This window comes from Nocardia sp. CC213A (assembly GCF_030766805.1).
Taxonomy (GTDB): domain Bacteria; phylum Actinomycetota; class Actinomycetes; order Mycobacteriales; family Mycobacteriaceae; genus Nocardia; species Nocardia otitidiscaviarum.
The window spans coordinates 1-115,343 of record NZ_JASFXA010000024.1 but is presented as its reverse complement, the minus strand read 5'-3'; the positions used below and the strand labels follow the sequence as shown (position 1 = coordinate 115,343).

The following is a 115,343-nucleotide window of genomic DNA, read 5'->3' as shown; positions in this document are numbered from 1 at the left end:
CGGTGGGTCGGTTCCCAGCCGCCCCATACGGCGTGGGACGGGCAACGTCGAAGAAGGCGTTTCTAACTGCCGATGCACGGCGCTGCCCGTTCCACCCAGCCGTGAAATCCCTGGTCAGGCTGGGACGGTTTGGCATCAAATTTGGCATCACGACGGGGTGGAACTCATCGGACAGGATGGGATCGGGTGGATACCGTGGACGATTGGTAGTCCGCTGACCTGCACAGATAGGACGTGACGGTATGCGGTGACACGTGCGGGACTGTTTCCCGTTGGCTCATAACCCAGAGGTCGCAGGTTCAAATCCTGTCCCCGCTACTACAGAAGGCGGTCCTGACCAATTAGGTTTCAGGACCGCCTTCGGCTTTTCACGATGCTTGGCAGTGGCAGCATGCCGAGCGGAAGAATACGTCAGCCGAGGTCCGGGTGGCCGACCCACTCGACAATTGTCCAGCCCTTCTGCGGGCTGCCCTCGAGAACGACACGGCCGCCGTTGTGGATCGGATCGGTGCCGAGTTTGCCCTTGTCGGCGTTGTCGGCGTTCAGCATCGACCAGAACATGATGGTGCCGCCGTGTGAGAAGATCACCGGGTTGGCGCAGTTGCGGCGCTGCACGTCGAGCAGTGCCTGATCGACGCGGCTGTCGAACTCGTTGCCGTCGATGGAACCTGGAATCCGTGCGTCAAGGTCGCCGGAGAGCCACTTGATCGGCGCCTGTAGATACCCGGACAGCGCCTCGGACTCCGGGGTGCCCTCGTAATCGCCCGCCTCGATCTCCCGGAAACCGGGCCGAATATCGAGACTCAGGTCATGCTCGGCGATGGTCGGTGCCGCAGTCTGCTCGGTACGCACCATAGTGGACGCGAACGCACAGTCGAAGTTCTCATCGGCCAACTGGATGGCCAGGTTGTCTGCCTGCGTCCGGCCGCGCGGAGTCAGGTCGGGTCCGGGCACCTTGGTGTCGATCAGCCCGGAGGCATTGCCGACGGACTCGGTATGCCGCACCAGGGTGATGACCATGTCGCCGGAGCCGCTGCCCGAGCTGCTGCCGGAGCTCCCGAGGTCGATATCGGCGGACGCGACGCCGATGCTGGCGATCGCGGCCGCGACCGCGGTCACGGCCGCCGCAACGGAGGTTCGAAGAGAACGGATGCGCATGGGTGGGAATGCCTTTCATCGTGGCGAACGCCACTTCAGGTATCCCGGAGAACCGGGATCTGGGGTGTCGCGTCTCACACAAGCAGCTGTGCGTACGGACCAACTACGAGGTATCCCATTCATCGGGATCTTTCGCCCACCGGACCGTACGTGGGCGAAACCACCGGTAGCGCACACCGCAAACGCGACGTCCAGACCTTCCTCCGACTCCCGCTCAGGCCCGTACCACCGTCGGCCCGAGTGCCTCGAACCGCTGCGCCTGCGCCGGATCCAATTCCGCCCCGGTGACGATCGCCTCGAGATCACCGATCTCGGCGAACCGGCAGAAGCTGGTCATGCCGAATTTTCCGTCCGCCGCGACCAGGATGCGGCGGGCGCAGCGGCGGACCGCCAACCCCTTGACCGCCGCGACGGCCGGATCGGGGGTGGTGAGGCCGTGGTCGAGGGAGATGCCGTTGGTGCCGAGGTAGGCGAGGTCGATGGTGAGTTCGTCGAGCATGCGCAGGGCCCAGTGGTCGACGGTGGCGAGGGTGCGGCCACGCATGCGGCCGCCGAGGAGCAGGACGGTGACGGTGTCGCTGTCGGCGAGGGCTTCGGCGGCCAGCAGGGAGGCGGTGACCACGGTCAGTTCCCGGTCGGCGAGCTTCTCGGCGATCAGGCGCGGAGTGAATCCTTCGTCTATGTAGACGGTTTCGGCGCCGTGCAGCAGGTCGGCCGCGGCGGCGGCGATGCGGTGCTTCTGCGCCAGATCCACCCGGCTGCGGTACTCGAGGCTGGATTCGAAGGCCGCGCTCTCCAGCGGGATCGCCCCGCCGTGTACCCGCTTGACCAGGCGGCGGTCCGCGAGCAGCCGCAGGTCCCGGCGGATGGTCTCGGCCGCCACCCCCAGTTCGGTGGCGAGGCCGAGTACGTCCACCCGGCCGCGCGTCCGGGCGAACTCCAAGATCTGCGACTGCCGCGAATCCGAATCCACGAGCAACATTCTGCTGTATGGCCTCAGCTGTGGCGGGGACCGAGGACCGCCCGAATCTCCGCCGCCGTGTTCGCGTCGCGCAACCGAGCCACCTGATCGGTGTCCGCGAAGACCTGGGCGATCCGGGAGAGCAGTGCCAGATGGTCGTCTCCGGTTCCGGCGATGCCGATGACGAATTCGACCGGATTCCCGTTCCAGTCAACGGGTTCGCGGTAACGCACCACCGACAGCCCGGTGCGGCGGATGTCGTCCTTGGCCGCATTGGTGCCGTGCGGAATGGCGAGCCCGTTGCCCATGAACGTGGAGACCGAATCTTCGCGTTCATGCATGGCCGCGACATAGGACTCCGCGACCGCCCCGGCGGCGACCAGCAGCCCGCCCGCCTCGTCGATGGCCCCGGCACGGGTGGCGGCGGTACCGGAGAGCACGATCGACTCGTCCGGGAGCAGCTCGCCCGATTCCGTGGATTCGGCTGGTACATCGCCGCCGTCGGCCCGGGCGACCAGCGCGACGATCTCGTCGTACTCGGGACTGTTCATGAAGTCGTCGACCGACACATGGAGGGCGGAGGGCGTCCGTTCGCGCGCTCGGTCGGTCAGATCCCGGTGGGTGACCACGAGGTCGTACTCGTCGCTCAGGTTCGCGATCGCCCGATTGACGACGGTGACCTCCGTGTATCCCGCGTCGCGAATCCGCTTGCGCAGCACCGAGGCTCCCATGGCCGAGGAGCCCATCCCGGCGTCGCAGGCGAAGACGATGGTCGAGATCTGCTCCGGGGCGGTCAGGGTGGCCGTCGAACCGGTGCCCATCGAGTTCAATGCGGCGGCGGCCACCGACCGCTTGCCCTTCAGCGCCTCCATGGCGGCGGTGGCCTCGCCCAGATCGGGTTCGTCGACCGCTCGATCGGTCCGCAACAGCACGGCCGCGACCAGGAAGCTGACCGTCGCCGCGCCGACCACCGACAGCGTCACGCCCAGATAGCTGTCATTGGCCGTCTGCGCGAAGACCGCGATGATCGAACCGGGTGCGGCCGGAGCACGCAGGCCGGAATCGAACAGCACATTGATCATGACGCCGGTCATGCCGCCGGCGATCATGGCCGCGATCAGCTTCGGCTTCATCAGCACGAACGGGAAGTAGATCTCGTGAATGCCGCCGAGGAAGTGGATGATCGCCGCCCCCGGCGCGGAACTGCGGGCCACTCCCCTGCCGAACACCATGAACGCCACCAGCAGTCCCAGACCCGGCCCCGGGTTGGCCTCCAGCAGGAACAGGATCGACTTGCCGTCCTCGCTGGCCTGATTGGTGCCCAGCGGCGTCAGGATGCCGTGGTTGATCGCGTTGTTGAGGAACAGCACCTTGGCCGGTTCGATGAAGATCGATGTCAGCGGCAGCAGGCTGTGCTCGACCAGGAAGTCCACCACATTGCTGGCCAACCGGCTGAATCCGGAGACCAGCGGGCCGATGCCGAAGAAGCCCACGACCGCCATGGCGGCACCGGCGATACCGGCCGAGAAATTGTCCACCAGCATCTCGAAGCCGGGTCGAATCCGACCGTCCCACAGGGCATCCAGTTTCTTGATCAGCAGGGCGCCGAGCGGGCCCATGATCATCGCGCCGAGGAACATGGGCACATCCGCACCGGCGATCACGCCCATGGTGGCGATGGCGCCCACGACAGCGCCGCGGGTGTCGTAGACGATGCGGCCGCCGGTGGCGCCGATCAGGATCGGCAGCAGGTAGGTGATGGTCGGCCCGACGATGCCGCCACCGTCGTATTCACCCCAGCCGCCGATGTGGGCGACCCAGCTGCTCGCACCCACGTCACCGGCGAGGGAGGTGATCCAGCCCTTCTCGATGAACAGGGCGGTGAGCAGGCCCCAGGCGATGAAGGCGCCGATATTGGGCATGACCATGCTGGACAGGAACGTGCCGACGCGCTGCACGTGGACGCGGGTGCCGCCGCGGACTTCCGCCGGGGCCGCATGCGGTGGGGATACAGACATTGTGACTTCCTCTGAGCAGTAGATCAGACATGTGACGCCAGCCACATCCCTAGCAGTAGTAGACCGCAGAAGCGGGCACACTGACAAGCGATCGGGCGCAAATGGGCACAGAATTGTGTGGATTTGTGCCCGAATGGCCGTTACGGTGGATTGGAGCGATCGGCTCACGGCCCGAAACGGCGGAAGGAACACGAATCCATGAAGGCCCTGCGCTACTACGCACCCGAGGACCTCCGGCTGGAGGACATCGCGGAACCCGAGTGCGGTCCGGACCAAGTCAAACTCCGGGTGCGCAACTGCTCGACCTGCGGCACCGACGTCAAGATCCGCCGCAGCGGGCACCAGAACCTCACGCCCCCGAGGACTCTCGGCCACGAGATCGCGGGCGAGGTCGTCGAGGTCGGCGCGGCGGTGAACGACCTGTACGGCGCCGACTGGCGAGTCGGCGACCGGGCGCAGGTGATCGCCGCCGTGCCGTGCGGGAAATGCCACGAGTGCGCCAGGGGCTGGATGGCGGTGTGCCAGAACCAGACCTCGGTCGGCTACCAGTACGACGGCGGTTTCGCCGAATACATGATCGTGCCGAGTCAGGTGCTGCGCGTCGACGGCCTGAATCGGATCCCCGACACGGTCGACTACGACGAAGCCTCCGCGGCCGAACCGCTCGCCTGCGCCATCAACGCGCAGGAACTGCTCGGCATCGAGGCCGGCGATACGGTCGTCGTCTTCGGCGCAGGGCCGATCGGGTGCATGCACATTCGCATCGCGCGCGGCGTATACCGTTGCGGCCCGGTCTATCTCATCGACGTGAACGCCGAACGCCTGGAGCTGTCGGCGAACGCGGTGCGACCCGACGAGGTCATCGATGCCTCGTCGACCGATGCGGTCGCCCGCGTACTGGAACTGACCGGCGGCCGCGGCGCGGACGTGATCATTACCGCCACCGCCGCCAACATCACCCAGGAGCAGGCCATCGCCATGGCCGCCCGCAACGGCCGCATCTCCTTCTTCGGCGGCCTGCCCAAGACCAACCCGACCATCACCTGCGACTCCAATGTCGTGCACTACCGCCAGCTGCACATCCACGGCGCCAACGGTTCCGCACCCGAACACAACCGCCGCGCCCTCGACTACATCGCCACCGGTCAGGTCCCGGTGCGTGATCTCATCACCGACCGCATCCCGCTCGACCGGGTGCTCGACGCCTTCTCGACCGTGGAGAGCGGCACGGCCATCAAGGTGACCGTCCAACCCTGATCCGGCGGCGCGGGCTACCGATGCCCGCGACCTACCTATTCGGCGACCCTGTTGCGGACGCCGGAGAGCGAATCTCCGCACGACCATGGGGGTTTCGCTGGTGACCACACACCACGCGGTGGGAAGCGCCACCGAACCGTTTCCGCTGTACTCCGCGGCGTTCGCCGCCGATCCGAAGACCGCCTACAGCGAACTGCGGCGGCGCTACGGAGATATCGCGCCGGTGGAGTTGGCGCCCGGCATCCCGGCTTCGCTGGTGCTGGGCTACCGCACCGCTGTGGCGATCCTGCACGACCCGCAACGCTTTCCGGCCGATCCGCGGACGTGGCAGCGCGGGGTGCCCGCCGACTGCCCGGTGCTGCCGGTGCTGGAATGGCGGCCGATGGCGCTGCGCAACGACGGGGTGGCGCACACCCGCTACCGGCAGGCCAGTGTGGACGGGATCGGCGCTGTCGACCTGTACGACCTCGACGCCACGGTGGAGCGGATCGCGGTGCCGCTGATCACCGACTTCTGCGCCACCGGTGCCGCCGAACTGATCGGCCAGTACGCCGCGCCGCTGGCGTTCGGAGTGATGAACGCCCTGCTGGGGTGTCCGCCGGAGATCGGTCACCGGGTCGGGGAGGCCACCGTTCTGCTGTTCGACGGCACCGACGCCGAACGCGGCAACGTCATGCTCTCCGAGGCGGTGCGGGATCTCATCGTCACCAAGCGGGAACGGCCGGGCGACGACATCACCTCCCGGCTGGTGCGCCATCCCGCCGGATTCGACGATGTGGAACTGCTACACCAGGTCGCCATCCTGTACGGAGCGGGCATCGAGCCGTTGCAGAATCTGATCAGCAACGCGCTGCTGTTGATCCTGTCCGATCAGCGCTTCGCCGGTGATGTGCTCGGCGGCAGCCTCTCCACCCGCGACGCGCTCGACGAGGTGCTGTTCACCGACCCGCCGATGGCGAACTTCTGTGTCACCTATCCGCGTCAGCCCATGCTGGTCGGTGCTACCTGGCTGCCCGCGCATCAGCCGGTGGTGATCAGCATGGCCGCCTGTAACAACGATCCGGAGGTGGTCGCCGACGGTGGTCGGGTCGGCAACCGCTCGCATCTGGCGTGGGGCGCCGGTCCGCATGCCTGTCCGGCCCAGCCCGCCGCCTACCTCATCGCACAGAACGCCGTCGACCAGTTGCTCGACGCCCTGCCCGATATGCGTCCCGCGGTGCCGGTGGCCGAACTGGAGTGGCGGCCCGGACCGTTCCACCGGGCGTTGGCGGCGCTGCCGGTGGTGTTCCCGGCGACGCCGCCGTGGCGGTGAATCGGTGGTGGCGCTGAGGATCCGGACGGCGTGCGGATCAGGACGGTGTGCCCGCGAGCAGGTCCGATCCCGCGGGGTGCACGAAGGTCTCGGCGAAGGCGTCGGCGATGGTGCTGTCCCGGCTCGCGGCCAGCATGAGCCGTCCGAGCGATTCGGGCGGGTCCAGCAGGGTGAGCGTCCAGCGTGCGGCCGGATACGCGATATCGGTGAGCCAGGGTCCCGCCGTGGCCGCCATCCAGTTCCGGTCGAACGGGCCCCGCGGGTTGTCGATGATCGCTCGCGCGTAGTGCGTGCCACAGTGGACGGCGTTGTTGGCGCCCTGCGCGCCACCGGGATCCATCCGGCACACCACATCGGCCCCGCCCAGGATCGGTCGTCCGGACGGGAGCGCCCCGACCGGCTCCCGCATCACCGGTGTCACGCCACCGACCAGGGTGGCCCCGGCATCGGTCAGTTCGCCGCCGCGGAAACGATCGGAAATACCCGGCGGCAGGTGGCTGTCGAGCAGCTCCCGGGCCTGCCGCCACCGCTCGGTGGCCGTGCCCCGAGCATCCACGATATCCAGCGGACGTCCAGGAATGGCCGCGAAAAGCAGTGTTTCGCAGCGCCTTTCCTGGCCAGGAGGGCCGGTGAGCGCGGGTGCGGAAACCAGTTCGCCGAGTCCCGGGAGTGCCGCATAGGTCCCGAGGCCGTCCGGATCGGGCGTGACGCCGTCGAGGTAGAAGGCGCTCATACGCCGCGCCGGTTCGGTCGGCAGTGCCCACCTCGGGTCGTCGGCGAAGCAGGTTGCCAGTTCCCCGGACGCCCGGGTGACCACGGTCAGATCGTATCCCGCTGCGCGGCTGTCGATCTCGGCCACCGATGGAGATCCGATGGCCACCTCACCACCCGCGGCGACGAAGTCGGTGAGCCACCGGGCATGCGCCGTCCGCTGGTCGACGCTCTGCGCTGGCCGGCTGAACCGTCCCGACCACTGATCCACCACGCTGCCCTCCACCACCATGGTGAACCGGATGCCGAGCACCTCCGGTGCGAGGGTGCGCCAATGACCGAGTCCCGCAGCCGATTCCAGATCGAGCGTGCGCGGAAACTTCAACTGGGTGCTGGTCACCGACCCGGACAGCACCGCCTCCGCGTCGCGATCGGTGACCAGGGTTACCGGTATGCCGCCGTCGAGCAGACGCCGAGCGAGGGGTAGTCCACACTCACCGGCCCCCAGTACCTGCACGCGTGTCACGTCGACTCCTTTCGGTTCATGTCTGGTGCACATCGTCGGCCGATAGGTAGCCGCCCGACATCGGTAGCCGGATGCGCGATCGTCACACGTATCGGTAGCGGGCTGGGTAGGCTCCACGTCGTGTCGGTGCCTCCCCTACAGGACGTGGAAACGTCGGCGGCTGCATACGATTTCATCGGCCGCGACGACGAGTTGGACCGGATCGTGACGGCCCTGCTGAGCCCGGCCCGGCTGGTCACCCTGGTCGGCGCGGGCGGTATCGGCAAGACCCGGCTGGCGGTCGAGGTGACCCGGCGACTGCGCAAGGCCCGCCGCGCCCCCGTGTACTGGGTGCGATTGAGCCGTCTGGCGAAGGATGCCGCGCCGACTGCCGTGGCGGACGAAGTAGTGCGTTCGGTGGTCGACGGTGACTTCTCGGGCCGCTCGGCATGGCGGGCGCTGGTCGAGACCTTGGGCGCGGGGCAACGCGCCCGCGGACCCGCGCCGGTGCTGGTGCTCGACAACTGCGAGCATCTGCTCGCGGGGGCGGGGGACGTCATCTGCCGCCTGCTCGCCGAGGTGCCGGGGCTGACGGTGCTGGCCACCAGCCGGGAAACCATCGGCTGGATCGACGAACAGCGGATCGTCATCCCGCCCTTGACGCACGCTCACGCTGTGGAGCTGTTCCGGCGGCGCGCCGCGCTGACCGGCCGCCCCATCACCGACGAGCATGCCGACCTGGTGGCCTCGATCTGCGGTCAGGTGCACAACCATCCGCTCTACATTCAGCTGGCCGCGGCGCGCCTGCGCTATCAGCCGTTGCGGCTCATCCTGCGCGATCTCGGTGGCGCGGAGGCCGACCGGCGATTGGACTGGTCCGGCGGCCCGCGCCTGGGCCTGGACGAGCGGCACCGCGGCATCCGTGATGTGATCGCGTGGTCGTTCGAGCTGTGCGAGCCGAAGGAGCAGCTGCTCTTCGAGCGGATGTCGGTCTTCGCCGCCGGATACGACGTGCACCCCGATGACGCGGACGGCCGGTCGGCACCCGATACCGGCGCGGAACTGTCGGCGATCACGGCGGTGTGCGCCGACGACGAGCCGGACGGCCTGCCCGCACGCGAGATCGAGTCGCTGCTGGAGCGCCTGGTGGACCGATCGCTGGTGTTGATTCATCTCGACGCCGATATCCCGCGCTATTCGCTGCTGGAAAGCTGCCGGGTGTTCGCACAGCAGCGGTTGGCCGCACGGGACGCCACGGCCTGGGCGCGGCTCACCGACCGCCACCTGCGCCACTATCGCGACAGGGCCACCGCCGCCCGCACCGAGTGGGCCGACGGGCCGGAGGCGGAACTGCTGACCTGGGCGCGGGCCGCCTGGGACAATCTGTTGTGCGCCATCGACCGCAGTCAGGCCGGAGCCGACGGCACCGCCGGACTGGAGATCGCCATCGGTCTCATCGCCTTGCGAGTTCCGTTCCTGCGCGGCTCGTTGCGGGAATCACGCCGGTTGGCCGAACAGAGCTTGGCGACCGTGCTGGCGGCGGGAGTCGCGCCGGTACGGACACGGGTATCGGCGCGGGCGCTGATCGGCTGGGTCGCGCTGTGTCAGGGCCTGGCCGACGAGGCCGAGCGCATGCTGGACGAGTGCGTAGCCGAACTCGAGCCCGATCCGGAGCTGGTGGCCCGTTGGCGACGGCAACCGACCGTCGACGCGGGATTCCCGGCAGCCGTCGACTACCTGTGGGGCAGCGTGCTTCTGCTCGACGGCTCCGAGGTGTGCGCGCTTCCGGTGCTGGCACGGGCACGGGCCAAGTTCACCGCCGAGGGCGATCGCGGCGGGGCGATCATGGCCGAGCTGTTCGAAGCGCTGGCCGCGGGCTTCCACGGAACCGCCGAGGAGGCGCTCGATATCACCGCCCGGCATCTGGCCGGGATCGGCGACGACGGGCCGCGGTGGTCGAAATCCTGGGCCGAACTGGCTCGCTCGATCGCCCTCACCGCGCACGGCGACGCCGAGGAGGCCGCCGCGCTGATCCACGCGGCGCTGAGCTGGCAGCTGGGTATGCGCGATCGCTGGGGCGTGCTGTGGGCGGTGCACATGCGGTGCTGGACCCTGGCGCGCATGATCACCGACGGTACCGGCGGCGGGCGGGCGGTTCGGGAACGGGCCCGGGAGATCGGCTGGCTCGGTGGCGGCGCCGCGGCGCTGCGGCGCGAGATGGGCGTCGATCTGGCCAATCTGCGTCCCTTCGCCACGGCCACCGAGCACGCCTTGGCGGTTGCCCGCAAGACGCTGGGCGACCGTGAATTCGAGGCGTTCCTGCGGGAGGGTGAACTGCTCAGCCCGGCCACGAACGAGGTCGCCCGGCTGGCACTGGGCACCTGGTCACCGCAGCGCATCCCAACCGACCATCCGGTCCGTCGGCATCGACCTGCCCCGTGGCAGCAACTGTCCGCCGCCGAACGCGAGGTGGCGGTGCTGGCTGCCGCCGGATGGACCAACGCCGCCATAGCCACCCGCCGAGGCAGTTCCTCGCGTACCGTGGACGCGCAGGTCGCCGCCGTCCTGCACAAACTCATGATCCGGTCCCGCGCCGAGATCCTGCCCCTGCTGCCCGACACCGAACGGGCGCGTGCCGACCGTGAGGCGGCAGCGCCACGATGACCGGTCGTGCCGGTCACTCCCCCGCGCTCACGACACAGCGGAACGCTCACGACACAGCGGAACCGAGGTGGCAGGCGGAGGCGTTCCCGGTCTGCCCGTGCCGGGCCGCCGGGACGGTGTCGAAAGTAGTAGCGAATCACGGAGGCCCAGTGCGATACAGCCTTCGAATTCCCCTCGTCACCGATCCCACCTCCGGAACGGGCCGGCTGTCCTCCGGGGCTACTGGCCCGGCCGCGGTTCCCGGTCGTCACCCGTTGGGGATGAGGTCGGATCTGATCACGCCCTTGGTGCGCATGAGGAAGTCGCCGAGAAAGCCGTCGTGCGGGACGCCCGGCCGCAACCAGGTGGTGGGATGGTCGCCGAGGTAGACGTTGGTGATGGTCGGTTCGTCCAGGAGTGCGTCGATGAGGTCGCGGCGTCGCGTCATGGCGGTGAGGACCAGGGAATCGCGCAGCGGCGCGACGCCGTCGGCCGGTGACCACGGACCCACCCAGACGCAGGGGAAGGCCAACTCGATGCCGAGTTGTGGTGCGCCACTGTCGGATACGAGGTGGACGGCGGGGCGCAGGACCGCCGTGCCCGGGGCGATCTCATCCACGATGGTGTCACCGCCGAGCAGCGGCACGGCATCGCCCGCCACCCGGTGCAGGTAGTCGTCCATCGCCCGCGCCGATGCGGTGGACTGCACGGTCAGGGTCGCGTCGGGATGGTCGGCGGGCAGGCTGGGAACGGCGGCGAGTTCCGTGGCCAGCGCCCGCGCCAGCGGCTCCGGATCGCCCTCCACCAGGACGGCGGTGGCGCAGGTGCAGGCGGTGCCGCCCAGATGGCTGACCGATTCGGCGATCGTCCCGAGGTGGTCGCGCCATGCCACGTCGGCGGTCACCAGGACCTTGGACCGGCCCGGCCCCTGGGTGAGCACGTGGGGGCTGCCGCCGTACTTGTCCACCACATCCTGGCCGCCGTAGACGATCGCGAAGTCCGCCGCCTCGACCAGCGCGTCCGCGGCCGCGTAATCGGTGGGCAGCAGGGTGACCGACTCCGGTGGGAAGCCCGCCGTGCGCAGCGCGCTCACCAGACGGAACGCGGTGTACGGCTCCCGGGTGGACGGCCGCACCGCCACCTTGTAGCCGAGCGCCACCGCCTCCGGCCACAACCCGTGCACGGCGGGCGTATTTCCCGCCGCGTGCACCGCGAACACATCACCCTTGCGGGTCCAGACCCCGGAGCCGCCGAGGGTGCGCTGATCGTGCCAGTCGGCGACCGCGCCCCGCGGCATGGCGTATTCGAGGGTGGCGCGCTGTTCGCGCAGCACCTCGGCCACCCACCGCACCGACTGCCGGACCACCGCCAGCGGCACACCGGAGGCAGCGCAGACCAGGCGCTCGTACTCCCCGGGGTCCAAGCCGCCGATCACCGCATCGGTGAACAGGTCCGCCGCACGCTCCAGTGCGTCGAACCGTTCCGCGACCGGCAGGGGCGGCGTCGCCCGCATGGCCGTGAGGGTGCGGCGCACGTACAGTGTGGGCACCTGCGAGATCTCGCCGATCGGTGCGCCGGACAGGGTGGTGAGCGGTGTGCGCTCCCGGGAGCGATACGGCCCCCGCGGTCCGAGTGCGTCGATGTACACCGGTTCGCCCATCAGTACACCCCCTCGATCACGGCACTGCCGCCGAACGAGGTCATGGGCGCGACATCGGCGATCGAGCAGCCCGATGCGCCGGGTGGCGGCGGCACCTTCATGGCCAGGTCTCGTTCCGGATTATTGGGCAGGAGAGCGTATTTCGTCAGGTGGTGCATGACGACCTGGCCGCGCTCCCCGAATCCGACGCCGTCGCCGGTCTCGGGATCGATCACCTCGAAGGCGAGATACGGGCTGGGAGTGTCGAATACGGCCAGTCCGTCGGGGCGCTCCTCGTCCCTTTCCCTGGACATGCCGAGAATGGTGGTGCTCCCGTACAGGCCTGCGAGCGGGATGTCGGGAAAGATCTCCTGCCGGAAGATATCTCGCGAGTCCGCGTCCATGTGCGCACCGCTCCAGCAGATGAATTTCACCTGCTCGCGGATCCGCTCGACCAGCTCGTCCCGGCGCGCGATCCGCTCCAACAGCGGCGGCGTCGCGATCAGGATGCCGACCGACTGCGTGGTGAGTATCCGTGCCACCTGATCGACCAGATGCTCGGCGTACCGTTCGGTGTTCTCGGTGTCGCCCCGGGCGATCATCTGTTTGATCCACCGCGGATCCAGATCGATGGTGAACAGCACCCCGTCGTGTCGGCGCGCGCGCCGCCGCGCGAATTCGCCGAACATGTGTGGCCCGGTCGGCGCGACGGCGAGCGTGTTCATCGGCCCCAACTCCGCGTAGCGGTGCTCGTCCCAGCTCAGCGCGAATTCCATCCACGGCTCGAACATGACGAACCGCTTCGGCGCTCCCGTGGTACCGCCGCTCTCGTAGACCCCGGCGATCTCTCGGTCCGCACCCACCAGTCCGCGCGGTACGAGGTCCTCCACCGCGACATCGCGGAACTCGTCGATCACATTGGGAAATCTCCGCAGGTCCGAGAAGGTCCGAATCTCCGCGAGCGGGTCGAATCCCAAGGTCCGAGCCCGGCGCAGCCAGTACGGGCTACCGGTCTCCGGATCGAAATGCCATGCGATCACGGCCCGCACGTACTCGTCGGGTGCGGCCACGGCGTCGTCGTGTGCACTGAGGTCAAGGATTGATGGGCGCATTGCGCGGCCTCCGATGAACGCCCCGCCTCCGGGGTGGTACAGCTCCAGCGCGGCAAGCCTCCCCTCCACCGCCCCGAAACCGTCAGCACCCCAACGCAATCCGATCCGCCGATAGAACCCCCCGATGCCCCCGACCGGCCGCCGCGTTCTGTGCTGTCCGTCGCCCGGAACCAGACTTGGACCGTGGCGCGTCGCGCGACGCTCGCGAACCGCTACGTGCTCCGGAAAGCACGAAACCCGCGCCGATGGCGCGGGTTTCGGAGCTGATCCGCTCTCAGATGGCGCGGACGCTCTGGGCCTGCGGGCCCTTCTGACCCTGCCCGATCTCGAACTCCACTCGCTGACCCTCTTCGAGGGACTTGAAGCCGGAGCCGGAAATCTGGGAGTAGTGGACGAACACGTCGGGGCCGCCCTCATCCTGCGCGATGAAGCCGAAGCCCTTTTCGCCGTTGAACCACTTCACACTGCCTTGCGACATACTTCTCTTGCAACTTCCTGTTGTGAGCCGAGTGATCACATCAACAACCCGTGCTCGCCCCCCAGCATGTCACAGTGCGTCGGCCGAACCTAATCGCATGGTCGAACCGCGGACCGGATCGCCGGAGACGCCGCTGGTCAGGGGCACCGGCGATCAGGTGTTGCGGTGTTCGTCACGTGCGGTGTCGCTGCTGAATACGGGGCGGGACGCGGCCACCTCCTCCTCGGTCGGCGACGAGGTGCTTGCGGGTTCCTCGAGGTGGCTGAAGAGGCCGGACTGCGGTCGATCTTCACGGTTCATTCCTGAAGTCTGCTCCGAAATTCGGGAAAAACACCAATCCTGCGGTCGATCCGCGCGTGCGCGGTGCGTCGGTGGAGGTGTTCCACACTCCGGAGGCGGGCGCACCCGGCTCGGCCGGGCTAGATTCGAGGGGTGTCCATCGACGTCGACATCCGTACTCGGAAGGTATGGCTCGCAGTCGAATACGTGGTGCTGTTCTTCGGCGTCGCCGGTGCGTACGCGGTCGTGCTGCGCGGTGTGAGCCCGCTGCCGGTCCTGCTCGTGGTCGCCCTCGCCGTCACCGCGTACCTGTGCCGCTCCGGTTTCGACCGGCGGTCCTTCGGACGGATCCGCGCGCTCGCCGACGAGGCGCGCTCCATGATCGCGGCATGGTCGGCCGCCGCGGTGGGTCTCGCGATCGTCGTCGCGGTGTGGCAACCGGCCGCGCTGTTCGAGCTGCCGCGCGAGGATCCGCTGCTCTGGCTGCTGATCCTGGTGTTCTACCCGCTGGTGAGCGTCTACCCGCAGGAACTGCTCTACCGCGCTTTCCTCTTCCACCGCTACGCCCCGGTCTTCGGCGACGGACCGCGCATGGTGGCGGCCAGCGCCGCCGCCTTCGGCTTCGTGCACATCCTGTTCGGTAGCTGGATCTCGGTGCTGCTCAGCGGAGTCGCCGGATGCCTGTTCGCCGAACGCTTCCGCCGCACCCGCTCCCTCGTGGCGGTCTCCGTCGAACACGCCCTCTACGGCATCCTGATCTTCACCGTCGGATTGGGCCAGTTCTTCTACCACGGAGCCACCGCGAACTGAACCGGTGGACAGCCGCACCCCGCATTCCGGCCGGATTCGATTGCATCGCAGGTAATGTCGCGGTGGCGACAGGCGAGGAGTTCAGCCCGATGACAGACCCGGCGCCAGGGTTGACCGGTAGAATCGTGACTCCGGTCCGTGCCGCCGGTGGGATCGGAGAGGTACTGGTCACCATACGAGGGGGAACCGAACTGTATATCGCCCGTGCCGATGAGGCGCTCGATGTCGGGACCACCGTCCTGATCGTCGCGGTGCATCCGGGGCGGGTGGTGGATGTGGTGCCCTGGATTCCGCTCGACACGGGTGACGACCGAATGTCGTGAATGCGAGGTGGATCGAACCGTGTTGGGCTATCACGTGCCGAATCCGGACGAGGCGATGCTCGTCACCGGTGGGCGGACCAAGGACAATGCTCCCTTCCAAGTCTTCATCGGGCGCGGCTCGTGGGTGATGCCGTTCTTCCGGAAGGTGCGGTTTCTGTCGCTGGCCATGTTCGAGGCCGAGATCAAGGAGCGGTGTGTCACCAAACAGGCCATCCAGCTGGACGTGCGGGCGGTGATCGCCTTCAAGGTGGCCAATGACACCGGGTCGATAGTCAATGCGGCGCAGCGGTTTCTGTCCGAGCACGACCAGGAGATGTCGGTACTCACCGGGCGTATCTTCTCCGGACATCTGCGTTCCATCATCGGCTCGATGACCGTCGAGGAGATCATTCGGGAGCGGCAGCGGCTCGCCGACGAGGTGCTGGTCGCCTCGAAGGTGGAGATGAGCAATATCGGGTTGTGGGTGGATTCCTTCCAGATCCAGTCCATCGACGACGGCGGCCTCGGCTACATCACCGCGCTGGCCGCGCCGCACAATGCCGCGGTGCAGCGCGACGCGCAGATCGCGCAGGCCGAGGCCGCGCAGCGGGCGGCGCGCGCCGAACAGGAGTCGCTGCGCCGCCGCGCCGAGTACGAACGTGAGACCGCGCTGCTGCGCGCGGACTATCAGCGCGATATCGACAAGGCCAATGCCGAAGCGGCACAGTCGGGTCCGCTGGCGGAGGCCATCGCCAAACAGGAGGTGCTCACCGCGCAGGCCGAGCAGGCGCGCAAACAGGCCGAACTGCGCGAGCAGCAATTGCAGGCCGAGGTGGTGAAACCGGCGTTGGCCGAAGCGGAGAAGGTGCGCATCCTCGCCGAAGCCGAGGCCGACCGCACCCGTATTCAGGCGGAGGCGGCCGCGTCCAACAACCGCATCGCCCTCGACCAGTTGCTCATCGAACAACTGCCCGAGATCGTCCGCCAAGCCTCGCACGGCCTGGCCAATGCCAACCTCACCGTGCTCAACGGCCCCGACGGCGTCTCCGAACTGGTCAACAGCATGGTCGGCCAGGGCCTGACCGTCTTCAGTTCGCTACAGAAGGCGTTGTCCGCGAGCGAAGACGAGACACCACCGGATTCCGCACCTCGGAAACAGTCCCGTGAGTAGCCGAATCCGGCTCAGCCGACCGTGATCGCGCCGGTGTCGCTGTTCCACTCGATCCAGCCGCCCTGGAACTCACCGCGGCGGCCCTCGTCGCTGTCCTGCTCGCCGGAGGTCGGGAAGCCGAGCCGCCCGTTCTCGTAGCCCAGCTGCGCGTAGGCGTCGAAGATCGCGCCGTACACCGGATAGGTGCCCGCCGGGGAGTGATAGATGTTGCCCTGCTGGAAGCGGTTGAAGCGGCCCACCCCGTTCGGTGTCGGCAGCTCGCCGCTCACCGGCCAGCCCAGCGCGGAGGTCGGACCGCCGGTGTTCTCGTACTCATCACCGATCTGCCCGTACACCTCCCACGCACGGGTATCGGGGGTCCAGTAGATCGCGCCCTGCGCGAAATCCTGCTGCCGTCCGCCGTCGCGGTCCCGCTCGTCCCCGGTGCAGTCGCCCAACGGACCCGTCGGACCCGACACCTCGGCATAGCGCTTCCCGACCGCACCCGTCGGCCAGCAGCACTCGTCGTCCTCGGTCGCGCAGCCCGCGACCCCGAATATCGCCAAAGCCAAGCCCACGGCCACCACCGCGGCCCTCGAGATAGCCGGTAACACTGTCACCCCGCCTCTCACCGTCTGCACCAGATATACGGATGGGATGACACCGGGGCGAGCGGTGAAACATCCCCTGCGGATACCGCGTGCAGTCCGGGCGTGGCGCGCGGATGCGGCGGTCGGGTATCCGGCGCGGACGACGGCGCACACTGTGCGTGTGGCCCGGAACCGACCGGTTCCGGGCCACACCTCCGAGTGAGATTTACCGCCCGGCGACGAGTTCGGCGCAGCGCTCGCCGACGAGCATGACGGTGATGTTCGGATTCACCGTGGTGTGCGCGGGGAAGACCGAGGCGTCGGCGACGCGCAGGCCCTCCACGCCCTTGACGCGCAGTTCCGGATCCAGCGGGCTCATGGCGTCGTCGACCGCGCCCATCCGAACCGTGCCCACCGGGTGGTAGACCGTGTTGTGGGTGCGGCGGATATAGTCGGCCAGCTCCGCGTCCGACTCCGTCTCCGGACCGGGGTACAGTTCGCGCGCCACCCACTCGGACAGCGGAGCGGTGGAGGCGATCTCGCGCGCCTTGCGGATTCCCGCGATCATGACGCGCATATCGTGGCCCTCGGCGTCGGTGAAGTAGCGGGGGTCGACGCGCGGCTTGTCGCGGAAGTCGCGCGAGCGCAGCCGGACGGTGCCGCGGGAGCGGGCGTGGGTGACATTCGGGGTGAGGCAGAAGGTGTTCTCGGCCGTCGGATAGCCCTGCCGCAGCGTGTGCATGTCGAACGGCACACTGCCGTAATGCATCATGAGGTCGGGACGGTCGAGTCCGTCGACGGTGGTGGTGAAGATCCCGGCCTCCCACCACTGGGTGGACCGGTCGACCATCGGCCGCGTCGTCTCGAAGCCGATGACACCCTCCGGATGGTCCTGCAGATGTGCGCCCACGCCGGGCGAGTCCACCAGCACGTCGATGCCGTTCTCGCGCAGGTGATCCGCCGGTCCGATACCCGACAGCATGAGCAGCTTCGGGGTGTCGATGGCCCCCGCCGACAGGATCACCTCGCGGGTGGCGGTGATGCGGGTGGTGCGGCCGAAGGCATTGTCGGTGATGTCGACGCCCACGGCCCGGCCGCCCTCGATGACGACCTGCTTGACCCAGGCCCCGGTCCGGACGGTCAGATTCGGCCGATCCAGGTGCGGATGCAGATAGCTCACCGAGGAGGACGCCCGCACCCCGTCGGGGCGGCGGTTGATCTGGAAGAAGTTGGCCCCGTTGACCACCGTGCGACCGGAATTGAACTCGGCGCGCGGTATGCCGACGGCCTCGCAGGCGTCGAGCAGCGCCACGCCGCACGGATCGTTCGGCGGCACCGTCATGATGTTGACCGGGCCGCTGCGCCCGTGATGGTCGCCCGGCGCGTCATTGGTCTCGATCCGCGGGTACAGCCGGTACACCGAATCCGAACCCCACCCGGTGCAGCCGTGCTCACGCTCCCAGGCGTCCAGATCCTCGCGCGGAGCCCAGAACGCGATACAGCTGTTGTGCGAGGAGCAGCCGCCCAGCACCTTGGCGCGGGCGTGCCGCATGAACGAATTGCCGTTCTCTTGCGGTTCGATGGGATAGTCCCAGTCGTATCCGGATTCCAGCAGTTCCATCCAGCGATCCAGCCGCAGGATGGCGTCGTCGCCCACATCCGACGGCCCGGCCTCGAGCAGGCACACCGTCACCGCCGGATCCTCCGACAGTCGGGAGGCGACGGCCGCGCCCGCCGAGCCGCCGCCGACGATCACATAGTCGTACTCGGTCACTTCCGCTCCCCTCGGTCGGCGAACCAGCCGGTGACGCCCGGCCGGAGGTTCTCGTAGACGTGTTTGGCCTCGCGGTACTCGTGCAGGCCGGACGGTCCCAGTTCGCGGCCGACGCCGGAGTGGCCGAAGCCACCCCATTCGGCCTGCGGCAGGTAGGGGCCGAAATCGTTGACCCACACGGTTCCGTGCCGCAGCCGCGCCGCGATCCGGCGGGCCCGCGCGGTATCGGACGACCACACCGCCCCGGCCAGCCCGTATTCGGTGTCGTTGGCGATGGCGACCGCCTCGTCCTCGGTGGTGAAGGTCTCCACGGTGACGGTCGGTCCGAATGCCTCATCGTGCACGCAGGCCATCTCGCGGGTGGCCCGGTCGATGACGGTCGGCCGATAGAACCAGCCGTCGTCGAGACTGCCCGAGCCCTGGTCGCCGGTGGCGAACGCGCCGCCGGTGCGGATGACGGCCCCCTCGGCGCGGGCCTGTTCGACGTAGGCGTGCACCTTGTCGCGGTGCGCGGCCGAGATCAGCGGCCCGGTCTCGGTGCCCTCGGCGAACGGGAGGCCGAGCCGGATCTGCTCGGCCCGCCGGACCAGCTCGTCGACGAACCGGTCGTGCGCCGACTCCTCGATGACCAGCCGCGCCCCCGCCGAGCACACCTGACCGGAGTGCAGGAAGGCGGCGTTGAGGGCATTGTCGACGGCCGCGGCCAGGCGCTCGCGGGTGTCGCAGGCATCGGCGAAGATCACGTTCGGGTTCTTGCCGCCCAGCTCGAGCGCCACCTTCTTGACCGTCGCCGCGGCCTCGCGGGCGATGATCCGGCCGGTGGCCAACCCGCCGGTGAAGGAGACCATGTCGACGTCCGGATGTGCCGAGAGCGGCGCTCCGGCCGTCGTGCCCGCACCGAGGACCAGATTGGCCACGCCCGCGGGCAGGTGCAGCTCGTCCAGCACCCGCATGAGCAGGATGGCGGTGTGCGGCGTCAGCTCGGACGGCTTCAGGACGAAGGTATTGCCCGCGGCCAGCGCCGGGGCGATCTTCCACGCCGCCTGGAGCAGCGGGTAGTTCCAGGGCGTGATGAGCCCGCACACACCGACCGGTTCGTACACGATGCGGGAGTCCACATCAGGGGAACCCGCGTCCACCACCCGGCCCGCGTCCTCGGCCGCGAGCTTGCCGAAGTAGCGGAAGCAGTTCGCGATATCGGACATGTCGATATCCGACTCGTAGGGCCGCTTGCCGGTGTCGAGGGTTTCGGCGCGCACGAAGTCCGCGCGCTGGGCGTCGATGGCGGCGGCCACCGCCAGCAGCAGATCGCCGCGCTCGGCGGCCGAGGTGTCGCGCCAGGGCCCGCGGTCGAAGGCGCGCCGGGCCGCCGCGATGGCCGCCTCGGTATCGGCGGCATCCGCCTCGGAGACCACGCCGACCACGGAATTGTCGGCGGGGCAACGGATCTGGCGGGTCTTGCCGGACTTCGCGGCGCACCAGGAACCGTTGATGTACAGGGTGTGACTCATGCGGTGGGTGTCCCTTCAGGATCGCTGACGGTGACGTCGGCGTCGCTCGGTGTCGGCTCGTGGGTGTCGGTCGCCGAGCGGCGCAGATGCAGATAGCCGAGATGGCGTTCGTACTGGTCGAGAATGTCGCCGATGACCTGCTCGCGGGTGTAGCCGTTGAGCGAGTAGCCCTGCGATCCCTCCGCGAGGTACACCTCGCAGCGGAAGTAGCGGTCGTCGGAGCGCTGCGAGAGCACCGCGTAGCTGGGTGTCGGCGCGGACACCGGCCACACGCAGTACTCGAATCCGGGTTCGCTGGCCTGGTCGACCACCAGTCGCGGCGACGAGATCCCCTCGTGCCGGCCGGATTCGTCGACCGTGGCGGTGACGCCCGCGCGATCGAATTCGGCCGCCACCTCCCGCATGGCTGGAACGATGGTGTTGGCGACGAACTTCCGGGTGGCCCCCGGCCCCGGGTACTGGATGGTGGCCAGCAGGCGGCGACGCCAGCTGCCGTGCTCGGACGGTCCGCGTCCGGCCGCGATGGCCTTCGGCAGGGTCGTTCGGTAGCTGTCCAGCTTGAGCGATTCGTTGCGCACCGAGCGCAGCAGCGCCACGCCGATGAGGGCGAGCACGAACGAGAACGGCAAGCCCATGATGATGGTGGCGTTCTGCAGGGTGGTGATGGAACCACCCGCCCCGGCGAACAGCATCGACAGCGTGAGCAGGCCGATGGCCAGCGACCAGAAGATACGGGTGCTGCGGGCGCAGTCCGCCATCGGATCGGGCAGTTTCGAGGTGAAGTTGCCCATCACCAGCGAACCGGAATCGGCGCTGGTCACGTAGAACAGCAGCCCGGTGATGGTCGCGATGCCGAGCAGCAGCGGCGCGCCCGGGTACTGCTCGAGCAGCGAGTAGAACCCGGCCTCGGCCCGGCTCGCCGTGGTCAGCGCGAAGTCCTCGTCGTCGCGGGCGAGTTCCAGCGCGCTGTTGCCGAAGATCGAGATCCACAGCAGGATGAAGCTGAACGGTACGACCAGGACGCCGAAGATGAACTGGCGCAGGGTGCGTCCGCGCGAGATGCGCGCCAGGAACAGTCCGACGAACGGCGCCCACGCCACCCACCACGCCCAGAAGAACAGCGTCCAGGCGTCGATCCAGGCGGTCGGCTCGTTCGCCGTTTCCGGGTTGCGGTCCCAGGCGAAGGTGTCGAGGGTGCGGTCGAGGAACGTCGACAGGTAGTCGCCGACATTCTGGGTGAGCCCGTTGAGCAGGAAGTCCGTGCGGCCCGCCACCAGGATGTAGACCAGCAGCACGATGGACAGGATGACGTTGAACTCCGACAGCCGCCGGATGCCCTTGTCCACGCCCGAGGTCGCCGAAATGGTCGCGATGATGACCGACAGGGCGATGAGGCCGATCTGCGCCGCCTTACCCTGCGCGACGCCGAACATCTCGTGCAGGCCGTAGTTGAGCTGCACAATGCCGATGCCCAGCGAGGTCGCGATACCGAAGATGGTGCCCAGCACCGCCGCCACGTCGATGGCGTCGCCCCAGCGGCCCTCCACCCGCTTGCCGAAGATCGGGTACAGCGCCGCCCGGATGGTGAGCGGCAGATTGTGCCGGAAGGCGAAGTAGGCCAGCGCACCGCCCATGAGCGCGTACATGGCCCAGCCGGTGATGCCGTAGTGGAAGATGGTCCAGGTGGCGGCCTCGCGGGCCGCCTCGTTGGTCCCGGCGGTCCCGGTCGGCGGGTGCAGATAGTTGTAGACCGGTTCGGCGACCGAGAAGAACATCAGGTCGATGCCGATGCCCGCCGCGAAAAGCATTGCCGTCCACGTGAACAGGCTGTACTCGGGGCGGGACTCCTCCGGTCCCAGCCGGTAGCGGCCGTACTTGCTGGCGCCGATGAAGACGACCAGGCCGACGATGACGGTGGCGAGGATGATGTACCACCAGCCGAACCAGGTGGATATGAACGTCTTGACCTCACCGACCACGGTCTCGGCGCTCGAGGGTGAGGCGAGCGCCCAGATCGCGAACGCGAGAACAATGCCCGCCGCGGTGAAGAACACCGGCCGGTTGACCGACCCGCGGCCCGCCTCGGGATGAGGCGGGCCCTCGGCTTCGGTTGTTCCTCCGCGATCAGCGGACTCGGTTCCCGATGGGGTGGCTCCGGTCTGCTCAGTCATTTACCGAACGATAACTGGTCGGACGCCGACTGAATCAGACCGCCCGGTGTCCGGCGTGTGGCGCGCCGACACTAGGATGTTCGAACTCCCCCGCGTCAGCGCAGTCCTGCCACCGCCGCCCGGGTCGCGTCGACCACCAGCGCATTGTCGGGCTCGGCATCCGGTTCTGATTTGGCCGTCAGTACCGCGATCACGATCGGGGCGAGCCCCGGCGGCCAGGCGATGGCGACATCCAGCGCGCCGCCGTAGGCCGGGCTGCCGGTCTTGTCGCCGACGGTCCAGTCGGCGGGTACCCCGGCGCGGATGCGCTGGTCACCGGTGGTGTTGGCGATCAGCCACGACTTCAGTTGCGCGCGTTCGGGTTCGCCGAGCACATCGCCCAGCACCAGCGCGCGGTAGTCGGCGGCCAGCGCGGCCGGGGTGGTGGTGTCGCGCTCGTCGCCGGGTACGGCGGAGTTGAGCTCGGTCTCCCACCGATCCAGCCGGGTCACCTCGTCACCGATCGAGCGCAGGAACGCGGTGAAACCGGCTGGGCCGCCCAGCAATTCGAGCACCTTATTACCGGCGGTGTTGTCGGAGAGGGTGATCGTCGCCTCGCACAGCTCGGCCACCGTCATACCGGTGTCCACGCGCTGCTCGGTCATCGGCGAGTACTCGACGAGCTCTTCGCGCGAGAAGTGGATCACCTGATCGAAGAACCCCGTGGACAGGGGATGGTCGCGCAGCAGCGCCCCGCAGGCCAGCCCCTTGAAGGTGGAGGCCATCGGGAACCGCTCCCCCTCCCGGTAGGCCACGGTCCGGCCGGACCCGGTATCGACCGCGTACACGCCGAGGCGGGCGGCCCGCTCGGACTCCATCGCGGCGAAGGAATCGGTACCGGCGATCGTGGCCGATGCGCTCGTGGACGCGGCGGCCTCGGAGCCGGTATCGGAGCCGCAGGCCGCGCCTACCATCGAGAGCGCGGCGACGGCTGCGACGGCGACGAATCGGCGGAGGGGGAAGGGGTGGTGTGGAATGCGGCGGTGTGTCGTCGAGAAGGTCACCGCCGGACTACATCACCGCCGCGGTGCCCCCGGCCAATATCCGCCCCCCGCGCGGGCGAGTCGGGTTCGATATCGCCGCAGGTCACCGGGGCGGGAAAGTCGCGTTCGAACGCCTCGGGAGCCCGTCTCCGCGCGGATTGCCGCGGCGTCGCTGGTTCAATGACGGCATGGATCTGATCCGCCACCTCCGCTTCTTCGTCTCGGTCGCGGACGAGGGGCATTTCGGCCGGGCGGCGGCCGCGCTGGAGATGACGCAGCCGCCGCTGTCGCAGGGCCTGCGGCGGCTGGAACAGCATCTGGGTGTCGATCTCCTGCATCGCACCCGGCAGGGAGCCGTGCTCACCGCCGCCGGACTCCAGCTGCTCCCCCGCGCCCGGCTGCTCGTCGACGATGCCGACCGGCTGTTGGCCGAGTCGCAGCGCATCGCGCAGGCGCACGGTGCGGTGCACTGGGGTGCGACCTCCGCACTGCCCGATGCGTTGATCACCGCGGGCGTGCGGGCGTTGCGCACCGCGGTCGTGGCGGACGCGGCCGTGTCCACGACGGTCGCTCCGACCGTCGACCTCGTCGGGGCCGTGCGGGCGGGGCTGTGCGACGTCGCCGTCATCGAGCATCCCGCACTCGTGGACGGGGTGGAGGCGCGGCCGGTGGTGAAGCTTCCGCGCTGGCTGGTGGTGCCGTCGGAGCATCGCAGCGCCGGTGCCGAGCGGCCCACCTTCCCGATGCTGGCGGGATTGAACTTCGCCTGTCCGCCGCGCTCGGGCAATCCGCCCGCCTTCGACACCATGTTGGACCTGTTGCGCGAACGCGGCCTGGACGCGCCCACCGTGCCCGCACCGGACGATCGCGCCGTCTTCGCCGCGGTCGCCGCCGGGACCAGCTTCGGACTCACCACCACCGCCCCGGCGGCCACGCCGGGAGTGGCGTGGCTGCGGCTGGCCCCGCAGGCGGTGGCGCTGCGGATCCGGGTCATCCACCGGCCGGAGGCCACCGCCCTCGCCGACGCCGTGGACCGGGTGCTGTACCGGGAGCGGCTCTGATGACGAAGCCCCCACGGAGCCAAACGATCACCGGTGATGTCGAGGCGCGCATCCGGGCCGTCTTCGCCGATGCGGGCTGTAGCGGCTGGTTGCACGCCCGCCGCTGCGACGATTCCGGCACCGAGATCTCACTCGGCGGCCACGAACGGGTGGTCGTCGCCTCGGTGTACAAGCTCCCGCTGTTCGTCGCCTTCTGTCGCCGAATCGACGCGGGCCGCATCGACCCCACCGCCCGGATCACGGTGACGCCGTCGGACTGCACGCCCGGCCCCACCGGTATCGCCGCCCTGCGCGACCCGGTGACCGTGAGCCTGCGCGATCTGGCCGCCTCCATGATGACGGTCTCCGACAACGCCGCCGCCGACGTGCTGCTCGGTGAGATCGGGCTGGCCGCGGTCGAAGACCTGATCGACGAGTTCGGACTGACGCAAACCCGCATTGTCGGCGGCACCGCCGACCTGCACCGCAGCCTGGTCCGCGATACCGACACCCACAGCACCGCGGAGGCGTTCGCGGTGCTCGCGCAGAACGACGAAGCCTGGTCGGTGTCGGCCTACGACCCGTCCTACACCAGCGCGACCACCCCGGAGGAGATGACGCGGTTCCTACACGCCCTCTGGCGCGGCGACATCCTCTCCCGCGAGCGGACCGAGTACGCCCGCGCCGTCATGCGCGCCCAGGTCTGGCAGCACCGCATCGCCGCCGGGTTCCCGCACAGCAGCGTGTCGGTAGCGGGCAAGACGGGCACCATCGGCGTCATCCGCAATGAGGTAGCCGTGGTGGAGTTTCCGGGTGAATACCCGGTCGCCGTCGCGGTTTTCACCCGGGCGGCGCGCGCCGACCCGGTGCTGCCCGCTGTCGACGCCGCGATCGCGGAGGCGGCCCGCATCGCCGTCACCGAACTGCGCAGACCCCTTCCGGAGGTCTGAGGCCAGCGCCGACCGGCCGGTGCGCGCGAACTCGCGATAGGGAGTTCGGTTGCGGCATGTACCCACCCCTGTCCGTGGTCGGGCCGGAGTGGGTGCGCGACAGCGCGGTGAACCGCACCTATCGGGTGCTCGGCGTCGATGTGCCCGGGTCGACGACGCCGCGGCGTCCGGTGTCCGTGGCGCTAGCGGATTGCTTTGTGGCGGCGTGTGGTTCGTCCCGCTCGGTCGCGCCGAGACTGGCCAGGATGCTGAGCTTGTCGTGGGCCCCGCTGCCCGGCGCGGCGGAGAGGACGATGAGTTCCACGCCGGTGTCGTCGGGGAGGGCGAAGTTCTCCTGGTGCAGGTCGAGACGACCGACGAGGGGGTGGGTATAGGGCTTGTGTCCGTGGGTGCGGCCGCGGACGTCGGCGCGGGCCCAGAGGCGGCGGAACCGGTCGCTGCCCATGGCGAGCTCGCCGATGAGGGAGGCCAGTCCCGGGTCGTCGGGGTACTTTCCGGCGGCCAGGCGCAGATGACCGACGGTATCGAGGGTGCACTTCTCCCAGGCGGCGTAGAGGGCGAGACCGTCGGCATCGAGGAAGATGTGCCGGGCGATATTGAACTCGCGCAGCGGACGGCCGAAAAGTAGTTCGGCCAAACGGTTGCCGGCCAGCACATCCAACCGGTGGTCGAGCAGGAAGGCCGGGGTGTCGCCGACCAGATCCAGCATGCGCAGCAGTTCCGGACGGGGGCGCGCGGTGGCCGGTGTGGGGCGTGCCGGTCGGCGGGGTTTGCGGGCGAGTCGGTGCAGGTGTTCGCGCTCCACTTCCTCCAAGCCGAGTACACCTGCCAGCGCGTCGAGCACCTGCGCCGAGGGCTGCCGGGCGCGGCCCTGCTCCAAGCGCACGTAGTAGTCGACGCTGACACCGGACAGATGCGCGACCTCCTCCCGGCGCAGCCCCGCCACCCGGCGGCGCGCGTCGGTGGCGATGCCGACCGCGGCGGGGTCGACGCGGGAGCGGCGGGTGCGCAGGAAGTCGGCGAGATCGTCCATTGCTCCAGTATCACCACACCCACCGCGATCGAGGGTGGCCCTGCCGATACCAGGAAGTCTCGTCCGACGGAAGAAGCGCCCCTGAACGGCGCGCTCGTCCGCCGCCAGGATCGGAGACGACCGATCACGAAGGAGCGGAAATGAACACACTCATCGTCCACGCCCACCCGGAGCCGCGGTCGCTGAACGGCACGCTGGCCGACGTCGCGGTGTCCACACTGACCGAGGCGGGCCACGACGTACGGGTGAGCGACCTCTACGCCATGAACTGGAAGCCGCTGGTGGACGCCGCCGACTTCGGCCCGGCCGCCAGCGAGCCGCTGCGTGTCGTCGCCGACTCCGGCCGCGCCCACGACACCGGCAACCTCACCCCCGACGTCACCGCGGAACAGGACAAACTGCGCTGGGCCGATACGATGATCCTGCAATTCCCACTCTGGTGGTACTCCATGCCCGCCATCCTCAAGGGCTGGGTGGACCGGGTGTTCAGCTACGGATTCGGTTACGGCGTCGGCGAGCACAACGAGACCAGATGGGGTGATCGGTACGGTGAGGGCACCCTCGCGGGCAAGCGCGCCATGCTGTCGGTCACCATCGGCGGTCGCGAAACCCACTATTCCGACCGTGGCGTCAACGGCCCCATCGACGATCTGCTCTTCCCCATCCAGCACGGCATCCTCTACTACGCCGGTATGCGGGTCGTCCCGCCCTTCGTCCTCTACGGCGCGGACCGCTGCACCGAGGAGGACTTCGCGGTGGCCGCCAAGCAGTATCGCCAGCGCCTGCTCACCCTCGCCGACACCACCCCGATCCCCTACCGTCCGCAGAACGGCGGCGATTACGAACTGCCCTCGCTGCGACTGCGCGCGGGCCGGGAAGTGCCGGGGCGCAGCGGATTCGGGCTCCATCTGGGGTAGCCGGGCGATCGCCGTCCGCCGGAAATGCCGGGATAACCGGCCGGGGCTGTGGCAGACTCGCCGGTACATGTTGTGCAGGAGGGGGTTTCACCGTGGACCAGCCGTCGCGGTTCTCGAATATCGAACGTCCACCGGTCTTTCCGGTCTGTCTGGTGGTGGACGTGTCCGCGTCCATGCGCGGCGCGCCCATCGACGCGGTCAACCAGGCCCTGCCCGAGCTGCGGCAGGCCATTCTGGAGGATCCGGCGACCGGTGAGATCGCTCGGATCGCGCTGGTGACCTTTTCCTCCTCCGCGCGCATCGAACTGCCGCTGGCCAACCTCTGGGAAACCGAACTGCCCCGGCTCGATACCCGGGATTCGACCGATTTCGCCGAAGGGCTGCGGACCGCCCGGACCGCGATCGAACAGGGGATTCGCGGATTGGGTCGCGGCACCCGGTTCTATCGCCCGGTGGTGTTCTTCCTCAGCGACGGTCAGCACAATGGTCGCGACTGGCTGCCGGCCTGGCGCGAACTCACCGATCGCGCAGACAAGTTCGGGGCGGAGGTGGTCGCGTTCGGGATGGGCGCGGCCGATCGGGAGGCCATCGGCCGGGTGTCGACCGGGCACGCGTATTTCGCCGACGATCCCGATCCGGTCGCGGCGGTGCGCGAGATTCTGCACAGTGTGATCGGCAGTATCCGCTCCACCTCCAGTTCGTTCGGCAGCCCCTCCGGCGGAGCGCTCATCATCCCGCCGTCCCCGAATCTCACCCGGCTGCCGGAGAACATTGTCTGAACAGCCGATCGGGCGGGTGTGCCCGGACCGCACCCTCTACGCCGAACTGGATTCGCACGGACCACGCATCGGTGACCTCGGACCGCTGCCCGCACCCCGCCTCGCCGCCACCGCGACCGCGCTGGCGGGGGTGCGGGCCGATGCGGGCATGCTCGCCGGGCGCTGGGTGGCCGCCGTGAGCCTGGCCGGGCAATCACATACCGCCCGGGGCGGTTCCGCACAGGATTCCTACGGCTTCACCGTCGCCCGGGACGGCAGCGCCCTGGTACTGGCCGTGTGCGACGGTCTCGGGCAGCAGGCGGACACCGCGCAGATCGGCGCGGAACTCCTGGCCCGGCTGTGCGTGTCGGAGGCTGCCGCGCTCTCCGGTGCGGAGGTGGTCGAGCGCGGTCACGCGGCGCTGACGGAGGCCATCGGGCAGGCGGTCGCCACGCTCGAACGGTTGCGGGACACGACTCTCGGCCTGACCGCGCGCGAGCTGGCCAGCACCATGGTGCTGTGCTGGCTCCCGCTGCATCCGGGCGGCGGCCGGGACATGCTGCTGCTGCGGGTGGGCGACTGCGAGGCGTTCACATGGTCCGAATCGGAGGGCTATCAGGTCGTCTACCCGGATGCCGATGACGGGCCGCTGAATATCGTTCGGCACACGCTGCCCTGCGACGATCCGCGTCCGCTGCTCGAACCGGCGCGCTGGCCGCTGCCGGGCACCGGGCTGCTGATCCTGGCCACCGACGGGCTCGCCGGGGACCTCTTCGACTCCCCGGATGTCCGAGACTGGTTGGCACACCGCTGGTCCCGACCCTGCGGTCCGGCGTGGATGGTGGACTCGCTGCGGTACCGGCGGCAGGGTTCGCACGACGATCGCACCGCGGTGGTGGTGTGGCTGGAACCGCTGTCGGCATGAGCGACCCGGACAGCTCCGTCGCGGGCCGGTACGGACGCTACCGGGTCGATGCGGAACCGCTCAATTCCTCCGGCGGGCAGTCGATTCTGTACACCTGCCGCGACGAGGCGAGCCACATCAGGGTCTTCAAGCGGTACCGCACGCCGCTCACCGATCGGCGGGATATCGACACGCTGGGTGAGATCGCCGCGCGGGGAGCCCGGATCACGGCCGACGCCGAAAGCGCCGAGACCGTCGCCGCCACCGCCGAATCCTCGGTGAACTGGCCCATCGACATCATCGCCGAATCCGATGCCGTCACCGGGGTGATCCTGCCGCTCATTCCGCCGCGGTTTCTGGGCGAGCACGGCAAACCGCTCACCCTGGATTTCCTGTACGTGGCCGCCGCCCGTCCACCCCGCGCGGCGGTGCGGGTCGGCGTCCTGCTGCGCGCCTGCGACATCCTCGCCTGTCTGGATGAGCTGGGCCTGGTCCACGGCGATATCTCGATGAAGAATCTGGTGTGGGACAGGCGCTCTCCGCATGCCTACCTCATCGACTGCGACGGTGTGCATCCGGCGACGGAGGTCCGGGAGCGCGGCGTCGGCACCGCGGGTTGGCGCGATCCGCGATGGGTGGCCGGACGCATCCCCGCGCACGACCGCTACAGCGATCGTTTCGCCCTCGCCGTCATGGTCTATCGCGCGCTGCTGCTCAATCCCGGTGCGCCGGAACTCGTCGACGGCGACTGGGCCCCGCCCTCCGGTATACCCGACGACCTCCCCGTGCGGCTGCGATCACTGTTCGACCGCGCGTTCCGCGACCCCTTCGCGACCACGGGTCGCCCGACGGCGGTCGAATGGCGCGACGCGCTGAAGGCGGTCTTCCTGACCGGCGACGGGAGCGCCTTCCGCTATCCGGCACTGCGGGCGGTGGACCGATACGCCGATCGGTTCCGTCCCCCACCGATCCGTGCGAAACCCACTGTCCGACAACGCCCGGCCCCGGCGGCAGCGTCGACTTCCGCGACGACGCCATCCCACGACCCGTGGCTCACGGCGAAGCTGGCGATCGCCGTCACGATGATCCTGACCGTCTTCGCACTCGCCGATGCCGCCATCTCCGAGCCGTCCCGCCCGACCAACCGGCCCCGCGCGACCGAGACCACCTCCGGGTGGACTCCCTTCCCCGGTGCGCACGTGGAGCAGACGGACCGTGGCGAGACGCGCATCCGCACCGACAACACCCCGTGCGACCCGGCGGCGGACAATCCCAGGGAACTGCTGTCCGGCTTCTGGCTGGTCTGCCAGTCGGACGGAACCGCACCCCCGGCATGGCGACCGTCGGTGCTCCTCCTGCGCGCCACCCCCGGCACCCTGTGCGACTCCGAAGCATCACCGATGGCCAGGGGCCCGGACACCCAGATCCTGCTCTGCCGCGACGGCACCTGGCAGCCACCGCGGTAGAGCAGGGGCGCGGTCATTCATCAGACCTGATCGGCGGCGCGGCGGGCACGCATCGCCCGGACCCGTCCCCGGCTCGCGCATGCCGGGGACGGGTACCAGCGGCGGCGACCTGCGCCGTCGATGAACACGCCCCGGCAATCATGGTCCGGGCAGACCTTCAGCGCGGCACGTTCGATACCGGTCAGATAGTCGACGGCTCGGCGTGCGATGCGGGCGAGCGCGTCGACCACGGTCGCGGGGGTTCGCGCCGCAACCGATCGGCGACGACGAGGCGCACCGCGTCATCGTACCCGGCAAGGAATGCGCTCGGGTCGGTGACCGCGTCGTGTGGGGGTGCTGTGCCGTCGATGGTGGCCAGCACCAGGACACGCAGTGTCTCCCACAGCCGGATCGCAACTCCCGCTGGTCACTCACCGCCCGTCGCGCAGCTCCGCGATCGCTTCCGCCGCTGCCTCGTTCACGTCGGCCAGCATGTCGCGCAGCAGACGCAGTTCGGCGTCGCCGTACTCGGCCAGCCGAGCCCCGACCGCCGCGCCCATGCCCTGGAACAGCGGTGAGACCAGCTCGGCCGCGCGGGCGGCGTCCAGTTCCACCAGGACGCGGCGGCGGTCGGTGGTGTCGCGGCGACGGTGGACATAGCCCGCGGTCTCCAGGCGGTCGAGCATGGCGGTCACCGCGCCGCCGCGGGTGATGCCGATGCGGGCGGCCAATTCGCCGGGGGTGCGCGGGCCTTCGAGGCTGAGTACGTTCAGGCAGCTCAGGTCGGCAGCGGTGATGCCGAGGCGGGCGGCGACCGCGGTGTGGAAGGTGACCGTGCGGACGGCCTGGATCCGGAACTCGGCCTGTAGCGAGTTCAGGGCCGAACTCCGGGTGTTCCCGGATCCCATAGCGTGCTGCTCCTTCCTAATCTCTCTATTGCAGAGAGACTCTGATACCGAGAGTACCGGGTGAAGGGAAGTACGATCATGACGTTCAAACGCACCATCTGGCTGTGGCTGCTGGTGATCTTCGTGAGCATCCAGTTCGGCGGCGGGCTGTACGAGAAGCTCGCGGTGATACCGCTGTGGGCGGAGGCTCCGCCCGAACAGGTGCTCGCCACCATGCAAATCTCCGGATTCCACAAGGCGGGGCGCGCCTTCTGGCCGTTCGTCTCCCCGGTGGTGGCGCTGCTGTCACTGATCTGCCTGTTCGTCGCGCGCCGCGCTGCGATCCCGCTGCGGAACTGGTGGCTGGCGGGGGCCGCGATAATGACGCTGTCGTCGATCTCGACCTACGCCTACTTCGCCACCCAGATGCTGGTGTTCCAGAACGGCGGCGACGACTGGGACGCCGACCGGGTCGAATCGTTCGTCGACCTGTGGACGACTCTGAACTATCCGCGCATGGTGCTCGCCGCCGCCGGTTGGCTCTGCCTGCTGCGCGCGCTGTCGCTGTCCGGTGTCGCGGGAGCCGGGGACCGGCGACCGCTCTCGGCCACCGCCGCATGACGCAATATCGCCAACTCGAGATTCGCAGGTTTCGCAGACACGTTTCGATGGAACCTTTGAACTATCGCATCACTGATCGCGGGGCGGCGCGTTCATCGAGGCATTCGTGTCACGTGACGGGCGATGCGTACTCGAGCGTCCGTAGAAGGAGGACACGGTGCGAGAATTGGTGTTGGATCCTGGGCCCAATGGGCAGGCGCACGACAACTGGAATGAAGCCATGAATGCCGATGACGACGGGCAGGAATCGTTGAGGCGGGTCAACCGCCTGTAACGTCCGTCTGCAATCGCATAATCGAATACGGAAACGCCCCCGGAGAAATCCGGGGGCGTTGTTTGCGCCCGCAAGTCCATTGCGGATATCCCGAATGCGCAATGGCATCGAGTGCACGCTACGGTACACGCCGACCTGCGCCGCTCAGGTGACCCTGGGCACAGTGCCGGTATCGGCGCCCGTTCGTGGTGGAGATCGTGTACAAGTGGCGGATGCAGAACCGTCCGGGCGAGCATGGATTGTTCAGGTCGGCCGTGGGGCAGGTCGTCTAGAGATGTTGGGTAGTCGGATTGCCCGTGCTCTCGCTGATGGTCGCGACGAGATCCTTGACAAGCTACCCCGGCTGGCCGATGTTGCCGCCGTCAACCCTCTTCGGCGGGTCAGCAATGGTCTACGCGGTGCGGCTCGCTCCATCACTGGCGCCGACGCCGACGGGATGTGGTCGGTACGACGCGAAAGCGGCCACTGGGCCGTAGCCGCCCAACGCTCGACACCCGAACATATCCTCGGACGCGGCAACGCCGGATTCGTCGCCGCGCGCGCCGACTACACCACTAGAGCGCAGCGCCGGCTCTACGCTGACCCTCGGGCGGCTGCCGAGATCGGGCGTGAATTCCGCTACGACCTGCATCAGGCCTATCTTCATACCCGCACGCACCGGTCGCCCGAGAAGGCCGCGGAACGAGAGCGCGAGGCCCACTACGAAGCTGTCCGTGGGTGGTTCGCGGTGACCCACGGATTCCGGATGGACCTGGTCATACGCAGCGCCCTGAGTACCGCTCGCGGTCGTGCCGCCCGTGGGCAACCGGTGGCGCCCTTGCCGGCGGGTGGGAACGCTGGCACCGCCGCGCACAGCGTCGAGGGGTTGGAGGACGCCGTGGCGGAACTGCTGAGGAAGGACGCCGATGAGTTCTGGGACCAGACCCGCCCGGGCGGCCGGTACGCGGAGTTTCAGGCCGAATGGCTACGTTCCGCGGTTTTTGACGAGCATGTGAAAGACCGCTGGTACGCCGACTTCGAGCGGGCCATAACGGCCAGCGGACGTACTCAGTACGCGAGCAGGGACAAATTTTTCGGCGGCATGGAAGCGTTCGACAACAGAGACAAGCTGGACTCGAGCCTGAAGGAGCAGGCCGAACAGTCTGCGAGAATGGCCGCGCTGTTCGAATATGCCGACCCCTCGCTGTCACCGGCGAGCAAACTGGATCTGTTCCAACGCTCGATCCCCGCACTGGCTGAATGGACGATGCTACCCAAATCCGCGTTCCAGAGATTCGCTGGCCCATTCATGCACGAACTCTCCACGGGGGCATCGAAGTCCGAGACCATGCGCGCCACAGCCCGCACCGCACTGAACCTCGCGCCCGATGACCCTGTACGCCCGCTCGAACCCCGAGGACTGACCTCGATCGGGCATTGCCCCGCGCCCAACCTCACCTCAGCGGACGGCACACCCGCTGGTGCCGCGGTCCTTGAACTCGCCGCGTTAGTGGCACCGGAGACCCTGTGGCGACCCCGCTGAACAACTCCGCACACGATCGGCGACGCCGATCTCGGCCAGTGCCAGCCCGAGATCGGCAGGTTTCGCTCACATTCACTGCAATTGCACAATCGAATACGGAAACGCCCCCGGAGAAATCCGGGGCGTTCCTTGCATCCGCAGATCTATTGGGGATATCACGACCACGCAATGGCATTGAGTGCATACATGCGCGCGCTGTCTCATCCGTGCAGGTACTGCACCAGGTGTTCGCGCTCGGTCTCCAGTTCGGCGATCTGGCTCTTCACCACGTCGCCGATGCTGACGATGCCGATCATGCGGCCGTCGCGCACCACGGGTAGGTGGCGGATGCGGTGCTCGGTCATCCGGGCATTGAGGGTTTCGACGCGGTCCTCCGGAGAGCAGGTGTGCACGACGTCGGTCATGATTTCCGAGACCGGCTGCCCGAGGACGACGGCGCCGTGTCGGTGCAGGGCACGTACCACGTCGCGCTCGGAGACGATGCCGACCATATAGGACGCATCCGGCGAAACCACCACCGCGCCAACATTGTTGGTAGCGAGGATTTCCAGCAGTGCGTGCACCGTGGCATCGGGTGCGATCGTGACTACATCGGAACCTTTCCTGCGCAGGATCTCGGAAATTCGCATACTGTCCACCACCCAGTGAATTCGACGTCGATGCCTCCAGGATCTCGCGATTCACCGCCCGTGACCAGCAACGATTGCGATTCGACCGTTAATGCGGATGTTGAACGAACCGGGCGGGACTCAAGGTGTCCGTGTTGCGAAGATTCTGCGGCGACGCGCGGACCGAAAGCGCGAAGCTGCCGCGCGGAGCCACCCCCGGCACGTACCATGCCGAACGTGGCCGAAGCGAAACGTCCCGCCGCGCTGCGGGTGCTCGTGTACAGCAACGACGCCGACACCCGGAGCCAGATCATGCTGGCCCTGGGTCGAAAGCCGCGTCCCGAACTGGAGCAGTTCGACTACCTCGAGGTGGCGACCGCTCCGGTGGTGATCGAGCGCCTGGACGCCGGTGAGGTCGACATCGCCATCCTGGACGGTGAGGCGCAGCCCGCCGGTGGACTCGGATTGGCGAAACAGCTCAAGGATGAGATCGCCGACTGTCCACCACTGGTTGTGATCACCGGTCGCCCGGACGATGTCTGGCTGGCGAACTGGTCGCGCGCGGACGCGGCGGTCTCGCATCCGATCGATCCGATCCGACTCACCGACGCCGTTGTCGGGGTACTGCGCAACCGGACGGCGGCGTAACCCACCCCGTCACGTGACGTTCGCCCATTGCGTCCGATTGGTCATGAATGGGCGTTCCGAATTCGATCAAACGCCGCGCCGAAAATTGCTGCATCCCGACGTCCGAGTTGTAGGCTGTGCCGTAGCTCACAGGGATGCGAGCCGAGGTATCAGTCCGATTCGGTATTAATCCGCCGTGCCAGATCCCGACCGCCCGCATCCTCGACGAGTGCCTGAGGGGCGAGACTGGCCCGGCATGACGACGATGTCAGCCCGCCTCGGCAGCATGCCGTCCGAATGCGTCCAGCTCGCGCGCGGCGACCGGGTCAACCCGTAGGCGGCAGCCTGCGTAACCACGAAGGCCCGCGGTCGCCGCCAGGTAGGAGGAGGGGTAGTGCGGTTGTGAATATCGAGGTGCCGACTCTTGTTCTCGGTGCGGTCGCCGCGGCGTTCGCACTGTTCTCGCTAGCTCTCGCGGCCCTCATCGGCCCCAAGCGCTACAACCGGGCCAAGCTCGAACCCTACGAGTGCGGTATCGAACCGACGCCGCACGCCGTCGCCGGCGGCCCGGGGAACGCTGCTGGACAACGCTTTCCGGTGAAGTACTACCTCACCGCGATGCTGTTCATCATCTTCGACATCGAGATCGTGTTCCTGTACCCGTGGGCGGTGCACTTCGACTCGCTCGGCCTGTTCGGCCTGGCGGCGATGGCGCTGTTCATCTTCAACGTCTCGGTGGCCTACGCCTACGAGTGGCGGCGCGGCGGACTCAGTTGGGACTGATTCGCGTGCGACAGGGCTGAATCGAACGACGGCTACCGGGAATTCCGATCAGCGCCGGTGCGCCCGCATGCGGGTCCGGCGCGAGAAGTCTGGAGAAGAATCCGATATGGGTCTCGAGGAAAAGCTGCCCAGCGGGTTTCTGCTGAGCACGGTCGAGGATATGGCGGGCTACCTGCGCAAGGGCTCACTGTGGCCCGCCACCTTCGGCCTGGCGTGCTGCGCGATCGAGATGATGGCCACCGGCGGCGGGCGATTCGACATCGCCCGCTTCGGCATGGAGGCGTTCCGCGCCTCGCCGCGCCAGGCCGATCTCATGATCGTCGCGGGGCGGGTCAGCCAGAAGATGGCACCCGTCCTGCGCCAGGTCTACGACCAGATGACCGAACCGAAATGGGTGCTGGCCATGGGCGTGTGCGCCTCGTCCGGCGGCATGTTCAACAACTACGCCATCGTGCAGGGCGTCGACCACGTGGTTCCGGTCGACATCTACCTGCCCGGCTGCCCCCCGCGGCCGGAGATGCTGTTGAACGCGATCCTGAAGCTGCACGAGAAGATTCAGGAGGCTCCCCTCGGCGTCAATCGCGAGGAAGCGATCAAGGCCGCCGAGGCCGCCGCCCTGGCCTCCACCCCGACCATTCAGATGAGGGGTCTACTGCGATGACCTTCGATTCACCCAGTAGGACCGAGAGTCCCCCGGAGGCGGCCGTGGACGAACGCAAGCACGGCGAATCGAACGAACCGATCGAACCACCGAGCATGGCGGGTCCGATCCAGGACGAAACCGAGAACGACAACGGTACCGAGAACGACAACGGCACAGCGGAATCCGGACCCGCACCCGATGAGATCATCGGCGTGCGGCGCGGCATGTTCGGGGTCTCCGGCACCGGCGACACCTCCGGCTACGGCCGCCTGGTGCGCACCGTCACGCTGCCCGGCGGCACCGAACCGCCCTACGGCGGCTACTTCGACGGACTCGTCGCCACCCTGCGCGCGGCGCTCGGCGCGGAGTTCGAGGCAGCCGTGGAGAAGATCGTGGTCTTCCGCGGCGAACTCACCCTGCACGTACGCCGCGAACACCTGGTCGCGGTCGCCCGCACCCTGCGCGACGATCCGGCGCTGCGGTTCGAGCTGTGCCTGGGCGTGAGCGGCGTGCACTATCCCGACGACCAGGATCGGGAGCTGCACGCGGTCTACCAGCTCAACTCCATCACCCACAATCGCCGTCTGCGGGTGGAGGTTTCGGCTCCCGACGCCGACCCGCACATCCCCTCGCTCTATGCCGTCTACCCCACCACGGACTGGCACGAGCGGGAGACCTACGACTTCTTCGGCATCCTGTTCGACGGTCATCCCTCGCTGACCCGCATCTCCATGCCCGACGACTGGCGCGGGCACCCGCAGCGCAAGGACTACCCGCTCGGCGGAATCCCGGTCGAGTACAAGGGCGCGCGCATCCCGCCGCCCGACGAGCGGAGGGCTTACTCCTGATGAACGACATCGACACCCGGCGCACAGGTTCAGGTGCGCCGGAAACACCCGTCTCACCGCACGATCCGAAGCCGGAACGCGCCGTGACGGTGGTCGGCAACGACTGGGACGAGATCTCCGCCGCGCTCGACGGTGTCGCCGAGGAGCGCATCGTGGTGAACATGGGTCCCCAGCACCCCTCCACACACGGGGTGCTGCGACTCATTCTGGAGATCGAGGGCGAGACCGTCACCGAGGCCCGGTGCGGAATCGGCTACCTGCACACCGGCATCGAGAAGAATCTCGAGTACCGGCCGTGGGTGCAGGGCGTCACCTTCGTCACCCGCATGGACTACCTGTCGCCGTTCTTCAACGAGACCGCGTACTGCCTGGCGCTGGAGAAGCTGCTCGACATCACCGACGACATTCCCGAGCGCGCCAGCGTCGTGCGGGTCATGCTCATGGAGCTCAACCGCATCTCCTCGCATCTGGTGGCCCTCGCGACCGGTGGCATGGAGTTGGGAGCGCTCACCCCGATGCTTTTCGGCTTCCGAGAGCGCGAACTCATCCTCGATGTGTTCGAGACGATCACCGGTCTGCGGATGAACCACGCCTACATCCGCCCCGGCGGCCTGGCGCAGGATCTGCCGGAAGACGGCGTCACCAAGGTGCGCGAACTGCTGGCCATCATGCCGAAACGCCTGCGGGATCTGGAACTGCTGCTCAACGAGAACCCGATCTGGAAGGCCCGCACCCGCAATGTCGGGTATCTGGATCTCACCGGCTGCATGGCGCTGGGCATCACCGGTCCGGTGCTGCGCTCGACCGGCCTGCCGCACGATCTGCGCAAGTCCCAGCCGTACTGCGGCTACGAGGACTACGAATTCGATGTCATGACCGATACCGGCTGTGACTGCTACGGGCGCTACCTGATTCGCGTCAACGAGATGAAGGAATCGCTCAAGATCGTCGAGCAGTGCCTGGACAAGCTGCGGCCCGGCCCGGTGATGGTGAGCGACAAGAAGGTGGCCTGGCCCGCGGATCTGGCGCTGGGTCCGGACGGACTCGGCAACTCGCCGCAGCACATCGGCAAGATCATGGGCACCTCCATGGAGGCGCTGATCCACCACTTCAAGATCGTGACCGAGGGTATCCGGGTGCCGGCCGGACAGGTCTACACGGCGGTGGAATCCCCGCGCGGCGAACTCGGCGTGCACATGGTCAGCGATGGCGGCACCCGCCCGTACCGGGTGCACTACCGCGATCCCTCCTTCACGAATCTGCAAGCGGTGGCGGCGATGTGCGAGGGCGGCATGGTCGCCGACGTCATCGCCTCGGTGGCGAGTATCGACCCGGTGATGGGAGGGGTGGACCGATGACCGAGATCTTGCTGAACCTGACCACCAGGCCGATTCCCTACCCGCAACAGGTGCACGACCGCCTGGAGGTGGAGGCTCGCGAGATCATCGCGCGCTACCCGCATCCGCGCTCCGCGCTGCTGCCGCTGCTGCACCTGGTGCAGTCGGTGGAGGGCTACGTCTCCGGCACCGGCATCGAATTCTGCGCCGGGCAGCTGGGTTTGACCGATGCCGAGGTGACCGCGGTCGCCACCTTCTACTCGATGTACCGGCGCACACCCACCGGCGACTACCACGTGGGCGTGTGCACCAATACGCTGTGCGCGGTCATGGGCGGCGACGAGATCCTCGCGACGCTGAAGGAGCATCTGGGAATCCGGCACGGCGAGACCACCGCCGACGGCGCGGTCACGCTCGAGCACATCGAGTGCAACGCGGCCTGCGACTACGCGCCCGTCATGATGGTGAACTGGGAGTTCTTCGACAACCAGACGCCGGAATCGGCACGGGCGCTGGTCGACGCGCTGCGGCGTGGCGAGCAGGTCACCGGCACCCGCAGCGGCGCACCGCTGTGCACCTTCCGCGAAACCGCCCGCATCCTCGCCGGCTATCCGGATCAGCGCCCCGGCGCGAACGACGGCGCGCCCGGACCGGCAACCCTCGCGGGTGTGCATGCGGTGCAAGAAAATCCGACCGACGGAGGCGCTCAGTGACGACATTGACGCCGGTGCTCACCCGGCACTGGGCCGAGCCCGAGTCGTGGACCCTGAAGTCCTATCGCCGCCAGGAGGGCTACCGGGCCCTGCCCAAGGCGCTGAAGATGCACCCGGACGAGGTCATCGCCACCGTCAAGGACGCGGGGCTGCGCGGCCGCGGCGGCGCGGGCTTCCCCACCGGCATGAAGTGGGGCTTCATCCCGCAGGGCCCCGGCCCGGACGGCATCGAGAAGCCGCACTACCTGGTCGTCAACGCCGACGAGTCGGAACCGGGCACCTGCAAGGACATTCCGCTCATGATGGCCAGCCCGCACCTGCTGGTCGAAGGCGTCATCATCGCCGCCTACGCGATTCGCGCCTCGCACGCCTTCATCTATCTGCGCGGTGAGGTACTGCCGGTACTGCGGCGCCTGCAGACCGCCGTGGCGGAGGCGTACGCGGCGGGCTATGTCGGCCGCAATATTCTCGGCTCGGGTTACGACCTGGAGATCGTCGTGCACGCCGGAGCGGGCGCGTACATCTGTGGTGAGGAGACCGCGCTGCTGGACTCCCTGGAGGGTCGGCGCGGGCAGCCGCGTCTACGCCCGCCGTTCCCCGCGGTGGCCGGGCTCTACGCCTGCCCGACGGTGGTCAACAACGTGGAGTCCATCGCGTCGGTGCCCGGTATCCTCGCCCGTGGCGTCGAGTGGTTCCGGTCCTTCGGCACCGAGAAATCGCCGGGCACCACCATCTACTCGCTCTCCGGTCACGTGACGCGACCGGGGCAGTATGAAGCGCCCCTGGGAATCACCCTGCGGGAGTTGCTGTCCTACGCGGGCGGCGTCCGTGCGGGCCACACGCTGAAATTCTGGACACCCGGCGGTTCCTCCACTCCCCTGTTCACCGCCGAACACCTCGACGTCGCACTGGATTACGAGGGTGTCGCCGCCGCGGGCTCCATGCTCGGCACCAAGGCGCTGCAGATCTTCGACGACACCACCTGCGTGGTGCGGGCGGTGCTGCGCTGGACCGAGTTCTACGCCCACGAATCCTGCGGAAAGTGCACACCGTGCCGCGAGGGCACGTATTGGCTGGTGCAGCTGCTGCAACGCCTGGAAAGCGGGCAGGGGCACAGCACCGATCTGGACAAGCTGGCCGATATCGCCGACAACATCAACGGCAAATCCTTCTGCGCCCTCGGCGACGGCGCCGCCAGCCCCATCGTCTCCTCGCTGCAGTACTTCCGCGACGAATACGCCGACCACATCCGGTACGGCGCATGTCCTTTCGACCCGTCCCGGACCACCGTCTGGGCGGATACGGCTGAAGGAGCGCGATGACCGCGACAGTCAGCAGCAACGACAGCGACACCGCACCCGCCGATCTGGTGAGCGTCACCATCGACGGCACCACCGTCAGCGTGCCCGCGGGCACCCTGGTGATCCGGGCGGCCGAGCTGATCGGCATTCAGATCCCGCGCTTCTGCGACCACCCGCTGCTCGAGCCGGTGGGCGCGTGCCGCCAGTGCATCGTCGAGGTGGAGGGACAGCGCAAACCCGTCGCCTCCTGCACCATGGCGGTCGCCGACGGCATGGTGGTGCACACGCAGCTCTCCTCGCCGGTGGCCGCCAAGGCACAGGAGGGCGTGATGGAGCTGCTGCTCATCAACCACCCGCTGGACTGCCCGGTCTGCGACAAGGGCGGCGAATGCCCGTTGCAGAACCAGGCCATGTCCAACGGCCGCGCGGAGTCCCGCTTCGAAGGCGAGAAGCGCACCTACCCCAAGCCGATTCCGCTGTCCTCGGCCATTCTGCTGGACCGGGAGCGGTGTGTGCTCTGCGCCCGCTGCACCCGCTTCGCCCAGCAGGTGGCCGGTGACCCGTTCATCGAACTCATGGAGCGCGGTGCGCTGGAGCAGGTCGGCATCGCCCAGGGCGAGAGCTTCGACTCCTACTTCTCCGGTAACACCGTGCAGATCTGCCCGGTGGGCGCGCTCACCGGCAGCACCTACCGGTTCCGTGCGCGACCCTTCGACCTGGTCTCGAGCCCGGCGGTGTGCGAGCACTGCGCCTCCGGCTGCGCCCAGCGCACCGACCATCGGCGCGGCAAGGTCATGCGTCGCCTGGCCGGTGACGATCCGCAGGTGAACGAGGAATGGAACTGCGACAAGGGCCGTTTCGCCTTCCAGTACGCCACCGAACGGGACCGGCTCACCACCCCGATGGTGCGCGGCTGGGACGGTCGGCTCGCCCCCGCCTCCTGGTCGGAGGCGCTGGCCGCCGCGGCCGCCGGCATGGCCGGGGCGCACGGCAATGCGGCGGTGCTGGTGGGCGGACGCGTCACCCTCGAGGACGCCTACGCGTACTCGAAGTTCGCGCGCGTCGTGCTGGGCACCAATGACATCGACTTCCGCTCCCGCGACCACTCCGCCGAGGAAGCCGACTTCCTGGCGGCCCGCGTCGCCGGACAGGGCATCAGCGTCGACTACGGTGCGCTGGAGCAGGCTCCGGCGGTGCTGCTGGTCGGATTCGAGCCGGAAGAGGAATCGCCGATCGTGTACCTGCGGCTGCGCAAGGCTGCCCGCAAGAACGGCACGGCGGTGTTCGGCCTCGCTCCCTTCCTGACCCCGGGGCTGGAGAAGATGTCCGGCACCCTGGTGCCGGCGGCCCCCGGCGCCGAACCACACATCCTGGAGGCGCTGCGCGGCGGCGACACCGCCGGACTCGTCGATCCCGCTGTCGCACAGCGCATCACGGACCTGCTGCGGCAGCCGGGCGCGGTGATCATGGTGGGTGAGCGACTGGCCGGAGCGTCCGGTGGACTCTCCGCCGCCACCCGGCTGGCCGAGGAGACCGGGGCGGCCCTGGCCTGGGTGCCACGCCGCGCGGGCGAGCGCGGCGCGATCGAGGCCGGAGCCCTGCCGGTACTGCTGCCCGGCGGCCGACCGGTCGCCGATCCGCAGGCCCGACACGAGGTGCGCGACGCCTGGAACATCGACGACCTCCCGGCCGTCCCCGGCCGCGACACCGCCGGAATCCTCGCCGCCGCACCGACACTCGGTGCGCTGGTGGTCGGCGGAGTGGAGGTCGGCGACCTGCCCGATCCGCACGCCGCGCTGGCCGCCATCGACTCCGCCCGCTTCGTGATCAGTCTGGAACTGCGGCACAGCGATATCACCGGCCGCGCCGACGTGGTGTTCCCCGTGGCCTCCGCCATGGAGAAGGCCGGTACCTTCCTCACCTGGGAGGGCCGCCACCGGCCGTTCGAGGCCGCACTGCGCGACGCCACCGTGCGCCGCGAGGCGGCCCCGCTGCCCGAGCACCGGGTGCTGAATGCCATTGCGGCGGAACTGGGTATCGATCTCGGCGTACCCGATGCCGCCCACGCCCGCGCCGAACTCGCCGATCTCGGCATCTGGTCCGGACCGGCCGCCGCGGCCCCCGTGCACCGGCCGCATCCGATACCGCAGCCCTCCTCCGGCACCGCCGTCCTGGCGGGCTGGCGCATGCTCGTCGACCGGGGTCGTCTCCAGGACGGCGAACCCAATCTGGCCGGGACCGCCCGCACCCCCGTGGTGCGCCTGTCCCCGCACACCGCCGCCGAGATCGGTGCCACCACCGGCGATCCGGTCACCGCAGGCACCGACCACGGCCACATCACCCTCCCGCTGGTGATCACCGATATGCCGGATCGCGTGGTGTGGCTGCCCATGAACTCGCCCGGGTCCGATGTGCTCGTGCAGCTCGGCACGACACCCGGCCACCTGGTGCGCATCCGACGGGAGGACCACCGTGAGTGAGCTGAGTTCGATGTGGGCGCTCGCGGGGCCCTCCGTGGTTACGCAAGCTGCCGCCTCCGGGCCTGACGCGAGCCCCCTGGGTGTCTTCGGCCACGACCCCTGGTGGCTGGTGCTGGTCAAATCCCTCGGCATCTTCGTCTTCCTGCTGCTCACCCCCATGCTGGCGGTGTACGCGGAACGGAAGATCGTGGCGTTCATGCAGATGCGCGTCGGCCCCAATCGGGTCGGCCCGCGCGGCACGCTCCAGTCCATCGCCGACGGCGTGAAGATGCTCCTCAAGGAGGACATCATCCCGGCCATCGTGGACAAGCCGATCTTCGTGCTCGCGCCGGTCATCTCGCTGATCCCGGCGGTCATGGCGTTCGCGGTGATCCCGTTCGGGCCCGAGGTCAGCATCTTCGGCGAGACCACGCAGTTGCAGCTCACCGATATGCCGGTGGCGGTGCTCTACGTGCTGGCCATGGCCTCGGTCGGCGTGTACGGAATCGTGTTGGCGGGCTGGGCGTCCGGGTCCACCTACCCGCTGCTGGGCGGGCTGCGCTCCACCGCCCAGGTGATCTCCTACGAGATCGCCATGGCGCTGTGCTTCGCGGCGGTGTTCCTGCTCGCGGGCACCATGTCCACCTCCGGCATCGTGGACGCCCAGTACGGCACCTGGTACGTCTTCCTGCTGCTGCCGTCCTTCCTCATCTACGCGGTCTCCATGGTCGGCGAGACCAACCGCGCGCCCTTCGACCTCCCCGAGGCCGAGGGCGAACTGGTGGGCGGCTTCCACACCGAGTACTCCTCGCTCAAGTTCGCCATGTTCATGATGGCCGAGTACATCAATATGGCGACGGTGTCGGCGCTGGCCACCACGCTGTTCTTCGGCGGCTGGCACGCACCGTTCCCGATCAGCCTGTGGGAGGGCGCGAACTCCGGCTGGTGGCCCATGCTGTGGTTCACCGCCAAGGTGTGGACGTTCCTGTTCGTGTTCATCTGGCTGCGCGGCACCCTGCCGCGACTGCGCTACGACCAGTTCATGAATCTGGGCTGGAAGCTGCTCATCCCGGTGTCGCTGGCCTGGGTCATGTTCGTGGCCACGCTGCGGGTGCTCCAGCTCGAGGGCATGAACGTGCAGACCCCCGGCATGGTCATCGGCGGCATCGTGGTCGCCATCGTGCTCATCGGACTGGTGCTGCGGGCCGGGCACGCGGGCGACGACCGCGCCGCCGCCGCACCCGATCCCGACGCCACCCGCATGTACTCGGACTTCCCGGTGCCGCCCATGCCGACCGATACCGGCGCCCGCGCCGCCAAACCCGGTCTACTGGAACCACTCGCCGGATTCTGGGTCACCTTCTCCACCATGTTCAAGAAGCCGAATACCGAGCTGTACCCGGAAGTGAAGGTGCCCACCGCGCCCCGCTACCACGGACGCCACCAGCTCAACCGGCATCCGGACGGCCTGGAGAAGTGCATCGGCTGCGAACTGTGCGCCTGGGCCTGCCCGGCCGACGCCATCTTCGTGGAGGGCGCGGACAATACCGAGGACGAACGCTTCTCCCCCGGCGAGCGCTACGGCCGCGTGTACCAGATCAACTATCTGCGCTGCATCGGCTGCGGTCTGTGCGTGGAGGCGTGCCCCACCCGAGCGCTCACCATGACCAACGACTACGAGCTCGCCGACGACAATCGCGCCGACCTCATCTTCGAGAAGCAGGATCTGCTCGCCCCGCTGCGGCAGGGCATGCTCGCCCCGCCGCACGCCATGTACCCGGGCGCGGACGAGGGCTCCTACTACCGGGGTGAGGTGCCCGGCGCGACAACCGAATCCGAGCCCCGCACGCCCGCGGCGGTCGGCGCGGAAGGAGAGGCGCGATGAGTGCTCTGCTCGCCCAGGCGGAACCGATCATCACCCGCACCACCACCGGTGAGGCCGTGATGTTCTGGATTCTCGCCGTCGTCGCGGTGGCCGGGGCGCTCGGCATGGTGTGCGCCCGCAAGGCGGTGCACTCGGCACTGTGCCTGGCCGCCACCATGATCACCCTGTCGGTGTTCTACATCGCCCAGGACGCGCTGTTCCTGGGCGTGGTGCAGATCGTCGTCTACACCGGTGCGGTCATGATGCTGTTCCTGTTCGTGCTCATGCTGGTCGGCGTGGACTCGGCCGAGTCGCTGCAGGAGACCCTGCGCGGCCACCGGATCGCCGTGATCGTGGTCGGACTCGGGTTCGGGCTGCTGCTCATGGCCGCCATCTCGCGCGGCATGAACGAGACCAGCGTGGCCGCCACCGGACCGGGACTGGGCGGGGACTACACCGTCGCCCAGCTCGCGGAACTGATCTTCGTGCGGTACGTGTGGGCCTTCGAACTCACCGGCGCACTGCTGATCACGGCCACCATCGGCGCGATGGTGCTGGCGCACCGGGAGAAGTTCGGGCCGCGCACCGATCAGCGCGAACTGTCCAAGCAGCGATTCCGGGACGGCACCCGGGTCACGCCGCTGCCCACGCCCGGCGTGTACGCCCGCCACAACGCCGTCGACACCCCGGCCCGGCTGCCCGACGGCTCGTTCGAGGAGCAGTCGGTCAGCACCATCCTGCGGCACCGCCGACGGCGCGCCCACAACGAAGCCGCCGCGCTCTCGGTCAGCGACGGGAACGGCAACGGCCACAACCACTCCGACAGTTCGGACGAGGAAGGCACGCGGTGAATCCGGACAACTACCTGTATCTGTCCGCACTACTGTTCACCATCGGCGCGGCCGGTGTGCTGGTGCGGCGCAACGCCATCGTGGTGTTCATGTGCATCGAGTTGATGCTCAACGCGGTGAATCTGGCCTTCGTCACCTTCGCCCGCCAGCACGGCAATCTCGACGGGCAGGTGTTCGCCTTCTTCACCATGGTGGTCGCCGCCGCCGAGGTCGTGGTGGGCCTGGCCATCATCATGACCATCTTCCGTGCCCGCCGCTCGACCTCGGTCGACGACGCGAATCTGCTGCGGTACTGATATGGATACGCAGACGATGACGCTGTGGCTGCTGCCCGCACTGCCGCTGGCCGGTGCCGTATTCCTGCTGTTGGTCGGACGATTCAGCGACAGGTGGGGCCACTGGGTCGGCACCCTTTTGGCGCTGGGTTCGTTCGGCGTCGCCGTGTGGGCGTTCGTGGAAATGCTCGGCCGCGCCGACGGCGACCGTGCCGTGCACCACGCCTTCTTCAGCTGGGTGCCGGTCACCGGGCTGAATGTCGACTTCGCCCTGCAACTCGATCAGCTGTCGATGTGCTTCGCACTCCTCATCACCGGAGTCGGATCGCTCATCCACCTCTACTCGGTCGGCTACATGAACGGCGATCCGGGGCGGCGGCGCTTCTTCGCCTACCTGAACCTCTTCCTCGCCGCCATGCTGGTGCTGGTGCTCGCCGACAACTACCTGGTGCTGTACCTGGGCTGGGAGGGCGTCGGCCTCGCCTCCTATCTGCTGATCGGCTTCTGGTACCACAAGCCGTCGGCCGCGACCGCCGCCAAGAAGGCGTTCGTGGTCAACCGGGTCGGCGATATCGGCCTCGCCATCGCGCTCATGATCATGTTCGCGACCTTCGGCAGCGTGGACTTCCAGACCGTGTTCGGGGCCGCGTCGGCGGCGGGCGAGGGCACCCTCACCGCCATCGGCCTGCTGCTCCTGCTGGGCGCGTGCGGCAAATCCGCGCAGGTGCCGCTGCAATCCTGGCTCGGGGACGCCATGGAGGGCCCGACCCCGGTGTCCGCGCTCATCCACGCGGCCACCATGGTCACCGCCGGTGTGTACCTGATCGCCCGATCCAACGCCATCTTCGACCTGGCACCCGGCGCGCAGGCCGCGGTGATGGCGGTCGGTGCGGTGACGCTGCTCTACGGCGCGATCATCGGCTGCGCCAAGGACGACATCAAGAAGGCCCTGGCCGCCTCCACCATGAGTCAGATCGGCTACATGGTGCTGGCGGCGGGATTGGGGCCGGTCGGTTACGCCGCGGCCATCATGCACCTGCTGACGCACGGCTTCTTCAAGGCCGGGCTGTTCCTCGGAGCCGGATCGGTCATGCACGCCATGAACGACGAAACCGATATGCGTCGCTACGGCGGCCTGCGCAAGATCCTGCCGATCACCTACATCACCTTCGGACTCGGGTACCTGGCGATCATCGGGGTGCCGCCGTTCGCGGGCTTCTTCTCCAAGGACCGCATCATCGAATCGGCCTTCGCCTACGGCGGCTGGGGCGGCTGGGTGACCGGTATCGCGGCGCTGGTCGGCGCGGGCGTCACCGCCTTCTACATGACCCGCGTCATGCTGCTCACCTTCTTCGGCGAGAAGCGCTGGCACGAAGACGCGCACCCGCACGAAGCGCCGGTGAGCATGACCGGGCCGATGAGCCTGCTGGCGCTTGGCTCGGTCGCCTCGGGCGCGATGCTGGCTTTCGGTTCATCACTGCAGAATTGGCTCGCGCCGGTGGTCGGATCGCATCACGGTGAACCCGTGCTGCCGATCTGGATGATCACCTTCTTCGCCCTCGCGGTGGTCGCGGCGGGTGTGTGGGTGGCCTACGACCAGTACGCCACACGAGAGATCCCGGTGCTCGCCCCCGCGGGCAACGCGCTCACCGTGGCCGCGCGCCGCGATCTCTACCACGACACCGTCAACGAGGCCGCGTTCATGCGGCCGGGCCAGCACCTGACCCGTTCGCTGGTCTTCGTCGACAATCGCGGGATCGACGGCCTGGTCAACACCACCGCCGCCGTCATCGGTGGCCTGTCGGCTCGAATCCGGCGCGCGCAAACCGGATTCGTGCGGTCCTACGCCCTGTCCATGTTCACCGGCGCGGCCCTGGTGGCCGCCGCCCTGCTGGCGGTGAGGTACCTGTGAGCGAGTTTCCTTGGCTGACAACGCTGTGGGTGACACCGCTCGCCGGTGCCGCGCTCACCCTGCTGATACCCGGAGCCTGGCGCACCGCCGCCCGCGCCTGGGCGCTGCTCGTCTCGCTCGGCACCCTCGGCATCGGGATCTGGCTCGCCACCCGGTTCGTGCCCGGTGGTGAGCACTTCCAATTCGTCGAATCACACGAGTGGATACCGGCTTTCGGGGCCGGATACACCGTCGGCATGGACGGCATCGCCCTGGTGCTGGTGCTGCTCACCGCCGGATTGGTGCCGCTGCTCATCCTCGCCGGATGGAACGACGAACGCGCGGTGGGCAGCGGACCCCGGGTGACGCACTACTACATGGCGCTCACCCTGGTGGTCGAGGCCATGGTGCTGGTGTCCTTCACGGCCCTGGACATCCTGCTGTTCTACGTGTTCTTCGAAGTGATGCTCATCCCGATGTACTTCCTCATCGGCGGATTCGGGCCGCGCATCACCGATGTGGCACTGCGGCAGCAGCGCTCCCGGGCGGCGGTGAAATTCCTGCTGTACAACCTGTTCGGTGGGCTGATCATGCTGGCTGCGGTGATCGGGCTGTACGTGCTCACCGTGCGCGAGGGCATCGGCGGCGAGAACGGCACCTTCGACTTCCGGGCCGTCATGGAGGCCGCCAACACCGGACAGCTCGGGGCCGGACCGGCGGTGCTCAACGCCATCTTCCTCGGCTTCATGTTCGCCTTCGCGGTGAAGGCCCCGCTGTGGCCGCTGCACACCTGGCTGCCCGATGCCGCCGTGGCCGCCACCCCGGCCAGCGCGGTGCTCATGATGGCGATCGTGGACAAGGTCGGCACCTTCGGCATGCTGCGCTACTGCCTGCTGCTGTTCCCCACCGCCGCCTCGGATTACGCGCCGATCATCAGCGTGCTCGCGGTCATCGGCATCATCTACGGGGCCCTGCTGGCCATCGGGCAGACCGATGTCATGCGGCTCATCGCCTACACCTCGATCTCGCACTTCGGCTTCATCATCCTGGGCATCTTCGCCATGACCAGCCAGGCCGGATCCGGGGCGACGCTGTACATGGTCAACCACGGCATCTCGACGGCGGCGCTGTTCCTCATCGCCGGATTCCTGGTGTCGCGCCGGGGCACCCGCGTCATCGCCGACTACGGCGGGGTGCAGAAGGTCGCGCCGATCATGGCCGGAACGTTCTTCATCGCCGGACTGGCCACCCTGTCGCTGCCCGGACTGGCGCCGTTCGTCAGCGAATTCCTGGTGCTCGTCGGCACTTTCACGCGCTACCCGGTCGCGGCCGTCTTCGCCGCCAGCGCACTGGTGCTCGCCGCGCTGTACGTGCTGTGGATGTACCAGCGCATGATGACCGGGCCGGTGAAGGAGGGCAGCGACAAGATCTACGACCTGCTGCCGCGTGAACTCGCGGTGGTGGTGCCGTTGATCGGAGCGCTGATCTTCCTGGGGGCGTACCCGAAACCGGCGCTGGACGCCATCGACCCGGCCGTGGCGCGCACGCTCACCACCATCGGAAAGCAGGATCCGGCACCGGCCGTGCAGCCCGAGGCCGCGACCGAATCCACGCACAGCGGAGGTGCACACAAGTGAGCGGTACTCCCCTTTTCGCAGCGGTACCTGATTCGCTGCTCGCCGCGGTATCCGATGCGCGGCTCACCGCGGTATCCGAAGCGCGGCTCGCCGCGGTATCCGAAGCGCGGCTCGCCGCGGTATCCGAAGCGCGGCTCGCCGCGGCCGTCCCCGCGCCCAGCATCGAGTACCGGGACCTGTCCCCCATGCTCATCGTCTTCGGCGTGGCCGTGGTGATGGTGCTGGTGGAAGCGTTCCTGCCCAGGCGGTTCCGCTATGGCTCACATCTGGCGCTCGGCCTCGGCGGTCTGGCGGTGGCGCTCGGCGCGGTCATCGGACTGCGCGGCACCGAGGCCACCGCCGTGGTCGGCGCGGTCGCCATCGACGGGGTGACACTGTTCCTCCAGGGCACGATCCTGGTGGTGTCCATCCTCGGCCTGCTGCTGCTCGCCGAGCGGCGCGCCGACCGGAATCCGGTGCGCCGGGAAGGCCCCGGCACCTGGAGCCTGGCCGCGTCCCAGGGCGTGGACGCCTTCACCCCGCAGGCCGCCGCCACTCCCGGCAGCAGCGACGAACTCGCGGCCGCGCGGGCCGGTGTCGCCACCACCGAGGTGTTCCCGCTGGCCATGTTCGCGGTGGGCGGGCTCATGCTCTTCCCGGCCTCGAACGACCTGCTCACCATGTTCGTGGCGCTCGAGGTGCTGTCGCTGCCGCTGTACCTGCTGTGTGGGCTGGCCCGGCGGCGGCGTCTGCTCTCCCAGGAAGCGGCGCTGAAGTATTTCCTGCTGGGGGCGTTCTCGTCGGCGTTCTTCCTGTACGGCATGGCCCTGCTGTACGGCTACGCGGGCAGTGTGCGCCTGTCCGGCATCGCCGAGGCGATCTCGCGCGACGGCGGTGAGCGCACGCTCGCCATTCTCGGCGTGGCCATGCTGGCGGTCGGCCTGCTGTTCAAGATCGGCGCGGTGCCGTTCCAGTCCTGGGTGCCGGACGTCTACCAGGGCGCGCCTACTCCGGTCACCGGCTTCATGGCCGCAGCCACCAAGATCGCCGCGGTGGGCGCGCTGCTGCGCGTGCTGTACGTCGGGGTGCCCGGGCTGCGGGACGACTGGCGGCCCATCCTCGCGGCCGTCGCCATCGCGACCATGATCGTGGGCGCGGTACTGGCCATCACCCAGACCGATATGAAGCGCATGCTCGCCTACTCGTCGGTCGCGCACGCGGGCTTCATCCTCACGGCGCTGGTGGCGGCGAATACCGCGGGTATCTCGTCGGTGCTGTTCTACCTGGCCGCCTACGGCCTGGGCACCATCGGAGCCTTCGCCGTGGTGACCCTGATCCGCGACCGCAACGGCGACGAGGCGACCACGCTGTCCGCTTGGGCCGGGCTCGGCCGCCGCTCCCCCTGGCTGGCCTCGATCTTCGCGCTGTTCCTGCTCTCCTTCGCGGGCATCCCGCTCACCAGCGGTTTCATCAGCAAGTTCGCGGTCTTCGAGGCGGCGGCGTCGGGCGGAGCCACCCCGCTGGTCATCGTCGGCGTGGTCACCAGCGCGGTGGCGGCGTTCTTCTACGTCCGCGTCATCGTGCTCATGTTCTTCACCGACCCGCCGGAGGACCCGCCGACGCTCGTCTACCCGACCCTCACCACCACCGTCATCGCCGCCACCGCGGCTGCCACCCTGGTACTCGGCATCTTCCCGCAGCCTCTGCTGGATCTCGCCGAGCAGGCGGCGGTGTTCACCCGTTAGCCTCTCTCACACACACATCGGGCCCGCCGCGATCGTCGCGGCGGGCCCGATGTGTTCGACGGCGGTGCCGGCTGCACTAGACGGGCGTGCATTCGATGCTGGAGTACTTGGCCTCCCCGCGCCATTCCGTCTTGGCCAGCCCCTTGGCCGCGCGCACACCGTACTTCGACTCGACGGTCAACGGACCGAGCTGCTCGCCGCCCCACGACTCGGCGGTGCAACTGTAGGTCTGCACCCGAGCCTGCGCGGTGCCCGAGGCGGCGAACCCGAACATCGGCATCATGGCCATGACGGCCACCGGCAATCCCACGAGGTATCGAACTCTCACCAACTGCTCCTCACGTACCGAGCTGAACGAACGCCGCCCATCCTCACACAGCCGCCGCTGGGCCGTGGGGTGTGCGCTGCAAATGGTGTGAGCCGGGGATACCGGCAGCGACCACACTTCGTTCCGAAGCCGAAAGGGACTGCTGCACGATCGGGTGACAGCGGTTAGGCAGCTCGAAGGGATACGGCCCCCATGGCTGGGAAGGTCTCTCAGGGAATGAGTGTCGGGTGCTGCCACAATGGGCCGCAAGCAGCGGAGGACGCGGCGCGTTCGGGCCATCTTGACAACCTTTCCGTCGTGACGCTGTCAGTCGGAGAAAGGTTCGAGGTTATGCAGGGGCAGTTGCGGTACGGGGGGGAATATCGGCCCGGGCAAGTTCGACTCCGCAGTCGTCGCGGCGCGCATCATCCCGCTGTCGGAGCTCATGCATATCCCAGGATTCATCGATCTCACGCCGGAGCAGATGTGGCGTGTCACCCACACGTCAGCGAACATGCAGTGGGTGTCACGGCCGGTGTACTGGATGCAACGCGGCCGAAGTGCCGCAATGCTGACAGGGATCGACCCCGACTACCAGGTCGAGCAGGTGCAGTTGGAGAACCGGGTGCGATCGGACCTGCACCGCGCAGTTTCATCGGCCGCCGCAGGCGAGTCGCAGTTGCTCGACCAGCTCGAATACGGTGCCCCAACGATGGTCTCGGGCACGCACAAACTCGAGGAACTGTTGGGTGGCGATCGAGGCGACGGCCCGATCGTGTTCATGTTCGATGTGCCGGACGCCCATGCGACCGAACCGTTCCACGAGATCGACACGGCAGGCGATCGTGAGGAGCGAGTACGGTTGGCGCTGCGACGCTGGAATTCCGATTTCCTGGACCTGGTGCCGGATTTCGCCGCCGAACTGCATGCCCGACTATGTGACGTGCACGTCTGCCGATGGCACTCGGAGGGTCAGGCTCTGCTCTATTTCGTCGAAGACGCCGATGGCGACACGGTGGTATGGGTGGGATGGGATCCGCACACCTTCACCGGACCGACGCCACCGTTCTGGGAGACGCTGCCACCGGCGGTGCACCGGTTTCTCACGGATGTGCACCCTGGGTTCACCATGCTCGACGGCGAATCCTACGGCCTTGCCCAGCCGTCGCATATGTCGACTTTCGCAACATGGGCGGGCTGGCTGGGTGCCATCCCCGACTGGAACCGCGAGGATGTCATCGACTCGACAGAGATGCTGTGGTTGACAGGCAACGGCTTCGACACCGCCTTGTGTTCGTCGCCCGAACTGGCTGTCGGTGAAGTAGCGGTGCTTTTCGAGAATGATTTCGACATCCGCGAACTGGGCAAGGAATTGGACACTTTGATGCGCTCGGCGCTACGCCTGTAGCCACCACGTGGTCACCTGAGTTTGCTGGGCAAAGTAGCAACGGTGTTGCTGCGTCGCTGTTCCTGCAAACCCTCGCGATGGTCGCAGGATTCGAGGCCAACCTCAACCACCTACGCACCCGCGAGGGCATGGGCAAGGCCCGCGCGAAAAGCCGCCTCAGAAGCCGCCATTTCTCTATCAGCGCTTCCCGGCGCTGGGAAGCGCCGACGGATTGAGATCGCCCCTCCTGCGGGAGGATCAGGTGCATGGCACGGCCTCCTCGAGACGAGGATTCGGTCTCGTTCGGGTAGTGCCGGAGGGATGGGGTTGCTGTGGATCATTTCGAAATCGGCTGCTGGGCCGCGGTATCGACGCTGCTGGGTCGTCATGAGTCCGAGATCGAGCGGGCGCCATGCGAGAACTGAAGCCGCAGCAGCGTGCCAGGTGGCCGCGAGTTGCAGACATCCGACTTGCCGGATGTCCGTCGCGCAAAGCGCCCGGCGAATCCCGGATAAACCGCTTTCGTCGGGATGGGATTTCACTGTCGGAATCAAGTGATCCAGCTTTGCCGCACACTCGTCGAGGCGCATCGTGACGCCCGGAGGCGCAGGCGAGATCAGCAGGATTGTCGACCGGATTCTGGCCGTACAGGGTCCTTTCACGCCGGACTCTCTCTCCGAGGCGTGCTCGGTCACGCTGCTCGAGGTGCCCTGCACCAATCCTCACGTGCGCGAATTCGAGGCACACCCCGAGACGGGTCCATTGTCGACAATCACCTTCCGTGGATCTCGTACGTTGTCCGGTCCCCCGAAGGGCTTGGTGACAATGCATGTCTCGGCGGGATGCCGAATCACCCAGACCGATCTCACGACTCGTTTCCACCTTTCCTCCGAGCAGGTCAGCGTCAACCCTCGGATACCACCAGAGGGAATCATCTCGTTCCAGGAGAGGCGCGGTCCCAGAACGCTGTACCTACAGTTCACCGCGGGAGCTAGGACGCTTCGCGCAATCAGCGTGCACGAGACGCCATGAGCCGAGTCTCGCAACTCGTCGAAGAAATCGCCGGCCGTACCAGCAACCTGCTGCGGCGGGCCGGCGAGGGCTTCGTCACCCGCTACCGGGCCGGCAGCGGCGGACTGCGCAACACGGCTACCGGGCTGAACAGCGCTGATCAACGCAATGCACCGAAGTTCACCTGGGAGCGTGCTTCGACGATCGCATGGACGACCTCCGCTGGATTGTGGGGCTACCAGATCCTGGCCAGTGACAGCGCAGGACAGGCGGGACCTTCCAGCGACGGACCGGTTCAGGAAGTGGACGCGCTCGTCGAATTGTCTCCCACGCTGGAGAAGGCTTTGCAGGATTTGGAAGCGGATGGCTGGATCATTCGATGGGGACCGAAAGGCAGCGGATTTTACGCGGTACGAGATCAAAAGTTGATCAACATCGACATCGCTGTGAAGGGAGACAATCTGCTGCTGACAGATTACCTGGCTCATGAGGCCGGACACGCCAGGAAGAGCGACGTAACCCTTTCGATAAAGCCTCCTACAAAGGATATGACACGCGAGCAGTGGATAGATGAGCATCTGTACAATGCATTCGTCGATGAAGCCGAGGCTGAACTAATGTCCGCGCAGGTGCGGAGAGAAATCTCGGAGAACGGCGGTCCGGATATCCGACCTTTTGACAGAGGCGGAGACGGCATACAATTCGCCGTCGAGGTCGCCTACAATAGCCATGCCAGTGGCGCGATATCCCGCCAAGAGGCGCGTCTCATAATCGCCGACAGCATCAACCACCCGAATTCGTTTTGGTATCAGGAATACTATCCCTTCTATCAGAAACTGTCTGACAACTACTTCGGAAATTAGGTGCCCGATGGAATATGAGCGAGCGACACATTCGTCGGCAGATGAGGCCCGCACCCGGACCCGTAGTCCACGGTGACGGCGGTCGGTGATGACGGGTGGGCCTGGGGAACAGGTATTGCGGCAGTTGAGGCGGATAGCGGCCGACATGGTCATACTTCTCAGCCGCCAGACCGGTCCTCACCTGCACGGCACACTGGGCGACCTGGCCGAGGAGGTCCGCGCGGCACGCAGCAGAATCGCCAGTGCCGCCGAGCGGGGCGGGCGTGAGATCGAGAAAGCCGGTGAGGGGCTGAGTCCCGATGGCACGGGATCGAATCCACTCGAAGACAGTGCCCCGGCACCGCCGCTTCTGATAGACCGGTCCATTCCAGGTCAGCGGTACTATAAACAAGATCCGACGAGTCCGCGGCTCTATTCCGAAGGCACAGTGGGCCCGGGCGGCGAGCTCTACATGACCATTCGAACCCAACTGGAAAATGGGCAGCGCTCGGAACTATTGAAGGGCGCAGAGCAGTTCCGGGCCATCATGAAATTCTTTGAAGGTAAATTCACCTCGATACTGGGGAACTGGCAGTGGGGTTCAAATCTCGCCCGCTTCAACGAACTCACCGCTCGCGGATTGTCATCAGAGGTCGCGGCGGCGCAGACATGGACGGGGAAGCAGGCAGCAAGCGCAGGCTATCGAGCAGTACGACTCCTGAACGCTCAGGGCGATCCTGGATCGTACACAACCGTGGAGGTAGAGTTCACACGATGAACGATCGTGATCCGATTTTAGACAAACGGGAAATAGGCGAGCGGACAATTGCACTGGTAATCCAGATGCACCAGGGGGGCCTGTCCCCCTCTCGAATTCTGCGAGAGATCATCAGCCTTTACCCGAACGTATCGACACCCGAACTGATGGATGTGATGCGGAGCGCATTCTCCCTACCCTACCCAGCGGTTCAGTGCATCGGGGGCTGGTGGACGGATGGGACTGGTGAACTTTCCGACACCGAACTCGATGCCTTCTTGGTCGAAGAAATTTCCAAGGCATTACCGCAATGGGGCAACGATAGCGGTGAATGATCGAAACCCGCCGGTCCGGAACCCCGTGAACACGCGTCGGTGCCGCGAGTGATCTGAGTCACATCGCGTCAGGAAACTCGGGACTGCGGTGTCTGGTGCGTGAACCCCTCGGAGTGAAGGAGACATCATGGGCGAGAACATCGATGTGGTCGTGGTCGGCGGCGGGTACGCCGGGATCATGGCGGCCAATCGCCTGACCCAGCGCGACGACGTGACGGTGACCGTGATCAATCCACGGTCGGTCTTCGTTCCGCGGCTGCGACTGCATCAGCTGGTGGGCGGTACCCACGACGCGGTCGTCGAATACCGGGACGTGCTCGCCGAGGGCGTCCGGTTGGTCGTCGACAACGTCACCGGCATCGACGCGGCCGGACGCGGCGTGACGCTGGCCGAGGGCGGCCGGATCGGCTACGACTATCTCGTCTACGCGGTGGGCAGCGGCAGCGCGGGGCCGCGGGTACCGGGCGCGGCCGAGTTCGCCTATCCGATAGCCACATTGGAGGCGGCGCGGCGCTTGCGCTCGGCGCTGTTCGACACGCCGATGTCGGCGGCGGTGACGGTGGTCGGGGGCGGGCCGACCGGGATCGAGACCGCCGCGGAACTGGCGGAGCAGGGGCGCAGCGTCACCCTCATCTGCGGTGGTGACCTCGGGCCGTATCTGCACCCGCGGGCGCGCCGCACCGCGCGCACGTACCTCACCAAGCTCGGCGTCGGCCTGCTGGAGGGTCCGGATACCGCGGTCGCCGCGGTGACGTCGGACGCCGTGGAACTGCGGGACGGTCGCACCCTGGCGAGCCGGGTCACCATCTGGACCGCGGGGTTCGGGGTGCCGGAGCTGGCCGCGCGCAGCGGTCTGCGCACCGATGCCGCGGGGCGACTGCTCACGGACGAGACTCTGACCAGCGTGGACGATGAGCGGATCGTCGCGGCGGGTGACGCGTCTGCACCCTCGGATCTGCCGTTCCGAATGAGCGCCTACGCGGCGGGCTGCCTGGGCGCGCACGCCGCCGACACCGTCCTGCACCGGATCGCGGGTGAGCGGCCGACGCCGATCGACCTGTCCTTCCCCGCCATGTGCATCAGTTTCGGCCGCCGCGCCGGCATCTTCCAGCTCGGTCGCAAGGACGACACCGCACTGCCGCTGTACTTCACCGGATTCGCGGGCCGCACACTGAAGGAGTTCTCCTGCGCCGCCAGCGTCGAACATCTGGTGACGGAGGCGGACAAGCCCGGTTCGCACCACTGGCCCAAGGACGGCAGGCATCGACCGGCCCTGCTGGCCCAGCGCGGCGACGCCACGGCACCCGTCGCATAGGACGGGAGCGAACCCGATGGACACCACGCGCGAACCCGGCCGACCCCGGCGGTCCGGCGTGCCCGCCGACCCCCGCATCGCCGTCGCCGCGACGGAGACCTTTCTCGCCCAACGCAATTTGCTGTTCACCGTCGCCTATGAAATGCTCGGCTCGGCCGCCGACGCCGAGGACGTGCTCCAGGAGACGTGGCTGAGCTGGGTGAAGGTGGACGCGGCGGAGGTCGCCGATCCGCGTGCCTACCTGGTGCGGATCACCACCCGGCAGGCACTGAACCGACTGCGGTCGTTGAAACGCCGCCGGGAATCGTACGTGGGGTCCTGGCTGCCGGAGCCGCTGCTGACCACCCCGGATGTGGCGGCGGATGTTGAACTGGCCGAAAGCGTTTCGATGGCGCTCATGCTGGTACTCGAGACGCTGACCCCGACCGAGCGGGCCGTGTTCGTGCTGCGCGAGGCTTTCGGGATCGGCTACGACGAGATCGCGGCCGCGGTGGACAAGACCCCCGCGGCCGTGCATCAGATCGCCCATCGCGCCCGCCGCCACGTCGAGGCCCGACGTCCGCGCCGCACGGTCACGGCCGACCAGGCCGAGGCCGCCGTCGAGGCATTCCGGCACGCCCTGGAAACGCGGGACCTGAGCGGACTGCTCGCGGTGCTCGCCCCCGACGTGGTGGCGATCAGCGACGGCGGCGGCATCAAACAGGCGTCTCCGCGGCCGATCCACGGCGCCGACAAGGTATCCCGCTTCATCGTCGGCGGGCTCACCAAGACGCTCACCACCACCGATATCACGATCACCGTCGAGCCGGCCACGGTCAACGGCGGTCCCGCACTCGCCCTGTACGCGGACGGCGAACTCGACGGCGTCATCGCCGTCCACGTCGAGGATGCGCACATCACCGGCCTCTTCTATGTCCGCAATCCGCGCAAACTCACCCACGTCGACTCCGAAACCCACCTCACGCTTCGATGATGTACACGGGAGGTTGCACGAGCACCGATGAATGTCGAGCCCGCGGGAGGTCTACCGGATTATGCGGAAACTTGTCTACACCTACGGTGTATCCCTGGACGGCTACATGAACGACCGCGACGGCGGCATCGGCTGGACCACCCCGGACGACGAACTGCACCAGTTCCACAACGACCGCTTCCGCGAGCTCGAGATCTCGCTGCACGGCCGTCGCATGTACGAGCTGATGGCCGACTACTGGCCGCACGTCCCCGAGGACGCTCCACCCATCGAACGCGATTTCGCCGAGCTCTGGACCGGCAAACCGAAGGTCGTCTTCTCCCGGACCCTGACCGAAGTCCACTGGAACAGCACCCTGGTTCGAGAGAACGGGGTCGAGGAGGTCCGCGCGCTCAAGGCGGGAGGCGACGGCGTCATGGAGGTCGGCGGCGCGAGTCTGGCCGCCGCACTGCTCCCCCACGGCCTCATCGACGAGTACCAACTGTTCGTCTCGCCGATCCTGCTCGGCGGCGGCACTCCGATGTTCCCGCCCCTTGACAAGCACATCCCGCTGCGCTTGGCCGAAACGCGACACTTCAGCACCGCGGTACTGCTGCGCTACCTCGCCGAGTGAACCCTCGTTCAGACCGGGATGAGCCGTGTCCTGAACCCCGCATCGCCGTTCTCGGAGCCGGATACGCCGAATCCGATGTCGGGAGCGGCCTGCTGCGGCTGCATCAGCTCGCCATCGGGCAGCGATTGCGCCACCCGGCCGGAAGCGCCACCGAGCGACGGTGTTTCGGCGGCGTGGCCTATCCCGCGAGCCGTTCGACCGTCGCGAGCCAGGCGGGTGCGCCGTCCGGGGTGAATCGGGTTTCGATGATCTCCGGTGCGATGTCGGCGACGTGCCAGTCGGGGTCGTGGTCGAAGGGGGCTGCCAGCGCGTCGCGGCTCACGGGGTGCGGGCCGAGGTCGGGGCCGTTGTCGCCGAAGCAGAGGATGAACAGTCGGGAGCCGGGGGTGGTCACCGATGTGAGGCTGTGCGCGTAGGCCGTTCGCTCGTCGGCGTCGAAGGTGTGGAAGAGGCCGCTGTCGACGATGGTGTCGAAGGTGCGGTGCAGCAGGTGCAGCCGGAAGGCGTCGGCCACGGCGAATTCGGCGTGGAGTCCACGGGCGGTCGCCTTGCGCCGGGCCATGGCGATGGCGGTCTCGGCCACGTCCACGCCCAGGACCGCGGCCCCGGCAGCGGCGATGTGGAGTGTGTTCTCACCGGTTCCGCAGCCCGCGTCGAGGACGGTGCGACCGAACGCCCCCGCCGCCGCCAGCCGTACGATTGCCGGCTGCGGGCGACCGGTGTCCCACGGGGCGGGTTCGTCCCGATACGACTCGTCCCAGGACAGGCCCGACCGGCGTTCGTGACTGGTTGGCTGCCGATCCGCCAGCGGTTCGTTCACGGTGCTCCCATCCGGCCACCGCGCCCGGCCGACGCTCGTCAGGACAGGTCCGCACCCCGGTCCCGCTGAACCTGCTTCCAGAGCGCGAGCGGCATGAAATCGTAAGCGGTGCCCAGGATTACCGGCTCCGGGAACACCTGTTCCGGCTGATTCTGCAGATGCACGCTCAAGACGTGCACCTCACCGTCGATCCGGCACCACCGAGCTTCGTGGCCGTTGCACTTGGTGATATGTGGGCCCGGTTCGTCGGCGCGCCCCATCACACGCCCCTATCCCTCCGCTGTGCGATCAGTCCGCAGCCATCGCCGCGATACGGCACGGCGGCTCGAACTACCTGTGCTTGTTCAACATACCCGCAGCGGATCGAGGTTTCCACGTGTCGGGCAGATAGGAGGTCGGCGCGGCGATGCTCAGCCGACGTCGACCGTGGCGGCGAAGGCCAGCAGCAGCGTCGCGATCGTCTCCGGATCCTCCAGCATGGGGGTGTGACCGACGTCGGCCAGCGTCAGTGTGCCCGTCCTCGACTCCGAAGACGACCAGCATCGGAATAGTCATGCCCGCCAACCGGTTCGGGATCGGACGTGCTCCGCGATAGCGCCTGGACTCCGCAGCCGAGTCGGTGAACGACGTGTAGGTCATGGCGCGGATATCGACGACGACATCGTCCGGGATCTCGATATCGCGGGGAAAGGGCTGTCGAGCCCGTCGCGGATGGCTGCGTCGGTGCGCGGGCAGCGTAAACCCATCGCGCCGAGGCAGCGCCGGGCGAACGCGGTCTCGGATACGGGCCGAATCAGCGGTTCGGCGCGGCGGCGACCTCTCGTCGCCAGCGCGGCCACTCCCGGTAGGTGGCCGCGCGCAGCAACCACTCGACCGGACCGTAGCCGTGACCGCGCAACCACCACGCGCTGAACCGCAGCTGCATCAGGTAGGTCAACAGCGCGATACCCACCGCGACGGCGGGGGCGACCCGATCCGCCAAGGCCAGCCCGTACCCGGTGAACACCAGCATCATCACCACCGATTGCAGGATGTAGTTGCTCGCCGCCATGCGACCGGCCGGGGCCAGCCACGCGATCCCGCCCGCCCAGCGGCCGCGCGCCAACCAGACGACGGCTGCCATGTAGCCGAGCGTCACCACCGGATTCACCAACTCCTGCACGCCGTACCAGTGCGGGGGCAGACTGCCGTCCGTGGCCGCGAAGAAGAGGGTCGCGAGCGATACCGGCAGCCCGACGAGCCCGCCCGCGGCGAGCCCTACGCGCGTCCAGCGGCGCAGCAGGTCGGCGTTCTCGAAGATCCGCCGCTTCCCGGCCGCCATGCCGATGAGGAACATGCCCAGGCTCGGAACGCCCTGCGTGAGCCAGATGAGGAACATGAACGCCGGCGCGATGTCGAGTTGGGCGTGGAAGGTGTCGGCGGGACTGCCGGTGTATCCGGCCCGCATGGCCTGGAGGTCGAAGACGGCACGCAGACCTTCGATTTCGCCGCTGCCGGGCAGGAAGGAGAACGCCACGAACACCAGGTACAGCACCACGCCCGCGATGAACGCCGTCCGGGGCCGGATCTTGCGCAGCAGCACCAGGATCAGCCCCAGCGCCGCGTAGAGGGTGAGGATATCGCCGAACCAGAGCAGCATCACGTGTGCGAGACCGATCAGGAACAGGGCCAGGCACCGCCGTAGCAGCCGTGGCACCGGCCGCGCTCGCGCCCGCTCGGCCGCCGTGATCTGCAGCGTGAACGAGTAACCGAACAGGAAGGCGAACAGCAGGTAGAACCGGCCGATGAACAGCCCGTCGACGATCGCGTAGACGAACCGGTCGATCGTCCCGTCGTAGAGGTGACGCGGGTCGTCGTCCGTGCCGGTGAACGACAGCACCGTCGTGAGGACCACGACGTTGGTGATCAGGATCCCGAACAACGCGAATCCCCGCAGAATATCGATTTCTCCGATACGGCGAACACTGGACGATGCGGCAGGCGAACCGGACATGGGGCAACGCTATGTCCCACCACCCACTCTCACATCCACCGCGCGGGTCAACCGCGACACCGCCATCTGATACCTCGGGACTACGAGCCGCATATGAAGGGGTTCCGGTAGTAATCGCGCGGAAGCCAACACATGGGGCCGGACCAGCAGCGATTGCTTTGTGATCGGTTCGGGGTTGCCCACCGCACTCTTATGTGTGACTGTCTGCAACACATTTGCCGGTCGGTGTGGACCACGGAGCGTGATGTCGCTTCTTCGTGGGTGCGCGCCGGGTCACGAAGGAGTTCCCGAACTGGCCGCCGCGGTCGAGGGCGCGACGCGCGTCGGACCGATCCGGGTATTGCAGAAGTGGCACAGTTATTTCCGTGCGTCAGCGGGGCCCGGCTGGGCGTTGGTCGGCGACGCCGGGCATTTCAAGGACTACTCCCTGGGGCAGGGGCAGTCCGATGCGTTCCGCCAAGCCGAACACCTGGCCCAGCGGCTGATCGACGGCCTGTCACCCGGCGGTGACCTCGACGAGGAACTCGCGGCATGGTGGCGTTGGCGCGACCGCGACGCCTGGCAGATGTATTGGGCCAAATCACTTCTCGGAGAACCGCAGCTGCCCGACGGTTCGGCCGATGCCCTGTTCGAGCTCGCCGCCCGCGATGACGCGCTCGCCATGGACTTCGCCCGCATCTTCAACAAGAAGGTCACTCCCCTGCGGCCGCGGCCGCGCCGCCACGGCTGGCACGGTTCGCGCCCGGGGTGCCGCGTTCCCATGTCGGGCTCGCGCCGGCCGAACTGTCGCGCAACGCGCAGGCCAGCGCCGAGTTCCTCGCGTTCAGCATCCAGTTGCTGGCCCGCCATCCGCGCACACCGTGGTCCCGCCGATACCGGAGCGCGATGCGCCCGGCAGCCTGAGCACCCGTCGCCACCGGAATTCACCGGCGCAGTAGCCGGAAGACGGTGCGGATGTCGTCGACGAACAGATCGGGGACTTCGAAGGCGGGGAAGTGCCCGCCCTCGGCGTGTGCGCGGAAGAAGGCGACGGCGTCACCGGCGCCGAGAACCTTACGTACGAACGGATCGCTGTAGAACAGGGACTGGCCTTGGGGCACCGGCGAGGACCCGCCCCAACCGGTGTTCTCGGCATGCGCCATCTCCCAGTAGAAGTCGGCGGCCGCGGGCCCGGTCCGGGTGAACCAGTACAGGCTGGCGGTGATCAGGACGTTCTCCCGGCTGATCGGGGTCGCGGGATTGGCCCACTCCACGAACTTCTCCGCGATCCACGCCAACTGCAGGATCGGGGAATCGGCCAGCCCGGCCGACAGCGCGTTGGGTTCGGTCGAATGCAGCACCCGATACCCCTTCATCTGTGCCCAACTCCGTTGCGCCGCTTCGAGTTGCTTGCGCTCCTCGGCGTCGAGTCCCACGGGAACGGGGAGGTCCTCGCCGACCATCCCGACCTGGAGCCGGTCACCGTGCGTATGGGCGCCGATGACCCGCGCGGGCAGCAGCGCGGCGACTCGGCCGGTGACCCCCGCGCCGATATCGCCGCCCTCGACACCGAAGCGGTCGTAGCCCAGCCGCGTCATCAGCTCCCCGAACGCCGACGCCGTCCGGTCGAGGTTCCAGCCGCCCGCCGAGAGCGGGCTCGAGAACACGAATCCGGGCAGCGACGGAATCACCAGATGGAAGGCATCCGCCGGGTCGCCGCCGTGGGCGCGGGGATCGGTCAGCGGCCCACTCGCGGCGAGGAACTCCACGAACGAGGTCGGATAGCTGTGGTTGAGCAGCAGCGGGGTGGCGTCGGGTTCGGGTGAGCGCAGGTGCAGGAAGTGGATGGTCTGCCCGTCGATCTCGGTCACGAAATGCGGCAGCGTGTTCAAGTCGGCTTCGTGTGCGCGCCAGTCGAATCCGTCGGCCCAGTACGAGGCCAGCTCGCGCAGGTAGTCCGGTGCGATGCCGTGGTCCCACCGCGAGCCCGCGCCGGGCACCGGATACGGCGAACGGGTGCGGGCCAAACGGTCACGCAGATCATCGAGCTCAGCCTGCGGAATCTGAATCCGGAAGGGAATGATGTCGGCGTTCATGACCTCAACCTAGAGTCGCCGCAGGTCGGAAACTGTCCTAGATCAGCAACCCGACAGGTGTGTCGTGCGGCACTGCCGCACCCTCGACATGCGGCAGGGCACGCATACTTCGAACCTAATTGTGTTAGGTTGAAACCTAATAGTCATAGGAAGAAGGGGGTCGCATGTCCCCGCGCGCAGGGCTCAGCGCCGAGCGAATCACCAGCGCGGCGGCCGAACTCGCCGACGAGATCGGGTTCGACAAGGTCACCCTGTCCGCCGTCGCGCGGGGCTTCGGCGTCAAGGACCCGAGCCTGTACGCACATGTGCGCAATCTGCACGACCTGCGGGTGCGTATCGCGCTGCTGGCATCGGGTGAGATGGCCGATCGCATCGCGGCGGCGGTGGCGGGACGGTCGGGGCGGGACGCGCTGTTCGGGTTCGCCGGGGCTTATCGCGGCTATGCGCTCGACCACCCGGGCCGCTACGCCGCCACCCAGATGCGCTTGGACCCTGCCGAGGTGGGCGACCACCCCGCCTTTCTGCGCACGATCGAACTCACCACCGCCCTGCTGCGCGGGTACGGACTCGACGAGCCCGCGGCCACCGACGCGGTTCGCCTGCTCCGCAGCACCTTCCACGGCTTCGCCACCCTGGAGGCGGCCGGCGGCTTCGCCCACCCCCGCCCCACCGACACGTCGTGGGAACACATCCTCGACGCCCTGCACCGCACACTCGAGCAGTGGCGGCACACCGATAAGGAGCACGGACAATGAGATCCGGGACGGTTCGATCCGGCACCCTGAAAACCCCCGGCGCGACCATCTACTACGAGGTGCGCGGCAGCGGACCGCTGGTGCTCATGATCCCCGGCGGCGGTGGAGACGCGGGCGTCTTCGACGCCATGGCCGAGGTCCTCGAGCGGCATTTCACCGTCGCCGCACTCGACCCGCGCGGCTACTCCCGCAGCACCCTGGACAGCGGTCACCCGGAGCGACAGCGGGTTGCCGTGCAGAGCGACGACGCCCACCGGCTGCTCGCGCACCTGAGCGATGAGCCCGCCTTCGTTTTCGGCACCAGCAACGGTGCCATCGTCGGCCTGGACCTGCTGGCCCGCCATCCCGAGCAGGTGCGGACACTGGTCGCACACGAGCCGCCATGCTTCGCCGTGCTGCCCGATGCCGAGGTCCATCGCGCCATGACCGACGAGGTGTACGACCTCCTGCGGGTCGAAGGTGTCGCCGCCGCCGGGGCCCGCTTCCTCGCCGGAATCGGCCCGGCTATGAAGCCCGCACCCGAGGTCTCGGAGCTGAGTCCGCGCGCCGCGGCCCTCTGGGATCGCCTGGCGGCCAACGCTCCGCGCATGATCGAGCACGAGTTGCGCGAATTCACCTCCTACGTCCCGGATTACGCCGCGCTGGCGGCAGTGTCGGAGCGACTGGTGTTGGCGGCGGGACGGGAGACCCGAGGCTGCCTGCCGTACCGTCCGGCCGAGCTGATCGCCGAGCGTCTCGGCCGCGAGCTGGTCGAATTCCCGGGGGCGCACAACGGGACCCGAACCGACGCGCCCGAATTCGCCGGGCGGCTCATCGGCGCGTTCACGGCGACCGAGTGACCGTGCGACGAGCCGGCATTCGGAGATACGAGCGCACGCGGCAGTGCGGGCGGCGTGCCGCTGGTGGCAGGACGGCTCACGTGTCGAAGTCACCGATCGGGTAGGGAAAGTCGGCCATCGTCACCTTGACGATAGCGAACGGCTCGACCTCGGTCGTCGCCCTCAGTTCCGGGGGGGCGGGACACGTCCAGGGGATGCGGCCAGCCCTCGGGAGCGCCCAACTCGACCTGTTGGAAGTGCCTCCTGTCGATGACGTGGACATGGGCGGTGAGGTCGCGGAAGTCGTCGGTGCCAGCGCCTTTGACCTTGTATCCGCCGCCATCCTCGTCGAGACCGTATGCGAAGAGGGATCGTCCCTTGAACAGCCCCATGAAGATGGGTATGTCGAAATGGGTGTCAGCGCAGACGGCGGGTGGACCGTCGGGGTAGCGTCTTCCGGCCTCGTCACCCCAGCTGGTCTGACGCGGTTCGAGGGTGCGGATCGCGTCGCGGGTGCCGTGGAAGACGATCCGGTCGCCGTATCGTGCGACCAGATCCTCCAACGCCTGGCGCCCGCTGAGCATGAGAGGCCCGTCCGCATCTACGTCCGGCACACCGGACGAGGACTGCGGCCGCTCGGAGTCCGGCTGTGTGGCAGCGGTATTCCGGTCCGTGTGTGGCCCCGAATCACTCCGGTCCAACTCGGATGCGAGCTGCTTGTCCGTGGCTGTGGCCCCTTCCAGGGCGACCCGTGTCTCCTGCGGGAATTGGCCGTACATCGCGCTGATTCGCGGAGCCGCTCTGGCGACAAGCGCGTCGGCGAGGCGTTTGGCCGCGTGCAGCATTCGCGCGATGATCTCGCCGCCGCCAGACCCGCTCATCGAGGTTTCCTGTCGCTGTGATCGAACTGGTCAGGCAGCGAGGTCGCCGGTGACGAAGTCGACGCCACCCACGCACCCTAAACGGCTGGCAATCGGACCGCATCCCCGGTCCACCCCACTGCGGCACCAGCCGGAATCCGTGCCCGGCGGGTGATGCCAATCCTCAGGGCAGGGCGGCGACGCTGGCGAGAGTCCGTGCGGTGCCGTCGATTTCGAGCTGTATGTGCAGGTCGTTCGTGCCGCGCCAACTGTGCATGGTCACGTCGTTGCCGGACATGACCGGGCCGACGTGTTCGACGATGGCGCGGTGCGGTCGCGCGTGCAAATCCGGATGGTCGGTCAGGGCCTCTTCCACGGCCTGCCAGTGCACGGCGTTGTTCACGTGGTCGTGGCGGTCGAAATCGGTGGCGCGCAGGGGGAAGGGGCGGGCGTCGGTGGCGGGGGTGGTCTGCTCGTGCAGCGCGGCCTTCCAGCGCAGCCGGTGTTCGGTGGTCACCGCCAGCATGGGCGACATGAATCGGTCGGTCATGCGGGCCGGACGTCCCGCCTGCGGGTCCACATTGATCAGGAACTGCTCGACCTCGACGACGCCGCCCTGATCGCTGTGGATCTGGATGCGCGCGTTGAACCAGCGGTTGGACAGCGCCGACGGCCAGCGCCGCAACCGCACCCGGTCGCCGAACCGAATGGGCCGCAGCACGTCGATCACCGTGCGCCGCACCAGCCAGGCCGGATGCAGATGCCCGTCCTCGGCGGCGCGCAACTGGTCGTAGCCGATATCCATGGCGTAGCGCGCGATGCCGTCGAGACGCAGCCGCTCCCGAGTATCGGTGTCGGCCAGGCGGACCGCCCAACTCGCCTCGTACGCCTCACCGTCCGGGCGCGGCGGCAGCGGGAAGTCGATCACCGGTTGTTCGGTGCGGTACGCCGTTTCGGTCGGCAAGGGTTCCTCCGTCTGATGGATGGTGGTCGGTCACCGGATCGCGATCTCGCCCGGAACGCTACCCGCAACCATTGGGCATCCCAAGGATCTCCGGAGGCCCCGCTGGGACGGATCAGTACGTACCGACGATCTGATCGGCGGTGCGCTCCAGCCGCACGGCCGTCAGCACCTCGGAGACGCCCAGCGCGAGGGTGAACAGGCCGACCACCACCGACAGGGTGGCGATGGATTGGAACGGCACCACGGCCACCGCGATGCCGACGACCGTCGTGGTCAGTCCGACCGCTTCCTGCCGTCCCGCGCCCGCGAGTTCGTCCGACCAGGCCGCTACCAGCGCCAGCACCACACCGCGCGCCATCCAGCCCATGCCCACCCACATGCCCAGCAGCGGAACCCATTCGCCGCTGCCGAAGCACCAGTACGCCAGGGCGGCCGCCAGCAGGGCGCTGAAGAACTCCAGGAACCGCAGCGCGGTCGGTATGTTCGCACCTAATGCAACGATCGCCTGCACCGCCGCGGTGGCGAGGAGGACCAACCCGAACAGGGTGCCCGCCACGGTGGTGGACTTGTTCGGCCAGACCGCCGTCGCCAGCCCGAGCACGGCGGAGCACACGCCGATCACCAGCAGTGTCTGCCAAGCCCACTCGGCGAACACCGCGGTACGCCCCTCGATCCGATTGGTGGGCATAGAGCAATGATATGACCGGAAAGTCGGATTACCTGGACATTTGCATCGATGGCATGTCGGCACCCGCTGTGGAAACGGCCGTCCAGTCGGTAGCTGGCCGCCGCTCGGCGTGACGCGGACGGCGGCGTCGATGAGACTGTCGGAATGCACATCGTGGTGGCGAACCGGGGAGAAGTGGCCGTTCGGGTGATGCGGACTGCGCGGGAACGCCGTGCCGCGACCCTCGCGCTGCACAGCACGGACGACCCGGACGGCCTGTGGGTGCGGCTGGCCGACGATGCCCTGGAATTGCCCGGCAACGGGGCCGCCGCCTATCTCGACATCGATGCCGTCGTGAAAGCGGCCCGCACGGCCGGATCCGGAGCCCTCGTCCACCCGGGCTACGGATTCCTCAGCGAGAGCGCCGCGTTCGCCGAATCCTGCGCGGCGGCGGACCTGGTGTTCATCGGCCCCTCCCCCGACGTGCTGCGCGTCTTCGGCGACAAGGTCGCCGCCCGCGCCGCCGCCGCGCGGGCGGGCATGCCGGTCCTGCCCGCCACCGCCGCACATGCCACCCTCGCCGAGATCGGCGCATTGCTCACCGACCATCCCGGCGGAGTCATGGTCAAGGCCGCCGCGGGCGGCGGCGGTCGCGGTATGCGCGTGGTGCGCGACCCGGGCCAGCTGGCCGAGGCGTACGAGCACTGCCGGGCCGAAGCCCGCTCCGGATTCGGGGACGACACGGTCTACGCCGAGGCGCTGGTGGACGAGGCTAGGCATATCGAGGTGCAGATCGTCGCGGACGGGCGGCGCGCGGTCGCGGTCGGCGACCGGGATTGCAGTGTGCAGCGGCGGCAGCAGAAACTCCTCGAGATCGCGCCCGCCCCGAATCTGGACGCGCCGCTGCGGACCGCACTGCACGACCACGCGGTGCGATTGGCGGAATCGGTGGCCTGCCGGGGCGTGGTCACCGTCGAGTTCCTGGTCTCGGGCGGCAACGCGTGGTTCCTCGAGGTGAATCCGCGACTCCAGGTCGAACACACCGTGACCGAGGAGGTCACCGGCCTGGACCTGGTGGCCCTCCAGCTGGATCTGGCCCAGGGGCACACGCTCGACGACCTCGGTATCGAGGCGACCCCGCCGCGCGGGCACGCGGTGCAGGCGCGGCTCAACGCCGAGATCGTCACCGCCGGGGGCGAGGTGCTGCCCAGCACCGGACAGCTGCACCGGTTCACACCCCCGATCGGCATCGGGGTGCGCGTCGATACCGCCGCCTATCCGGGTATGCGACAGGGCGCGCGATTCGATTCACTGCTGGCGAAGGTCATAGCCCGGGGACCGTCGTATCCGGCCGCGCTGCGCCGCTGCGCCGACGCACTGGCCGAGACCGTCATCGACGGCGTCGACACCACCATCGCACTACAGCGGGCGGTGCTCGAGGCGCTGGCCGACGGTGCGGTGGTGTCGACGGCGTGGTTCGAGCGGCAGGTCGGCGAACTCCTGTCCCGGGCGGTCGATATCGCGCCCGCCGGCGTCGCCGCGGCGACGCCGAGACCGGTGGCCGTGGAACCGGAGCTGGCCGATGCCGACCAGGCGCTGCGCTCCCCGCTGGGCGGCACGGTCGTCACCGTGGCCGAGGCGGGCACGCTGGTCGCGGCCGGCGCCGAGGTGGCGGTGCTGGAGGCGATGAAGATGCAGCACGTGGTGCGCGCCGAACAGCCCTTGCGGGTGCGCCGCGCCCTGGTCGCACCCGGCAGCGTGGTGGATCCCCATACGCCGCTGCTGATCTGGACCGCGGCCGACCACGACGGCGCGATCGCCGATCTCGAGGCGGCGGACCTCGACGCGGTACGGGAGGACCTCGCCGAGGTCCACGAACGCCACCGCCGCACCCGCGACGAGGCGCGCCCCGAGGCCGTGGCGAAACGGCACCGTCTCGGTCGGCGCACGGCGCGGGAGAACGTCGCCGATCTGGTCGACGCGGGCAGTTTCATCGAGTACGGAGCCCTCGCGGTCGCGGCCCAGCGGCTGCGCCGCAGCCCCGAGGACCTCATCGCCAACACCCCCGCCGATGGGCTCGTCGCCGGGGTCGCCACCGTCAACGCCGACCGCTTCGGCACCGAGGCGGCCCGCGCGGTGGTCATGTCCTACGACTACACCGTGCTGGCGGGCACCCAGGGCATGCGCAATCACGCCAAGACCGACCGCATGCTGGAACTGGCTCGGGAACAACGACTTCCGGTGGTGTTCTGGACCGAGGGCGGCGGCGGACGCCCCGGCGACACCGACTACTCGGGTATCTCCGGCCTGGACGTCACCACCTTCCGCGCCATGGGCGCGCTCTCCGGCACGGTCCCCCTCATCGGCATCGTGTCCGGTCGCTGCTTCGCCGGGAACGCCGCCCTGCTCGGCATGTGCGATGTCGTGATCGCCACCCCGGACGCCACTATCGGCATGGGCGGCCCGGCCATGATCGAGGGCGGCGGGCTGGGCGTGTACGCGCCCGAGGACATCGGCCCGGTCGAGGTGCAGCGCCGCAACGGCGTGGTGCACGTGGTGGCCGCCGACGAGGCCGAGGCGGTCGCCGTCGCCCGCCGGTACCTGGCCTACTTCCAGGGCGCGGACACCGAGTGGACCGCACCCGACCCGCGCCTGTCCCGGCATGTGGTGCCGGAGAATCGATTGCACGCCTTCGACATTCGCGCCGCCATCGACGCCGTCGCCGATATCGGCTCGGTGCTGGAGCTGCGCCGCGACTGGGGTGTCGGCGTGGTGACCGCGCTGGTGCGGGTGCAGGGCCGCCCCTTCGGGCTCATCGCCAACGACTGCCACCATCTCGGCGGTGCCATCGACGCCCCCGCCGCCGACAAGTTGAGCGCCTTCCTGCGACTCTGCGACGCGCACCGGCTGCCGATCGTCTCCCTCTGCGATACACCGGGATTCATGGTCGGACCGGAGGCCGAGACGCACGCCACGGTCACCAAGTTCAGCCGGCTGTTCATCGACGCGGCGGCGCTGACGGTGCCCTGGGGCACCGTCATCCTGCGCAAGGGCTACGGCCTGGGCGCACAGGCCATGGCGGCGGGCTCCTTCCGCGCCCCGCGCTTCATCGTCGCCTGGCCCACCGGGGAGATAGGCGGTATGGGCTTGGAGGGCGCGGTGCGGCTCGGCTTCGCCAAGGAGCTCGCCGCCATCGAGGATCCGGCCGAGCGCGCCGCCGCCTTCGACAACCTGGTGCGACTCGCCTACGCCAACGGCAAGGCGCTCACCGCCGCGACCGTGCTGGAACTCGACGACGTCATCGACCCGGCGGATACGCGGCGGTGGATCGACACCCTGCGCTAGGCCGCCGGTTCGCGCAACGCGCGGAAGAACTCCCGCAGATCGGCCGTGAGCAGGTCGGGCGCCTCCATGGCGGCGAAATGCCCACCGCGGTCGAACTCCGACCAGTGCACGACGGTGTTCTGCTTCTCGGCGAGCCCGCGAATGGTGTTCCCGCCCGGGAAGATCGCGACACCGGTCGGCACCCCGGAGTTCGTCGCCTCCCCGCCCCACTGCTGCGATTCCCGGTACAGCCGCATGGAGGACGCGGCGGTGTTGGTGAACCACAGCAGCGACAGGTTGGTCAGCAGGTGGTCACGGTCCATGGCCTCATCCGGCCGGGACTTCGTGGGGTTGGTGTAGGTCTGCACGACGTCCAGAACCCAGGCCATCATGCCCGCCGGGGAATCCGAGACCGCGGGCGCGAGGGTCTGCGGCCGGGTGGAGTGCAGCATGGCGTACGCGGAGTGATCCTGATTCGACCAGTCCTGGAGCGCGGCCAACCTCTCCTGATCCTCCGGACCGTAGTCGGAGCCGTCGTCGTCCCAGGACGGGATGGTGATCGGATCGTTGAGGTGTACGCCGACCACATGCTCGGTATCGATGCGACCCACCTGCGGGGCGATGAAGGAACCGGCATCCCCGCCCTGCGCGGCGTAGCGCGAATATCCCAGCATCGCCATGAGTTTCGCGATGAGTTCGGCCGCGCGCTCGGTGGCGGCGTCACCGGGCCGCCGCGTCGGACCCGACAGACCGCACCCGGGCAGGCTCGGGATCACCAGGTGGAAGGCGTCGCTCGCCGTGCCGCCGTGCGCACGCGGATCGGTGAGCGGGCCGATCATGTCGGTGAAATCCGCGAACGGCCAGCCGTGGATCAGGACCAGCGGCAGCGCGTCGGCCTCCTGGGAGCGAATGTGCATGAAATGCAGTCGCTGCCCGTCGATCTCGGTGACGAACTGCGGAATCTCGTTGCGGGCGGCCTCCGCGGCCCGCCAGTCGTACTCCGTACGCCAGTAGTCGGCGAGTTCGCGCACATACGAGGTCGGGATGCCGTAACTCCAGTCCACCCCCGGCAGTTCATCCGGCCAGCGGGTATGGGCGAGGCGGGCGTTCAGGTCGTCGATCTCGCGCTGCGGAATGTCGATGCGGAAGGGCTCGATGGTCGTCATGGTTCCCACGCTAGAAGCCCCTTAGGTCAGGTTCTGGCCTAAGCATGTGGCAATCTGGGGCCATGCTGGAAACCTCGGCACGACTGCTGCGACTGCTGTCGCTGCTGCAAACCCATCGCGAGTGGTCCGGTCCCGAGCTGGCCGATCGACTCGGCGTCAGCGCCCGCACCGTGCGCCGCGATGTGGACCGGCTGCGGGAACTCGGCTACCCGGTCGACGCGGTCCAGGGCACGGCCGGATACCGACTCGGCGCGGGCTCGTCCCTGCCGCCACTGCTGCTCGACGACGAGGAGGCCGTGGCGGTGGCCGTCGGGTTGCGCACCACGACCGGCGGCACCGTCTCCGGCATCGAGGAGGCCTCGCTGCGGGCGCTGGCCAAGCTGGAACAGGTGCTGCCGTCGCGGCTGCGTCACCGGCTGGCGGGATTGACGCGGTCGCTGGTGCGCGTGGAGGCCGCCGCGCCGCGCGTCGACCCCGACGTTCTCATCGCCCTCTCCGACGCCTGCGACCGGCACGAGCGACTGCGTTTCGACTACACCGATCACGCTGGGCGACAGACGATCCGCGAGGCGGAACCGCAGGCGGTGGTGAACTTCAACCGGCACTGGTACCTGGTCGCCTGGGATGTGGCGCGCGACGACTGGCGGTCCTATCGCGTGGACCGGCTGCGCCCGCGCATCCCCACCGGCCCCCGGTTCACACCCCGCGAACCACCCGACGGCGATGTGGTCGCGTACCTGTCCCAACGGCTGTCCCAGTCGTCTTGGCCGTATCAGGCCACGGTCACGCTGCACCGCGGCGCGGCCGAACTCGCCGACGAGATCTGGCCGGGCATGGGCGTCCTGGAGGCGGTCGACGACACCAGCTGTCTGCTGCACCTCGGCGCGGATTCGCCCTGGGCCCTGTCGTGGATGCTGACCTCGCTCGACACCGACTTCACCGTCACCGAACCGCCGGAACTGGTCGCCGAGATCGAGAAGCTCGCCCGCCGCTGCACCGCGGCAGTGCGCTGAATTGGCCGAACATATCTGCACGCGGCGGCCGCTCGCGCCCTACCGTGGACGAGAGGCGGTCGCCGCCGCCCGCGGCCTGAAAGGATTTCCCGTGCCCACCGCCCATCCCCCGGGTCCTCGGCTGCCGAGGATGGTTCAGACCGTGTTGTACGCGAAATGGCGCGGCTTCCTGCTCGAGCGCGCGGCTCGCCGCTACGGCGACGTGTTCAGCCTGCGCTTGGTGCCGCCCTACGCGGAGCACGTGGTGATATTCTCGCGGCCCGAGCACATTCGGGAGATCTTCGCCGCCGACCCGGCCGATCTGCATGCGGGCGAAGGCAATCGGCTGCTGGTGCACATCATGGGCGAACGTTCGGTGCTGCTCACCGACGAACAGGAGCACGCCCGCGCACGGCGACTGCTCATGCCCGCCTTCACCGGATCGGCGCTGCACGGGTATCGGGCCATGGTGGAGGCGATCGCCAAGACGCATACCGACCGGTGGACGTCCGGGACCACCCTGCCCGCCCTGGATCGCATGAACGAGCTCACCCTCGATGTGATCATGCAGGTGGTCTTCGGCATGACCGACGAGCGGCGGCGGGGCGAACTCGCACCGCGACTGCGCCGGATCGTGAACATCAACCCGATCGTGTTCTTCGGCTGGAAGTATCCGCGCCTGGCGCGCGTCGGGGTATGGCGGCGTTTCCGCGAGAACCAGCTCGCTATCGACGCCCTGCTGTTCGACGAGATCACCCGCCGCCGCGCGCACCCCGATATCGACGAGCGCGCCGATGTGCTGTCTCGACTGCTGGCGGTGGGGTCCGGCGACCATCCGGCCGATCAGCCGCTCTCGGACGCGGAACTGCGCGATCAGCTCATCACCCTGCTGCTGGCCGGGCACGAGACCACCGCGTCCGCGCTGGCCTGGGCGTTCCAGGAGCTGGCCGCGAATCCGGAGGTCCAGGACACCGCCCGGCGAGCCGCCCACGACGGTGACGACAAGTACCTGGAGGCGGTGCTCAAGGAGTCGCTGCGGCGGCGTACCGTCATCGCCGCCACCGGGCGCAGAATCACCCGCGATATGACCATCGGCGGCATCGAGCTGCCGCGGGGCACCGTCGTATCGACCTCGATACTGTTGGCGCATCAGCGGTTCGACGCCTATCCGGACGCCGCCCGTTTCCGGCCCGACCGGTTCCTGGACGGCAGCGTCGCACCGAATACCTGGCTGCCGTTCGGCGGTGGGGTGCGCCGGTGCCTCGGCGCGGGCTTCTCACTCATGGAGGGCGCCGTCGTACTGCGGGAGGTCCTCGGCCGCTTCGCCCTCGAACTGCCCGAGGACGGGTCGGTGGAGCGGACGCGCATACGCAATATCACCCATGTGCCCGCGGGCGGGGCGCGGATCACCGTGCGCGCTCCGGCCGCACCGTCGTGACGTGCGGGCCTCGGTGCGCCTCCGCTGTCGGTGAACACCCGCTCGGCGGTGGGCCCGGCAGTGGCCGGAGAGCGATCTTGGTTGTAGTTTGAGCTGATGCAGGTCACTGTTCGCCCGGCAACCGATTCGGATATCCCCGAACTCGCCCGCGTCCTGGGCATCGCCTTCCTGGACGACCCCGTCGCCACCTACTTCGTTCCCGATGCCGGCGTGCGGGCGGACCGCATGGCGCTCATGTACGCCACGCTGACGCGCACCCATTTCCTGCGCTACGGCGGTGTAGACGTGGTCGAGGACGATGCGGGAACCATTGTCGGCGCGGCGGTCTGGGCTCCGCCGGGACACTGGCACGCCTCGACCGCGGCCACCCTGCGGGCCGCACCGAACATGATCCGCGCCTTCCGCGGCCGCATCCGCCTCGCCGGGCGGATGGCCGAACGCATGGCGGACGTACACCCTCGCGAACCGCATTGGTACCTGGCCTTCATCGGCACCCTGCCCACGGCACGTGGGCGCGGATACGGTCAGGCGCTGCTGAACTCGCGCCTGGACCGCTGCGACGCCGAGAGGGTGCCCGCCTACCTCGAATCCAGCAAGGCCGACAATGTCCCCTATTACGAGCGCTTCGGATTCGTTCAGACCGCTGAGCACGATTTCACCGACGGCGGTCCGCTGGTCTGGTCGATGTGGCGGGAACCCGCTGATCAGGCGGATTGACGTCGACGTTATGGCGAACTTTCCTGCGTCACAGTGACGTTGGTCGATTCTGATGTTGAATGGACGGCATGAGTGACTGGAGTTCACCGTACGTCTACCCGTCCGTGATCGAGTTCGTCGAGAACTACCTCAGCGTGGTGTACCGGCGCGACGTGATCAACGACCCGAACCAGGCGTGGTGCGTCGAATGGTGGAAGCACGCGGAGGCGGTCGCGCGGCTGGATGTGCTGTGGCGGGCCTGGGAGCACTACCGCCTGGATTCACGCACGGGACTGAGCGTGTGGTTCCTCGATCACGCCGACCCGCAGATGGCCCGACTACTCGCGGCGAACGGACCCTTCCGGTTCTGCTCGGTGACCAACGGGCATCAGAGCATGCTCGGCCCGCTGCCGCTGGTCTCACCCCGGAAGGGACTGTTCACCGATCCGACCGCATAGGAACTCAGCGCTTGCGGGCCATCCCCGCCACGATGAGGTCCTCCCAGATACTCAAATCCTTGTGCACCGGATCGCTTCCCGGTGCGGGCGGTTCCGGCCGCCAGCGGGCGCACGGCGCCATTCCCGGCTCGAGCAGTTCGAGATCGCCGAAGAAGCTCTTGATCCTCTCCTCGTCGCGCCAGGTTCCGACCCCGAAGGCGTCCCGGATCTTGCGCTCGGTGGCGACCGCCTCCCGGGTACGTCCGGTGCGGAAATGCGAGATGTAGACGCGACTTTCGGGCGCGAGGCGCTGCGACCAGTCCCGCACCACCGCGGCCGGATCGGCCTCGTCATCGAGGAAGCTGAGCACCACGCCGAAGATGATGCCGACGGGCTCGTCGAAATCGATGAGCCGCTGCACATCGGGATGCTCCCGAATCGCCGCCGGGTCGCCGACATCGGCCTCCACCACCGCGATGTTCTCGTCGATGGCCAGCAGCGCCCGCCCGTGCGCCACCACGAACGGATCGTTGTCGACGTACACCACACGCGCATCGGGGACCTTGCGCCGCAACACATCGTGCACATTCTCGTCGGTCGGCAGTCCGCAGCCCATATCGATGACTTGCCGGATGCCGTCCGAGGCCATATCGCGGGCCGCGCGGAGGATGGCTTGACGATTCGTAATGGCCAGCATCTCCGACCCGGGGAGATCGCCCATGAAGAAATCCCCGACGTCCTTGTCCACCCCGTAGTTGTCGCGCCCACCGAGCACGTAGCTGTACACGCGCGCCACACTCGGCCGTGATTGCCGTGCCCGCATGGCGTTGATATTCAAGTCTCGCAACCCCTTTACCCTTCCGTGCACCAGCGGTCGATGATCGCACGGGCAGCTCGCCGGTAGGCGGAACCACGACAGAAGATCATTCCAGATCGCGTCCGTGTGGAGCAGTCGTTCGCATCTGACGATACAGGTGCAAGCCCGGGATTCCATCGGCATTGAAATCTTCGGGGTGAAGATTCATCGCGCAGACCGCACGAGAGCGCTGACCTGCGGTTGAATGCCCGAATGGTCTGAATAATAAGGTGCCGGTGCAAGATCGGCTACGGTGTCAGTGTTCGAAGGAGGGGCAGTCATGGTGGGGCCGCGGCCGAACCTGTGGACCCGGCTGCGCGCACTGCGGCAGGGCGAGCGGGACGCGGGGGTGTTGGAGGCGCTGCGACAGGCCGGACGCGCCGCCCATCAGGAGCAGTTGCTGGCCGATCAGATGCGCGCGGAACTGTCGGTTGCCGGACAGAGCATCTGGCAGGCAACCGCGGCGACACAGGCGCGATTGCTCGCCGCCTGGTCCGCGACGGCATGGCAGACGCTCAGTGAATCGGTACTGGATACCGTGTACGCCGTCGATCCTCGTACCGCAGGGTATGTTCCGCCGGAGACCTTCGACCAGGTCTGGCGATGGCTGAATGTGGTGGAGCAGTGGCTCGTACACGCGCGCGCCGCCACCACCGATCCGCAGTTCGACATCACCGCTGCCATCCAGGTGCCGACCTCGCTCCAGGTCGGCCCGGTGGCCCGGAATACCTCACGACCGCATCGGCACGCCATGGCCGCAGCGGTGCCCACGGCCCGGCAGCTCGCCGAAGCGGCGGTGTACACCCTCGAAATCGATACGCCCACCCAGTATGAGGCCGAACTGCGCCGCATTCGCTCACTGGCCGGGCAGGCGGCGGTGCTGTCGGACTATCTCGTCGGACTGCACCCGGCGCTCGACAACGAGGAGCTGCACCCGCTCATCGACGAGCGGGTGCGCACGGCGCTGGATATGTGGGTGACCGTCGGCCAGATCGCGGCCATGCCCGCGCTGCTGCCGCGGCTGTCCCGCCGCGCCAGGTCGACTCGCGGAAAGGAACACAATCGGCCCACCGTGCCCCTGCCACGGCCGCAGATCGTCGACGGCCGGATCCCCGGTGCGCCCGAACGCCACTACCGGCCCCCACCACTCGGTTCCGGCGAACTGCCCGAAATCGCCGTCGGCGGCGGATCCGCCGTTCTGCCCCTGCGACTGGCGTCAGGGGTCGGGCATACGGTGGGGCTGCATATCCGCGGCGACACCCGGTTCCTCGTATCGACGCGGAGCGCGGACGGGAGCGAAATAGCCGTGCTGGCGGATTCGATCGGTGACTACCGCGGAGTGCTGCCGTTGGATCTCGGCGTGGTACCGGTGGCGCTGCGGATCGACGCGGCAACCCACATCCGGTGGCGCGTGACGATCGACCGGGTGAGCGCCGCACCCGAATGGACGGGACTGATGTCCGGCGTTGGTCCGGCGGTGCTCCGGATACCCTCCCGATATCGACTCGTACACACCAGGATTCGCGTGCGGCACGCCGGATCCGACACGTTCCGGATCATCGCCCACACGGACCGGCCGGAACGGCTCGTGGACGAGGTGGGCACCTATCGCGGCAGCGTGGTCCTCCCCACCGACACGCACACGCTCCAGATCGAGGCGGATGGATCCTGGTCCATCTCACTCCCGTCTACCCTGGCGGACTGATACCGCTCAGGACAGCACCAGCAGCGTGACGGTGGCCGCGGCACCGAGGAAGAGCGAGGCCGCGACGACCGCCGCCAGCAACCGCACGCGTGTGGAGGGTCCACGGTAGAGGGGCCCCTCCTCGAGCATGTTGTGCGGTTCCAGCTCCGGATCGCGCATGAGCCGTTCGCGGTAGTCGTCCATGCGGATGAGGGTATCCGGACCGGAGAGCTAGTCGCACGGGTAAGTCATGCTCCGGCGCGTGCGCTCCGTGCTAGCAAGCTGATGCGCTGCGGCCATGCTGTCCCGGGTCACTATTGCTCGTCCTTGTCAAGACCGGCGTGCGGAAGCAACTTCCGGTACGGTTTCACCATGGCGAGCGTGAACGTGGGATCGGGTGCAGGCGATCGCGGGGTCGGGTGCCGACCGGTATCGCCGACAGCAGCGGCCTGATCCGAGTGGATGCTGACGAAACCGTTACGCCGAGGCGGATTTCGGCGTGGCTGGTGCGGAGCAGCAGCATGTGAGGACCGTTGACGGGGTCGAGGCTGCCGGAGTTCTTCAAGGGCGTAGCCGATCGATTGCGCAGCCAGCAGATACCACGCATCGCCGAGTACATCGAAAGGAGCTACGGCGGACCGTTCGGTGCGACCGGCCTTCGGACTGTCAGCCGTGGGGCAGGTGACGCCGACGCGTTGGCTGCCGAACAGGTGAAGCATCCTATCGAGGGCACAGGCCGCGCCGTTCCACCGGCACCGTCGCTGTCACCCCACGATGTCGAGAACTCCTTGACAAACCTTGCCATGTTCAGTGCCGACCGGCTCCGCGCCTTTGGTCCGGGGTCGGGTTTCAGCGGCGTCTACCACCCTGGCACCCGGAAAATGCTCGCCTACCCGAGTGGTGATACGACAAGGCTCGATATCCCAGGAGAGCCAACGAACCTGGTACCCCGGTACGGAGGTCATGTGGATGTTGAGGACAAACTTCTGCAAGCGATAAATCGTGATTACGGCGAGAGTGTCGGGTTCAGTGCGGTCTTGCGGGAGGATGGCTCTCTTGGCTGTAGGTGGACATCCAGGTCGGTGAATGGTGACAACCGTAGCTTCGACGGACCGTTTGTCCCGGAGGACTTGCGTCCGGAAATCATGAGAACTCTACATGAAATCACTGGTAGAAAGGTGGAGTCTGACGTATGACGGTGACAGAGATCAATGGTCTGCCGTTGCCGGAGACCCTGGTGGGGGCGATCGGGGAAGGCCGATGGAAGGCGCCGGACACGCGGCTCCTGAAACAGGTTTTTGGTGAGGAGCCGCAGCAGCCGAACTTCTACTCGCTCGAGTACATGCGAACCGAGAACCGACACTGGATCGATGTTGCTGCTCAGGCACCGGCCCTGCGCGGCCACCCGGACGAGTCGACCCCACCCGGAGATATCGATCCCGCCCTGTCGGTACTGATCGGAGATCTCGGCTACGACCAGCCGTTCGCATTGGACTTCCGTACCTCGAGGGTGGAACCACGCGTCATCTACGCGTCACTGCAATCTGGACGTTGGATTACTGTAGCGCCACAGATCGAGCATCTCTTGCGCCAATTAGGACTCTGAGAGAAAACCTTGCGGCGCAGGCGGCCGGCGGTAGGCGTTTGTGACCGTACTTGCGCCATACGCACGGCGAATTCACCGTGCCGACCGAGATCTGCGCGGAGATCGGGAGCCCACGCGAGATGGGTTTCATCCGACCCGATCTGCTTTCGGTGACCGAGCGGACAGAGCCGGGCCGTCGCGGCGAGCGGCCAGTAGTTCGTCGAGTTGCCGTTCGGCGCGTTCGGCTCGGGCCAGGGTTTGGGCGCGGGCGTCGTCCAGGGCGGCGAGTTTGGTGGCGGCGTCGTGCTGGGCCTTGTCGAGGGCGGCCGCGGCCTCGGTGCGGACTGCGGCGATATCGGCGGCGGCGGTGCGGCGGGATTCGGTGAACTCGGTGCGGGTGCGTTCCAGTTCGGCGCGAACCTGCCGGAGTTCGTCGCGGGTTTCGGTGAGGGCCTGATTGCGTTCGGCGACAGCGTTTTCGGCGCGCTCGATGGCGCGGTCGGCATCGGCGGCTCGCTGCACCGCGAGATCACGTTCGGCGCCCGCGGCGGTGACGCGTTGGGCGGCGTCGCGGCGCACCTGTTCGATTTCGGCGGCGGCCTTGGTGCGAGCCAGGTCGATGTCCTCGGTGGCCTGCTCGCGTATCCGCTCGATCTCCGCGGCGGTTTCGCGGCGCACCTCCCGAATCTCGGTCTCGGCGGCGGCGCGGGCGGCGAATACGTCGTCGGCGGCCTGGGTGGTGATCCGTTCGACCTCGCGCAGGGCGTCATCGCGGGCCGCGACCGCCTCCGCGATCCTGGCCTCCGCCGCTTCGGCGGCGGTCGCCGCGTCCTCGGCCGCCGATTCCGCCGCCGCCCGCGCCTCCTCGCTGTCTCGCCGCGCCTGCTCGGCCGCGGCTGCCGCCATCTCGGCCTCCGCGATTCGGTGCGCGGCGTCCGCCTGCACCGCCCTCACCTGAGCCTCCGCGACGGATGGATCGGCCAGCGTGGACATCTCCGCCACCGCCGCCGACAGCGTCGTCCCCAACTGCTCCGCGAGCCCACGGAACTGCACGAGCAATTCATCGGCCCGCATCCGCGCCACCGTCACCGGCCCCTGTTGCGTCACAGTGACATTAGTGGCCGGGGTCTCTCCCTCCGCCTGCTGCAACCGCTGCCGCTCCCGCCACGCCCGCCAGCGCGTGTGCTCGGGATGGTCACAGTACTCGGAAGGCCGTCCCGGCCCGCCGCCGCGATGGATGGGGCGGGTGCAGCCTGGATAGTTGCAGATGCTCGACACGAACAGAATCGTAGCGTTTGTTTCGTCATTTCCAACGGAACGACACGAAACGAATCCCTCAGTTCCGCAAATCAACTCACGCCGTTCTGACCTCCGATAAGTGAACCTTATCGGATGTCAGATGCTACTCACTCCCCCGATTCACCGCGCAAACAATACGTTTCCGTTTAGTTTGCACAAACGATACGAAACCCCAACGAAACTCTACGAAAACTGTGCTCGGTGGTACCCCCGTGCCAGACCTGAGCAGCATTGGCACAAGCCGGACATCGGCGGAGTCGCCGTAGCATGATCAAATGACTCAGGCGAACGAATGGGGATCCCAGCCGCCGGAACTACTGGCGAGGCGAGCGAATTCGTTCGGCGCGGCGGCGGAGTCCTACGACGAGCACCGGCCCGACTATCCGATCCACGCGGTGCGGTGGGCGCTCGAACCGGTGAGCGGACGGCCCCGGATCCTCGATATCGGCGCGGGCACAGGGAAGCTCACCGGCGTGCTCCTCGCTGCGGGCGCGCATGTGACCGCGGTCGAACCGGATGCGGAGATGCGGGCGGTGCTGGCACGCCGCTACCCCGAGGTGCCGACGATGGCGGGTGCGGCGGAATCGATTCCGCTCCAGGATGCCTCGGTCGATGCTGTGCTGGCCGGTCAGGCGTTCCACTGGTTCGACCAAGCTCGGGCATTCCCAGAGTTCGCCCGTGTGCTGCGCCCCGGTGGCGTGGTGGCGGCCTTCTGGAATTCCCCGGACACGTCGATCGAGTGGATCGCCGAATTGAATCGCATCGCGCGCTCGTCGGTGTCGACCGCCCCGGGCATGGATGACAGTCTGGTCGGCCATCCGCTGTTCCATCCTCCGAACCGGGCGGAGTTCCCCCATATGCAGCGACGTACGGCCGAAAGTCTCACCACCACGATCGGGACGCATTCACATACGCTGGTCCTCCCCCGAGCCGAGCGCGCCGACGTGCTGGACAGGATTGCGACCTATCTCGGCGGGCACCCGGAGACCGCTGGCGGCGAATTCGATTTCCCGCTGCGTACGAAGGTGATTCGCGTGGTCCTGAGGTGAACGGCCTCAGGCGTACCACCACGACAGCGCGAAGACGACCACGAGCGCCGCGACGAAGACGATGGCCAGGGCTCTGGCCAGGGGTGGGCTGAATTCCTGTAGCCGCTCGACGCCGATGTAGAGCACACCGATCAGCAGAATGGGAACGATCGCGGGGACGATCAAGGCGACCAGCGGACCGATGATCCATCCGGCCGTTCGGAACTTGCCCCAGGCGGTGCCGAGGAGCAGCGGGATCAGGATCGCGCCGGCGAAGCCGCCGATCAGGGCTGGGATCGGGCGTTCGCCGATCCACGGTACGCCCGGGATGCCGTCGATGTTCAGCAGGTCGAGGGTGGACCAGATGCCCAGCAGGACAATCGCGAGCAGGCTGCCCCACAGGGCACCGCGGTAATGCCACTTCTGCTTTCGCGACCAGTCGACCTGGCGGGCGTGGTAGATGGTCGCGGCGGTGACCGCCGACCAGACCATCCAGCGGCGGATCAGCCCGGTACCCGTCTTGCCCATGGCGTCGCGGAAGATGCGGTCGGCCTCGTCGCGGTGGATCTCGCGTTCGGCGATGTAGCTCGCTGGCTCGTTCTTGGACAGCACCAGACCGTCGTGCAGGATGGCTGCGGGCAGATGTGCGCCGGTCTTGGGGACCAACCAGGTCAGGAAGGCCGGGACCGAGGTGAGATCGGTGGTCCAGTTCTCCAGGTCGGCGGGTACCAGGATGCGACCGACACCCACCTCCGGGGCGTCGTCGTAGTAGCCGATCCGCCGCGTGAGCCGGAACTCCTCACGCCGGGTGGTGTTGTTGAACCGTCGGTCCAACACGATGGCGAGATCGGGCTCCGCGGCGAATCCCCCGACCGAATCCTCGGATTCGTTCCTCGGCTCCGGTGGCTCCACGGGCGGGACGTTGACGACGACCGCCTCGGAGTCGATGGTGCCCGCCGCCTCCTCGGCGGGTGCCTCACCGCCGTCGTAGAAGGGTCCGTCGTCCTGCTCCACCTGGAGCTTCATACTGCTCAGGGTACGTGGGTACGGTCCAGTTACCGGATCGCCCCGGTAACGGTGTGGCCTACCCGCGTCAGCCGGTGAAGGATTCGGGACCGAAGCGGCCCCACGCGACGAAGGCCGCCATGGCGAGGTAGATGAAGTTCACCGCGGCGAACTTGTACTGCCCGTAGCGTCCGTGGGTGATCATCGCGCCGATCATCAGCAGAATCCAGCACACGGCGGTCACCGGCACCAGCACCGGTGCGATATCGAGCGCGGCGGGCAGCACGAATCCGGCCGCCGCCAGCAACTCCAGGGCTCCGAGTGTCCGGACGAATCCCGTACTCGCATGAATGGTCCAGCCGCCACCGGACTTCTCCCCAGCTCATCCAGTTTCGCTTTGTTCATGAACGCCTTGGTGAGGCCGCCGAACAGCGCGAGCACGGCGAGCAACCCGGCGACGATCCAGAGGGCGAGGTTCATGTGCTTCTTCTCCTTCGGTATGCCTACCGGCGTGCCAGGTGGACAGCCGGTCGAGCATCAGACGCCGCCCGGCCCGTATCCGTGACACCCGCCCCGGAGTGACCTGTGTCATGGAGCCGCCGCGCCAAAGGGTAGAAAACAGACAGATTGGTATGCGAACATATGTTCGTGTCGAGATCCGGAACACCTGGTCCACGCCCCGAGCGGGCGTCGATTCTGCACGCGGATCTCGACTCGTTCTATGCCTCGGTCGAACAGCGGGACAACCCTCGACTGCGCGGAAAGCCGGTGATCGTCGGCCTGGGCGTGGTGCTGGCGGCGAGCTATGAGGCGAAGGCGTTCGGGGTGCGCACGCCCATGAACGGGCGGCAGGCCCGGCGGCTGTGTCCGCACGCACTGGTGGTGCCGCCGCGGATGGGCGCGTACGCCCAGGCCAGCAAGGCGGTGTTCGAGATCTTCCGGGATACCACTCCGGAGGTGGAGGGGATCTCGATCGACGAGGCGTTCCTGGATGTGGGCGGACTCCGGCGGATCGCCGGGGACCCGGTGGAAATCGCGCGGCGACTGCGCGCCCGGGTGCGCGACGAGGTGGGTTTGCCGATCTCGGTGGGGGTGGCGCGGACGAAGTTCCTGGCCAAGGTGGCCAGCGCCGTTTCCAAACCCGATGGGCTGCTGGAGGTTCCGCCGGACCAGGAACTGGAGTTCCTACACCCGCTGCCGGTGGAGCGGCTGTGGGGCGTGGGCGAGGTGACAGCCCGGGAGCTGCATGAGCGCGGCATCACCCGGGTCGGACAGTTGGCGGAGATGGGTGAGAGCGCGCTCGCGGCGGCGCTCGGCCCCGCGGCCGGACGGCATCTGTACGCGCTGTCCTGGGCGCGCGATCCGCGCCGTGTCGACACCGGTCGACGGCGGCGATCCATCGGTGCGCAGCGCGCCCTCGGCCGACGCTCGCGCGGTGACGAGGAGTTGGAGGCGTATCTGCACGGTCTGGCCGACCGACTCGGCCGCCGCCTGCGCGCCGCGCACCGCGTATGCCGAACCGTGGTGCTGCGCTTGCGGTTCGACGATTTCAGCCGGGGCACGCGCTCGCACACCCTGGCGGAGGCGACCGACAGCGGCGCGGTCGTGCTGCGGGCCGCCCGTGCCCTCCTCGCGGCCGCGTTGCCGATGATTCACGAGCGTGGCGTGACCCTCATCGGACTGTCACTGACGAATCTCGACCATGCCGAGAGTATGCAGCTGTCGCTGCCGTTCGAGCCGCGTGCGGAGTCCACGCTCGACTCGACGTTGGACGCACTGCACGACCGTTTCGGTGCGGGCGCGGTGACGCGAGCAGCGCTGCTGCGGCGTGGCGAGGGCTTCTCCGTTCCCCTGCTACCCGACTGAAACGAATGCTTGTAACTTGTGCGCGGCACGCCGGTGTGTAACAAGAAGACCGATCAGTACTTATGCCAGGATTTCGGCATGCAAGGTCGTCAGCGGGTATGCGCCCGCGTGTGGACCACCCTCGCCGCCGTGGCCGCCGTACTGGCTCCGGCGTTGCCCGCATACGCCGATCCCGGCCGCGATATCGTCGATCCGCCGCGCCGGCTCGCGTCGGTGCTGCCGACTCCGCTCGATGACCCGTTCTACACGCCGCCGCCCGGGTGGGAAGAGCTCGCACCGGGCGGACTGCTGGCGGCGCGGTCGGTCCAGCACTGGTTTCCGACCCCGGTGCGAGCGGTCGAACTGCTGCTCCGATCCACGGACGCGCGTGGCCGACCCGCACCCGTGGTCGCGACCCTGTACACGCCGACCACGGCACGGGTACGCCCCGGCCCGCGCCCGCTCATCTCCTACAACATCCCAACCAGCTCCCTCGGAAATACCTGCGCCCCTTCGTATCAGCTCAAACAGGGCATCCAGGCCGATCTCTGGTCGATCCAGCTGCTGCTCGCCGCGAACTACGCCGTGCTCGTGCCGGACCACCAGGGTCCGCGGCAGGCGTACGCCGCCGGGCATATGGGCGGACATGCCGTGCTCGACGCGGTGCGCACCGCCGTCCGGCTCGGGCTGCCCGACCTCACCCCGCAGAGCCCGATCGTGCTGTCCGGCTACTCCGGCGGCGCCATCGCCACCGGGTGGGCGGCGGAACTGGCACCCGCCTACGCACCCGAACTCGCCCTAGCCGGTGCCCTCATCGGCGGACTCCCCGCCGACTACGGCCAGCTCGTGCGCACCATGAGCGGCAATGCCGCCACGGGCGTCTTCCTCGCGGCGACACTGGGTCTCGCCCGCGAATACCCCCAGTTGCTGACACTGCTCAACGACAACGGCTGGCGGCTGGCGCACGCCCTGCGGGACGCGTGCGTCGCCGTCGAGGCGGCGCTCGGGTTCATCGCCCCCATCACCTTGGACGTGCTGACCGACCATCCCGACCCCTTCGCACTGCCCATGGTGCGAAAGGTCGTGGCGGACAACACCTTGGGCACGCTCGCACCGGAGATTCCGGTCTTGCTCTACCACGGAGTGGACGAATTCTGGATTCCGCTCGCGGGTGCGCGGGAGGTGTACGACAACTGGTGTCGGGCCGGTGCACGGGTACGGCTGGAGGTCCTGCCCGGTGAGCACTTCATGGTCGGTGCGTTCGCTGTCCCCACGCTCGCCCGGTGGGCCGACGACCTGATCGCCGGACGGCTGGTGCCCGACGGATGCTCCCGTTCAGTCGGCTAGCCCGACCAGACGGGCGCTGTCATCCCACAGTGCCGCCGCCAGATCGTCGCGACGAGCCAGTTCGGAGGGGTCCGGCCAGGTGAGCTCGCCGTGTCGCAGCGCGGCGTAGGTGCGTCCCGGCGGCGGTGTGACCGTGCCGAGCGCGAGATCCGCCAGGGCGTTCGCGGCGGCCACGCGGGTATTGAGATTGCGGTTGAACCGGCGCAGCGGAGCGCCGACCGGCGTGCCGAGGACCGACCACGCGATCCGCAGCGGCAGCGCCAGATCTCGGGCCAGCCCGGTGCCGAAGACCTGCCCCGGGTCGTAGGCGAGGGCGGTGATGTGGCGAGACCGGATGTCCGCGTGGGCATCGAGGGCGCGAACGGTGAGCACGGCGCACAGTTTCGATGCCGTGTAGGCGTGCTGGCCCGCGGTGCGGGCGTTCGGGTGGCGGCCCGGATCCCGGTCCGGGTGGGCGAGCAGTTCGGCATCGGCATGCCGGGGCAGAGCCAGGCTTGCTCCGGTCGCGGGATCGTGGGTTCCACTCGTGGTCAACACGATTCGCCCCTTCTCCGCCAGCGACGGCAGCAGGAGCCGCAGCAGCAGATAGTGGGCGAGATGATTGACGGCGAAACAGGTTTCGTAGCCGTCGGCCGTGCGTCCCGCGGCATCGGGCAGGATCGTGCCCGCGTTGAGAATCAGCACATCGATCATGTTCTCGCCCAGCGATTCCCGCACCGCCGTCGCGAAAGCCCGCACGGATTCCAGACTGGCGAGATCGAGTGCGATGGCATCGGCGGACGGGGAGCGTTCCCCCGTGATCAGCCGTATCCCCGATGAGCGCGCGAGCCGTTCCGCCGTGATCGCGCCGAAACCGGAACTGCCGCCTGTCATCACGATCGTCGTCATGTTGGCACCCTTCGATCGGGTCCGTGCCGCTGACATCGGCAAGTCTACGAGGTTCACCCCGCCCGGCCGGTCGGGTTGGCGGAATGGCTGTCGATGATCATCGGCGGCTACCGTGGGCGGGGTGCACACCCCGTCCCGAACGAGTACCGCTCTGCTGGTCGGTGGGATCGCCGCGTACGTCGCGGCGCTCGTCGTCCTGATCGGCACCGGCCACACCGCGGTGCGCTACTCCGGGGACGACGCCGAAACCGTCGCCCTGTGGCTGCTGTGGCTGCCCGCACTCGCCGGGCTGGCGCTGGCCTGGGCGATTCCGCCACGCGAACCGGCGCGGGATCCCTTCGCGGCGGCGGATCCGCGCCGGGTCACCCGACAGGCGGTCGTGTTGGCGGGGCTGGGGGTGGCGTTCACGGTGGGGCTGCATCTCGCGCCGCGGACCGACCTGTGGTTCGTTGGGCTCAAACTCGTGCTGCTGGTCGCGATTCCGTGGGCGTCGCGGCTGGTGACCTGGCGGGAATGGACCGCACCGAGCACGCGCGGCCGGTGGTTGCGTCCCTTGGCCGCGGTGGCCGCGTTCGAACTGGTCCGCTCCCTGACCGGGCCGGAGTCGGATGGCGTGGTACCGGATGTGGTGACGATCGCGCTGGTCTTCCTGCTCAATGCGGTGATCGAGGAGGTGTTCTACCGGTTCTGGCTACAGACCCGGCTCGAATCCCGCTACGGACGGTGGCCCGCCATTCTGGTGGCCAGCGTGTTGTGGGCGTCCTGGCATTCCGCGCTGCTGAGTATCGCCGGGGTGGGGGTGGACCTGGCGGCGGCCGTGGCGAAACTCGGTGTGGACGGGCTGTTCCTGGGCTATCTGTGGTCGCGGCACCGCAATCCGTGGGTGCAGCTGCTGATGCACGGACTGATCAACGCGCCGATCGTGATGCTGCTCGCCGTGCGCTGATCAAGGACGGCGGACCGTGTCGGAGATACGGGCGACGAGTCGCCACGGGCGTTCGGTGTCGGCGACGGCTTTGCCGCTGGTGAGGATCGCGCCCGCGAGCCCGCGCGCCGGATCCGCCCAACCGTACTGGGTGGTCAGTCCGCTGCGGCCGAAATGGGATTCGGTGTTCCGGCCGAACTTCGAGCGGCGGCCGCCGAGTTCGTACCCGGCCACCGAGACTCGACCGGCGATACTCGGAATCCACCTGGCCGGACGGACGGCGGCTTGGACCGTTTCCGGGTGCATGATGCGCACACCGTCCAATTCACCACCGCGCGCGAGGATTTCGTAGAACCGGGACAGTTCGTATGCCGTGGTCACCAGATTGCCCGAGGGCAGTTCCGCGGTGAGGAATGCCCGCTCGGCGGCCGCATCGGTGCGCCCGGACAGGCCGCCGCCGAGCGCACGACCGGCCAGATAGCGCCACACCCGCGACGGTCCCGGCCCGACCCGCACGCTCGGCACTACCCGGTCGACGTCCGCGGGCCGTACCCCGAAGTTGGTCCACCGGAAGCCGAGCGGTTCGAGCACCTGCTCCCGCAAATGGTCGCGCATCCGGGCGCCCGTGGCCCGCTGCACGAGCAGTCGTTGAATCAATCCGCTGGTCAGAGCGTGATACACGCGCAGGCGGCCGGGTCGCCAACTCGGTTCGAGGTCGCGCAGCGCCCGCACCGCCAGTTCTTCGTCGAGAACCAGTTCCGAACCCCGGTACGGCGGCGTGATGAACGGCACCCCCGCGGCATGCGAGAGCACATCGCCGATGGTGATGCGGTCCTTGCCGTGTGCCGCGAACTCCGGAATGTAGCGGCTCACCGGATCTTCGAGGGCGAACGCACCCTGCTCGATGAGCATGAACATGAGCGCCGCCGACACGCCCTTGGCGGTCGAGAAGCCGCAGAACGGCATCTCGGTGGTCACCACCACCTTTTCCGCTGTATCACCATCGCCTGTATCGCCATCGCCCGGCGCATTCCCCCACCCGTGTCCGATCGCCCGATTCAGCACGACCTGCCCGTGCCGCCGCACGCACACCTGGATCGCGGGAGTGGTCCCCATCCGGTACCACTCCCGCACGGCCTCCCAGATGCCGTCCACATCGGTCCCGCTCAGCCCCGCCGCCCCGGGCTCGTCCTCCCGCCCCACCGTCGTCACGGCATCCAGATCCGCCCCCACCAGCACCAACGAACTCGTGACCGCGCCCATCCGACCAGGATAGAGAAGATCAGCCGAACAGCTCCTCGGCCGTCGCCACCGTCACAGCCCGCCGCAACCACGCCTCGAGCCGCTCGGTATCCGCACACCCCAACACCCGCTCACGCACCTCGGCGCCGATCGGGATCCCTCGGGTCTCCAGCACGGTCAATACGGCCGTCGCTTCCCCTTCGGCTCGCCCCTCGCTCCTGCCCTCGGCGATATACTTCCGAGCGAAATCACTCTGATACTCATACGCCGTGCTCATCAGTACCTCCAAGTGGTTCCGCGCTGCGACCGACAGTGCGGCGTGTACGACGTCATAGTACATTTTGGCGCGCTCGTCATCGGCCTGTCGCAACCCTTCGAGCAGCGCGAACAGGACCTTGTCGGCCTGCGGCCCCTCGGCGTGCGCAATGGCCGAGAGCACGGCGCGCTCCGGCACCTCGACCGCCGAATCGCGGTCGGTGACCGCCGGAATTCCGTCCGGTCCGAGCACCATGGGCCGCAGCACCCAGCCGGGGTGCCCCATGGCTATTCCGGTCCGGCTCCATTCGGCTATCTCCGGAATCGGCGAAACAACCAGGAGGAAGACGGGACAGCGCAGGCGGGAGCGCAGCGTGGCCGCGTAGACGGGCCACGCCCAACGGCGACTCTCGTCGCGGCAGAGCTGGACCTCCACCACGATGCCCGCCACCGCCTCGCCCGCACCGTCGACCAGGGAAAGAGCGGTATCGCCGCGGAACTCCTTCGGGCCGATGTCGGTGAAGTCGCACGGTTCGGAGCGAATGTCGCGAAATGGTGGTAGACGGATGCCGAAAACCTCGGAGAGGTAGCCAGCCGCCAGCTCTGGGCGGTTACGAAACAGTTCCACCAGGCCTTCGTGCAGATAGGAGGGCACGGAGGGAACGTTAACGGGAATTCGCTGGGGGCTCAGGTGAATTGGCGTGTCGGTGTGGGGACTCGCCGGGCGGGTTTACGGGTGGGGGCCGGGGTTATGGCGGTCGATGCCCGGAGTGTCCGGGTCGATGGGATCGGAGGGCGATCGAAGGGAGTGGCCGATGGCGGTATTGCTCGGAATCGGGGTCGGGGTCGTGTCGGCCGCCGCAGTTCCCGCGGTGGCGTTCGGGGGGTCTCAGAGTTCGGACTATCCGCAGCCTGGATCGGGGTTGCCGGGTGGGTGCGTGATGTTGTGCGATTCGGGGCCGCCCGCCACGACCTGGGAGGTGCCGACACCGTGTGGATGCGAGGTTCCGCCGTACACCACGCCGGGATGGACCATGCCGTTGGGCGGCGGGCCGGTGGAGGCTCCGTTCGGTGTGCTGGGCCGGTCCTGACCGGGCGCGCGAGTCGGCGCGGAAGGCCGGATAAGGGGCGGATTGCGCCTAGGCTGGTCTGTTGTGAGCGACTCCGGGGTCAATGGCGATGACACGGTGACCGTTTCCCCCGAGGTGGGCGGCACCCCGAATGCTGTTGTCGCCGTGCCCGATGCGGTGCGTGGCGAGTTGCGGCGCGGTGTCGGGAGCGTACTGGTGGACGCGGCGGCGCTGCGGCTGGTGCGGGAGCGGTTCGACGGTGCGCAGGCGGGGGCGTTGCGCCGGTATCTGGAGGCGTCGCAGTCGGGAAATACGGTGCGGGCGTACCGGTCCGATTGGATCGGGTGGGCGGCCTGGTGTGCGGCCGAGGGGCGGCAGGCGCTGCCCGCGGACGCGCTGGATGTGGCGGTCTATCTGGCCGCCGCGGCGGACGCTCGGCGCGATACCGGCGAATGGGCGTTCAGCCCGGCCACGCTGGAGCGCAAGGCGGCGGCCATCGCGGCGGTGCACGCGGCCAATGGGCTGCCCTCGCCCACCCGGTCGGACGTGGTTCGGTTGACACTGCGCGGTATTCGCCGCACCCGCCGGACACCCCCGACCCGCAAACGTCCGGTACTGCTGCACACCCTCGACCAGCTGCTGGCCCAGCTGCCCGCGTCCGGGTGGCCGGCCGAACCGGCGCGGCGGCGCGATCGCCTGGCCTTGCTGATCGGTTTCGCGGGCGCGCTGCGACGCAGCGAACTCGCCGGGCTCCGGATCGCGGACGTGCGGGTGCAGCAGGATCACACCACCGGGGAACCGGTCCTGCTCGTGCACCTGCCCACCACCAAGACCGACCCGACCGGTGTCGCCGAGCAGCGGGTGGCGCTGCCGCGCGGGCAGCGCCCGCACACCTGCCCGGTGTGCGCCTTCGCCGACTGGGTGCGTCTCCTCGAAATCCACACGGCCGGAGGAACTGTCGCGGTCCGCGGCGCCCTCGCCGACCGGCTGCCCGACAGCGACATCCACCGTTGCCACGGCTTCACCGGCACCACCCTCGCCGAGTCCGCCGACGTGCCGCTCTTCCCCACCGTCAACCGCCACGGCGGGATCGGCGATCAGTCCATGTCCGGCCGAGCCGTCGCCGAACTGGTGAAACGCTATGCCGCCCGCGCGGGTCTGGACCCCGACCTGTTCTCCGGCCATTCCCTGCGCGCCGGTTTCGCCACCCAGGCCGCCCTGGGCGGAGCCAGCGACCGCGAGATCATGCGCCAGGGCCGCTGGTCCAATCCGCGCACCGTGCACGGCTACATCCGCACCGCGAATCCCTTGGAGGACAACGCCGTCACCAAACTCGGCTTGTAGCGATCGTGCACATCGCCGCGAGCTCGGTAGGTGCGACCACAGGCGTACCCACCCGGGACCCAAGTCGCGTTCGGGTCCAACCGTAAGGCGGATGTGCTCGGTATCGGCGATGAGTAATGCTCGACCGCGAGGTAGCCCAGCACCGATCGACGACGCCGAGGAGGACCCGCCATGCCGAGCAAGGCCCTGACTGTCGGACTCGCCGCCGCTGCCGCCGCGGTGCTCGTGGCGGGTGCCGTGGTGTGGGTGTCGAGGGACGAGCCGACGACCGCAGCCGAGGTGGTCGCCGCCCCGGTCTGGGGTGCGTGTCCCGAATCCGCCGCCGCGGATCGGATGCAGTGCGCACGGCTCACCGTCCCGTTGGATTACCGCGACCCCGACGGCCGCCGGATCGACATCGCGATCTCACGCTTGCCCAGCGCGCACCCCGACAAACGCCGAGGGGTGCTGTTCACCAACCCCGGTGGCCCCGGCGGCGCGGGTCTGGGCTATCCGGCACTGCTGGCCGCTGCGAAACTGCCGCAGTCGGTCTTGGATGCCTACGACGTGATCGGTATGGACCCCCGAGGTGTGGGCGAGTCCACGCCGGTCACGTGCGGACTGAGCGAAGCCCAGCGGCAGCGCCGGAATCTGCCCGCCTACGCCCACACCGACGCCGACGTCACGACGGAGGCCGAGTTCGCGCGGGCTGTCGCCGATCAGTGCGCCACCTCCGACAGCGCGTGGCTGCTGCCGCACACCACCACCGCGAACACCGCCCGCGATATGGACCGCGTCCGCGCGGCGCTGGGCGAGGACACGATCTCCTACCTCGGCCACTCCTACGGCACCGCGCTGGGTGCGGTGTACGCGACGATCTTTCCCGGGCGCGGCGACCGGATCGTGCTCGACAGCGCGCTGGGTCCGGGCGGCTACGACCACACCGCCTTCCGGCGGTTGGCGCGCGGGGTGCAGGAGCGCTTCCCCGATTTCGCCGCGTACGTCGCCGCACACCCCGAATACGGACTGGGCGGCACCCTGGACGAGCTCGAGGCCGCATTCGACGATCTCGCCGCCCGCCTGGACGCCGACCCGATCGGCGGCATCGACGGCACCCGGTTTCGCGGGATGACCATGGACTATCTGTTCAGCGACGCCGCCCTGCCCGCCCTGGCCGCGTCCTGGCGGGCACTCGACAACGGACAGCCCGCGCCCGAAGCGCCGCCGCCGGGCGACGTCGACAACCTCATCTCCAGCCGCCACGCGGTGCTGTGCGCGGACTCACGCTGGCCACACGAGATCGGCGACTACCAGCGCAGCGCCGCCGCGGATCGCGAGCGGTATCCGATGATGGGGGGCTCCACCGGCAATATCGTGCCGTGCGCGTACTGGCCCGATACGCGGACTGCGCCGTGGGTGCCGATCACGGATCGGGGTCCCTCCAACGTGCTCATCCTGCAGAACGAGCGCGACCCCGGTACACCGCTGATCGGTGCCCGGGAAATGCGCGAGAGCCTGGGCACGCGTGCCCGGATGGTGACCGTCGACCAGGGCGGGCACGGCGTCTATCCATTCGGGGCCAACACCTGCGCCAACGACATCGCCACCGCTTTCCTCACCGCCGGAACGCGACCCGACCGGGACACGCACTGCCCCGCGAACTGATTGCCCCCGGACGCGGGAACTCCGCTGCGTCACCGGTCATCGGTGATTCGTTCGTGCACGGTCAGCAGGACGTGGTCGAAGCGGGTGCGGGCGCGGACGTCCATGGGCGGGGTGGCGGTCGTCGCGGCCACCAGCGCCGCGGCCAGGTCGCGGAGTTTGGTGTTGGTGACCTGGGAGCGCCAGCGCAGGACCTGAAACGCCTGATCGGGTGACAGGGCGTAGATCGCCATGAGGATGCCCTTGGCCTGTTCGATCGCGGCGCGCTGTTCCACGATCTCGGGCAGGACCTCGCCGAGTAGGTCGACGGATTCGGGGAGGCTGTCGGTGAGGTCGACGCAGTAGCCGCCGGTGCCGATGACGATGCCGTCGTCGTCGGTGATCGGTTCGGACACCACGACCACCTGATGCTCGTCCCCGTCGGTGTCGATGATGCGGTGGCGGCTGGAGAACGGCGCGTGGTCGCGCACCGAGGTGACCAGTTCGGCTTCGACGCGGTCGCGGTCGTCGGGATGCTTGTGCGAGAGCAGCAGTTCCGTGCTCGGCTCGACGTCACCGGGCTCGTACCCGTGCAGGCGCGCCATCTCGTCCGACCATTCCCAGCGCTGGTCGGCGAACTCCATCCGGAACGACCCCACTCGCACCGCGTCGCCGGCCCCCACGACCTTCTCGACCGCCCGCAGGCTGTCATCACCGATGTCTTCGGATACGTCCGTCACCTCGCCAGTATTCAGGCAGCGGCCTCGGTGCGGTAGTCCGGCCAGCATGTAAATGCTGCCTTGACACGCGAGGTGTTGTCAAGGCAGCATTTACACATGGATGAATCCCCGCAGCGAGACCCCGCCGATGAGCGGGCCGTGTTCGCGAAACTGCTGTCCGCCAATGCCGAACTCGTCGCCGAGGTGCTGCACCCCGCCGACGGCAAGCCCGCCGCGTCCGTGATCGCCGCTCTACAAGCCGCCCGCAGTCTCGACAGCGTGGTGGACAGCGTGCTGCGCATGCTCGTGCAGCAGGCGCGTGTGGAGGGGCACACCTGGGCGGAGATCGGTGAGCTGTTCGGCACCTCGCGACAGGCGGCGTTCCAGCGGTTCGGCGGCCCCGACGCGGCCTTCCCGCCCGTTCCACCACCCCCGCCGATGCCGCCGATCCCGGCGATGCCACCCGTGCCGAATATGCCGATGCCACCGAAAATGCCACCCGTGCCGCACTTTTCGAGCATGCCCGCCCCGCACCCGGAGCATCACGATCACACTCGCCGGACGCCGCCCGCGTAACGCGTCGAAAGCCGCGATGCCGCTCGTGTGACAATGCGGGGGTGGATCTGAGTCAGGCGTGCCGGGCCGCGGGTATCGGCGTGGTGGCCGTCAGCGACCACCGCGGACCACCGCGACCGCATCGGGCCGTCCCTGCCCTGTCCGCGCGGCTGGTGATCAGCCTGGGCGCTCCGCTCGAGGTGCGCTACGACGGGCGCGTCGAGACCGCTCAGGCCGTCGTGGCCGGATTCCTGCGCCCCGGTGTCGCGACTCCGGCCCTGACGCTGCGGTCGGCGCAGCCGACCGTGTATGCCGAACTGTCACCCACCGCGTTCCAGCGGCTCACCGGAGTGCCGCTCAGCGAGGTGAACGCCGGTGGGGTGGATGCCGGCGCCGTGCTCCCGTGGGCGCGCTCGCTCGGCATGGAACTGGCCGCACAGCCGCCCGAGCACCGCGCCGCCGTCACCCGCCTCCGGCTGCTCGAGCAGTTGTCCCGGGCCGATTCCGTCCGGGGGGCCGAGGACGCGCTCCACACCCTGGCGCGGATCGGAGCCAGCGGAGGCAGCGCCTCGGTGGCGGACCTGGCACGCACCGCACACCTGAGCCCCCGGCGGCTGCGTGAGGTCATGCGGCAGTCGCTGGGCATCACGCCCAAATTCGCCTCTCGGATCGCACGGTTGTCCTCCGCCGTACACCGCGCCGCCACGGGCGCGGATTCCTGGGCGCAGGTCGCGGCCGAATCCGGATACCACGATCAAAGTCACCTCGTGCACGACTTTCGCGACCTCATGAACACCACGCCGTCCGGGTGGCTGCTGGAAGAGGGCCGAAATCTACAAGGCTGGCGGCGCGCCTCCTCGTGATCATGGCTGCATGAACTCCGAACTGCACCCCAAACTGTTGGTCTCCGACGCCGACTCCGCGATCGACTTCTACATCCAAGCCCTCGGTGCCGAACCGGGCCTGCGCGTGGCCGATGACGACGGTGTCGTCAACCACGCCGAACTCAGGTTGGGCGATGTCGTCTTCGCGCTGGCCCAGAGCGTGGCGGAGTGGGGATGGCGCGATCCCGAATCGGTGGGCGGCTCCCCCGTCCTGCTCACACTCACCGTGCCGGACCCCGATGCCACCGCGGCGAACATGCTGCGGCACGGGGCCCGGCTCGAAATCCCGATCGAGGACCGGCCCTACGGCAAACGCCAGGGCCGAGTGCGCGATCCGTTCGGCCATCTCTGGGTCGTCAGCGGAGAGCTCCGGTAGGCCGCCGCGGCCGAGCCGTGGCTTCGTCGCGATTACGGAGCCGACCTGTCGGCGACAGCCATCGCCGCCTCGTCTCCGTTCGGGCGCGGCATGCGCAGGATCGCCAGGGTGAGCAGGCAGCCGAGCAGCGCCAGGGCCGCCGAGGCGGCGAAGCCCGCGCGGAGGCCCTGGACATGGTCGTGAGTGGCGTCGGTGACGGATTGGGCGAGCAGGAGTACGGCGGTGACGCCGAGTCCGGAGCCGACGCGCTGGGCGGTGTTCACGGTGCCGGCCGCGATGCCGCGGTCGGTTTCGGCCACCGCTTCGACGGCGGGGGCGGTGACACCGACGAAGGCCGCGGGTAGGCCGATGCCGAAGACGACGGCGGCGGGCAGCACGTCCATCGGGTAGTCGCCGTGTTCGGGCAGGCGGGCCAGCCAGCCGAGTGCGAGCGCCTGCAGGGCCAGGCCGCCCGCGAGCACCCCGGTCGAGCCGAGCCGTTCGAGGGCGTAGGGAATCACGGTGCGGGACACCACGATATTGACCACGGCCACCGGCAGCACCGCGAGCCCGGACAGGGTCGGGCTGTAGCCCTGGGTGTTCTGCAGATACAGCGCCAGCAGCGCGAAAGCGGGCACGTGCGCCGCGCCGACGAGGGTGTTTACCGCGGCCGAACCGCTCACCCGGCGGATGTGGAACAGTCGCAGCGGCAGCAGCGGATGCGGGATGCGGGCCTCGATCAGCAGGAAGGCCGCCACGCCGAGCAGCCCGGCGATGGTCAGCGGGGCCGCAAGCGATCGGGCGTCCGGATCGCCCCACGCGCCGATGCCGTAGCCGAGGATCAGCAGTGCCACAGTTCCGGTGACCGCGCCGGGTATGTCGAGGCGTCCGCCCGACCGCGCCGAATCCCCTGGCAGCAGCACGAGTCCCGCCAGTGCCGCCACGCCCACGGGCAGATTGATGAGGAAGATCGACGGCCAGCCGAACACATCGGTGAGCGGACCGCCGACGGCCGTGCCGATGGCCGCGCCCGCCGCACCCATGGCGGTCCAAACGCCGAAGGCCCGCCGCCGCGCGGCCGGATCGGTGAAGGTCGCGGTCAGCAACGCCAGCTGCGCCGGAATCACGACCGCCGCGCCGACGCCCTGCAGTGCCCGGGCGGCGATCAATACCGTTGGGCTTCCGGCGAATCCGGCCAGCGCCGACGCAGCGGTGAAGACCGCCAGGCCCACGCCGAACATGCGCCGCGGACCGTACAGGTCCGCGGCCCGCCCACCGAGCAGCATGAACCCGCCGAAGGCCAGCAGATAGGCGTTGGTGACCCAGCCGAGCCCGGCCTCACCGAGCCCGAACCGCTGCCCGATCGCGGGCAGCGCCACGTTGAGCACCGTCGTATCCAAGAAGATCACCAGTTCCACCACGGTGATCAGCAGTAGTTGCAGACGCCCCGTACCCCGCATTGCCGATATCCTTTCACTAGAGCGTCGATCTAGTGAAAGGATTGACTAGAGCCCTGCTCTAGTCAAGTAGGATGTGAGCCATGACCGCGAAGACCACCGGCGTGCGCGCGGCCCGCGCCTCGGCCAATCGCACCCGCATGCTCAGCGCCGCGCGGGAGCTGTTCACCACCCGCGGCTACACCGCGACCACCATGAAAGCCATTGCGGAACAGGCCGGAATGGCCGTGCAGACGCTGTACTTCACCTTCGCCACCAAACGTGCCATCCTCACCGAACTCCTGGATGTGGAGATCGCGGGCGATGCCGAACCCGTGGCCACCCTCGATCGGCCGTGGTTCGCCGAGGCGGTGGCGGCCCCACCCGAGGAACAGCTGCGCCTCCAGGTGGTCGCCGCCGGACAGATCCTGGGGCGCGTCACTCCACTGCTCGAGGTGGTGCGATCGGCGGCCGCCGACGATGCCGAGATCGCGGAGCTGTGGCAGACCAATCTGGCCCAGCGCCATACCGTCCAGGCGCGCTTGGCCGAGGCGCTCGCCGCGAAGACGCCACTGCGCGGAGGTCTCGATGCCGCCAGGGCCGCCGATATCGCCATGGTCGTACTCGCCCCCGAGACCTACCACCTGTTGGTCGGTGAACGCGGGTGGTCCGAATCCGCCTGGCAGGACTGGGCGGTCGACGCGCTGAGAACTCAATTGCTTCCACACGATTCCGCGATCCGTGCATAATGCTGGTCGACCGACCAGCATTGCCCCATCGGATTCCACTGCCCGGATGAGGAGTTCCATGCGCCCCCGCACCCGTCGCCAGGTCCTCGCCGCCCTCACCGGGGCCGCGCTACTCACCGTGACGGCTCCGGCGGCAGCGACGCCCGCGTCCGCGCCGCTGCCACCCATGGGGCCTGGATTCCATTGGGGCGTAGCCGCTTCCGGCTTCCAGTCGGAGGGGCACGCGCCCGACAGCAACTGGACCCGCTACATCGCCGGGAATCCGGACTACGACCCGTATCTGAACAGCGTCGACTTCTACTCGCGCTACGCCTCCGATATCGCGCTCGCGCGGCGACTCGGCGTGAACACCTACCGCATCGGCATCGAATGGGCCCGGCTCCAGCCGGAGCCCGGCGTCTGGGACGAGAACGCCTTCCGCTTCTACGACGCGGTCATCGACGCCATCGTGGCCGCGGGCATGCGGCCCATGCTCACGCTGGACCACTGGGTGTACCCCGGCTGGCAGGTCGATCGCGGCGGCTGGCGCAATCCCGCCATGCTCGACGACTGGCTGACGAATATGCGAAAAGTCGTGGACCGCTACGCCGCTCGCGATCCGCTGTGGGTCACCATCAACGAACCGGCCATCTACATGACGAACGAGGTCCGCAACGGCGGTCTGTCGGCGGCCGAACTGCCGCTCATGCAGAGCCGCCTCATCGCCGCCCACAACGGCATCTACGACTACATCCACCAGGTGCGCCCGGATGCGATGGTGACCAGCAATGTCGCCTACATTCCCGCCGTCGACGAGGCGGTCAACGGCGCGATGCTGGCCGGGATCGCGGACCGGCTCGACTACGTGGGCATCGACTACTACTACGGCATATCCCCGGAGGTGCTGCCCGCGATCTCCCCGGACGCACTGTCCGAACTGTGGAAGATGCCGTTACAGGCCGATGGGATCTATTACACGCTGCGGCATTTCGACCGCATGTTCCCCGGTAAACCGCTCTACATCGTGGAGAACGGCATGCCGACCGAGAACGGGCTGCCCCGCGCCGACGGTTACACCCGGGGCGACAATCTGCGCGACACCATCTACTGGATCCAGCGCGCCAAGGCCGACGGCATGAACGTGATCGGGTACAACTACTGGAGCCTCACCGACAACTACGAATGGGGTTCCTACACGCCGCGTTTCGGCTTGTACACCGTCGACGTTCGATCCGATCCGAGCCTGACGCGACGCCCCACCGACGCGGTGGAGGCCTACCGCGCCATCGTCGGTGACGGCGGCGTCCCGGGCGACTACCTGCCCACCCGCGCACCGGCCACCTGCTCACTGGTCGACGTGCCGTCCAGCTGTACCGATCCGGTGCCGCTCCCCCGCTGAGAGCGGCGCCATCGGCGCGCCTGACCCGGGTCACAGCTATCTGACAGCTACGATTTTCGCATGCGCTCCAGGCTGCGTCGCCGCGTAATCACCGGACTGACAACCGCGGCGGCATGCCTGCTGGTGGCACCGCATGCGGCGGCCGTACCGCCGTCCGTGCGCGGTGGGCTCGGTGACGATTTTCTCTGGGGCGTGGCCGCGTCGGGATTTCAGTCCGAGGGCGCGACCCCCGATAGCAACTGGACCCGCTACATCGAGGCAAAGGGCTACGAACCGTACGGGCAGTCGGTGGACTTCTATCACCGCTACGCCTCGGACATCGCACTCGCCGCCCATCTCGGCGCGAAGGTCTTCCGAATCGGCATCGAATGGGCGCGGGTGCAGCCGCAACCGGGCCAGTGGGACGAGGATGCGTTCCGCTTCTACGACGCGGTGGTCGCCGAGATTCTCGACCATGGCATGCGGCCCATGCTCACCCTCGATCACTGGGTGTATCCGGGCTGGGTGGCCGATCGCGGCGGCTGGAACGACCCCGCCATCGCCGAGGATTGGCTGCGCAACGCGCGGCGGGTGGTGGACCGGTACGCGGACTGGAATCCGGTCTGGGTCACGGTGAACGAGCCGGTCGCCTACATCATGCACGAGGTGCGCCACAACGGCACCGACGCCGGGCGGATGCTGGACCTGGTCGCGCGGGCGCACAACGATATCTACGACTACATCCACCGGGTGCAGCCGGACGCGCGGGTCACCAGCAATGTCGGCTATGTCGCCGGAGCCGAGGCCGAGGTGAACGGCCCGCTGCTGGACCGCATCGGCGCGAGGCTCGACATCATCGGTGTCGACTACTATTTCGGCCTTCAGGCTCCCGAGGCGTCCACCGACGGTTCGGTGCCGCCCCCGGCGGGCATGTGGGAGCTGCCGGTGCGCCCGGAGGGCATCTACTACGCGTTGCGCCATTACGCGGAGCGCTTCCCGGACAAGCCGCTCTACATCGTCGAGAACGGAATGCCCACCGAGGACGGCGCACCCCGCGCCGACGGCTACACCCGATCCGACCACCTGCGCGACACCGTTTACTGGATTCAGCGCGCCAAGGCCGACGGCATGAACGTGATCGGCTACAACTACTGGAGCATCACCGACAACTACGAATGGGGTTCCTACGCACCCCGTTTCGGGCTCTACACCGTCGACGTCCGCACCGACCCGAACCTCACCCGCACCCCCACCGACGCCGTCGACACCTACCGCGACATCATCGCGGTCGACGGCGTGCCCGCCGAATACCGCCCGGTGCGGCCGCTGTCGGACTGTGCACTGGTCGATCCGCCGGCCAGCTGTGAGCACCCGGTCACGGTGCCGGAGGTGGAGTTCGCGGGGCAGACCGCCTCGTAGCACCGGGAGTTCCCGGGATCCCGGTCGGGTGAGGTTCCGGAGTGGCTGAAGTTCCGGAGCACCACAGCGCCGGAATAGCTGAGTGCCAGTCGAATCCGCGCCGCATTGTTAGGGTTGGCGAACGTCCAGTACTGTTTCGAGCCCTTCGCCGAATAGCAACGACGCGTTCCGCGAGACTCCCCGATCCACACCGGGAGCCGCCATGCCCAAGTGGACCACCGCCGACATCCCCGATCAGCACGGCCGGGTGCACATCGTGACCGGCGGCAACGGCGGTCTCGGCGCCGCCATCGCCCGCGCCCTGCACGATGCCGGGGCCCGGGTGATCCTGGCATGCCGCAATATGACCAAAGCCGAGCGGGTCGCCCGCGAACTCGGCACGCGCGCCGAGGCCCGCCCGCTGGACCTGGCCGATCTCGCCTCGGTGCGCGCCTTCGCCGAGACCGTCGACTATGCCGATGTGCTGGTCAACAACGCGGGCGTGATGGCGATCCCGTTCGAGCGCACCGTCGACGGCTTCGAAAAACAGCTCGGAACCAACTATCTCGGTCATTTCGCCCTCACCGGGCTACTGCTGGACCGGGTGCGCGATCGGGTCGTCTCGATGAGCAGTCACACCCATCTCATCGCCGGCCTGGATGTCGACGATCTGGATTGGCAGCGGCGCGGCTACCGGCGCTACGGGGCGTACGCGCAATCCAAACTGGCCAATCTGCTGTTCGCCTACGAATTGCAGCGGCGACTCGATGCGGCCGGTGCGCCGGTGCTGTCGGTCGCCGCGCATCCCGGATACGCCGAGACCGATATCGTCACCCGCAGCGGGACGCTGCTGCGGTTCGTCACCACACCGCTACACCGTCTGACCACCGCGCTGCCCTGGCTGAACCCGGGGCAGAGCCCTGAAATGGGCGCGCTGCCACTGCTGTTCGCGGCGACCGCCGAGGTCGAGCCGGGTGGATACTACGGCCCGAACAGACTATTCGGTTTGCGTGGATATCCGATGCGAACGTCATCGAGCCACGCCTCCTACGATCGCGAACTCGCCCAACGACTCTGGGAGCGGTCCGAGAAGCTCACCGATGTGCGCTTCGATTTCGCCCATTTCGGACCTCGGTGAGGAATCACTCAGCGAAGGTGTCAGCCTTCGGGCGGGTCACCCGCTAGCCTGGCGACATGCCAGCAAACACCCGGTATCTCAGTGATCCGCCTTGCAGTCGATGCAAATCCGGCGCGACCTCGGGTAAGGGTGGGTGCGGATCATGACCACGGTCAACGCGTTCGAGCCCTCGGTGAAGAACGAGCTACCGCGCACCGAGGCCCACGTCATCGCCCTGTGCAATCAGAAGGGCGGCGTCGGCAAGACCACCTCCACCATCAATCTCGGTGCCGCGCTCGCCGAAACCGGTCTACGCGTCCTGCTGGTGGACCTCGATCCGCAGGGAGCGCTGTCCGCGGGTCTGGGGGTGCCACCCCACGACCTGAACGTGACGATCTACGACCTGCTCGGCAAGTCGGCGCCGCCGGTCGAGGAGGTCGTGATGCCGACCCGGGTCGACAACATGCATCTGCTGCCCAGCAATATCGACCTGTCCGCGGCGGAAATCCAACTGGTCAACGAGGTTGGTCGGGAACAGTCGCTGCGACGGGTGCTGGACCCGGTCCGGGACCGCTACGACTACATCCTCGTCGACTGCCAGCCTTCCCTGAGCCTGCTCACCGTCAACGCGCTGGCCTGCGCCGACGGGGTGATCATTCCGATGGAGTGCGAGTTCTTCTCGCTGCGCGGCCTGGCCCTGCTGACCGACACCATGGAGAAGGTGCGCGAGCGGCTGAATCCGAAGCTCACCCTCTCGGGCATCGTGGTCACCATGTTCGACGGGCGGCTGCTGCACTCGCGGCAGGTCATGGCCCGGGTGGGTGAGGTCTTCGGCGACCGCGTCTACGACACCGTCATCTCCCGCACGGTCCGGTTCCCCGACGCCACCATCGCCGGGGAACCCATCACCACCTGGGCACCCCGCTCTTCGGGGGCCGATCAGTATCGGGCCCTGGCCCGCGAGGTGATTCAGCGCACGAGTTCGTGACTCACTCGGCGCGGGCGCGCCACCAGCAGTGCGCCCAGCGCCAGCGCCGAGCCCAGCCACAGCACGCTACCCACCCCGAGGCCGTTCACGGCCAGACCGCCGATCAGCGCGCCGAGCGCGATGGACAGGTTGAAGGCCGAGACGTACATCGACGACGCGGCCTCCGGATCCCGCGGCGCGGTGTCGAGAATCCAGGTCTGGAAGGTGACCGGCACCGCGCCGTAGCCCAGGCCCCAGATGACGAGGGTGACGGCCGCCGTCACGACGGTGTGGTCGACGGCCAGCAGGGTCAGCATGCCCGCGGCCAGCAGGATCGCCAGTCCGACGACGGTGTGCCGCAGGTATTTCGCGATGAGCGCCCCGGCGATGAAGTTGCCGCAGATGCCCGCGACGCCGAAGACCAGCAGCAGCGCGCCGATCACGCCGTCATCCACGCCGTGGGACAGCAGCACCGGGCGGACGAAGGTGTAGGCCAGGAAATGTCCGGTGACGACCAGGAAGGTCAGCGCGATTCCGGCCCGGACACCCGCGTTGGTGGTGAACACCCGGGGCAGATCGCCGAATACCAGGGTGCGCCGCGCGGGCACCTTCGGCATCAGCAGCACGAGGCAGACCAGGGAGATCAGGCCCAGCACGCCGACCGCGGCGAAGGCGATCCGCCAGCCGCTCAGGTCGCCGAGCAGGGTGCCGGTGGGAACACCCAGGACCGAGGCGGTCTCGACCCCGCCGAAGATGACCGCCGTGGCCCGCGTGACATGGTGCGGCGGCACCAGGCGCAGTGCGATGCCGCCCGCCAACGCCCAGAAGCCGCCGACGCTGACGCCGATGAGCACCCGCGCGAGCAGGATCAGCGTGAAGTCGGTGGCGAAGGCGGACGCCAGGTTCGCCGCACCGACCAGGCCGACCAGGACGGCGAGCACGACGCGCCGGTCGATCCGGCCGGTGGCGAGGGTGACCAGCGGCGCGGAGACGGCGGCGACCAGGCCGGGGACGGTGACCATCAGGCCCGCGACGCCCGCAGAGATACGCAGGTCGGCGGCGACCGGTGTGAGCAGGCCGACCGGGAGCAGTTCGGAGGTCATGAGGGCGAAGATGCCCAGGGTGACGGCCGAGACGGCCAGCCATCCGCGCACCGCCGACGGAGTGTCGGCGGTGGCGGTGGTCGCGAGGAGAGACATGGCGGCACAGTTCCTTTCGGTGGAACACGGTGACGGATGGACGGCCGTGCATTCACCGTAGGAGTGGCAATGACCCGGAGTAGGGTGCAATCCTGTGCCAGATTCATGGGTCAATCGCGAGGCGGGCGCCGATCTGCATCTGGAGCTCAGCGGCCGGGGTAGTCGCCGCGCCCAGGTGATGGAGGCGCTGCGGGAGGCCGTCCGCTCGGGACGTCTGGCCCCGGGCACCCGGCTGCCGCCCTACCGCGGCCTCGCCCGCGATCTCGGGATCGCCCGCAATACCGTGGCCGACGCGTATGCCGAACTGGTGGCGGAGGGCTGGCTCACGGCGCGGGTGGGGTCGGGCACCCGGGTGGCCGAGCGCGCCGTACCTCGCGAACCCGAGCAGCCGCACCGGATCTCGCCGCCGCGGCGCCGCCTCGGTCACGACCTGCTGCCGAGTTCGCCCGATGCGGCGGCGTTCCCGCGCACGGCCTGGCTCGCCTCCGCCCGGCGCGCGCTGGCGGCCGCGCCGAACGACGCCTTCGGCGTGGGGGATCCGCGAGGTCGCCCCGAACTACGGGAGGCGCTGGTGGAGTATCTCGCGCGGGCCCGCGGGGTGCGGGCCGACAGCCACCGGGTGATCGTCTGTTCGGGCTTCGCGGAGGGGCTGCGGCTGCTCGGTGCGATCCTGCCCGGACCGGTGGCCGTGGAGTCCTACGGTCTGGGATTCCACCGGGAGATCCTGCACGAGTGCGGATTGCGCACGATTCCGCTGCCGGTCGACGCCCACGGTGCCCGGATCGCCGAACTTCCCGACACCGGGGCCACTGCGGCGCTGCTCACCCCCGCGCACCAGTTTCCGACCGGCGGCCCGCTGCATCCGGAACGTCGTGCGGCCGTGGTCGATTGGGCTCGCTCCCACGGGGCGCTACTGCTCGAGGACGACTACGACGGCGAATTCCGCTACGACCGGGACCCGGTCGGCGCGGTCCAAGGCCTCGACCCCGACCGGGTGGTGTATTTCGGCTCCACCAGCAAGAGCCTCTCCCCCGCATTGCGCCTGGGCTGGCTGGTCGTGCCCGCCCGGCTGGTCGACGCCGTGCTCGCCGCCAAGGGGCCGCGGGAACTGTCCACCGGTGTCATCGATCAGCTCACCCTCGCCGATTTCCTGACCTCCGGCCGCTACGACAGCCACCTGCGCCGCATGCGCGCCGTCTACCGTCGTCGCCGAGACCTGTTGACCCGCATCCTCGCCGAGCGCTTCCCGCACATTCGGGTCGGCGGCATCGCGGCGGGTATGCACGCCGTCCTCGAACTGCCGGACGGCACGGAGGAGGCCACGCTGCGCGCGGCCCACCGCCTCGGCCTGGCACTCGACGGGTTCCGGTCCTACCGCCACCCCGACAGCACCATGCCACCACGCGACGGCCTCGTGATCGGCTACGGCACCCCGCCCGAGCACGCCTATGCCGCCGCGCTCGACGCGCTGTGCCGGGCCCTGCCGACGTGAGCTGCCCAGAGCCGCGTGAGCTACACGAAGCCGCATGAACTATACGAAGCCGTCTGCGTGACACCGAGCCGCGCGGGCTACTTCGTGGTCGTTCCGGCGCAGCGCGATCGGTAGTCGGTCAGATCGAGCACCTCGGCGAAACGGCCACAGCGCGGCTCGCTCGCGGCCAAGCGGACCGCCGCGGCCAACAGGTCCATCCCGTGCGCGGCCAGCAGTTCCATTCCGGCCGAATCCTCGGATCGCAGGTCGATCAGATCCCGGAAGAAGCGTCCGACGACGCCCACCGCGCCGGTGCCGGGCAGCGGCACACCGGTTCGAATCTCGTTGGGGCGCAAACCCGTCCGCTCCAGGATCGGCTCGAGGGGCACCTGCGCGACAATGCGGTCCCAGCAGTCGTCCACGCAGACGGTGTAGGGCCGTCCGGTATCGAGCAGGTACATCTCGCCCGGATGCGGTCCGGGTACCCGCTCCCCCTGCTCGAGCCAGCCCGGCGCACCGCCGCACTGGATGACGGCGAACAGCATCGGCTCCTCGGACAGCGCCACCAGGCGGCGGGTGCGACGAGCCACCTGGGCACTGGCCCGGACACGGGACAGGGTGAGATCGCCGAACTGGGCCGCGTCCACGCGCCCGTGGAAATCCCCCAGGTGTACCGGCGAGACGGACATGGGCACATAGGCGGCGCTCACCGCCCCTTCCCACGCCTCGAACGCCTGTGCCGCGGATACCCCCGCCGAGGTCCTCACATCGATCACGCCGCGACCGGTCGAGTCAACCACGCTTCCATTGTGGCAGCCGCGGCGCTCATAACCAGCCGGTTGCCCACTGCAATATCAGACAACTGACCGACAGCACCACGGCGAGAATGCCGCCGAAGAGCAGTGGCCTGCCGCCACCAATGCGAATGTGACTCCAGCTCAACGATGTTCCGATCGCGGCCAGCGCCGCCGCGATGAGCCAGGCGCTGACCGACCCGAGGGCCGCCGCCCATACGGTCGGAATCAGGCCGGTGCTCGCGAGCACCGAGGCCACGACGAACAGCGCCACGAACACCGGCACCGCCCGCCAGGGCGCTGCGGCCCGCTCCGACCGCCGGACGGTCAGGTGCACACCGAGACACAGCGGCACGATCAGCAGGCTGCGCACCATCTTCACGGTGACCGCGAACTGCGCGGCGGCCGGGCCGAAGATCACCCCCGCCGCCACCACCGAGGAGGTGTCGTTGATGGCGGTGCCCGCCCAGAGCCCGAAGGACTGCTCCGACAGCCCGAGCGCGCTGCCCAGCGGCGGAAAGACCAGTACCGCGGCGATATTGAAGACGAAGATGGTGCCGAGGGCGTAGGCCAGGCGCTCCCGCTCCGGACGCAGCACCGCGGCCACGGCGGCGATGGCGGACGCGCCGCAGATGGCGGTGCCCGCCGCCACCAGAATGGCCGAGTCCCGCTCCAGTGCGAGCATTCGCCCGATCAGGACGGCGGTGACCGCACACACCAGGAGGGTGCCGAGCAGCACCGCCGAGGTGCGGTGGCCGACGGCGAGCAATGCCGGCAGCGGCAGGCCGAGGCCGAGCAGGACGATGGCGAGGGCCAGCAGGCGCTGTCGGGCGATGCGTAGGCCGGGGGCGAGGACTCCCGCCTCCTCGACGGAGCGTCGCCACACCGCCCCGAACAGCGCTCCCGCGCCGAGGGCGAGAATCGGTGCGCCGACGGCGGGCAGTGCGTGACCGAGCAGGGTGGCGATGGTGGCCAGCGCCAGCGCCAGCGCGAGACCGGGCAGGGATTTGCGAATGGTGAGCACGCGATCACCCTGGCGCGGCCCGAAATAGGGCGGTAGCCACTGAAATTCGACGAGCTCATAAGCGGGACTCATGAGCTGCCGGCACTTCGCCCACCGAATCCCGTCGAAACTGTCCGCTGCCGCGTAGTCAACTGGTAATACTCACCGGCGCGCAATCGTTTTCGCAGGTGAGGGCGTTTTCTTGGAAACCGTAACTGGCGTAACGAGCCGGTAATTACTCGAAACGCCGCATGTAACCAGCCGTTTCCACCATGTGCTGCATGACAGGCAAGACGTATTCCGGACAGCCGGATCGCGGCGGTGTGGTGAATTCCACGACCGGCCGCCGTTCGGCTCCCGCACGCCGCATTCGAGATATCCTGCGGGCCCGTATTCGCAGCGGCGTGTACGGAAATCGCCCGCTGCCGTCGGAGACTCAACTGGCGGCGGATTTCGCCACCAGTCGCAATATCGTGCGCGACGCCCTCGCACTGCTGCGCGACGAGGGGATGGTCGATCGGGTGCCGGGGGCGGGCACCTTCGTGGTGGCCGACAAGGCCGTCCAGGGGCTGGACCGGCTGCGCGGGCTGGCGGAGACCTTCGACACCGGCAGTGACCGGGTGCTCAACACGGTGCTGCTGGCCAAGGTGGTGCCCGCGACCCCGATGGTGGCCGAACGCCTCGAACTGGAACCGGCGACACCGGTGGTCGCGCTGGAACGGCTGCGCTGCCTCGACGGCGTGCCGCTGTCCCTGGACGCCAGCTATCTCACCGCCGACGTCGGTGCTCCGCTGTTGGAGCTCGATCTCACCGGCTGCGATGTCTTCCGGCTGTTGGAGGCCGAACTCGGGCTGCCGCTGGGCTCGGCCGCCATCTCTATCGAAGCCGTCGCGGCCGATCCGACCGTGGCCGGACTGCTGGCGGTGCGGCCCGGATCGCCGCTGCTGTTGATGGAGCGGCTCACCTACACCGATTCCGGCCGACCCATCGACCTCGAATACGTCCGCTACCGCGGCGACCGCTTCTCGCTGTCGGGCCGTCTGCATCGCGCACCCGTCACACCGAATCGCGGTGTGACCGAACCGCTGGAAAGGATCTGAGATGGCCGCGAATATCCCGCCGGTGACCCACCGGCAGGAACTGACCTGCGACGTACTGGTGATCGGCGGCGGCACGGCGGGCACCATGGCCGCACTCACCGCCGCCCGCCGCGGCGCGAACGTGCTGCTGTTGGAGAAGGCGCACGTCCGCCACTCCGGTGCGCTGGCCATGGGGATGGACGGCGTCAACAACGCCGTGGTGCCGGGCAAGGCCAGTCCGGAGGACTACGTCGCCGATATCACCATCGCCAATGACGGCATCGTCAACCAGCGCACCGTGTATCGGACCGCCACCCGCGGTTTCGAGATGGTGCAGCGGCTGGAGGGCTACGGCGTCAAATTCGAGAAGGACGAGCACGGCGAGTACGCGGTGCGCAAGGTGCACCGCTCCGGCAGTTACGTGCTGCCGATGCCGGAGGGGCGCGATGTCAAGAAGGTGCTCTACCGCACGCTGCGCGCCCGCGACGTGCGCGCCAAGGTCACCATCAGCAACCGGGTGATGCCGGTGCGGGTGCTCACCGTGGGCGGGCGCGCGGTGGGCGCGGTCGGGTTCGATACCAGGACAGGGGAATTCGTCACGGTGTCGGCGGGCGCGGTGATCCTGGCGGCCGGGGCCTGTGGGCGGCTGGGGCTGCCCGCGAGCGGTTACCTGTACGGCACCTACGAGAACCCCACCAATGCGGGCGACGGCTACGCCATGGCCTACCACGCGGGCGCGGAACTCTCCGGCATCGAGTGTTTCCAGATCAATCCGCTCATCAAGGACTACAACGGCCCGGCCTGCGCGTACGTCGCCAATCCGTTCGGCGGCTACCAGGTCAATGCCGAGGGCAATCGCTTCGTGGACTGCGACTACTGGTCCGGGCAGATGATGGCCGAGGTCAAACGCGAACTCGACAGCGCGCGGGGGCCGATCTACCTCAAGCTCAGCCATCTGCCCGATGCCACCATCCGCCAGATCGAGGGCATTCTGCACACCACCGAACGGCCCACCCGCGGCACCTTCCACGCCGGCCGCGGCACCGACTACCGCACCCGCGACATCGAGATGCACATCTCCGAGATCGGTTTGTGCAGTGGGCATTCCGCGTCCGGAGTCTGGGTGGACGAGTACGCGGCCACCACGGTGCCCGGCCTCTACGCCGCCGGGGACATGGCACTGGTGCCGCACAACTACATGATCGGGGCCTTCGTCTACGGCGATATCGCCGGTGAGAGCGCCAGCGACTACGCGGCCGGGGCCGCGCATCCGGCGCTGCCGGAGGATCAGATCGAGGCGGCGCACGCCCTCATCTACCGCCCGCTGAGCAATCCGGACGGGCCGCCGCAGCAGCAGGTCGAATACAAGCTGCGCCGCTTCGTCAACGACTATCTGCAACCGCCGAAATCGCAGCGCTACCTGACCCTCGGGCTCGAGGCGTTCGAGCGCATGCGCACCGATATCGACCGGATGGGCGCGCGTACCCCGCACGAACTCATGCGCTGCGCGGAGGTGACCTTCATCCGGGACTGCGCCGAGATGGCGGCGCGGGCGTCGCTGCGCCGGACCGAGAGCCGCTGGGGTCTGTACCACCAGCGCGCCGATACTCCGGAACGCGATGATGCCGCATGGTTCTGCCACCTGAACCTCTTCCGCGACGACACCGGCGCGATGGCCTTCCGCACCCGGCCGGTGGCTCCCTACATCGTGCCGGTGCCCGGCTTCGTCCGCCCCGACGGCGTCGCCGATGTGGCGGCCCCTGTGCTCGCCGGTGCCTGGAGCGGCCGATGAGCGCGCGGCTGCTGGCACTCGTGGAGCTGGCCGAGGAGTGTCCGGAGCTGTCCGAACTGCGCCCCTACCTGGACGATTCGGATCCCGAGGTGCGGCGGACCGCGCTGTCGGTGCTGAGCGAGACCACCGAGGAGTGGGCAGACTCCGCGCCGATCATCGCGCGCGGCCTCACCGATCCGGACGGTTCCGTGCGGCGCACCGCCATCGGGCTGCTCACCGAACTCGTCGAAGTGCTGGTTCCCGGAACGGAATTCGACGCGGCGCTGCGGGAGGCCGTCGCGGCCGCCGACGCGGAGGTGCGCGCCGCCGCCATCGAGGCGCTGTGGCGGCATCGGCGCACCGATGCTCACGAACTGTTCGGATGGTTCATCGACGCCGACCCGGCGGTACGGCTGGCCGTGATCGGCGGGCTCACCTCGGTGGACGCACTGGAACACCTGCACGCGGCCGCCGCCGACGCGGTCGCGCTGGTGCGCATCGGCGTCGCCAAAGGTATTGCGGCGGTCAGCGATCCGCGTGGTTCGGCCACCCTGGTCACCCTGGCCGCCGATCCCGACCCGCTGGTGCGGGCCGCCGCGCTGACCGGCTTGGCCCACACCGGCTGCGGTGACGAGGCGGCGGCGCTCGCGGTCGCCGCGCTCACCGATCCGGCCTGGCAGGTCCGCCAGGGCGCGGCCGTCGCGCTGGCGGTGGCCGACCCCGATATCGCCGCGCCCGCACTGGTGGCCGCGGTGACCGATCCCAATCTCGACGTGCGCAAGGCGGCCGTGCGCGGTCTCGCCGAACGCATCGCCGCCCACTCGGAGGTCGTCGCCGCCCTCCGCACTGCCCTGGAGGACCCGGACGCCGATGTCCGCGCCTTCGCCCGCATCGGCATCGCCAACTCCGGAAAGGAACTCTGATGGCTCAGGCATCCACCCGCCTCGACGTCCCCGTCTCGATCGACGAGGCGAAATGCATCGACGGCTGCACCCTCTGCGTCGACATGTGTCCGCTCGATTCGCTCGCCATCCACCCCGACACCGGCAAGGCGTACATGCACGTCGACGAATGCTGGTACTGCGGTCCCTGCGCGGCCCGCTGTCCGGTGGACGCGGTGACCGTCGACATCCCGTACCTGTTGCGCTGAGTCCGGCGGGAGCACAACGATGATGAGGACACCACGCACCCGTTTCGCCGCCCTGCTACTCGGGGCGGTCAGCCTGGCGACCGCGCTCGCCGCCTGTGGATCCGACGCGGATCCCGATACCGTCGCCGTGAACATCGGCTATCAGTCCAAGACCATCAACACCGTCACCGCCGGTACCCTGCTGCGCGAATTGGGGTTGTTGGAAAGCAAACTCGCCGAGATCGGGGCGAGCAACGGCAAGACCTACGAGGTCAGCTGGCACGACTTCGCCTCCGGTCCGCCGCTGACGGCCGAGATGATCGCGGGCAAGGTCCACATCGGGTCGATGGGTGACTATCCGCTGTCGGTCAATGGCGCGAAGACCGCGAAGCTGCCCGATGTGGCGACCCGGTGGGTCAGCACCACGGGCTACAACCTGCGCGGCTCGCTCAATCAGGTGGTGGTGCCGCTGTCGTCGACCGCCGAGGACATCGAGGATCTGCGCGGGCAGGTGGTGTCCACCAGCCTCGGATCCACCGCGCACGGCAATTTCGTGAGCGCACTCGCCGCGGCGGGCATGTCCACGGAAGATGTGCGACTGCTCGGCCAGGATCCGCCGGTGGGTGTGACCGCGTTGGAGACCGCGCAGGTCGCCGCGCTGGCCCAGTTCGTGCCGTTCCCGCAGCGGGTGATCTTCGCCGGACAGGGACGGCTGCTGCACGACGGGAACACCGGGGTGCCCACCTTTCACGGGGTGGTCGCCAACGAGCGCTACACCAGCGCGAATCCCGAAGTGCTGACCGCGTTTCTGGAGGCGCAGCGGGAGGCCACCGAGTACCTCTACGACAATCCGCTGGAAGCCGCCGTCCGGGTCGCCGACGCCACCGGGCTGCCGCCGGAGGTCGTCTACCACTACAACGGACCCAACGGCGTGGTCACCTTCGATCTCACCATCAAGCCGGAGCTGATCGCCGCGGTCGAGACCGGGCTGCCGTTCCTGAAGGAACTCGGCGCGCTCGAGGACCTCGACCTGGCGTCGTTCGTCGACACCGGTGCGCTCGAGCAGCTCTATGGCGGTGAATACGAGAGCGCCACCGCCTCGCTCGCCAATCCCGCCGCCATCACCGGCACCGACGCGGTGTGCGGGCTGCCGGTGGACGATCCGGCGACCGCCTCGGAGGCGTGGCCTGCCGATGCCGACCGCACCAGCGTGGCCGCCACCCCCACCTGTCTGCTGCGCCTGGTCGCGGCCGGTGGCGAATTCCGGGCCCTCTACGTGCCCGACGCCAGGTCCGGCACCCGCATCTTCGGGCAGTACGCCAGCTGGGTGCTCGATCCGGCGGCCGCACCCGAACAGCGGCTGCTGCCGTTCGGCGCGATCGGCGACGCCCGCGCCTACGCCGCCGCACACCCCGGCACCACGGTGCTCGATTACCAGGCCGCGCTGGCCGCGACCGCCTCCGATTGACGGGAGTTGCTATGACCACCACCGATGCCCGGGTACGGGCAGCGACCGACACCACCACCGAACCGGCAGCCCCCGCACGTGAGCGGGCCGTCGGACAGCGGCTGCGCCCCGCCCGGCACCTGCTGCCGGTGCTGCCCGTCCTGGGCGCGGTGCTGGCCTGGCATGTGGTGACCGAGATGGACCTGGTCGCCTGGCTGCGCTTCGACAAACTGCCCGGCCCGCTGGATGTGGCCGCCTCGCTGCGGCTGCAACTGGAGAGCGGGGTGTTCTACGAGCACATGGTGGCCAGCCTGCGCCGCATCCTCAGCGGCTTCGCCATCGCCGCCGTGCTGGGAGTGGCCGCGGGCATGGCCATCGGGCGCTCCCGGATCACCGCCGCACTGCTGCGGCCACTGCTCGAGGTGGCCCGGCCCATTCCGGCGATCGCCCTGGTGCCCATCGCGATTCTGCTGTTCCCGACCAGTGAGCAGGGCATCGTCTTCATCACCTGTTTCGCGGCGTTCTTCCCGGTGACCGTCTCCACCATCCACGCCATGAAGGCGCTGCCGCAGGTGTGGACCGATGCCGCCCGCACTCTCGGCGCGAATCGGTGGCAGGTGCTGTTCCATGTGGTGCTGCCCGGTGCCATGCCCGCCATCTTCTCCGGACTGTCGGTGGGCATGGGGGTGGCGTGGATCTGCGTCATCAGCGCCGAGATGATCTCCGGGCAGTTCGGGGTCGGGTACTGGACGTGGATGTCGTACTCGCTGCTCGACTACGCGGGGGTGGTGACCGGGATGCTGACCATCGGCGCGCTCGGTTACGGCACCGCCTGGGTGATCGAACGGGTGGGGCGACGGGTGAACCACTGGCTGCCCGGGGAGGCGCGATGAGCACGGCGGTCCGTGCCGGAGCTCCGGTCCGGCTGCGCGAGCTGCGCATCGATTACGCCGACGGGCCTGCCGCACAGGTGGATCTGGATATCGCCGCGGGCGAAATCGTCATGTTGCTCGGGCCGTCCGGGTGCGGAAAATCCACCATTCTGCGGGCCTTGGCCGGACTGCTGCCGGTGGCGGCGGGCAGTGCGGAGGTCGACGGCTCGCCGATCGGGGACGGCGGGCGCTGCGCCATGGTGTTCCAGGAGGACGCGCTGCTGCCCTGGCGCAGTGCGCGCCGCAATGTGGAATTCGCGCTGGCGCTGCGCGGGGTGCCGCGCGGGCAGCGGCGGGCGCGGGCCCTGGAGCTGCTGAATCAGGTTGGGTTGCAGGACTTCACCGACCATCTGCCGGGTCGGTTGTCGGGCGGTATGCGCCAGCGCGTGCAGTTGGCCCGCACATTGGCCGCGCAGCCGAGTGTGCTGCTGATGGACGAGCCGTTCGGGGCGTTGGACGCGCAGACCCGCGCCGAGATGCAGCGACTGCTGGTCGAGGTGTGGGAACGCCACCATACGACCGTTCTGTTCGTCACTCACGATGTGGATGAGGCGCTGTTGCTGGCCGACCGGATCGTCCTGCTCAGCCCGCGTCCGGCCACCATTCTGCGGATCGTCGAACTCGACGAACCCCGCGCCCCCGGCGCGCAGTTCCAGCCGGAATTCGCGCGCCGCCGTTACGAAATCCTCGCCGCGCTGGGCGAAACCGGAGAGCCGGGCGCGGACGAACTCGAGACCAGGAGTGCATCATGACCTTCGTCATCGGCGCGGCGTGCGTCGACATCATGGACCGGGCGTGCGTGGAGGAATGCCCGGTGGACTGCATCTACACCGGCGGTCGGATGGCCTACATCCATCCCACGGAATGCGTGGATTGCGGTGCGTGCGAACCGGTGTGCCCGGTGGAGGCGATCTATGCCGAGGGCGATCTGCCCGCGGCGCAGCGGCCGTTCGTCGCGGCCAACGCGCGGTTCTTCGACGAGCCGCTGCCGGGCCGGGAGACGGCGCTCGGATCGCCCGGTGGGGCGGCCGGACTCGGGGAACTCGGCGTGGATACGCCCTTCGTCCTGGAGTTCCAGCCATGAACGCGGCGAATCGTCCACTGCGCGTGGGGATTGTCGGCGCGGGT

General features: G+C 68.4%; 107 protein-coding genes and 3 pseudogenes. 69 read left to right on the top strand and 41 right to left on the bottom strand.

From position 1 onward, the window contains the following. Window positions 1-411: 411 nt before the first annotated feature. From QJS31_RS32520 to QJS31_RS32510, 3 genes are all read right to left on the bottom strand, one after another. Window positions 412-1,119 carry a histidine phosphatase family protein gene (locus QJS31_RS32520; RefSeq protein ID WP_282779794.1) on the bottom strand — a complete coding sequence of 236 codons (708 nt, stop codon included), beginning with the start codon at window positions 1,117-1,119 and terminating at the stop codon, window positions 412-414. Between the two features lie 253 nt (window positions 1,120-1,372). Beyond that, window positions 1,373-2,131, bottom strand: a complete 759-nt coding sequence (locus QJS31_RS32515; protein ID WP_282779792.1) for a DeoR/GlpR family DNA-binding transcription regulator — start codon at window positions 2,129-2,131, stop codon at window positions 1,373-1,375. 23 nt (window positions 2,132-2,154) lie between these two features. Further along, on the bottom strand, window positions 2,155-4,137 hold the full coding sequence (locus QJS31_RS32510; protein ID WP_306358530.1) for a PTS mannitol transporter subunit IICBA: 1,983 nt from the start codon (window positions 4,135-4,137) through the stop codon (window positions 2,155-2,157). A gap of 198 nt (window positions 4,138-4,335) precedes the next feature. On the opposite strand from QJS31_RS32510, the gene QJS31_RS32505 reads away from it, so the two are divergent. Together QJS31_RS32505 and QJS31_RS32500 are read left to right on the top strand one after the other, a co-directional pair. After that, window positions 4,336-5,394 (top strand): zinc-dependent dehydrogenase, encoded by a 1,059-nt coding sequence (locus tag QJS31_RS32505; protein ID WP_306358529.1) that lies wholly within the window; start codon window positions 4,336-4,338, stop codon window positions 5,392-5,394. A 100-nt stretch (window positions 5,395-5,494) separates the two neighbouring features. Beyond that, a complete protein-coding gene (locus QJS31_RS32500; RefSeq protein ID WP_282779786.1) occupies window positions 5,495-6,706 on the top strand; it encodes a cytochrome P450 in 1,212 nt (403 codons plus the stop codon). A gap of 37 nt (window positions 6,707-6,743) precedes the next feature. On the opposite strand, the gene QJS31_RS32495 is transcribed toward QJS31_RS32500, so the two are convergent. Next, window positions 6,744-7,943, bottom strand: a complete 1,200-nt coding sequence (locus QJS31_RS32495; RefSeq protein WP_306358528.1) for a styrene monooxygenase/indole monooxygenase family protein — start codon at window positions 7,941-7,943, stop codon at window positions 6,744-6,746. 120 nt (window positions 7,944-8,063) lie between these two features. On the opposite strand from QJS31_RS32495, the gene QJS31_RS32490 reads away from it, so the two are divergent. After that, window positions 8,064-10,586, top strand: coding sequence for an AAA family ATPase (locus QJS31_RS32490; protein WP_306358527.1), 2,523 nt, complete (start codon window positions 8,064-8,066; stop codon window positions 10,584-10,586). Window positions 10,587-10,833: 247 nt separating this feature from the next. Here QJS31_RS32490 and QJS31_RS32485 read toward each other — a convergent pair whose 3' ends face one another. The 4 genes from QJS31_RS32485 to QJS31_RS32470 all read right to left on the bottom strand — a co-directional run bounded on the left by QJS31_RS32485 (window position 10,834) and on the right by QJS31_RS32470 (window position 14,094). Further along, window positions 10,834-12,225 carry an aldehyde dehydrogenase family protein gene (locus QJS31_RS32485; protein WP_306358526.1) on the bottom strand — a complete coding sequence of 464 codons (1,392 nt, stop codon included), beginning with the start codon at window positions 12,223-12,225 and terminating at the stop codon, window positions 10,834-10,836. Further along, window positions 12,225-13,316, bottom strand: coding sequence for a phenazine antibiotic biosynthesis protein (locus QJS31_RS32480; protein WP_306358525.1), 1,092 nt, complete (start codon window positions 13,314-13,316; stop codon window positions 12,225-12,227). Before QJS31_RS32480 ends, QJS31_RS32485 begins: the two co-directional genes overlap by 1 nt. Window positions 13,317-13,590: 274 nt before the next feature. Beyond that, entirely contained in the window at window positions 13,591-13,794 is a 204-nt protein-coding gene (locus tag QJS31_RS32475; RefSeq protein WP_029927571.1) for a cold-shock protein, read from the bottom strand. A 153-nt stretch (window positions 13,795-13,947) separates the two neighbouring features. Then, window positions 13,948-14,094: a hypothetical protein gene (locus QJS31_RS32470; RefSeq protein ID WP_282784044.1), complete on the bottom strand. Its 147-nt coding sequence runs from the start codon at window positions 14,092-14,094 to the stop codon at window positions 13,948-13,950. Window positions 14,095-14,226: 132 nt separating this feature from the next. Between QJS31_RS32470 and QJS31_RS32465 the strand changes: the two genes are divergently transcribed. The 3 genes from QJS31_RS32465 (at window position 14,227) to QJS31_RS32455 (ending at window position 16,356) form a co-directional block, all read left to right on the top strand. Beyond that, window positions 14,227-14,883 carry a CPBP family intramembrane glutamic endopeptidase gene (locus tag QJS31_RS32465; RefSeq protein WP_306358524.1) on the top strand — a complete coding sequence of 219 codons (657 nt, stop codon included), beginning with the start codon at window positions 14,227-14,229 and terminating at the stop codon, window positions 14,881-14,883. A gap of 125 nt (window positions 14,884-15,008) precedes the next feature. Continuing rightward, window positions 15,009-15,206, top strand: coding sequence for a hypothetical protein (locus QJS31_RS32460; RefSeq protein WP_306358523.1), 198 nt, complete (start codon window positions 15,009-15,011; stop codon window positions 15,204-15,206). 19 nt (window positions 15,207-15,225) lie between these two features. Next, complete coding sequence (locus tag QJS31_RS32455) at window positions 15,226-16,356, top strand: SPFH domain-containing protein (RefSeq protein ID WP_306358522.1); 1,131 nt, start codon at window positions 15,226-15,228, stop codon at window positions 16,354-16,356. A gap of 11 nt (window positions 16,357-16,367) precedes the next feature. Here QJS31_RS32455 and QJS31_RS32450 read toward each other — a convergent pair whose 3' ends face one another. From QJS31_RS32450 to bla, 5 genes are all read right to left on the bottom strand, one after another. After that, window positions 16,368-16,913 carry an LGFP repeat-containing protein gene (locus QJS31_RS32450; RefSeq protein ID WP_306358521.1) on the bottom strand — a complete coding sequence of 182 codons (546 nt, stop codon included), beginning with the start codon at window positions 16,911-16,913 and terminating at the stop codon, window positions 16,368-16,370. Between the two features lie 238 nt (window positions 16,914-17,151). Beyond that, entirely contained in the window at window positions 17,152-18,699 is a 1,548-nt protein-coding gene (locus QJS31_RS32445) for a GMC family oxidoreductase (RefSeq protein ID WP_282784054.1), read from the bottom strand. After that, window positions 18,696-20,210 (bottom strand): aldehyde dehydrogenase family protein, encoded by a 1,515-nt coding sequence (locus tag QJS31_RS32440; RefSeq protein WP_282784055.1) that lies wholly within the window; start codon window positions 20,208-20,210, stop codon window positions 18,696-18,698. The genes QJS31_RS32445 and QJS31_RS32440 overlap by 4 nt, the downstream gene beginning before the upstream one ends. Continuing rightward, window positions 20,207-22,381: a choline BCCT transporter BetT gene (gene betT / locus QJS31_RS32435; RefSeq protein ID WP_306358520.1), complete on the bottom strand. Its 2,175-nt coding sequence runs from the start codon at window positions 22,379-22,381 to the stop codon at window positions 20,207-20,209. The genes QJS31_RS32440 and betT overlap by 4 nt, the downstream gene beginning before the upstream one ends. Before the next feature lie 95 nt (window positions 22,382-22,476). Then, the gene (gene bla, locus QJS31_RS32430; RefSeq protein ID WP_372341748.1) at window positions 22,477-23,334 is read right to left on the bottom strand and encodes a class A beta-lactamase; all 858 of its coding nucleotides are present in this window, start codon (window positions 23,332-23,334) and stop codon (window positions 22,477-22,479) included. A gap of 257 nt (window positions 23,335-23,591) precedes the next feature. Here bla and QJS31_RS32425 point away from each other — a divergent pair, with 257 nt between their 5' ends. Both QJS31_RS32425 and QJS31_RS32420 read left to right on the top strand, forming a co-directional pair. Then, window positions 23,592-24,464 (top strand): LysR family transcriptional regulator, encoded by an 873-nt coding sequence (locus tag QJS31_RS32425; RefSeq protein ID WP_306358518.1) that lies wholly within the window; start codon window positions 23,592-23,594, stop codon window positions 24,462-24,464. Further along, window positions 24,464-25,393, top strand: coding sequence for a serine hydrolase (locus QJS31_RS32420; RefSeq protein ID WP_306358517.1), 930 nt, complete (start codon window positions 24,464-24,466; stop codon window positions 25,391-25,393). Before QJS31_RS32425 ends, QJS31_RS32420 begins: the two co-directional genes overlap by 1 nt. A gap of 118 nt (window positions 25,394-25,511) precedes the next feature. On the opposite strand, the gene QJS31_RS32415 is transcribed toward QJS31_RS32420, so the two are convergent. Continuing rightward, a complete protein-coding gene (locus QJS31_RS32415) occupies window positions 25,512-26,426 on the bottom strand; it encodes a helix-turn-helix transcriptional regulator (protein WP_306358516.1) in 915 nt (304 codons plus the stop codon). A 140-nt stretch (window positions 26,427-26,566) separates the two neighbouring features. Between QJS31_RS32415 and QJS31_RS32410 the strand changes: the two genes are divergently transcribed. The 4 genes from QJS31_RS32410 to QJS31_RS32395 all read left to right on the top strand — a co-directional run bounded on the left by QJS31_RS32410 (window position 26,567) and on the right by QJS31_RS32395 (window position 30,471). Continuing rightward, a complete protein-coding gene (locus tag QJS31_RS32410; RefSeq protein WP_306358515.1) occupies window positions 26,567-27,343 on the top strand; it encodes an NAD(P)H-dependent oxidoreductase in 777 nt (258 codons plus the stop codon). 92 nt (window positions 27,344-27,435) lie between these two features. Beyond that, window positions 27,436-28,122, top strand: a complete 687-nt coding sequence (locus QJS31_RS32405) for a VWA domain-containing protein (RefSeq protein WP_282783706.1) — start codon at window positions 27,436-27,438, stop codon at window positions 28,120-28,122. Then, window positions 28,115-29,026 (top strand): protein phosphatase 2C domain-containing protein, encoded by a 912-nt coding sequence (locus tag QJS31_RS32400; protein WP_306358514.1) that lies wholly within the window; start codon window positions 28,115-28,117, stop codon window positions 29,024-29,026. Before QJS31_RS32405 ends, QJS31_RS32400 begins: the two co-directional genes overlap by 8 nt. Continuing rightward, window positions 29,002-30,471: a hypothetical protein gene (locus QJS31_RS32395; RefSeq protein WP_282783711.1), complete on the top strand. Its 1,470-nt coding sequence runs from the start codon at window positions 29,002-29,004 to the stop codon at window positions 30,469-30,471. The genes QJS31_RS32400 and QJS31_RS32395 overlap by 25 nt, the downstream gene beginning before the upstream one ends. Before the next feature lie 20 nt (window positions 30,472-30,491). On the opposite strand, the gene QJS31_RS32390 is transcribed toward QJS31_RS32395, so the two are convergent. Next, window positions 30,492-30,701 (bottom strand): CGNR zinc finger domain-containing protein, encoded by a 210-nt coding sequence (locus QJS31_RS32390; RefSeq protein ID WP_282783713.1) that lies wholly within the window; start codon window positions 30,699-30,701, stop codon window positions 30,492-30,494. Between the two features lie 180 nt (window positions 30,702-30,881). Further along, window positions 30,882-31,358, bottom strand: a complete 477-nt coding sequence (locus tag QJS31_RS32385) for a MarR family winged helix-turn-helix transcriptional regulator (RefSeq protein ID WP_282783715.1) — start codon at window positions 31,356-31,358, stop codon at window positions 30,882-30,884. Between the two features lie 78 nt (window positions 31,359-31,436). Here QJS31_RS32385 and QJS31_RS32380 point away from each other — a divergent pair, with 78 nt between their 5' ends. Beyond that, window positions 31,437-31,958 (top strand): DUF1772 domain-containing protein, encoded by a 522-nt coding sequence (locus QJS31_RS32380; protein WP_282783717.1) that lies wholly within the window; start codon window positions 31,437-31,439, stop codon window positions 31,956-31,958. A gap of 479 nt (window positions 31,959-32,437) precedes the next feature. Continuing rightward, complete coding sequence (locus QJS31_RS32375) at window positions 32,438-33,754, top strand: hypothetical protein (RefSeq protein ID WP_306358513.1); 1,317 nt, start codon at window positions 32,438-32,440, stop codon at window positions 33,752-33,754. Window positions 33,755-33,954: 200 nt separating this feature from the next. Here the strand turns inward: QJS31_RS32375 and QJS31_RS32370 are convergent, their stop codons facing one another. Next, on the bottom strand, window positions 33,955-34,383 hold the full coding sequence (locus QJS31_RS32370; RefSeq protein ID WP_282784884.1) for a CBS domain-containing protein: 429 nt from the start codon (window positions 34,381-34,383) through the stop codon (window positions 33,955-33,957). A 207-nt stretch (window positions 34,384-34,590) separates the two neighbouring features. Between QJS31_RS32370 and QJS31_RS32365 the strand changes: the two genes are divergently transcribed. From QJS31_RS32365 to nuoN, 15 genes and pseudogenes are all read left to right on the top strand, one after another. Continuing rightward, window positions 34,591-35,010, top strand: coding sequence for a hypothetical protein (locus tag QJS31_RS32365; RefSeq protein ID WP_282784882.1), 420 nt, complete (start codon window positions 34,591-34,593; stop codon window positions 35,008-35,010). 381 nt (window positions 35,011-35,391) lie between these two features. Then, window positions 35,392-35,772, top strand: coding sequence for an NADH-quinone oxidoreductase subunit A (locus tag QJS31_RS32360; RefSeq protein ID WP_306358512.1), 381 nt, complete (start codon window positions 35,392-35,394; stop codon window positions 35,770-35,772). A gap of 106 nt (window positions 35,773-35,878) precedes the next feature. Beyond that, the gene (locus QJS31_RS32355; RefSeq protein WP_029927522.1) at window positions 35,879-36,433 is read left to right on the top strand and encodes an NADH-quinone oxidoreductase subunit B family protein; all 555 of its coding nucleotides are present in this window, start codon (window positions 35,879-35,881) and stop codon (window positions 36,431-36,433) included. Further along, window positions 36,430-37,263: an NADH-quinone oxidoreductase subunit C gene (locus QJS31_RS32350; protein WP_372341744.1), complete on the top strand. Its 834-nt coding sequence runs from the start codon at window positions 36,430-36,432 to the stop codon at window positions 37,261-37,263. The genes QJS31_RS32355 and QJS31_RS32350 overlap by 4 nt, the downstream gene beginning before the upstream one ends. After that, a complete protein-coding gene (gene nuoD, locus QJS31_RS32345) occupies window positions 37,263-38,621 on the top strand; it encodes an NADH dehydrogenase (quinone) subunit D (protein ID WP_282784878.1) in 1,359 nt (452 codons plus the stop codon). The genes QJS31_RS32350 and nuoD overlap by 1 nt, the downstream gene beginning before the upstream one ends. Then, window positions 38,618-39,313 (top strand): NADH-quinone oxidoreductase subunit NuoE, encoded by a 696-nt coding sequence (gene nuoE, locus QJS31_RS32340; protein WP_282784876.1) that lies wholly within the window; start codon window positions 38,618-38,620, stop codon window positions 39,311-39,313. Before nuoD ends, nuoE begins: the two co-directional genes overlap by 4 nt. Continuing rightward, window positions 39,310-40,635: an NADH-quinone oxidoreductase subunit NuoF gene (gene nuoF / locus QJS31_RS32335; protein ID WP_282784874.1), complete on the top strand. Its 1,326-nt coding sequence runs from the start codon at window positions 39,310-39,312 to the stop codon at window positions 40,633-40,635. The genes nuoE and nuoF overlap by 4 nt, the downstream gene beginning before the upstream one ends. Next, window positions 40,632-43,094, top strand: coding sequence for an NADH-quinone oxidoreductase subunit G (locus QJS31_RS32330; protein WP_306358511.1), 2,463 nt, complete (start codon window positions 40,632-40,634; stop codon window positions 43,092-43,094). The genes nuoF and QJS31_RS32330 overlap by 4 nt, the downstream gene beginning before the upstream one ends. 10 nt (window positions 43,095-43,104) lie before the next feature. Next, window positions 43,105-44,367 (top strand): annotated as a pseudogene (nuoH, locus tag QJS31_RS32325) (NADH-quinone oxidoreductase subunit NuoH); the annotation flags it as partial. After that, complete coding sequence (gene nuoI, locus QJS31_RS32320) at window positions 44,362-44,958, top strand: NADH-quinone oxidoreductase subunit NuoI (protein WP_280353917.1); 597 nt, start codon at window positions 44,362-44,364, stop codon at window positions 44,956-44,958. The pseudogene nuoH and the gene nuoI, both read left to right, overlap by 6 nt. Beyond that, window positions 44,955-45,788, top strand: a complete 834-nt coding sequence (locus QJS31_RS32315; protein ID WP_306358510.1) for an NADH-quinone oxidoreductase subunit J — start codon at window positions 44,955-44,957, stop codon at window positions 45,786-45,788. Before nuoI ends, QJS31_RS32315 begins: the two co-directional genes overlap by 4 nt. Beyond that, entirely contained in the window at window positions 45,785-46,084 is a 300-nt protein-coding gene (gene nuoK / locus QJS31_RS32310) for an NADH-quinone oxidoreductase subunit NuoK (protein ID WP_029927508.1), read from the top strand. Before QJS31_RS32315 ends, nuoK begins: the two co-directional genes overlap by 4 nt. Before the next feature lies 1 nt (window position 46,085). Then, a complete protein-coding gene (nuoL, locus tag QJS31_RS32305) occupies window positions 46,086-47,975 on the top strand; it encodes an NADH-quinone oxidoreductase subunit L (protein ID WP_372341743.1) in 1,890 nt (629 codons plus the stop codon). Further along, window positions 47,972-49,591 carry an NADH-quinone oxidoreductase subunit M gene (locus QJS31_RS32300; protein ID WP_306358509.1) on the top strand — a complete coding sequence of 540 codons (1,620 nt, stop codon included), beginning with the start codon at window positions 47,972-47,974 and terminating at the stop codon, window positions 49,589-49,591. Before nuoL ends, QJS31_RS32300 begins: the two co-directional genes overlap by 4 nt. A gap of 185 nt (window positions 49,592-49,776) precedes the next feature. After that, window positions 49,777-51,315: an NADH-quinone oxidoreductase subunit NuoN gene (nuoN, locus tag QJS31_RS32295; protein ID WP_372341747.1), complete on the top strand. Its 1,539-nt coding sequence runs from the start codon at window positions 49,777-49,779 to the stop codon at window positions 51,313-51,315. A 76-nt stretch (window positions 51,316-51,391) separates the two neighbouring features. On the opposite strand, the gene QJS31_RS32290 is transcribed toward nuoN, so the two are convergent. Beyond that, entirely contained in the window at window positions 51,392-51,643 is a 252-nt protein-coding gene (locus QJS31_RS32290) for a hypothetical protein (protein ID WP_306358507.1), read from the bottom strand. Between the two features lie 502 nt (window positions 51,644-52,145). On the opposite strand from QJS31_RS32290, the gene QJS31_RS32285 reads away from it, so the two are divergent. From QJS31_RS32285 to QJS31_RS32250, 8 genes and pseudogenes are all read left to right on the top strand, one after another. Beyond that, window positions 52,146-53,030 (top strand): hypothetical protein, encoded by an 885-nt coding sequence (locus tag QJS31_RS32285; RefSeq protein ID WP_306358506.1) that lies wholly within the window; start codon window positions 52,146-52,148, stop codon window positions 53,028-53,030. A gap of 56 nt (window positions 53,031-53,086) precedes the next feature. Next, window positions 53,087-53,189: pseudogene (locus tag QJS31_RS32280) on the top strand (resolvase); the annotation flags it as partial. A gap of 848 nt (window positions 53,190-54,037) precedes the next feature. Continuing rightward, a complete protein-coding gene (locus tag QJS31_RS32275) occupies window positions 54,038-54,883 on the top strand; it encodes a hypothetical protein (RefSeq protein WP_282777684.1) in 846 nt (281 codons plus the stop codon). A 145-nt stretch (window positions 54,884-55,028) separates the two neighbouring features. Next, entirely contained in the window at window positions 55,029-55,640 is a 612-nt protein-coding gene (locus QJS31_RS32270; RefSeq protein WP_282777682.1) for a hypothetical protein, read from the top strand. After that, window positions 55,637-55,954 carry a hypothetical protein gene (locus tag QJS31_RS32265; protein ID WP_282777680.1) on the top strand — a complete coding sequence of 106 codons (318 nt, stop codon included), beginning with the start codon at window positions 55,637-55,639 and terminating at the stop codon, window positions 55,952-55,954. Before QJS31_RS32270 ends, QJS31_RS32265 begins: the two co-directional genes overlap by 4 nt. A gap of 127 nt (window positions 55,955-56,081) precedes the next feature. After that, window positions 56,082-57,269, top strand: coding sequence for an NAD(P)/FAD-dependent oxidoreductase (locus QJS31_RS32260; protein WP_306358505.1), 1,188 nt, complete (start codon window positions 56,082-56,084; stop codon window positions 57,267-57,269). 142 nt (window positions 57,270-57,411) lie between these two features. Beyond that, on the top strand, window positions 57,412-58,242 hold the full coding sequence (locus tag QJS31_RS32255) for an RNA polymerase sigma-70 factor (RefSeq protein WP_372341746.1): 831 nt from the start codon (window positions 57,412-57,414) through the stop codon (window positions 58,240-58,242). A gap of 61 nt (window positions 58,243-58,303) precedes the next feature. Further along, window positions 58,304-58,855: a dihydrofolate reductase family protein gene (locus QJS31_RS32250; protein ID WP_282777674.1), complete on the top strand. Its 552-nt coding sequence runs from the start codon at window positions 58,304-58,306 to the stop codon at window positions 58,853-58,855. 8 nt (window positions 58,856-58,863) lie between these two features. On the opposite strand, the gene QJS31_RS32245 is transcribed toward QJS31_RS32250, so the two are convergent. The 6 genes from QJS31_RS32245 to QJS31_RS32220 form a co-directional block, all read right to left on the bottom strand. Next, window positions 58,864-58,989, bottom strand: a complete 126-nt coding sequence (locus tag QJS31_RS32245; protein WP_306358503.1) for a hypothetical protein — start codon at window positions 58,987-58,989, stop codon at window positions 58,864-58,866. A 44-nt stretch (window positions 58,990-59,033) separates the two neighbouring features. Next, the gene (locus QJS31_RS32240; RefSeq protein ID WP_282777672.1) at window positions 59,034-59,675 is read right to left on the bottom strand and encodes a class I SAM-dependent methyltransferase; all 642 of its coding nucleotides are present in this window, start codon (window positions 59,673-59,675) and stop codon (window positions 59,034-59,036) included. Between the two features lie 38 nt (window positions 59,676-59,713). Further along, the gene (locus tag QJS31_RS32235; protein WP_255056020.1) at window positions 59,714-59,845 is read right to left on the bottom strand and encodes a hypothetical protein; all 132 of its coding nucleotides are present in this window, start codon (window positions 59,843-59,845) and stop codon (window positions 59,714-59,716) included. A gap of 623 nt (window positions 59,846-60,468) precedes the next feature. Continuing rightward, window positions 60,469-61,668: a DUF418 domain-containing protein gene (locus QJS31_RS32230; protein WP_282777668.1), complete on the bottom strand. Its 1,200-nt coding sequence runs from the start codon at window positions 61,666-61,668 to the stop codon at window positions 60,469-60,471. Window positions 61,669-62,248: 580 nt separating this feature from the next. Then, on the bottom strand, window positions 62,249-62,392 hold the full coding sequence (locus QJS31_RS32225) for a hypothetical protein (protein WP_306358502.1): 144 nt from the start codon (window positions 62,390-62,392) through the stop codon (window positions 62,249-62,251). Window positions 62,393-62,591: 199 nt separating this feature from the next. Further along, a complete protein-coding gene (locus tag QJS31_RS32220; RefSeq protein WP_306358501.1) occupies window positions 62,592-63,743 on the bottom strand; it encodes an epoxide hydrolase family protein in 1,152 nt (383 codons plus the stop codon). Between the two features lie 164 nt (window positions 63,744-63,907). Here QJS31_RS32220 and QJS31_RS32215 point away from each other — a divergent pair, with 164 nt between their 5' ends. Both QJS31_RS32215 and QJS31_RS32210 read left to right on the top strand, forming a co-directional pair. Further along, window positions 63,908-64,498 carry a TetR/AcrR family transcriptional regulator gene (locus QJS31_RS32215; protein WP_306358500.1) on the top strand — a complete coding sequence of 197 codons (591 nt, stop codon included), beginning with the start codon at window positions 63,908-63,910 and terminating at the stop codon, window positions 64,496-64,498. Then, on the top strand, window positions 64,495-65,337 hold the full coding sequence (locus QJS31_RS32210; protein WP_306358499.1) for an alpha/beta hydrolase: 843 nt from the start codon (window positions 64,495-64,497) through the stop codon (window positions 65,335-65,337). The genes QJS31_RS32215 and QJS31_RS32210 overlap by 4 nt, the downstream gene beginning before the upstream one ends. Before the next feature lie 89 nt (window positions 65,338-65,426). Here QJS31_RS32210 and QJS31_RS32205 read toward each other — a convergent pair whose 3' ends face one another. The 3 genes from QJS31_RS32205 to QJS31_RS32195 form a co-directional block, all read right to left on the bottom strand. Beyond that, the gene (locus tag QJS31_RS32205) at window positions 65,427-66,161 is read right to left on the bottom strand and encodes a hypothetical protein (RefSeq protein WP_306358498.1); all 735 of its coding nucleotides are present in this window, start codon (window positions 66,159-66,161) and stop codon (window positions 65,427-65,429) included. 199 nt (window positions 66,162-66,360) lie between these two features. Further along, the gene (locus tag QJS31_RS32200; protein WP_282777656.1) at window positions 66,361-67,140 is read right to left on the bottom strand and encodes an acyl-[acyl-carrier-protein] thioesterase; all 780 of its coding nucleotides are present in this window, start codon (window positions 67,138-67,140) and stop codon (window positions 66,361-66,363) included. A gap of 112 nt (window positions 67,141-67,252) precedes the next feature. Beyond that, a complete protein-coding gene (locus QJS31_RS32195) occupies window positions 67,253-67,828 on the bottom strand; it encodes a DUF308 domain-containing protein (protein WP_306358497.1) in 576 nt (191 codons plus the stop codon). 144 nt (window positions 67,829-67,972) lie between these two features. On the opposite strand from QJS31_RS32195, the gene QJS31_RS32190 reads away from it, so the two are divergent. Next, a complete protein-coding gene (locus QJS31_RS32190) occupies window positions 67,973-71,152 on the top strand; it encodes a carboxyl transferase domain-containing protein (RefSeq protein ID WP_306358496.1) in 3,180 nt (1,059 codons plus the stop codon). Here QJS31_RS32190 and QJS31_RS32185 read toward each other — a convergent pair. Beyond that, entirely contained in the window at window positions 71,149-72,297 is a 1,149-nt protein-coding gene (locus tag QJS31_RS32185) for an epoxide hydrolase family protein (protein WP_306358495.1), read from the bottom strand. The two genes, QJS31_RS32190 and QJS31_RS32185, sit on opposite strands and share 4 nt — an antisense overlap. 62 nt (window positions 72,298-72,359) lie before the next feature. On the opposite strand from QJS31_RS32185, the gene QJS31_RS32180 reads away from it, so the two are divergent. From QJS31_RS32180 to QJS31_RS32165, 4 genes are all read left to right on the top strand, one after another. Beyond that, window positions 72,360-73,310: a YafY family protein gene (locus QJS31_RS32180; protein WP_306358494.1), complete on the top strand. Its 951-nt coding sequence runs from the start codon at window positions 72,360-72,362 to the stop codon at window positions 73,308-73,310. A 91-nt stretch (window positions 73,311-73,401) separates the two neighbouring features. Continuing rightward, on the top strand, window positions 73,402-74,727 hold the full coding sequence (locus QJS31_RS32175) for a cytochrome P450 (protein WP_282777645.1): 1,326 nt from the start codon (window positions 73,402-73,404) through the stop codon (window positions 74,725-74,727). Between the two features lie 96 nt (window positions 74,728-74,823). Continuing rightward, complete coding sequence (locus tag QJS31_RS32170) at window positions 74,824-75,444, top strand: GNAT family N-acetyltransferase (protein WP_282777643.1); 621 nt, start codon at window positions 74,824-74,826, stop codon at window positions 75,442-75,444. A gap of 68 nt (window positions 75,445-75,512) precedes the next feature. Then, the gene (locus QJS31_RS32165; protein WP_029927470.1) at window positions 75,513-75,881 is read left to right on the top strand and encodes a DUF4913 domain-containing protein; all 369 of its coding nucleotides are present in this window, start codon (window positions 75,513-75,515) and stop codon (window positions 75,879-75,881) included. 4 nt (window positions 75,882-75,885) lie between these two features. Here the strand turns inward: QJS31_RS32165 and QJS31_RS32160 are convergent, their stop codons facing one another. Then, a complete protein-coding gene (locus tag QJS31_RS32160; RefSeq protein WP_282777640.1) occupies window positions 75,886-76,707 on the bottom strand; it encodes an SAM-dependent methyltransferase in 822 nt (273 codons plus the stop codon). 289 nt (window positions 76,708-76,996) lie between these two features. Here QJS31_RS32160 and QJS31_RS32155 point away from each other — a divergent pair, with 289 nt between their 5' ends. Then, window positions 76,997-78,421 carry a hypothetical protein gene (locus tag QJS31_RS32155; protein WP_282777638.1) on the top strand — a complete coding sequence of 475 codons (1,425 nt, stop codon included), beginning with the start codon at window positions 76,997-76,999 and terminating at the stop codon, window positions 78,419-78,421. A gap of 6 nt (window positions 78,422-78,427) precedes the next feature. Here the strand turns inward: QJS31_RS32155 and QJS31_RS32150 are convergent, their stop codons facing one another. Beyond that, window positions 78,428-78,604 (bottom strand): hypothetical protein, encoded by a 177-nt coding sequence (locus QJS31_RS32150; protein ID WP_306358493.1) that lies wholly within the window; start codon window positions 78,602-78,604, stop codon window positions 78,428-78,430. Between the two features lie 329 nt (window positions 78,605-78,933). Between QJS31_RS32150 and QJS31_RS32145 the strand changes: the two genes are divergently transcribed. Beyond that, window positions 78,934-79,596 (top strand): hypothetical protein, encoded by a 663-nt coding sequence (locus QJS31_RS32145; RefSeq protein WP_306358492.1) that lies wholly within the window; start codon window positions 78,934-78,936, stop codon window positions 79,594-79,596. Then, window positions 79,593-80,006: a hypothetical protein gene (locus QJS31_RS32140; RefSeq protein ID WP_282777632.1), complete on the top strand. Its 414-nt coding sequence runs from the start codon at window positions 79,593-79,595 to the stop codon at window positions 80,004-80,006. Before QJS31_RS32145 ends, QJS31_RS32140 begins: the two co-directional genes overlap by 4 nt. Window positions 80,007-80,132: 126 nt before the next feature. On the opposite strand, the gene QJS31_RS32135 is transcribed toward QJS31_RS32140, so the two are convergent. After that, window positions 80,133-81,263: a hypothetical protein gene (locus QJS31_RS32135; RefSeq protein WP_306358491.1), complete on the bottom strand. Its 1,131-nt coding sequence runs from the start codon at window positions 81,261-81,263 to the stop codon at window positions 80,133-80,135. A 296-nt stretch (window positions 81,264-81,559) separates the two neighbouring features. Here QJS31_RS32135 and QJS31_RS32130 point away from each other — a divergent pair, with 296 nt between their 5' ends. Further along, window positions 81,560-82,333 carry a class I SAM-dependent methyltransferase gene (locus QJS31_RS32130; RefSeq protein ID WP_306358490.1) on the top strand — a complete coding sequence of 258 codons (774 nt, stop codon included), beginning with the start codon at window positions 81,560-81,562 and terminating at the stop codon, window positions 82,331-82,333. 6 nt (window positions 82,334-82,339) lie between these two features. Here the strand turns inward: QJS31_RS32130 and QJS31_RS32125 are convergent, their stop codons facing one another. After that, window positions 82,340-83,338, bottom strand: coding sequence for a DUF1353 domain-containing protein (locus QJS31_RS32125; protein ID WP_282781075.1), 999 nt, complete (start codon window positions 83,336-83,338; stop codon window positions 82,340-82,342). Window positions 83,339-83,405: 67 nt separating this feature from the next. After that, on the bottom strand, window positions 83,406-83,624 hold the full coding sequence (locus QJS31_RS32120) for a DoxX family protein (protein ID WP_306358489.1): 219 nt from the start codon (window positions 83,622-83,624) through the stop codon (window positions 83,406-83,408). Window positions 83,625-83,959: 335 nt separating this feature from the next. Here QJS31_RS32120 and dinB point away from each other — a divergent pair, with 335 nt between their 5' ends. Together dinB and QJS31_RS32110 are read left to right on the top strand one after the other, a co-directional pair. Beyond that, window positions 83,960-85,183 carry a DNA polymerase IV gene (gene dinB, locus QJS31_RS32115; protein WP_306358488.1) on the top strand — a complete coding sequence of 408 codons (1,224 nt, stop codon included), beginning with the start codon at window positions 83,960-83,962 and terminating at the stop codon, window positions 85,181-85,183. A 78-nt stretch (window positions 85,184-85,261) separates the two neighbouring features. Continuing rightward, window positions 85,262-86,509 carry a lipase family protein gene (locus tag QJS31_RS32110; protein WP_306358487.1) on the top strand — a complete coding sequence of 416 codons (1,248 nt, stop codon included), beginning with the start codon at window positions 85,262-85,264 and terminating at the stop codon, window positions 86,507-86,509. Here the strand turns inward: QJS31_RS32110 and QJS31_RS32105 are convergent. Then, complete coding sequence (locus QJS31_RS32105) at window positions 86,498-87,397, bottom strand: SDR family NAD(P)-dependent oxidoreductase (protein ID WP_282781082.1); 900 nt, start codon at window positions 87,395-87,397, stop codon at window positions 86,498-86,500. The two genes, QJS31_RS32110 and QJS31_RS32105, sit on opposite strands and share 12 nt — an antisense overlap. A gap of 121 nt (window positions 87,398-87,518) precedes the next feature. Between QJS31_RS32105 and QJS31_RS32100 the strand changes: the two genes are divergently transcribed. After that, window positions 87,519-88,343: a CPBP family intramembrane glutamic endopeptidase gene (locus tag QJS31_RS32100; RefSeq protein WP_282781084.1), complete on the top strand. Its 825-nt coding sequence runs from the start codon at window positions 87,519-87,521 to the stop codon at window positions 88,341-88,343. On the opposite strand, the gene QJS31_RS32095 is transcribed toward QJS31_RS32100, so the two are convergent. Together QJS31_RS32095 and QJS31_RS32090 are read right to left on the bottom strand one after the other, a co-directional pair. Continuing rightward, window positions 88,344-89,585, bottom strand: a complete 1,242-nt coding sequence (locus QJS31_RS32095; RefSeq protein ID WP_282781086.1) for a serine hydrolase — start codon at window positions 89,583-89,585, stop codon at window positions 88,344-88,346. A gap of 19 nt (window positions 89,586-89,604) precedes the next feature. Further along, on the bottom strand, window positions 89,605-90,474 hold the full coding sequence (locus QJS31_RS32090) for a hypothetical protein (protein ID WP_282781088.1): 870 nt from the start codon (window positions 90,472-90,474) through the stop codon (window positions 89,605-89,607). 499 nt (window positions 90,475-90,973) lie between these two features. Here QJS31_RS32090 and QJS31_RS32085 point away from each other — a divergent pair, with 499 nt between their 5' ends. Together QJS31_RS32085 and QJS31_RS32080 are read left to right on the top strand one after the other, a co-directional pair. Continuing rightward, window positions 90,974-92,233 (top strand): site-specific integrase, encoded by a 1,260-nt coding sequence (locus QJS31_RS32085; RefSeq protein WP_282781090.1) that lies wholly within the window; start codon window positions 90,974-90,976, stop codon window positions 92,231-92,233. Window positions 92,234-92,404: 171 nt separating this feature from the next. After that, window positions 92,405-93,877, top strand: a complete 1,473-nt coding sequence (locus QJS31_RS32080) for an alpha/beta hydrolase (RefSeq protein WP_282781092.1) — start codon at window positions 92,405-92,407, stop codon at window positions 93,875-93,877. 29 nt (window positions 93,878-93,906) lie between these two features. On the opposite strand, the gene QJS31_RS32075 is transcribed toward QJS31_RS32080, so the two are convergent. Continuing rightward, window positions 93,907-94,593 (bottom strand): PAS and ANTAR domain-containing protein, encoded by a 687-nt coding sequence (locus QJS31_RS32075; RefSeq protein WP_282781094.1) that lies wholly within the window; start codon window positions 94,591-94,593, stop codon window positions 93,907-93,909. Window positions 94,594-94,689: 96 nt separating this feature from the next. Between QJS31_RS32075 and QJS31_RS32070 the strand changes: the two genes are divergently transcribed. Genes QJS31_RS32070 through QJS31_RS32060 form a run of 3 tightly spaced genes read left to right on the top strand, consistent with a single transcriptional unit; the run spans window position 94,690 to window position 96,387 of the window. Next, window positions 94,690-95,148 (top strand): hypothetical protein, encoded by a 459-nt coding sequence (locus QJS31_RS32070; RefSeq protein ID WP_282781096.1) that lies wholly within the window; start codon window positions 94,690-94,692, stop codon window positions 95,146-95,148. Between the two features lie 41 nt (window positions 95,149-95,189). Continuing rightward, window positions 95,190-95,990: an AraC family transcriptional regulator gene (locus tag QJS31_RS32065; RefSeq protein ID WP_282781098.1), complete on the top strand. Its 801-nt coding sequence runs from the start codon at window positions 95,190-95,192 to the stop codon at window positions 95,988-95,990. A gap of 10 nt (window positions 95,991-96,000) precedes the next feature. Continuing rightward, entirely contained in the window at window positions 96,001-96,387 is a 387-nt protein-coding gene (locus QJS31_RS32060; protein ID WP_282781100.1) for a VOC family protein, read from the top strand. A gap of 32 nt (window positions 96,388-96,419) precedes the next feature. Here the strand turns inward: QJS31_RS32060 and QJS31_RS32055 are convergent, their stop codons facing one another. Then, on the bottom strand, window positions 96,420-97,826 hold the full coding sequence (locus QJS31_RS32055; protein WP_306358486.1) for an MFS transporter: 1,407 nt from the start codon (window positions 97,824-97,826) through the stop codon (window positions 96,420-96,422). An 80-nt stretch (window positions 97,827-97,906) separates the two neighbouring features. Here QJS31_RS32055 and QJS31_RS32050 point away from each other — a divergent pair, with 80 nt between their 5' ends. From QJS31_RS32050 to QJS31_RS32030, 5 genes are all read left to right on the top strand, one after another. Continuing rightward, on the top strand, window positions 97,907-98,551 hold the full coding sequence (locus QJS31_RS32050; RefSeq protein ID WP_306358485.1) for a TetR/AcrR family transcriptional regulator: 645 nt from the start codon (window positions 97,907-97,909) through the stop codon (window positions 98,549-98,551). A gap of 58 nt (window positions 98,552-98,609) precedes the next feature. Beyond that, on the top strand, window positions 98,610-99,929 hold the full coding sequence (locus tag QJS31_RS32045; protein WP_372341745.1) for a family 1 glycosylhydrolase: 1,320 nt from the start codon (window positions 98,610-98,612) through the stop codon (window positions 99,927-99,929). Window positions 99,930-99,989: 60 nt separating this feature from the next. Next, on the top strand, window positions 99,990-101,327 hold the full coding sequence (locus QJS31_RS32040) for a family 1 glycosylhydrolase (protein ID WP_306358483.1): 1,338 nt from the start codon (window positions 99,990-99,992) through the stop codon (window positions 101,325-101,327). Window positions 101,328-101,529: 202 nt separating this feature from the next. Further along, window positions 101,530-102,444, top strand: a complete 915-nt coding sequence (locus QJS31_RS32035) for an oxidoreductase (RefSeq protein ID WP_306358482.1) — start codon at window positions 101,530-101,532, stop codon at window positions 102,442-102,444. Between the two features lie 142 nt (window positions 102,445-102,586). Further along, window positions 102,587-103,411 carry a ParA family protein gene (locus QJS31_RS32030; RefSeq protein WP_282779362.1) on the top strand — a complete coding sequence of 275 codons (825 nt, stop codon included), beginning with the start codon at window positions 102,587-102,589 and terminating at the stop codon, window positions 103,409-103,411. On the opposite strand, the gene QJS31_RS32025 is transcribed toward QJS31_RS32030, so the two are convergent. Further along, window positions 103,393-104,589 carry an MFS transporter gene (locus QJS31_RS32025; protein WP_306358481.1) on the bottom strand — a complete coding sequence of 399 codons (1,197 nt, stop codon included), beginning with the start codon at window positions 104,587-104,589 and terminating at the stop codon, window positions 103,393-103,395. The two genes, QJS31_RS32030 and QJS31_RS32025, sit on opposite strands and share 19 nt — an antisense overlap. A gap of 94 nt (window positions 104,590-104,683) precedes the next feature. Between QJS31_RS32025 and QJS31_RS32020 the strand changes: the two genes are divergently transcribed. Then, on the top strand, window positions 104,684-106,081 hold the full coding sequence (locus QJS31_RS32020; protein WP_282779364.1) for a PLP-dependent aminotransferase family protein: 1,398 nt from the start codon (window positions 104,684-104,686) through the stop codon (window positions 106,079-106,081). A gap of 77 nt (window positions 106,082-106,158) precedes the next feature. On the opposite strand, the gene QJS31_RS32015 is transcribed toward QJS31_RS32020, so the two are convergent. Together QJS31_RS32015 and QJS31_RS32010 are read right to left on the bottom strand one after the other, a co-directional pair. Beyond that, complete coding sequence (locus QJS31_RS32015) at window positions 106,159-106,860, bottom strand: hypothetical protein (protein ID WP_282779365.1); 702 nt, start codon at window positions 106,858-106,860, stop codon at window positions 106,159-106,161. Window positions 106,861-106,885: 25 nt separating this feature from the next. Beyond that, a complete protein-coding gene (locus tag QJS31_RS32010; protein WP_306358480.1) occupies window positions 106,886-107,950 on the bottom strand; it encodes a YeiH family protein in 1,065 nt (354 codons plus the stop codon). A 188-nt stretch (window positions 107,951-108,138) separates the two neighbouring features. On the opposite strand from QJS31_RS32010, the gene QJS31_RS32005 reads away from it, so the two are divergent. The 7 genes and pseudogenes from QJS31_RS32005 (at window position 108,139) to fdxA (ending at window position 115,299) form a co-directional block, all read left to right on the top strand. Beyond that, window positions 108,139-108,957 (top strand): GntR family transcriptional regulator, encoded by an 819-nt coding sequence (locus tag QJS31_RS32005; RefSeq protein WP_306358479.1) that lies wholly within the window; start codon window positions 108,139-108,141, stop codon window positions 108,955-108,957. A gap of 1 nt (window position 108,958) precedes the next feature. Then, window positions 108,959-111,630, top strand: a pseudogene (locus tag QJS31_RS32000) (fumarate reductase/succinate dehydrogenase flavoprotein subunit). Further along, a complete protein-coding gene (locus QJS31_RS31995) occupies window positions 111,630-111,857 on the top strand; it encodes a ferredoxin family protein (RefSeq protein ID WP_029927417.1) in 228 nt (75 codons plus the stop codon). Before QJS31_RS32000 ends, QJS31_RS31995 begins: the two are co-directional and overlap by 1 nt. 19 nt (window positions 111,858-111,876) lie before the next feature. Further along, window positions 111,877-113,304 (top strand): ABC transporter substrate-binding protein, encoded by a 1,428-nt coding sequence (locus QJS31_RS31990; protein ID WP_306358478.1) that lies wholly within the window; start codon window positions 111,877-111,879, stop codon window positions 113,302-113,304. An 11-nt stretch (window positions 113,305-113,315) separates the two neighbouring features. Next, a complete protein-coding gene (locus QJS31_RS31985; protein ID WP_306358477.1) occupies window positions 113,316-114,176 on the top strand; it encodes an ABC transporter permease in 861 nt (286 codons plus the stop codon). Then, window positions 114,173-114,967, top strand: coding sequence for an ABC transporter ATP-binding protein (locus tag QJS31_RS31980; protein ID WP_306358476.1), 795 nt, complete (start codon window positions 114,173-114,175; stop codon window positions 114,965-114,967). Before QJS31_RS31985 ends, QJS31_RS31980 begins: the two co-directional genes overlap by 4 nt. Further along, window positions 114,964-115,299, top strand: a complete 336-nt coding sequence (gene fdxA / locus QJS31_RS31975) for a ferredoxin (RefSeq protein ID WP_306358475.1) — start codon at window positions 114,964-114,966, stop codon at window positions 115,297-115,299. The genes QJS31_RS31980 and fdxA overlap by 4 nt, the downstream gene beginning before the upstream one ends. Window positions 115,300-115,343 lie beyond the last annotated feature (44 nt).

Bases quoted from the DNA above. Each gene is read 5' to 3' on its own strand.
- QJS31_RS32510 (WP_306358530.1), bottom strand. From the start codon at position 4,137: ATGTCTGTATCCCCACCGCATGCGGCCCCGGCGGAAGTCCGCGGCGGC.
- QJS31_RS32505 (WP_306358529.1), top strand. From the start codon at position 4,336: ATGAAGGCCCTGCGCTACTACGCACCCGAGGACCTCCGGCTGGAGGAC.
- QJS31_RS32485 (WP_306358526.1), bottom strand. From the start codon at position 12,225: ATGGGCGAACCGGTGTACATCGACGCACTCGGACCGCGGGGGCCGTAT.
- QJS31_RS32480 (WP_306358525.1), bottom strand. From the start codon at position 13,316: ATGCGCCCATCAATCCTTGACCTCAGTGCACACGACGACGCCGTGGCC.
- QJS31_RS32475 (WP_029927571.1), bottom strand. From the start codon at position 13,794: ATGTCGCAAGGCAGTGTGAAGTGGTTCAACGGCGAAAAGGGCTTCGGC.
- QJS31_RS32470 (WP_282784044.1), bottom strand. From the start codon at position 14,094: ATGAACCGTGAAGATCGACCGCAGTCCGGCCTCTTCAGCCACCTCGAG.
- QJS31_RS32440 (WP_282784055.1), bottom strand. From the start codon at position 20,210: ATGAGTCACACCCTGTACATCAACGGTTCCTGGTGCGCCGCGAAGTCC.
- betT (WP_306358520.1), bottom strand. From the start codon at position 22,381: ATGACTGAGCAGACCGGAGCCACCCCATCGGGAACCGAGTCCGCTGAT.
- bla (WP_372341748.1), bottom strand. From the start codon at position 23,334: ATGGTAGGCGCGGCCTGCGGCTCCGATACCGGCTCCGAGGCCGCCGCG.
- QJS31_RS32425 (WP_306358518.1), top strand. From the start codon at position 23,592: ATGGATCTGATCCGCCACCTCCGCTTCTTCGTCTCGGTCGCGGACGAG.
- QJS31_RS32420 (WP_306358517.1), top strand. From the start codon at position 24,464: ATGACGAAGCCCCCACGGAGCCAAACGATCACCGGTGATGTCGAGGCG.
- QJS31_RS32415 (WP_306358516.1), bottom strand. From the start codon at position 26,426: ATGGACGATCTCGCCGACTTCCTGCGCACCCGCCGCTCCCGCGTCGAC.
- QJS31_RS32410 (WP_306358515.1), top strand. From the start codon at position 26,567: ATGAACACACTCATCGTCCACGCCCACCCGGAGCCGCGGTCGCTGAAC.
- QJS31_RS32385 (WP_282783715.1), bottom strand. From the start codon at position 31,358: ATGGGATCCGGGAACACCCGGAGTTCGGCCCTGAACTCGCTACAGGCC.
- QJS31_RS32380 (WP_282783717.1), top strand. From the start codon at position 31,437: ATGACGTTCAAACGCACCATCTGGCTGTGGCTGCTGGTGATCTTCGTG.
- QJS31_RS32370 (WP_282784884.1), bottom strand. From the start codon at position 34,383: ATGCGAATTTCCGAGATCCTGCGCAGGAAAGGTTCCGATGTAGTCACG.
- QJS31_RS32365 (WP_282784882.1), top strand. From the start codon at position 34,591: ATGCCGAACGTGGCCGAAGCGAAACGTCCCGCCGCGCTGCGGGTGCTC.
- QJS31_RS32355 (WP_029927522.1), top strand. From the start codon at position 35,879: ATGGGTCTCGAGGAAAAGCTGCCCAGCGGGTTTCTGCTGAGCACGGTC.
- QJS31_RS32350 (WP_372341744.1), top strand. From the start codon at position 36,430: ATGACCTTCGATTCACCCAGTAGGACCGAGAGTCCCCCGGAGGCGGCC.
- nuoD (WP_282784878.1), top strand. From the start codon at position 37,263: ATGAACGACATCGACACCCGGCGCACAGGTTCAGGTGCGCCGGAAACA.
- nuoE (WP_282784876.1), top strand. From the start codon at position 38,618: ATGACCGAGATCTTGCTGAACCTGACCACCAGGCCGATTCCCTACCCG.
- QJS31_RS32330 (WP_306358511.1), top strand. From the start codon at position 40,632: ATGACCGCGACAGTCAGCAGCAACGACAGCGACACCGCACCCGCCGAT.
- nuoI (WP_280353917.1), top strand. From the start codon at position 44,362: ATGCCGACCGATACCGGCGCCCGCGCCGCCAAACCCGGTCTACTGGAA.
- QJS31_RS32315 (WP_306358510.1), top strand. From the start codon at position 44,955: ATGAGTGCTCTGCTCGCCCAGGCGGAACCGATCATCACCCGCACCACC.
- nuoL (WP_372341743.1), top strand. From the start codon at position 46,086: ATGGATACGCAGACGATGACGCTGTGGCTGCTGCCCGCACTGCCGCTG.
- nuoN (WP_372341747.1), top strand. From the start codon at position 49,777: ATGCTCATCGTCTTCGGCGTGGCCGTGGTGATGGTGCTGGTGGAAGCG.
- QJS31_RS32275 (WP_282777684.1), top strand. From the start codon at position 54,038: ATGAGCCGAGTCTCGCAACTCGTCGAAGAAATCGCCGGCCGTACCAGC.
- QJS31_RS32270 (WP_282777682.1), top strand. From the start codon at position 55,029: ATGGTCATACTTCTCAGCCGCCAGACCGGTCCTCACCTGCACGGCACA.
- QJS31_RS32265 (WP_282777680.1), top strand. From the start codon at position 55,637: ATGAACGATCGTGATCCGATTTTAGACAAACGGGAAATAGGCGAGCGG.
- QJS31_RS32260 (WP_306358505.1), top strand. From the start codon at position 56,082: ATGGGCGAGAACATCGATGTGGTCGTGGTCGGCGGCGGGTACGCCGGG.
- QJS31_RS32255 (WP_372341746.1), top strand. From the start codon at position 57,412: ATGCTCGGCTCGGCCGCCGACGCCGAGGACGTGCTCCAGGAGACGTGG.
- QJS31_RS32250 (WP_282777674.1), top strand. From the start codon at position 58,304: ATGCGGAAACTTGTCTACACCTACGGTGTATCCCTGGACGGCTACATG.
- QJS31_RS32230 (WP_282777668.1), bottom strand. From the start codon at position 61,668: ATGTCCGGTTCGCCTGCCGCATCGTCCAGTGTTCGCCGTATCGGAGAA.
- QJS31_RS32220 (WP_306358501.1), bottom strand. From the start codon at position 63,743: ATGAACGCCGACATCATTCCCTTCCGGATTCAGATTCCGCAGGCTGAG.
- QJS31_RS32215 (WP_306358500.1), top strand. From the start codon at position 63,908: ATGTCCCCGCGCGCAGGGCTCAGCGCCGAGCGAATCACCAGCGCGGCG.
- QJS31_RS32210 (WP_306358499.1), top strand. From the start codon at position 64,495: ATGAGATCCGGGACGGTTCGATCCGGCACCCTGAAAACCCCCGGCGCG.
- QJS31_RS32205 (WP_306358498.1), bottom strand. From the start codon at position 66,161: ATGCTGCACGCGGCCAAACGCCTCGCCGACGCGCTTGTCGCCAGAGCG.
- QJS31_RS32195 (WP_306358497.1), bottom strand. From the start codon at position 67,828: ATGCCCACCAATCGGATCGAGGGGCGTACCGCGGTGTTCGCCGAGTGG.
- QJS31_RS32190 (WP_306358496.1), top strand. From the start codon at position 67,973: ATGCACATCGTGGTGGCGAACCGGGGAGAAGTGGCCGTTCGGGTGATG.
- QJS31_RS32185 (WP_306358495.1), bottom strand. From the start codon at position 72,297: ATGACGACCATCGAGCCCTTCCGCATCGACATTCCGCAGCGCGAGATC.
- QJS31_RS32180 (WP_306358494.1), top strand. From the start codon at position 72,360: ATGCTGGAAACCTCGGCACGACTGCTGCGACTGCTGTCGCTGCTGCAA.
- QJS31_RS32170 (WP_282777643.1), top strand. From the start codon at position 74,824: ATGCAGGTCACTGTTCGCCCGGCAACCGATTCGGATATCCCCGAACTC.
- QJS31_RS32165 (WP_029927470.1), top strand. From the start codon at position 75,513: ATGAGTGACTGGAGTTCACCGTACGTCTACCCGTCCGTGATCGAGTTC.
- QJS31_RS32155 (WP_282777638.1), top strand. From the start codon at position 76,997: ATGGTGGGGCCGCGGCCGAACCTGTGGACCCGGCTGCGCGCACTGCGG.
- QJS31_RS32150 (WP_306358493.1), bottom strand. From the start codon at position 78,604: ATGGACGACTACCGCGAACGGCTCATGCGCGATCCGGAGCTGGAACCG.
- QJS31_RS32140 (WP_282777632.1), top strand. From the start codon at position 79,593: ATGACGGTGACAGAGATCAATGGTCTGCCGTTGCCGGAGACCCTGGTG.
- QJS31_RS32130 (WP_306358490.1), top strand. From the start codon at position 81,560: ATGACTCAGGCGAACGAATGGGGATCCCAGCCGCCGGAACTACTGGCG.
- QJS31_RS32125 (WP_282781075.1), bottom strand. From the start codon at position 83,338: ATGAAGCTCCAGGTGGAGCAGGACGACGGACCCTTCTACGACGGCGGT.
- dinB (WP_306358488.1), top strand. From the start codon at position 83,960: ATGTTCGTGTCGAGATCCGGAACACCTGGTCCACGCCCCGAGCGGGCG.
- QJS31_RS32110 (WP_306358487.1), top strand. From the start codon at position 85,262: ATGCAAGGTCGTCAGCGGGTATGCGCCCGCGTGTGGACCACCCTCGCC.
- QJS31_RS32105 (WP_282781082.1), bottom strand. From the start codon at position 87,397: ATGACGACGATCGTGATGACAGGCGGCAGTTCCGGTTTCGGCGCGATC.
- QJS31_RS32095 (WP_282781086.1), bottom strand. From the start codon at position 89,585: ATGGGCGCGGTCACGAGTTCGTTGGTGCTGGTGGGGGCGGATCTGGAT.
- QJS31_RS32080 (WP_282781092.1), top strand. From the start codon at position 92,405: ATGCCGAGCAAGGCCCTGACTGTCGGACTCGCCGCCGCTGCCGCCGCG.
- QJS31_RS32070 (WP_282781096.1), top strand. From the start codon at position 94,690: ATGGATGAATCCCCGCAGCGAGACCCCGCCGATGAGCGGGCCGTGTTC.
- QJS31_RS32060 (WP_282781100.1), top strand. From the start codon at position 96,001: ATGAACTCCGAACTGCACCCCAAACTGTTGGTCTCCGACGCCGACTCC.
- QJS31_RS32055 (WP_306358486.1), bottom strand. From the start codon at position 97,826: ATGCGGGGTACGGGGCGTCTGCAACTACTGCTGATCACCGTGGTGGAA.
- QJS31_RS32050 (WP_306358485.1), top strand. From the start codon at position 97,907: ATGACCGCGAAGACCACCGGCGTGCGCGCGGCCCGCGCCTCGGCCAAT.
- QJS31_RS32045 (WP_372341745.1), top strand. From the start codon at position 98,610: ATGCGCCCCCGCACCCGTCGCCAGGTCCTCGCCGCCCTCACCGGGGCC.
- QJS31_RS32040 (WP_306358483.1), top strand. From the start codon at position 99,990: ATGCGCTCCAGGCTGCGTCGCCGCGTAATCACCGGACTGACAACCGCG.
- QJS31_RS32035 (WP_306358482.1), top strand. From the start codon at position 101,530: ATGCCCAAGTGGACCACCGCCGACATCCCCGATCAGCACGGCCGGGTG.
- QJS31_RS32030 (WP_282779362.1), top strand. From the start codon at position 102,587: ATGACCACGGTCAACGCGTTCGAGCCCTCGGTGAAGAACGAGCTACCG.
- QJS31_RS32025 (WP_306358481.1), bottom strand. From the start codon at position 104,589: ATGTCTCTCCTCGCGACCACCGCCACCGCCGACACTCCGTCGGCGGTG.
- QJS31_RS32010 (WP_306358480.1), bottom strand. From the start codon at position 107,950: ATGAGTCCCGCTTATGAGCTCGTCGAATTTCAGTGGCTACCGCCCTAT.
- QJS31_RS32005 (WP_306358479.1), top strand. From the start codon at position 108,139: ATGACAGGCAAGACGTATTCCGGACAGCCGGATCGCGGCGGTGTGGTG.
- QJS31_RS31995 (WP_029927417.1), top strand. From the start codon at position 111,630: ATGGCTCAGGCATCCACCCGCCTCGACGTCCCCGTCTCGATCGACGAG.
- QJS31_RS31990 (WP_306358478.1), top strand. From the start codon at position 111,877: ATGATGAGGACACCACGCACCCGTTTCGCCGCCCTGCTACTCGGGGCG.
- QJS31_RS31985 (WP_306358477.1), top strand. From the start codon at position 113,316: ATGACCACCACCGATGCCCGGGTACGGGCAGCGACCGACACCACCACC.
- QJS31_RS31980 (WP_306358476.1), top strand. From the start codon at position 114,173: ATGAGCACGGCGGTCCGTGCCGGAGCTCCGGTCCGGCTGCGCGAGCTG.
- fdxA (WP_306358475.1), top strand. From the start codon at position 114,964: ATGACCTTCGTCATCGGCGCGGCGTGCGTCGACATCATGGACCGGGCG.